The sequence below is a fragment of the Pseudoduganella namucuonensis genome, from assembly GCF_900116645.1.
In the GTDB taxonomy this organism is placed as follows: Bacteria; Pseudomonadota; Gammaproteobacteria; order Burkholderiales; family Burkholderiaceae_D; genus Rugamonas; species Rugamonas namucuonensis.
Map to the genome: position 1 here is coordinate 1 of NZ_FPBO01000037.1, position 96,714 is coordinate 96,714.

92 protein-coding genes and 1 tRNA gene are annotated in these 96,714 nt (G+C 64.3%); 25 read left to right on the forward strand and 68 right to left on the reverse strand.

The window, feature by feature from the left end; translation table 11 throughout:
- Window positions 1-146: 146 nt before the first annotated feature.
- The 14 genes from BM436_RS36495 to BM436_RS36505 form a co-directional block, all read right to left on the reverse strand.
- On the reverse strand, window positions 147-344 hold the full coding sequence (locus tag BM436_RS36495; RefSeq protein ID WP_143133344.1) for a hypothetical protein: 198 nt from the start codon (window positions 342-344) through the stop codon (window positions 147-149).
- Entirely contained in the window at window positions 341-688 is a 348-nt protein-coding gene (locus BM436_RS28790) for a hypothetical protein (RefSeq protein WP_093559274.1), read from the reverse strand. The genes BM436_RS36495 and BM436_RS28790 overlap by 4 nt, the downstream gene beginning before the upstream one ends.
- A 10-nt stretch (window positions 689-698) precedes the next feature.
- Window positions 699-1,496, reverse strand: coding sequence for a major capsid protein P2 (locus BM436_RS28795; protein WP_093559276.1), 798 nt, complete (start codon window positions 1,494-1,496; stop codon window positions 699-701).
- A gap of 277 nt (window positions 1,497-1,773) precedes the next feature.
- Window positions 1,774-2,466 (reverse strand): hypothetical protein, encoded by a 693-nt coding sequence (locus BM436_RS28800; protein WP_093559278.1) that lies wholly within the window; start codon window positions 2,464-2,466, stop codon window positions 1,774-1,776.
- Complete coding sequence (locus BM436_RS28805; RefSeq protein WP_093559280.1) at window positions 2,453-2,947, reverse strand: hypothetical protein; 495 nt, start codon at window positions 2,945-2,947, stop codon at window positions 2,453-2,455. The genes BM436_RS28800 and BM436_RS28805 overlap by 14 nt, the downstream gene beginning before the upstream one ends.
- A 7-nt stretch (window positions 2,948-2,954) precedes the next feature.
- Window positions 2,955-3,302 carry a hypothetical protein gene (locus BM436_RS36500; RefSeq protein ID WP_143133345.1) on the reverse strand — a complete coding sequence of 116 codons (348 nt, stop codon included), beginning with the start codon at window positions 3,300-3,302 and terminating at the stop codon, window positions 2,955-2,957.
- 43 nt (window positions 3,303-3,345) lie between these two features.
- A complete protein-coding gene (locus BM436_RS28810; RefSeq protein ID WP_093559282.1) occupies window positions 3,346-3,576 on the reverse strand; it encodes a hypothetical protein in 231 nt (76 codons plus the stop codon).
- Window positions 3,573-3,713, reverse strand: a complete 141-nt coding sequence (locus BM436_RS37280) for a hypothetical protein (RefSeq protein WP_177307584.1) — start codon at window positions 3,711-3,713, stop codon at window positions 3,573-3,575. The genes BM436_RS28810 and BM436_RS37280 overlap by 4 nt, the downstream gene beginning before the upstream one ends.
- A complete protein-coding gene (locus tag BM436_RS28815; RefSeq protein WP_229490824.1) occupies window positions 3,694-5,418 on the reverse strand; it encodes a replication endonuclease in 1,725 nt (574 codons plus the stop codon). The genes BM436_RS37280 and BM436_RS28815 overlap by 20 nt, the downstream gene beginning before the upstream one ends.
- A gap of 107 nt (window positions 5,419-5,525) precedes the next feature.
- Window positions 5,526-5,723 (reverse strand): hypothetical protein, encoded by a 198-nt coding sequence (locus BM436_RS28820; RefSeq protein ID WP_093559286.1) that lies wholly within the window; start codon window positions 5,721-5,723, stop codon window positions 5,526-5,528.
- Window positions 5,724-5,809: 86 nt separating this feature from the next.
- Entirely contained in the window at window positions 5,810-6,580 is a 771-nt protein-coding gene (locus BM436_RS28825; RefSeq protein WP_093559288.1) for a DNA adenine methylase, read from the reverse strand.
- Window positions 6,577-6,756, reverse strand: a complete 180-nt coding sequence (locus tag BM436_RS28830; RefSeq protein ID WP_093559290.1) for a hypothetical protein — start codon at window positions 6,754-6,756, stop codon at window positions 6,577-6,579. Before BM436_RS28830 ends, BM436_RS28825 begins: the two co-directional genes overlap by 4 nt.
- The gene (locus BM436_RS28835; RefSeq protein WP_093559292.1) at window positions 6,753-6,950 is read right to left on the reverse strand and encodes a hypothetical protein; all 198 of its coding nucleotides are present in this window, start codon (window positions 6,948-6,950) and stop codon (window positions 6,753-6,755) included. The genes BM436_RS28830 and BM436_RS28835 overlap by 4 nt, the downstream gene beginning before the upstream one ends.
- Entirely contained in the window at window positions 6,947-7,138 is a 192-nt protein-coding gene (locus BM436_RS36505) for a hypothetical protein (protein ID WP_143133346.1), read from the reverse strand. Before BM436_RS36505 ends, BM436_RS28835 begins: the two co-directional genes overlap by 4 nt.
- A 212-nt stretch (window positions 7,139-7,350) precedes the next feature.
- On the opposite strand from BM436_RS36505, the gene BM436_RS28840 reads away from it, so the two are divergent.
- The 5 genes from BM436_RS28840 to BM436_RS28860 all read left to right on the forward strand — a co-directional run bounded on the left by BM436_RS28840 (window position 7,351) and on the right by BM436_RS28860 (window position 10,682).
- Window positions 7,351-7,776: a hypothetical protein gene (locus BM436_RS28840; RefSeq protein ID WP_143133347.1), complete on the forward strand. Its 426-nt coding sequence runs from the start codon at window positions 7,351-7,353 to the stop codon at window positions 7,774-7,776.
- On the forward strand, window positions 7,773-8,102 hold the full coding sequence (locus BM436_RS28845; RefSeq protein ID WP_093559296.1) for a helix-turn-helix domain-containing protein: 330 nt from the start codon (window positions 7,773-7,775) through the stop codon (window positions 8,100-8,102). Before BM436_RS28840 ends, BM436_RS28845 begins: the two co-directional genes overlap by 4 nt.
- Before the next feature lie 196 nt (window positions 8,103-8,298).
- Complete coding sequence (locus tag BM436_RS28850; RefSeq protein ID WP_229490827.1) at window positions 8,299-9,465, forward strand: tyrosine-type recombinase/integrase; 1,167 nt, start codon at window positions 8,299-8,301, stop codon at window positions 9,463-9,465.
- Window positions 9,466-9,467: 2 nt separating this feature from the next.
- Window positions 9,468-10,046: a hypothetical protein gene (locus tag BM436_RS38090; protein ID WP_229490829.1), complete on the forward strand. Its 579-nt coding sequence runs from the start codon at window positions 9,468-9,470 to the stop codon at window positions 10,044-10,046.
- A 198-nt stretch (window positions 10,047-10,244) separates the two neighbouring features.
- Window positions 10,245-10,682, forward strand: a complete 438-nt coding sequence (locus BM436_RS28860) for a hypothetical protein (RefSeq protein ID WP_093559300.1) — start codon at window positions 10,245-10,247, stop codon at window positions 10,680-10,682.
- A 29-nt stretch (window positions 10,683-10,711) separates the two neighbouring features.
- Here BM436_RS28860 and BM436_RS28865 read toward each other — a convergent pair whose 3' ends face one another.
- From BM436_RS28865 to BM436_RS28880, 5 genes are all read right to left on the reverse strand, one after another.
- Window positions 10,712-11,203, reverse strand: coding sequence for a nucleoside 2-deoxyribosyltransferase (locus BM436_RS28865; protein WP_093559302.1), 492 nt, complete (start codon window positions 11,201-11,203; stop codon window positions 10,712-10,714).
- Window positions 11,193-12,773, reverse strand: a complete 1,581-nt coding sequence (locus BM436_RS28870; protein WP_177307586.1) for an SIR2 family protein — start codon at window positions 12,771-12,773, stop codon at window positions 11,193-11,195. Before BM436_RS28870 ends, BM436_RS28865 begins: the two co-directional genes overlap by 11 nt.
- An 83-nt stretch (window positions 12,774-12,856) precedes the next feature.
- Complete coding sequence (locus tag BM436_RS36510) at window positions 12,857-14,116, reverse strand: GIY-YIG domain-containing protein (protein WP_143133348.1); 1,260 nt, start codon at window positions 14,114-14,116, stop codon at window positions 12,857-12,859.
- A gap of 323 nt (window positions 14,117-14,439) precedes the next feature.
- Window positions 14,440-15,621: a helix-turn-helix domain-containing protein gene (locus BM436_RS28875; RefSeq protein ID WP_307666396.1), complete on the reverse strand. Its 1,182-nt coding sequence runs from the start codon at window positions 15,619-15,621 to the stop codon at window positions 14,440-14,442.
- Window positions 15,509-16,111 (reverse strand): hypothetical protein, encoded by a 603-nt coding sequence (locus tag BM436_RS28880; protein WP_093559306.1) that lies wholly within the window; start codon window positions 16,109-16,111, stop codon window positions 15,509-15,511. Before BM436_RS28880 ends, BM436_RS28875 begins: the two co-directional genes overlap by 113 nt.
- 580 nt (window positions 16,112-16,691) lie before the next feature.
- Here BM436_RS28880 and BM436_RS28885 point away from each other — a divergent pair.
- Window positions 16,692-19,721 carry a ligand-binding sensor domain-containing diguanylate cyclase gene (locus BM436_RS28885; protein ID WP_093559308.1) on the forward strand — a complete coding sequence of 1,010 codons (3,030 nt, stop codon included), beginning with the start codon at window positions 16,692-16,694 and terminating at the stop codon, window positions 19,719-19,721.
- A 48-nt stretch (window positions 19,722-19,769) separates the two neighbouring features.
- Here the strand turns inward: BM436_RS28885 and BM436_RS28890 are convergent, their stop codons facing one another.
- Complete coding sequence (locus BM436_RS28890; protein WP_093559310.1) at window positions 19,770-21,971, reverse strand: OsmC domain/YcaO domain-containing protein; 2,202 nt, start codon at window positions 21,969-21,971, stop codon at window positions 19,770-19,772.
- Window positions 21,972-22,306: 335 nt separating this feature from the next.
- Here BM436_RS28890 and galA point away from each other — a divergent pair, with 335 nt between their 5' ends.
- The 3 genes from galA (at window position 22,307) to BM436_RS28905 (ending at window position 27,250) form a co-directional block, all read left to right on the forward strand.
- Window positions 22,307-24,844, forward strand: coding sequence for a beta-galactosidase GalA (gene galA, locus BM436_RS28895; protein ID WP_093559312.1), 2,538 nt, complete (start codon window positions 22,307-22,309; stop codon window positions 24,842-24,844).
- 67 nt (window positions 24,845-24,911) lie between these two features.
- Window positions 24,912-26,471, forward strand: coding sequence for an alpha-L-fucosidase (locus BM436_RS28900; protein WP_093559314.1), 1,560 nt, complete (start codon window positions 24,912-24,914; stop codon window positions 26,469-26,471).
- A 227-nt stretch (window positions 26,472-26,698) separates the two neighbouring features.
- Window positions 26,699-27,250, forward strand: a complete 552-nt coding sequence (locus BM436_RS28905) for an outer membrane beta-barrel protein (protein ID WP_177307587.1) — start codon at window positions 26,699-26,701, stop codon at window positions 27,248-27,250.
- On the opposite strand, the gene BM436_RS28910 is transcribed toward BM436_RS28905, so the two are convergent.
- The 19 genes from BM436_RS28910 to BM436_RS29000 form a co-directional block, all read right to left on the reverse strand.
- Complete coding sequence (locus tag BM436_RS28910; RefSeq protein WP_093559431.1) at window positions 27,247-28,611, reverse strand: glycoside hydrolase family 27 protein; 1,365 nt, start codon at window positions 28,609-28,611, stop codon at window positions 27,247-27,249. The two genes, BM436_RS28905 and BM436_RS28910, sit on opposite strands and share 4 nt — an antisense overlap.
- Window positions 28,612-28,777: 166 nt before the next feature.
- Entirely contained in the window at window positions 28,778-29,257 is a 480-nt protein-coding gene (locus BM436_RS28915; RefSeq protein WP_093559318.1) for an Hsp20/alpha crystallin family protein, read from the reverse strand.
- Window positions 29,258-29,456: 199 nt separating this feature from the next.
- Entirely contained in the window at window positions 29,457-29,981 is a 525-nt protein-coding gene (locus BM436_RS28920) for a GNAT family N-acetyltransferase (protein ID WP_093559320.1), read from the reverse strand.
- Window positions 29,978-30,568, reverse strand: coding sequence for a GNAT family N-acetyltransferase (locus BM436_RS28925; protein ID WP_177307589.1), 591 nt, complete (start codon window positions 30,566-30,568; stop codon window positions 29,978-29,980). The genes BM436_RS28920 and BM436_RS28925 overlap by 4 nt, the downstream gene beginning before the upstream one ends.
- A 126-nt stretch (window positions 30,569-30,694) precedes the next feature.
- A complete protein-coding gene (locus tag BM436_RS28930) occupies window positions 30,695-32,422 on the reverse strand; it encodes a TRAP transporter large permease (RefSeq protein ID WP_093559324.1) in 1,728 nt (575 codons plus the stop codon).
- A complete protein-coding gene (locus BM436_RS28935; RefSeq protein WP_093559326.1) occupies window positions 32,419-32,961 on the reverse strand; it encodes a TRAP transporter small permease subunit in 543 nt (180 codons plus the stop codon). The genes BM436_RS28930 and BM436_RS28935 overlap by 4 nt, the downstream gene beginning before the upstream one ends.
- 90 nt (window positions 32,962-33,051) lie before the next feature.
- Complete coding sequence (locus BM436_RS28940; RefSeq protein ID WP_093559328.1) at window positions 33,052-33,882, reverse strand: CPBP family intramembrane glutamic endopeptidase; 831 nt, start codon at window positions 33,880-33,882, stop codon at window positions 33,052-33,054.
- Window positions 33,883-33,892: 10 nt separating this feature from the next.
- Window positions 33,893-34,297, reverse strand: a complete 405-nt coding sequence (locus BM436_RS28945) for an ester cyclase (RefSeq protein ID WP_229490831.1) — start codon at window positions 34,295-34,297, stop codon at window positions 33,893-33,895.
- 54 nt (window positions 34,298-34,351) lie between these two features.
- Window positions 34,352-35,926: a methyl-accepting chemotaxis protein gene (locus tag BM436_RS28950; RefSeq protein WP_093559330.1), complete on the reverse strand. Its 1,575-nt coding sequence runs from the start codon at window positions 35,924-35,926 to the stop codon at window positions 34,352-34,354.
- Window positions 35,923-37,353 carry an aldehyde dehydrogenase family protein gene (locus BM436_RS28955; RefSeq protein WP_093559332.1) on the reverse strand — a complete coding sequence of 477 codons (1,431 nt, stop codon included), beginning with the start codon at window positions 37,351-37,353 and terminating at the stop codon, window positions 35,923-35,925. The genes BM436_RS28950 and BM436_RS28955 overlap by 4 nt, the downstream gene beginning before the upstream one ends.
- A gap of 313 nt (window positions 37,354-37,666) precedes the next feature.
- Window positions 37,667-38,665, reverse strand: a complete 999-nt coding sequence (gene araD1 / locus BM436_RS28960) for an AraD1 family protein (protein WP_093559334.1) — start codon at window positions 38,663-38,665, stop codon at window positions 37,667-37,669.
- Between the two features lie 9 nt (window positions 38,666-38,674).
- Complete coding sequence (locus BM436_RS28965) at window positions 38,675-39,850, reverse strand: L-rhamnonate dehydratase (protein ID WP_093559336.1); 1,176 nt, start codon at window positions 39,848-39,850, stop codon at window positions 38,675-38,677.
- A 33-nt stretch (window positions 39,851-39,883) separates the two neighbouring features.
- Window positions 39,884-40,954, reverse strand: a complete 1,071-nt coding sequence (locus tag BM436_RS28970) for a 4-hydroxythreonine-4-phosphate dehydrogenase PdxA (protein ID WP_093559338.1) — start codon at window positions 40,952-40,954, stop codon at window positions 39,884-39,886.
- Window positions 40,951-41,868: an amidohydrolase family protein gene (locus tag BM436_RS28975; protein ID WP_307666411.1), complete on the reverse strand. Its 918-nt coding sequence runs from the start codon at window positions 41,866-41,868 to the stop codon at window positions 40,951-40,953. Before BM436_RS28975 ends, BM436_RS28970 begins: the two co-directional genes overlap by 4 nt.
- 55 nt (window positions 41,869-41,923) lie before the next feature.
- A complete protein-coding gene (locus BM436_RS28980; RefSeq protein ID WP_093559342.1) occupies window positions 41,924-42,853 on the reverse strand; it encodes a YncE family protein in 930 nt (309 codons plus the stop codon).
- A gap of 19 nt (window positions 42,854-42,872) precedes the next feature.
- Window positions 42,873-43,604: an amino acid ABC transporter ATP-binding protein gene (locus BM436_RS28985; protein ID WP_093559344.1), complete on the reverse strand. Its 732-nt coding sequence runs from the start codon at window positions 43,602-43,604 to the stop codon at window positions 42,873-42,875.
- The gene (locus tag BM436_RS28990) at window positions 43,597-44,229 is read right to left on the reverse strand and encodes an amino acid ABC transporter permease (RefSeq protein WP_093559346.1); all 633 of its coding nucleotides are present in this window, start codon (window positions 44,227-44,229) and stop codon (window positions 43,597-43,599) included. Before BM436_RS28990 ends, BM436_RS28985 begins: the two co-directional genes overlap by 8 nt.
- Entirely contained in the window at window positions 44,226-44,960 is a 735-nt protein-coding gene (locus BM436_RS28995) for an amino acid ABC transporter permease (RefSeq protein WP_093559348.1), read from the reverse strand. The genes BM436_RS28990 and BM436_RS28995 overlap by 4 nt, the downstream gene beginning before the upstream one ends.
- Window positions 44,961-44,982: 22 nt before the next feature.
- The gene (locus tag BM436_RS29000; protein WP_093559350.1) at window positions 44,983-45,801 is read right to left on the reverse strand and encodes a transporter substrate-binding domain-containing protein; all 819 of its coding nucleotides are present in this window, start codon (window positions 45,799-45,801) and stop codon (window positions 44,983-44,985) included.
- A gap of 144 nt (window positions 45,802-45,945) precedes the next feature.
- Here BM436_RS29000 and BM436_RS29005 point away from each other — a divergent pair, with 144 nt between their 5' ends.
- The 3 genes from BM436_RS29005 (at window position 45,946) to chrA (ending at window position 49,498) form a co-directional block, all read left to right on the forward strand.
- Window positions 45,946-46,905, forward strand: coding sequence for a LysR family transcriptional regulator (locus tag BM436_RS29005; protein ID WP_093559352.1), 960 nt, complete (start codon window positions 45,946-45,948; stop codon window positions 46,903-46,905).
- 133 nt (window positions 46,906-47,038) lie between these two features.
- Window positions 47,039-48,046, forward strand: a complete 1,008-nt coding sequence (locus tag BM436_RS29010; RefSeq protein ID WP_093559353.1) for a porin — start codon at window positions 47,039-47,041, stop codon at window positions 48,044-48,046.
- A gap of 87 nt (window positions 48,047-48,133) precedes the next feature.
- On the forward strand, window positions 48,134-49,498 hold the full coding sequence (chrA, locus tag BM436_RS29015) for a chromate efflux transporter (RefSeq protein ID WP_093559355.1): 1,365 nt from the start codon (window positions 48,134-48,136) through the stop codon (window positions 49,496-49,498).
- Window positions 49,499-49,599: 101 nt separating this feature from the next.
- Here the strand turns inward: chrA and BM436_RS29020 are convergent, their stop codons facing one another.
- Window positions 49,600-51,756: a methyl-accepting chemotaxis protein gene (locus tag BM436_RS29020; RefSeq protein WP_229490833.1), complete on the reverse strand. Its 2,157-nt coding sequence runs from the start codon at window positions 51,754-51,756 to the stop codon at window positions 49,600-49,602.
- Window positions 51,757-52,518: 762 nt separating this feature from the next.
- On the opposite strand from BM436_RS29020, the gene BM436_RS29025 reads away from it, so the two are divergent.
- Entirely contained in the window at window positions 52,519-53,031 is a 513-nt protein-coding gene (locus tag BM436_RS29025; protein WP_093559357.1) for a hypothetical protein, read from the forward strand.
- A 76-nt stretch (window positions 53,032-53,107) separates the two neighbouring features.
- On the forward strand, window positions 53,108-55,420 hold the full coding sequence (locus tag BM436_RS29030; RefSeq protein WP_143133349.1) for a bifunctional diguanylate cyclase/phosphodiesterase: 2,313 nt from the start codon (window positions 53,108-53,110) through the stop codon (window positions 55,418-55,420).
- Window positions 55,421-55,635: 215 nt separating this feature from the next.
- On the opposite strand, the gene fusA is transcribed toward BM436_RS29030, so the two are convergent.
- Entirely contained in the window at window positions 55,636-57,750 is a 2,115-nt protein-coding gene (fusA, locus tag BM436_RS29035) for an elongation factor G (protein ID WP_093559361.1), read from the reverse strand.
- A 165-nt stretch (window positions 57,751-57,915) separates the two neighbouring features.
- On the opposite strand from fusA, the gene BM436_RS29040 reads away from it, so the two are divergent.
- Window positions 57,916-59,007 (forward strand): phospholipase A, encoded by a 1,092-nt coding sequence (locus BM436_RS29040; RefSeq protein WP_093559363.1) that lies wholly within the window; start codon window positions 57,916-57,918, stop codon window positions 59,005-59,007.
- Between the two features lie 10 nt (window positions 59,008-59,017).
- Here the strand turns inward: BM436_RS29040 and BM436_RS29045 are convergent, their stop codons facing one another.
- Complete coding sequence (locus BM436_RS29045; RefSeq protein WP_093559365.1) at window positions 59,018-59,218, reverse strand: hypothetical protein; 201 nt, start codon at window positions 59,216-59,218, stop codon at window positions 59,018-59,020.
- Between the two features lie 232 nt (window positions 59,219-59,450).
- Window positions 59,451-60,092, reverse strand: a complete 642-nt coding sequence (locus BM436_RS29050) for a TetR/AcrR family transcriptional regulator (RefSeq protein WP_093559367.1) — start codon at window positions 60,090-60,092, stop codon at window positions 59,451-59,453.
- A 94-nt stretch (window positions 60,093-60,186) separates the two neighbouring features.
- Between BM436_RS29050 and BM436_RS29055 the strand changes: the two genes are divergently transcribed.
- Entirely contained in the window at window positions 60,187-61,170 is a 984-nt protein-coding gene (locus BM436_RS29055) for an NAD(P)H-dependent flavin oxidoreductase (protein ID WP_093559369.1), read from the forward strand.
- A gap of 8 nt (window positions 61,171-61,178) precedes the next feature.
- Here BM436_RS29055 and BM436_RS29060 read toward each other — a convergent pair whose 3' ends face one another.
- The 9 genes from BM436_RS29060 to mltG all read right to left on the reverse strand — a co-directional run bounded on the left by BM436_RS29060 (window position 61,179) and on the right by mltG (window position 67,697).
- The gene (locus tag BM436_RS29060; protein WP_093559437.1) at window positions 61,179-61,427 is read right to left on the reverse strand and encodes a hypothetical protein; all 249 of its coding nucleotides are present in this window, start codon (window positions 61,425-61,427) and stop codon (window positions 61,179-61,181) included.
- Between the two features lie 170 nt (window positions 61,428-61,597).
- Entirely contained in the window at window positions 61,598-62,521 is a 924-nt protein-coding gene (locus BM436_RS29065) for a class I SAM-dependent methyltransferase (protein ID WP_093559370.1), read from the reverse strand.
- Window positions 62,522-62,616: 95 nt separating this feature from the next.
- Entirely contained in the window at window positions 62,617-63,285 is a 669-nt protein-coding gene (locus tag BM436_RS29070) for an ankyrin repeat domain-containing protein (RefSeq protein ID WP_093559372.1), read from the reverse strand.
- 16 nt (window positions 63,286-63,301) lie between these two features.
- Entirely contained in the window at window positions 63,302-64,081 is a 780-nt protein-coding gene (locus BM436_RS29075; protein WP_093559374.1) for a TatD family hydrolase, read from the reverse strand.
- Window positions 64,081-64,596, reverse strand: coding sequence for a GNAT family N-acetyltransferase (locus BM436_RS29080; protein ID WP_093559376.1), 516 nt, complete (start codon window positions 64,594-64,596; stop codon window positions 64,081-64,083). Before BM436_RS29080 ends, BM436_RS29075 begins: the two co-directional genes overlap by 1 nt.
- A 36-nt stretch (window positions 64,597-64,632) precedes the next feature.
- Window positions 64,633-65,013 (reverse strand): PilZ domain-containing protein, encoded by a 381-nt coding sequence (locus BM436_RS29085; RefSeq protein WP_093559378.1) that lies wholly within the window; start codon window positions 65,011-65,013, stop codon window positions 64,633-64,635.
- 10 nt (window positions 65,014-65,023) lie between these two features.
- Window positions 65,024-66,079, reverse strand: a complete 1,056-nt coding sequence (locus BM436_RS29090; protein ID WP_093559379.1) for a DNA polymerase III subunit delta' — start codon at window positions 66,077-66,079, stop codon at window positions 65,024-65,026.
- The gene (gene tmk / locus BM436_RS29095; RefSeq protein ID WP_093559381.1) at window positions 66,076-66,696 is read right to left on the reverse strand and encodes a dTMP kinase; all 621 of its coding nucleotides are present in this window, start codon (window positions 66,694-66,696) and stop codon (window positions 66,076-66,078) included. The genes BM436_RS29090 and tmk overlap by 4 nt, the downstream gene beginning before the upstream one ends.
- A gap of 14 nt (window positions 66,697-66,710) precedes the next feature.
- Window positions 66,711-67,697, reverse strand: coding sequence for an endolytic transglycosylase MltG (mltG, locus tag BM436_RS29100; protein WP_093559383.1), 987 nt, complete (start codon window positions 67,695-67,697; stop codon window positions 66,711-66,713).
- A gap of 133 nt (window positions 67,698-67,830) precedes the next feature.
- Between mltG and ygfZ the strand changes: the two genes are divergently transcribed.
- Genes ygfZ through BM436_RS29115 form a run of 3 tightly spaced genes read left to right on the forward strand, consistent with a single transcriptional unit; the run spans window position 67,831 to window position 69,870 of the window.
- Entirely contained in the window at window positions 67,831-68,847 is a 1,017-nt protein-coding gene (ygfZ, locus tag BM436_RS29105) for a CAF17-like 4Fe-4S cluster assembly/insertion protein YgfZ (protein WP_093559385.1), read from the forward strand.
- 1 nt (window position 68,848) lies between these two features.
- Window positions 68,849-69,136, forward strand: a complete 288-nt coding sequence (locus tag BM436_RS29110; RefSeq protein WP_093559387.1) for a DUF4936 family protein — start codon at window positions 68,849-68,851, stop codon at window positions 69,134-69,136.
- Complete coding sequence (locus BM436_RS29115; protein WP_093559389.1) at window positions 69,127-69,870, forward strand: NRDE family protein; 744 nt, start codon at window positions 69,127-69,129, stop codon at window positions 69,868-69,870. The genes BM436_RS29110 and BM436_RS29115 overlap by 10 nt, the downstream gene beginning before the upstream one ends.
- 75 nt (window positions 69,871-69,945) lie before the next feature.
- On the opposite strand, the gene BM436_RS29120 is transcribed toward BM436_RS29115, so the two are convergent.
- Window positions 69,946-70,380, reverse strand: coding sequence for a GNAT family N-acetyltransferase (locus tag BM436_RS29120; protein ID WP_093559391.1), 435 nt, complete (start codon window positions 70,378-70,380; stop codon window positions 69,946-69,948).
- Window positions 70,381-70,564: 184 nt separating this feature from the next.
- On the opposite strand from BM436_RS29120, the gene BM436_RS29125 reads away from it, so the two are divergent.
- Genes BM436_RS29125 through BM436_RS29135 form a run of 3 tightly spaced genes read left to right on the forward strand, consistent with a single transcriptional unit; the run spans window position 70,565 to window position 74,510 of the window.
- On the forward strand, window positions 70,565-70,903 hold the full coding sequence (locus BM436_RS29125) for a circadian clock KaiB family protein (RefSeq protein WP_093559393.1): 339 nt from the start codon (window positions 70,565-70,567) through the stop codon (window positions 70,901-70,903).
- Window positions 70,900-72,426 carry a circadian clock protein KaiC gene (gene kaiC / locus BM436_RS29130; protein ID WP_093559395.1) on the forward strand — a complete coding sequence of 509 codons (1,527 nt, stop codon included), beginning with the start codon at window positions 70,900-70,902 and terminating at the stop codon, window positions 72,424-72,426. Before BM436_RS29125 ends, kaiC begins: the two co-directional genes overlap by 4 nt.
- A 14-nt stretch (window positions 72,427-72,440) precedes the next feature.
- Window positions 72,441-74,510: a putative bifunctional diguanylate cyclase/phosphodiesterase gene (locus BM436_RS29135; protein WP_177307592.1), complete on the forward strand. Its 2,070-nt coding sequence runs from the start codon at window positions 72,441-72,443 to the stop codon at window positions 74,508-74,510.
- Between the two features lie 27 nt (window positions 74,511-74,537).
- On the opposite strand, the gene BM436_RS29140 is transcribed toward BM436_RS29135, so the two are convergent.
- The 5 genes from BM436_RS29140 to BM436_RS29160 form a co-directional block, all read right to left on the reverse strand.
- Window positions 74,538-75,452 carry an SDR family oxidoreductase gene (locus BM436_RS29140; protein WP_093559398.1) on the reverse strand — a complete coding sequence of 305 codons (915 nt, stop codon included), beginning with the start codon at window positions 75,450-75,452 and terminating at the stop codon, window positions 74,538-74,540.
- Window positions 75,449-76,444 (reverse strand): NADP-dependent oxidoreductase, encoded by a 996-nt coding sequence (locus BM436_RS29145; RefSeq protein ID WP_093559399.1) that lies wholly within the window; start codon window positions 76,442-76,444, stop codon window positions 75,449-75,451. Before BM436_RS29145 ends, BM436_RS29140 begins: the two co-directional genes overlap by 4 nt.
- 12 nt (window positions 76,445-76,456) lie before the next feature.
- Complete coding sequence (locus tag BM436_RS29150; RefSeq protein ID WP_093559401.1) at window positions 76,457-77,239, reverse strand: SDR family oxidoreductase; 783 nt, start codon at window positions 77,237-77,239, stop codon at window positions 76,457-76,459.
- Window positions 77,240-77,312: 73 nt separating this feature from the next.
- The gene (locus tag BM436_RS29155; RefSeq protein WP_093559403.1) at window positions 77,313-79,205 is read right to left on the reverse strand and encodes an acyl-CoA dehydrogenase; all 1,893 of its coding nucleotides are present in this window, start codon (window positions 79,203-79,205) and stop codon (window positions 77,313-77,315) included.
- Between the two features lie 14 nt (window positions 79,206-79,219).
- A complete protein-coding gene (locus BM436_RS29160) occupies window positions 79,220-80,398 on the reverse strand; it encodes an acetyl-CoA C-acyltransferase (RefSeq protein ID WP_093559405.1) in 1,179 nt (392 codons plus the stop codon).
- Between the two features lie 258 nt (window positions 80,399-80,656).
- On the opposite strand from BM436_RS29160, the gene BM436_RS29165 reads away from it, so the two are divergent.
- Window positions 80,657-82,360 carry an MFS transporter gene (locus BM436_RS29165; RefSeq protein ID WP_093559407.1) on the forward strand — a complete coding sequence of 568 codons (1,704 nt, stop codon included), beginning with the start codon at window positions 80,657-80,659 and terminating at the stop codon, window positions 82,358-82,360.
- Between the two features lie 92 nt (window positions 82,361-82,452).
- Here the strand turns inward: BM436_RS29165 and eutC are convergent, their stop codons facing one another.
- Genes eutC through eat form a run of 4 tightly spaced genes read right to left on the reverse strand, consistent with a single transcriptional unit; the run spans window position 82,453 to window position 86,910 of the window.
- Window positions 82,453-83,277: an ethanolamine ammonia-lyase subunit EutC gene (eutC, locus tag BM436_RS29170; protein ID WP_093559409.1), complete on the reverse strand. Its 825-nt coding sequence runs from the start codon at window positions 83,275-83,277 to the stop codon at window positions 82,453-82,455.
- 13 nt (window positions 83,278-83,290) lie between these two features.
- Window positions 83,291-84,682: an ethanolamine ammonia-lyase subunit EutB gene (locus tag BM436_RS29175; RefSeq protein WP_093559411.1), complete on the reverse strand. Its 1,392-nt coding sequence runs from the start codon at window positions 84,680-84,682 to the stop codon at window positions 83,291-83,293.
- Between the two features lie 26 nt (window positions 84,683-84,708).
- Window positions 84,709-85,512 carry a TorF family putative porin gene (locus BM436_RS29180; protein ID WP_093559413.1) on the reverse strand — a complete coding sequence of 268 codons (804 nt, stop codon included), beginning with the start codon at window positions 85,510-85,512 and terminating at the stop codon, window positions 84,709-84,711.
- A 15-nt stretch (window positions 85,513-85,527) separates the two neighbouring features.
- Window positions 85,528-86,910 carry an ethanolamine permease gene (eat, locus tag BM436_RS29185; RefSeq protein WP_093559415.1) on the reverse strand — a complete coding sequence of 461 codons (1,383 nt, stop codon included), beginning with the start codon at window positions 86,908-86,910 and terminating at the stop codon, window positions 85,528-85,530.
- Between the two features lie 154 nt (window positions 86,911-87,064).
- On the opposite strand from eat, the gene BM436_RS29190 reads away from it, so the two are divergent.
- Complete coding sequence (locus BM436_RS29190) at window positions 87,065-88,015, forward strand: helix-turn-helix domain-containing protein (RefSeq protein ID WP_093559417.1); 951 nt, start codon at window positions 87,065-87,067, stop codon at window positions 88,013-88,015.
- 7 nt (window positions 88,016-88,022) lie between these two features.
- On the opposite strand, the gene BM436_RS29195 is transcribed toward BM436_RS29190, so the two are convergent.
- From BM436_RS29195 to BM436_RS29215, 5 genes are all read right to left on the reverse strand, one after another.
- A complete protein-coding gene (locus BM436_RS29195) occupies window positions 88,023-90,947 on the reverse strand; it encodes an EAL domain-containing protein (protein ID WP_143133350.1) in 2,925 nt (974 codons plus the stop codon).
- 275 nt (window positions 90,948-91,222) lie between these two features.
- Window positions 91,223-92,089: a carboxylating nicotinate-nucleotide diphosphorylase gene (gene nadC, locus BM436_RS29200; RefSeq protein WP_093559421.1), complete on the reverse strand. Its 867-nt coding sequence runs from the start codon at window positions 92,087-92,089 to the stop codon at window positions 91,223-91,225.
- Entirely contained in the window at window positions 92,086-93,222 is a 1,137-nt protein-coding gene (gene nadA / locus BM436_RS29205) for a quinolinate synthase NadA (RefSeq protein WP_093559423.1), read from the reverse strand. The genes nadC and nadA overlap by 4 nt, the downstream gene beginning before the upstream one ends.
- A gap of 8 nt (window positions 93,223-93,230) precedes the next feature.
- Window positions 93,231-94,832, reverse strand: a complete 1,602-nt coding sequence (locus tag BM436_RS29210) for an ABC-F family ATPase (RefSeq protein ID WP_093559425.1) — start codon at window positions 94,830-94,832, stop codon at window positions 93,231-93,233.
- 191 nt (window positions 94,833-95,023) lie between these two features.
- A tRNA-Cys gene (locus tag BM436_RS29215) sits at window positions 95,024-95,104 on the reverse strand.
- 692 nt (window positions 95,105-95,796) lie between these two features.
- Here BM436_RS29215 and BM436_RS36515 point away from each other — a divergent pair.
- Window positions 95,797-96,156, forward strand: coding sequence for a hypothetical protein (locus BM436_RS36515; RefSeq protein WP_143133351.1), 360 nt, complete (start codon window positions 95,797-95,799; stop codon window positions 96,154-96,156).
- Window positions 96,157-96,159: 3 nt separating this feature from the next.
- Here the strand turns inward: BM436_RS36515 and BM436_RS29220 are convergent.
- Window positions 96,160-96,714, reverse strand: a 555-nt coding sequence (locus tag BM436_RS29220; RefSeq protein WP_143133352.1) for a transposase, incomplete at its 5' end; no start/stop codon positions are given.

Genomic DNA, 96,714 nt, shown 5'->3' on the forward strand with positions numbered 1-96,714 from the left:
CAGCACCACCTCGAACAGCTTGGCGCCGCGCATGCCCGCCTCCATGGAGCCCAGGCCGGCGCTGGTGTCGCGATCCGGCGTGTACGCGGCGGCGTAGGCCGCGCGCGCCTCCTCGTCCAGCACGCCCGGGCGCACTTGGGCCAGCATCAGCCGCGCTTCTTCAGCAGCACCACCGCCGCCAAGGCGGCCAGGGCGATCATCACCCAGGTGGTGCCCGTCATCTGGTTGCCGGCGAAGTTGACGGACCAGTCGCCGCTGTTGATGCCCGCGCTGCCGCCGCCGGCACTGCCGCCGGTCGCCGTGGCGCTGGACGACATTTGCATGGGTGGGAGGGACGGCATCATTTGGATTTCACCACGTAGAAGACGCCCGCGCCGATCAGCAGCCAGAACAGCAGGCGACTATCTGTCGCGCGCGCCTGGGCCGCCTGGGTCTGCACCGCGCGGATCGGCGCGGTGGCGACACCGGACATTTTTTGCTGGTCGCGGACCATGGCGTAATTCATGGCCTTGTCGATGGTGCCGGCGAACCAGTTCGACAGCGCGGGGCTCACATACTCGCCACTGCCACCGCCGGTCGGCGTGTACGTCGTCATCGGCGCCGCGCCCTGGCTGTTGTCGGCGTAGATGCCGCCATGGGTGTCCGGCTCCCAGCCGGCCGCCGAAAAGAGGTCGCCCCATTCGTCCATGTCGATCCCCTTACGCCAGGCGCTTCATGTCGTCCACGTAGTCGATATAGCACTTGAGCGTGTCGGCGGCGCTGGTGGTCAGGCGCAGCAGGCATTCGTTGACGCCGGCCGTGTTGAGCATGTTCATCATGTTGCCGTCGGCCACGAAGTCCAGCACGATAATCCCGGCCTGCGGCACAAGGCGGTTGCGCTTCTGCGCGAATTCGATCGATGCCTTTTTGGCGCGGATGCGCGGCGTGGCGTTGGTGCGCAACTCCACGGCGGTCACGTTGGGGGCGTGCAGCCAGATCCGCTTGATCAGGCCGCCATTGATCGCCACCGGCAGCATGATGTCGTTCTCGCCCACGTTGGGCAGCGGGACGTTGAAGTCCTTGCGGCGCAGGATGAACGGGTTTGGGGTCGGTTCGCGGTATTCCGCCTCCGCCTTCATGACGATGCCGCCAGGCGCCGCCGCCTTGATCTCGATCTCGAAGACCAGGGACGCCAGCAGGTTGCGCGGCACGGCCGACAGGTACTGTGCGGCGGCGCCGCCGCGCGTGTTCGGCTCGGTGAAGTCGATGGTCAGCACGGAGGCGTCAACGAACAGGCCCTGGTAGGCATCGCGGATGCCGATCAGCGAGCCGTCGTCCACGAAGAAGGTCACGCCATTGGCCTTGCCTTCGATGCGGCCGATGTGGGCCTTGGTCAGGCCGCCCGACAGATTCAGGTGGATTTTGTCGAAGGTGGCGAAGTAGGACAGCTTCAGCACCGCCGTGGCGCCTGGCACGACGTTTTGCAGGTCGATCTGCTGATCGTAATTTGAACTCATGTTCTCTTCCTTGGGATGGGGTTGCGGGGCGGCGCGCCGGGCGGGCCGACGGTCAGACGCTTACGCGCCTGGCAGGTAGGCGCCGACGACGGGAATCTTGTATTTCGACTGCACGAAGCCCACGACGGCGTAGGCGGCCAGCGCGATCAGTGCGGTGTGGATCATGGCTTTGTTCATGATGGGGTCCTGTAATTGGGAGGGGTCTGTTTGTTCAACAGCCCCGATCCTGCCCGCGTGGCGGCGGCGAGGAAAGGGGCGGTAACCGTACCCGTTACCGTTACAGGGATTTGTTGATGCCGCGACGGACGGAAAGGTCGGGATTTTTGTGGAAAAAGTGGAAGTTGGGCAGTTCGCGCAACTGGTCCATGCCCTTTTTCGCCACAGTCTTGCCGGTGGCGCCAGGCGCATACGCCGTTTGCAGCCGCAGCACGTCGGCCATCACCTTGGCGTCGTTGTCGTAGTTGACGCGGTAACAGCGCACCTCGGTGCAGTTGCCCATGAAGTCCTTGTCGATGTTCGCCGGCCGCTGGGCCACGCCGATGATGGTCAGCCCCCGGTGCCGGCCCGCCGTGGACAGCTTGCGCCAGGCCGGCGGGGACCACGACGGCATGGTGACGCCCGACAGTTCCTCCACCAGCAGCTTGGTCGCGGGCTCCATTTCCCAGGCGATGCGGCAGAAGCGGTCGAACTGCAGCTTTACCGCCGCCGCGTCTCCGGTCGGCACGTACACGATGGCCTTGGTCCCGGTCTGGACCTGGGCCACCAGTTCGGAGATTTTGCCGCGCACCACCACGCCGCTGGAGAAGCCGGCGTAGTCGTCCGTCTCCTCCAGCGGGGACCAGACCAGCAGGCGCGGGAACTTCTTCAGCAATTCCCCCTTGATGTAGCTGCTCTTGCCGGTGCCGCTGGCGCCGATCACCGCCACGATGTCGGCCTTGTTGCGGGTGCCGGCCGTCTTAGGCGGGGACACTGAAGCCCCCGGGCGCCTGGTCCATCGGGCCGCGCGGCTGGTTCAGGTCCGTCACGTCGCGCTCTGGCTCGGGTTGCACTGGCTTTTCGCGCCTGGCCCGGTCGAGGTGATGCTTGACGACGAAGTAGGTCGGCACGGCCAGCGGGATCGTAGCGGCCAGCAGCGCCATTTCCGGGCCAATGACCTTGGCCGCGTCCCAGCCGCGCTTCTCAGCTACCATCGCCATTCCCGCGCCCCAGGCATAGCACGCTTTGTGAGTGTAGACCTCAGCCAGTTCCGGCATTGCCATCGACAGGACGCCGCCCACCAGAATCGGGATCTGCGCCCAGGATTCGGCGGGGTCGATGCGCTCCAACTCCGGGTGGAGCTTGGCGTGGTCGGCATCGGCCTGGGCCTGCTCCTCAAACGCGGATTCCAGCGCGATGCGATCCAGCGCGCTCATTTCGGGCTGGCCGCCCTGGTTGTCGTTCTCGTTTTCCATGGTGGTCCTATTTCGCTAAAAGTGGTTGGAACCAGCCCGGTTTCGGGGCTGGCTTCGGTGGGGGCGTGGGCGCGGCGGTCGGTGCCGGGGGCGCTGGCCGCGCGGCCGGGGCCGCCGGCGGGGCTTCTGTCGGTAAGGGAACCGGCGGCGCCGTCGCTGCCGGTTCCCTTACCGTTACCGTTACAGGCCGCATCCGGGCGCGCAGCTTCTTGTCGCGGAACGGGTTGCGGGTGAAGACCTGGGCATTGCAGTCCACGCAATGGATGTAGGCGTGGTCATTCTTGTCCTCCTTCACCTCGGCATCGCCGAAGCCGCAGACAGGACATTCCACATGGCCGATTGCTGTTTTTTTCATGGTGTCGTCGTCCCGGGCGGCCGGCGCGGCGCCGCCCTGCTGGTTACTTTTTGCCGGCGGCGGCCTTGCGGCGGCCCGCTGGGGCCTTTTTCTTGGCCGGGATGGTCGGAGGCTTAGGCGCGGCCTCGTTCGCGGCGTGGTGGCCCGCGTCGTCGGCCGGCGAGGCCTTCTCGCGGTCGTGGACATGGCAGGTTTGCGCCGTGCACCGGCCGCCGTCAGCGCCTTTCAGGTATTCCGCCATCATTTCCGGCGGCACGTAGGGGTTGCGGTTCATTTCAGGACTCCTTTCAGGGTTTCCCAGTTCAGATTCGCCGCCAGCTTCCGAAGGAAATCCTTCGCAGGCCCTGGCAGATAAAGCCCGTACTGCCGTACCAGCGCGATGGCTTCGCGCTCAAGTTCCGTTGTTTCCATGGTTCTCCATGTGGGTTTTGTACTCGTCGGTGTCGAAATAGGCGAAATCGAAGGCCGCGAAGTACTCCGAATCGTCGTGAGGCGGGATTTCGACAGGCCATGGCGTGTCCACCTCCCAAAACGGCGCCGTCTCGACCGGCGGGACCGTACAGTTATTTACAGAGCTCCAAGTGCGGCCGATGGCCGCCGCGCCGCCGCTCCGCTGCCACTGGTGGCGAGTGCTGGCGTATACGGCGTCAGGCATGGCCTTGCAGTAGATGCCCACTGGCGCCGGCCGCTCCGCGAGCCCATAGCGGCCCTCGCGCAGTTCCGTGCGCACCGCGAGCCCCACGCGGTACGCGCGGCCTTGGTTGACGCCGCCCTGGGCGCGGATGTAGTCGGCGAAGTCGGCGGCGTGCTGCACGATCACCTCGCCCGTCTCCGCGTCCGTGGTGGTGACGCGCTGGCACGCCGCCCAGGCCGCGCGGACGTGTTCCGGCGCCGCAGCAACCTGTTCCTCGGCCACGCGGCGCAGTTCACGCCACACCGTGACCGGCGGCTGGCCCACGGCCTGGAACTGGCGAATGCCCCAGCAACTGGCCCAGGCCTCCACGCGCTGGCTCGGCTTGATGATCTGGTCGCCCACGAGGTCGCGCTCGATCACGTTGCCGTCCACGTCCACGTGCTCGCCTACGTGCTCGTCGTCTATGTTCTTCGCCACGTACTTGGCGATGTAGCCGGCGGCGGTCCCCTTGTCGGCCTCGATCCGGACAATCTTGATGCGGTTCTTGGCGGCGCCGGCCTCCTCGCGGTCTTCCGCCAGCGCGTACACGCGCAGGTTGCGCTGCAAGCGCGTCACCTGGGCGGCCGGCACGAACAGCAGCAAGTGCCAGTGCGGACAGCCATCGTGGTGCGGCTCGGCGATGCGGAAGCCGCAGGGGCTGATGCCGTCGCGGTGGTTCTTGGCGCGCACGCAGGCCCACACGTCCATGAGCGCGGCCTGGGCCTCGCGCGGCGTGGCGCCGTTGTAGTTGGGGTTCGCCGTGCCGCTCTTCGCCAGCACCGCGTGGTATTTGCTCGGTGCCGTTAGGGTAACGAACACGCCGACGTGGCCTAGCTGGTTGGCGATGGCTTCGCAGCCGGCCATGCGGAGCATGAGCTCGCCGCGCCGGATGGCCTTGTTGCCGACACCTCGCGCGGCCAGTTCGGCCAGGGTGAATTCGTGGCCGTCCTCGTTGACCATGTTGATGGCGTTGAGCGCACGCGCATTGCGGGTGTTCTGCGCCTGGCGGCGCTGCACCGTCTCGTTGCTGGCGTAGGCGCCGGCCCGAACGTGCACGAATCCCAGGCGGATGGCGGCGTGTTCGAAGGTGCGCCCGTGGACGCGGCGCAGATTGACACGCCACCACCCCGGGTCCACGCATCGCCGGATGAACTGGACGTCGTCGGCAATCTTCGGCGCCTCCAGGCCCCGATTCGCCACCATCCAAGCCATCCGCGCGCGCAGGGCCTTGGGGTCTGTTATCTCCGGCGTTTCGACCCGCAACACGCGGTCGCCCACCAGCGTATCGGCTTCCTTCCGCGTCCCCGCGCTGGCGCATTCAGCGGCGTACCGCTCGGCCGCAATGCAAAGCTGTGCGTCCGTGCAGTCCAAGGGTATCGGGGCATTCGTCACAGCATCCAGCAGCACGGCCAGCCTCTTGTAGCGTTCCGTCATCTCGCCCATGATCCCGCGTGCGCGCTCGGTGCTGAGCTCCTCATATGCGCGCTTGCCCCATCGTGGGGGCAGGCCCTTGACGGACTTGCGGCCATTCTCTTGCTGGATGATCGGCATCAGTGCAACAGGACGTGTGTGACGGGCGTGGTGTCGCGCATGCACTGCGCGGCCACGTGGAGGTGGGCCGTGACCATTTCCAGCGCCATGGCGATATGGTGCCGCTCAGCGCGGGTGAAGGCGGCCAGCGGGTCGGTGGCGCGCTCGCGCGGCAGGCGGGCCACCATCATGACGACGATGCGGGCCGGCGCCGGCACGAGCGCCCAAAATGCGGCCCGCTCATTCTCCCGGTCTTCGGCAGCGGCCAGGGCGGACACAGCGGCCGGCTTCGTGACGGGCGTCCTCACCTGGTGGCCTCGCACATTTCAGCGATGATCGAGCGCGACCGCCCATCGCCATTTTTGCCGGCGCCGGCCGCTTCGAGATCCTGCATCGCCGAAAGCAGCGCGGCGCGTTCGAGCGCGGGAAGCTGCTGCAATCGCTGGACCCAGCGATGCACCTTGCGCTTGATGCGCTCCCGCTCGCGAAATCCCCGGCCGACATAGCCATAATCGGCGAGGACTGCCGGCGCCTCGTAGTTCATCCACACGGATTCCGTTCGCACGCCGCCGCGCGTCATGGCCTGGAAGTCGACGCGGTGCCAGCCTTCGGCCCGGGCCGCATCATCGTAGATGGCGTTGCGGTACCCGGACAGCATGAAGCGCACGCCCCCAGCTGACATCGCCACAAGCGCCGATATCAGATGGTGGTGGTCCTCGTCGGACATTTCGTGTGCATAGATGGCCTTCTTTGTGCGCGTGCTGAGCACATACGGCGGGTCCAGATAGACAAACTCATCACCCACCCACCGATTTGACGAGAGCCAGCATATCGCATCGGCATTGATGACGGTGACGCCGGCAAGGCCTGCATCGCCGCGCGCGTCGATGGTCGACCGCAGCACGTCGGCCTGGCGCGGATCGCGCTCGATCAGAATTGACGATGCTGCAGGAGCCTTGCGCTCGTAGACGTTGGCGCCGCCCGCGAACGCCTCAATGTAGACGCGGTGCGGCGGAATCAGGTTGATGATGGTCTGGTAGACGCCCGCGCCACCTTTGCCGCCGGGGTACTTCATGGCCGGCCCCCGAACTCCTCCAGCGCCGCCGCGACGCGGCTGCACTCATGGTTCCAGAAAACGACGTTGGCCGAGTCGGCCGGGAAGATCTGCCGGGCCAGGGACAGCGATTCCTTGGCCTTGATCAGCTTTTCGAACAACGCGTAGCGCGCCTGGGCGATGGCGGCGGGGCTCATACCGGCGCCGTCCCAATGGTGGGAACGCGCGGCATCCGCGCCAACTTGTCCGCCGCCACGTAGGCAACCAAGCCCACGAAGCAGATGGCCGCAAGCTGAGGGTGGGACAGCATGGCGGCCAGCGCCTCAACGGCCTCACGCTCCTCCTTGGTCATTTTCGCCGGTTGCGGCGCACTTTTGGCGAGGTCGATCATGCGGCCTCCAGCTTCTTGATGGCCGCTTCCATTTCCGCCACGACTTCGTACCAGCTATCGCTGGCCGCGCCCCTGGAAATCTCCGCGTAGTCCTTGAAGTCGCGCAGGCGGTATTTCATCGCGGCCAGCACATGGGCGCGCTCGACCGGCGACAGCGTAACTGTTTTGTAATCTTGTGTAACAGACATATGGCCCCCTAAGGCTGTCCACCCCCATCAAGAATGTCGGACGGCCCCGGCAGGGCCGGATTTGCTTAGGGGGCGTAGAGATTGCCGTCCGACAAGCCGGATTATATGTAGTTGGCGATTACTGCGCAACCAGTAACTACATATTGCGCATTAGCCATCGATTGCATATGCTTCGCGTAACTGCCCATTCGGGCGCACCTTAGGGGGTGAAATTGAAAAAAATCTGCATGGCCGGGCTGCTGCTTGGCCTTTCGTCCGTCGCTCATAGCGCTGTGCCTATCAACATGAACTGCGGCATGTCGGTCAAGGCATTCTTCACGCCGCTCATCCAGGGACGGCTCATCAACCCGAAGCCCTTTCACGTCACGCCGGGGTCCTCCCTGAACCAATTCCGGCCTAAGGCATTTGTTGGACTGACCGCGTTCGATCTGCCGGTTACGACGGTGGTCGGGTTCACGGATGAGCCGCTGCTGTTTACCAAGGTGGCGGAGGTTACGCAGGATGTTTATGGGGTGGTCGTTCGTGAAGGCATTGGGAACGTGCAAGCTCACCTGTCCTCTCTTGGGGTGCCGAACGCGCGGATTTTCCGCGTTGACGCGAAAGCAACACTGATCCTTTGCAAAGGAGAAATGCAATGAGAACCACTGGTGAATATCTGGACTTGATCAAGGTCAAACTGAGACTGCCCAGCGATTACGCTGTAGCCAAAGTGCTGGGCATCACGCACGTTTCGGTCAGCAACCTGCGCAACGGCAAGTCCAGCATGGGGATTGAGACGGCTATGAAGGTAGCCGAAATCCTTGGGGTGGATGAGCACCAAATCTATTCAGACGGCCAATTTGAACGCGCTAAAACGCCCGAGTTGCTCAACTTCTGGAAGGCAATTTCGGACAAATTCTCCGCGTCTTTCACTGACCTCCTATCGGGCTGCAGCCCGCGCCGTTACAGGGTTTCGGCGCGCTGATAGGCAGCAAAGGTTGCACTAAGCATTCTATAAATTATGCGAAAGCCTGGTAGTTAACAGGGTGTTGCATAGTTTGAGAATTTACCGCAACAACTCTACGGTAAATGGTATGTTTAGGCGTTGCGTTTCACGAAAGACGCCGATGATTCTTCAGCTGAACAACTCGCAAGTTCCGCCCAATCTGCGAGGCCCGGTCATGATTGATTCCAAGGGACTTCCGCGCTACTGGGCTACAGTTTGGTCTGCCACAACTGCTGGTGCGTTAGCAGATTCAACGCATCTGAAAAAACTGCGGTATGTCGACAACCTCTATCAGCATGCCGACGACCTGCGGGGCTACGGCGCCTTAGACGATGCGCTGGCGTCGTTGGATGACGCGGCGCTTGGGCAAATCCTCGAGTCGTGGTTCATTTCGATTCGGAATAAGCCTCGCACAACGCCGGCCGACGAAACGCGCTGGCAAGTCGGATTCCATTTCGTCAGTTCAGTCGTGTCCTGGATAGCTAAAAGCGGTTCCGATCAGCTCTTAGGGCAGATCGAAACTCGTCTTCACCAGCTATCAGTCCTGTACAGCCAGTTTCGCGCCAGGAAACGCAATGCACCGGAGTCAATTCGATCTCTACCGGCATCGACGGTCGAAGCGCTCTATCAGCTCCTCGATCCAGAATCCCATAATAATCCGTTTCCTCGGCTTCAAACCCGTTGGCGGATATACGTCGCGTTCATATTGATGTTGCATCAAGGTTTGCGCCGTGGCGAGGTATTGCTTCTGCCAGCAGATGCTATAAAGAGCGGCCATGACGCAAGACTCGGGCGCGTCAGGAGTTGGATCAACATTAGGGAAAACGGATATGAGGACTCGGAACAGGATCCTCGCCATTCCAAACCAGGCATTAAGACTCAAGCCTCAATACGGCAAATTCCCGTCAGCGAAGCAACTGCACGGATCGTGCAAATGTACGCCGAAAACTATCGGGGGCGTGCTGGGCATTCTTTTTTGCTCAGTTCAAAGTCACGAGCACCACTATCCACAGAAGCCCTCACCAAGGCATTTTTGGTGGTCTCGTCCCGCCTTCCATCCGCCGTAGTCGCGGAACTAAAAGCCAGAACAGGAAAAACAACAATCACGCCACACGATCTGCGGCATACATGCTCGGTCGTTCGTCTTCATCAGTTGCTTTTGCAAGGAAACCCCATGGATGAGGCATTGCAGAAAATGAGAACATTCTTCGGATGGTCGCGACAGTCTACGATGCCGGCAAGGTACGCACGCGCAGTATTCGAAGACTGCCTTGCGGGTGTTTGGAATGATGCATTCGACGATCGCGTTGAGCTGTTAAGAGGTCTTCCGGGAGGACATTGAAAATGCAGCCAGAAGAAATGAGCCCCGATGCGTTATATGAGAGCGATCTCACAGCGCAATTCTGTGCCCGATTGCAGCCATTGCCTTCTCCACTTCGTTATTACGACGAGTTTGAAGACTCCACGCGTTCAATCCGCGAGCCGCATCAAGCACGATTATTCGAAATTCATGTCTACGGCAGTATTCGCAAGATCGATTTCAATAAGCGCAATCAGTACAGTGCGCTAATACTGAAGCATGTGTTCGCAATGATGCTGGAGCAAGACCTATCTCCGGCAAGTATCGCAATTAATTTCGCTATGATGCACGATTTCACAGACGACGACCTAGATTCATTGCTACGGACTGGGCCGCTGGAGATCGGGTTACTGTGGTCTTCGTGGCGTTCTCGCGAATGGCAAAAAAGCACATACGTATTGGTCAAACAGGTTCTTCATTTCGAAGCCGATGGCTTCCATGCATCTCCATATGGGCACTGCCTCAATTCATTCACGGTAGATCCCTGTCCGAAGCATCTGGAGTGCTTTGCAAATTGTAGGCATCTTTCAGCTACGACCTGCCGGAAAACCGTCAAAATTTGATCAGCCTTGAAGTGAAGTTCAAGTCCGCCATCGAAGTGATCCGATCACGCTCATCATCCAGCTTGGGCTGGAAGAATCAGCTAGATCATGCGGAAACGCGCCTTGCAGGCGTACAGAAGCTTCTGACCACGCCGGCAGGCCAGGCCCCCTTCCCTCACGGCAGTGATCTTTCGCTTCCCGACACACGAGGTGTTCTAGATGAATAATGAAACTGAATTTCAGGGAGACGCGGAGCAGGAATTGATACGTGTTCTCGAATATTTATTAGCCGAAGATGTGCCGATTACAGCCAGGGCGGTTGCCCGCTTGCATCCGACATTAAAAGCGGCTTCCTCCATTACTCGGAACACTGCGCGAAGCGCCCTTCTCGCGAAGTTTCAGGCGCGACAAGCAGAGTTTCGCCGTTGGCGAAGCCGTAGTACCAAGCTGTCTTCATCCGACTCAGCGGCAACGCTGGCAGCAAAAGACTCCCAAATTTCAGACCTTGAAGCGAACGTGCAATTGCTAACAGCGTCACATGTCGCTATGTTGCGTGCAGTGGGGGAGTTAGGGGGATTTGCCAAGTGGGCTCAATTCTACGAATCCTATGCCATGATTCGCAATAAGTTGTCCACACTAGGTGAATCGCGATTTTAATGATTCTAGCCGACCCAAGATTAGTTGATTCATTGTTGGATTTTCTGACGTGAATATGAAGCGAAATTATTTCGCGCCTCATTCTTTATCCACGCCATCAAATCGTCCACTTTCGTAAAAGCTTTGCCGATTGCCCCAGTAATCATAGGATTATTCCCAAACGGGGCCAGCCTTCGAAAGTCGGTTTGCAGCGATACGCATGCTTTTCCCAAAGCAAAAGCATACCCTAGTTCAACAGCAGCTCCCTCATCTATGGATCGTCCATCTAATAATATAAGCAATAGATCACACCTGTTCACCGCATTAATATCATTCTTAAAAACTGTCGAACACGCTTGATTGTGACTCATTCCTGACGACACAAGATCAGCCATCAAAAATCCATCCTGCTGAGGTAAATAAACATCACAAAACTCTTCAAGCAAATGCTTTAAATATATGTTATAGGAGCGCTCGCCCTCACTAAAAAGCGGACCCGCCATATAAACAACGGGACGATATTTATTTGCTTTATGCATCATAACCTTTTTCCTCAATATCCAAAAGTAATTTATGCATATCTGCCTCTACATAACCTTCTCTAAAAATAATATTTGCCACTTCCTTGGCCACTTCACCTGGGCTCTTTTGAAACGCGTTGATAACTGTAACGCCATTTCCTGGTTTCAATTTTTTATAGACATGGAGTAACGCTTCCTGCTGGTCATTAAGTTTGGTAGCAGTGGTATTTTTGTGCAGCGATATTGCTCGCTCCGCCATAACCTCTGGATCGTTTTTCAAAAAAATAACGTGGCCTGGCATCAAACTTCGTTTAGTTGCTAGTCCGGGTGCTATCGCACTACGAAGAAGCATTGCTTTGGATGACCATTCATCTTTGTCCAAAGTAAATGCAAATGCATCTAGCGGCGCACGATCAATAACATGTATCCCAGCGCTTGCTGTTTTTATGAGATTCAAATTCTTTTGGTTAACTTGTTCGGCCACCCAATTGTCAATCTCTATTTTTTCGGCGTCGGTCAGTAAGTCCGGTGCTTTCTCCATGTTCGGAGCTCGTTGTTCGGTCCATTCATCCTGAGTCAACAAGCTTCTAAAATAATTGACCGTAGTACTTTTTCCTGCTGCAACCGAACCAACGACGAAATAGCGGAATGAAAAATGCGGGACAACCTCCTGAGCAAGCGAGGTAAATTCATGATCTTGAGCCGAAATTAATTGCGCTAAAGAATTAATCTCTTCACCAGTCAGAAAGAGAGTTTGTAAATTGTAGACATTGAAATTCGCAGCAGCCTCAGCGTTATCAGAAATTTCATTTCGCTTGCTTGCATCACGGACATATTTAACAAAATAATGGAAATGCCCGGGGAAATTAACTGCTGATTGCCGCAACAAATGTTTCAGAGTCGGATCCTGCAGTGACAGTCCAACAAGCAAACATGTGGTTTGCGAGAAGTGCGTCGCCAATGATGCGTAGCGCCCTGCCATGCTATCAATTAATTGATCAGCAAAAGAATCTTCCGAAAATACTAAATGATCACTTGGCCGCTCTCCACGAGTAAAAGGAAGAAATCCATTAGGGTGATAAATTACACCACCTGAACGAGAATGGAGTTGAGCGTTACCACTCCACAATGTCCGATATCCTCGGGTTTGCTCACCTTTAGCTTTACTATCCCGAAGAAGCAAACGTTGCAAAGTGTCATCAAAATTATACGTAACTGTTAATGGAGATTTTTTTATTAAGGGAATTAGTGATACTAAATATTTGTCTTCAGCGATTAATTTATCAACATCCTCAGGCAATCCTTTATACAAACTATCGTGTACTATCTTCCTCCATCCAGCTCGCAATTCCATTTCATGCATTCTTGGAGTTTTATCAATTGCTGGATTTTTGGCAGCGTAATGCTGAAACAATTGTTGCGCAAAAGTTGTGCTATTTCTTCCCGATGTACTAATTAATTGTTCAGCTTGTACGCTAGAGTGCTTGGCAATTTCTTCAAGAAGCGTATCCCAGCTCGGAAACTTTAAATCAACTCCAATTCCTGCGCCGAAAACCAAACCAAATTTTTCACGCGCAAACTGTTGTCGCATGTGAACAATTGCTTTTATGTAACGTTGAAGAACGCTTTTAGATACTACCGATCTTATAGATGAATTATTTGGAGTCATATACTTTAAAATAGTTCGTTTTGACCGATAGAGCCGCGAAGCATATTCAAGCGCCAGTTCACCGGCGCTAGAGATTTTGTTGAAATTTTACCTTTTTCATATTTGGCAATAAGCTTCTCAAAGACATTTAAGAACTCAGGATCGTAATTATCACCAACGTAGTTAACATTCCAAAGGCCACTGTTTCTTACATTTTTACTATTACTAAAATTTCCAAGCCAATTCGCACTTGGCAAATCAATTGCACCTCCCTGGGTAAGGAGAGATATCGAATTTTTTTCAATGTATGACCGATCACTGTCGACACTAGCTTCATCGAACACCGGTAAATAAGCGACTCGTAAATCCCTAAGGTATTGTGACACTTCTGATTCCAACTGTACTTCACCATCTCGAATTTCTTTGCTCGCGTTATCTCCAACACCCCAGCTAGTAAGCTCTTTTTTTTGGCTAGCTAGAATAGCATTCCCGACATGAAGTCTAAAAATAGACGATCGGTGGCTTCCTGAACCGTCATCGTTACCGCGATGTGTTCGAAGTCGCTGCCACAACAAAGACTTCGAGCCTTTACTTACACCGTGAGTGCCTATTCGAATTACCCGAAATGTTTCGTGGTGGAAAAATCGAGTTGATTCTCGTCCATCAAAGAAAAAATATACTCCTGCCTTAGGCAGATTTTTACCTTCAAAATCATTGAAAGGAATCATCTGCCCTGGAATTTGCTGTAACCGCCACAGTAAATTATAAAATCTATTGTAGTGACTCAACCGATCCGGATTCGCATTAACGCGCTCTAAGATATCTGCGTGAATGTCTTCAGATATATCACTAAGAGGGTATATAACCAAAAATTCCTCCTGCCTGAGGCGTTCGCGGAGCAATTCTCCATACGCCCCCGTCGCTAAAACAACAAGATATCTTGAAACCAAATTGCACTTCAACAGGCCAGTGACTATTGTCTCAACCCACAAATTCTTGGCGCGAGCAGTTAAAAGATTTAAGTCTTGATCGTAGGGGTCTAGAACTTGGTCGGGAGCCACGAGGCCATGTTTGGCCGAAAGAATGAACCAATTTGATCCAAAATTCTCCGCAAATTTCCGCGCTGCCCTGAAACGCCTAGAAATATATAAATCTTTTGCTGGCGCAGAGTAATCAAGCTTTTGCTTTCCACAAGAAACCAAGATTACAGGTCTCGCCGGGTCAGATGTATTATTTTTCCTACCGCGCACATATTTCATAGTCCAAAGGAAGCCCGATAAATTCATAAATCATAAAGTCATAAATATTTTTGATGCAGAGGCTCCGACTAAGATCCCAAATGTATCTTAAAGCCATTCTAGTGACAGATGCAAATTTTCAGCTTGGAGCAGAAATTGGAAAAATTGAAGAAGCCCCTGAGAAATAAGGTCCGCCTATCCTAAAATCGACGTCGAAAATGGTACGCTACACTGGCATCGTAACACGTCCATACTTTTGAGTAATCTTCGATTCCACTGCCATATCAAAATTACATATTGGCAATATTTGCGTAGGCAACCCGACGGCTGGGGTAGCACTCAAAAAGCGGTCTGTCTCTTCCTATGAGTTCTTATTTAATGATGCGTAGCCCCGTTTGCCTCTCAAGCCGATACAACCTACTCAGCTCAGAGTAGTTCAAGTTCAGCATCAGTGGTAGCTCATCTGGTGAATATCCCATCTCCTGAACTGTATGCGATATTAGTGCATCCATTACAGAAGTTTCTTCGCGACTAAAATCTAAAGATTGTGGTTCGCGTATTCGGAATCCACGACTAGACATCTGGCGCCAAAGGTACTCAGCTTTATATCTATCAATGCGGCCCAAATAGCCCGCACGAAAAATTAGTGACGCCATCGATACACGCCACACAGGCTTCATGTAAGCAGCCTTGTCAATGGTTAAGTCCCGCAATTCAGGCCCGATATCGAACGCCGGCATCAGTAATGCTGAAGCAAACTGGTCGGCCTCCTCCTCCATGGTTGCAGTAGGGTAAGGATGCATGATCAGGTGACCAAGTTCGTGAGCCAGGCTGAAGCGCATGCGATCCGCAGGCTGACTGCGATTAAGAAAAATAATCGGCGGTAGTCCTGGAATCCTATAGCTCACGCCGTCAATCTTGGCTTCCTCCAGATCACACTGAATCACCAGGCATCCTGCGCGTTCCGCACACTCCGTAAGTGAGCGAATGGGACCGCGTGGCAAAAGCCAAGCACGACGAACGTTATCCGCCACAACGTCTGCTTGCCCATCAAAATCATCAATGTCGTAACGAGGGAATGGCAATTCCGGCTCAAGATCAACCGAGCTCAAAAACTTCCGCACATGCGCGATACGAACGTTCAGTTCTGCAATTACGCGATCAATGACTTTCTGGCCGACTGAAGACTTCTTTCGGAACATTGCATGTGCACTCATTGGTGCACCATACTCGCGCTCTACTTGACGAAAAAAGGAACTAGGACAATCCAATGCGATTGCAAGCCTTTCGGTCTGCTCCATGCTGACTTCTTTTAACCCTTGCTCGATTTTTGAAAGCGTACCCTGCGCCATTCCTATTTCTTTGGCAAGCTCCGCTTGGCTCATGGACAACATCCTACGCCGTAGCGCGACTAACTCTCCTCTAACGGACCGGAAGTCGTCAGCCGGTTGAAACATCTTGCTTTTCACGATTTGTCTTGCGTTTTGGTTTAATGATACGGTTGGCCACTGAAGAGGAACCATCGTCTGTATGGGGCGCGAATGGGAGCACATTTTGCGCCATTGGCGCAGAACCAAACAAATCGATCATCCACACCACTGAGCTTTTATGGCGCTGCATTAGGACGATGCGCTCGACTGCAGCGCCTACATCGTCCAACTGGTAAACCAGCTCCAAACGAGTAAGGCCACCGAAGAGTTCGCGGTCTTGATCAACAAAAGCCAAGGCATTCTTAGTCGGATAATTCCTTGACAACATTCGCTCATCGGCCTTTTTCATGCGGATGAAAATGTCCCTGCCTACCAAAATACCTGTGTAATTAGGGACCGAATCAACCTTGATGCCATCGACCTTGTCAAAGATACGCTTGGCATTGGCAAGCATCTGGTTCGAAACCGCTTGTGCGCGGAACGATTTCGTCTGCATCTGCGAAGCGTAGGGATTTTTTAGCCAATCTGAGAAGGCCGTTTGGACAATTTCAACGAACTGATTGCTGAATGGACGGATAGCCTGCTCGGCTGCATCTTGAGTGATGATCGGCATTGCTGACACCTAGCAAAGATTGCGATGTACAAATGATACTCTATAACACCAATTTTTACCACAAAATATTCCAAAAAATATTCCGTGACCTGCGTGGCCAAGGGAACTGTGTTGCAAGTCTCGCTGGCATGCAACGCCAAGTCTTACTTATCCCATTTTGCAGCTCGCTGGCGTTGCGTGCTTTAGCGCAAACACCGCAACATTGACCCTGCTTGATGCACCGCAACGCATAAGTACTAGAAAGCAAAATAATCAGCTTTAAAATCAGGCACTAAGCAGCGCAACACTTTCCCTATCTACCAAGACTGCGAAGTTGTGGAGGCATCGTAATCGCCTGATGGGCGCAATATGGACATGGATGAAACCTGCCAACAACAGGCCAACGGACTCCCCGCCAAAACGCCTTTGCCAGTTGAGCGCGTCACGAAAAACAACACAGTGCTACCCTGAGCGTTCCCACTCCGGGCCGCACTGGCAAACCGCTGAATTCGCACGACGATTCGAGGTATAGTGGGACCGTGCTCTCAAGCAATTGTCATCGCAATATGCAGAAAATCACCCGCGACAATTTCAGACTCTGATGCTGTGTTTGACCACGCTCGGCACGCTCCCGTCCGCGCTGGCCGATCCGGCGACGCCCCGTTGGACCCAGATGGGCGCGACGGTGTTCAAGCACATGCCCGCTCCGCTGACCAATTCGATGGCCCAGGACCGCCGTGGCTTCATGTGGTTGGGCACGCAGTCAGGCCTGATCCGCTGGGATGGCTACACGTCGCGCCTTTACACTGCCGACAGCAAGCGTCCGCGCGCCCTTCCAGACAGTTTCGTGCCCGCCGTGCACGTCGACAGCCGCGGCAACTTGTGGATCGGCACGAGCTCGGGGGGCATGGCCCGCTATGACCCGGCCAGCGACGGTTTTACCGTCATCAGCGCCGGCCCCGGCGGCGTCAGCGACGCGCACGTGGCCGCCTTCGCCGACGACGGCGTCGGCGGCTTGTGGATTGGCACCGCCAGCGGCCTCGATCACATGGATACATCCGGCAAGGTGACCGCCTTGTCCGACACCGCGCTCCCGCCCTCCGGGCGCGGATCGGCCATCCGCACCATTGAGGCGCTGCTGCGCGACCAGGCGGGCGGCTTGTGGATCGGCACGCGGAAAGGTTTGCTCTACCGTGCACCGAACGCCGCGGCCGCCACGGCTTACGGGCTGGACGCCCCCATCAGCGTCCTGCTTCAGGACACGAGCGGCCGTATCTGGATCGGCACGCGCGACCGGGGCGCCTTCGTGATCCGAGCGGGAGAACATGGCGCCGTTTCCGTCGGGGAAAGTGGCCCCAATGCCGCCCTGCACAAGCAGCGCGTGTGTGCCATCGTGGAAGTGGCGCCCCGGGAAATCTGGTTCGGCACCGAAGGAGGCGGTATCGTCGCGCTCGACCCCGACGGCGGCGTCACGCGCCGCATCCGACACACGCCCGACGCGCCGGACAGTCTGAGTGACAACGATACCTATGCGCTGTTTCGCGAACGCAGCGGGCTGATCATGGTCGGCTCCACCGACGCGAGCAGCGTGCACGACCCGCGGCCGCGGGCCGTGGTCACCATACGCGACACGGGCTTGCCCATGGACGGTAAATTCACGGCGCCCAGCATCCTGGTGCGCCCGGACGGGAAAGTATGGGTGGGGGTGGGCGGCGGCGGCATCGACATCATCGATCCCGCCGCCGGCGACGTTGGGCAGATCGCGGCCGGCGAGCCCGGCGGCCTGCCCACCGGGCGGGTCCTGACCATGGCCAACGGCCCTGACGGCAACGTGTACGCCGGCACCCAGCAGGGCCTGTACCGGATCGACGCCCAAGGCGAGCGTGTCGAGCAAATGCGCATACCGGGCCGCAGCGCTACCGCGGCGTCGTGGGCCGTGGCGTTTCAGGACGGCGTCACGTGGTTGGGCGGACTCGACGGCCTGTGGGCGCTCAAGCTGGACGCCACGGGCGCGTCAGCGACGGTGCTGCGGCACGAGGACGGCAAGCTGGGTGACAGCCGTGTCACGTCGCTGCTTGCGCTGGCGAACGGCGGCTTGTGGATCGGCACGCGCGCCGGCCTCGTCTTTTTGCCGTCCGCCGAGGGCAGCCTGGAAGTCATCCCCACCGACGCGGCCACCGGCGACCGGCTGCCGCGCGGTTTCACGTCCTCGCTCGCGCTGGACCAGCAGGGCCGCCTGTGGAGCTCGACCTTCGGACGGGGCGTGCAGGTGCTCGAACGCACCGACGCCGATGGACGGCGGCGCTTCCGCCGTATCGAAAGGACGCATGGTTTGCCGGACAACAGCGTCAACGTCGTGTTGGCGGACCGCCAGGGCGCGATGTGGGCGAGCACCGACAAGGGCCTGGCGCGCATCGATACCGCCACGCTCGCCGTCAAGGCGCTCAGCGTGGCCGACGGCGTGCACATCACCCAGTACTGGAGCAATTCGGCCGCGCTCACCGATCAAGGCGAATTGCTCTTTGGCGGCATTACCGGGCTCACCGTGTTGCGCCCCGATAAGCTGGCCGACATCGACTACCGCGCCCCCGTCGTGGTCACCGATCTGGCCGTGGCCGACCAGCCGGTGGCGCCGGGCCGCTACATCCGGGAACCCGACGTTCCCGCAGCCGCCGCGCTGGAAATCACGCCCGCGGGGAAAGAGCGCGGTTTCTCGCTGGAGTTCGCCGCGCTCGACTACTCGGCCTCCGAACGCGCGCAGTACGCTTACCGGCTGGTCGGCTTTGACAGCGGCTGGATCCCGACCGCGCCCGGTTCGCGCCGCCTTGGCTACACCAACCTGCCCCCCGGCCACTACACGCTGCAACTGCGCGCCGCCACGCGCGCGGGCGCGTGGACGGAGCCCCTCAGCCTGCCCGTGCACGCTTTGCGGTCGTGGCACCAGATGGCATGGGTGCGCGCCCTGGCCGTGCTGCTCGCCCTGGGCGCGGTCGCCTGGCTGGTGCGCTTGCGCATCGCCTGGTACCGGAGCCGCCAGGCGGAGTTGGAATCGATGGTCGAGCAGCGCACGTCCGAGCTGCGCGCCAGCCAGGTGATGCTGGAACAGCTCGCCTACGCCGATGTGCTGACCGGCCTTCCCAACCGCCGTCTTTTCAACGACGAACTGCGCCACATGCGCGCGCAAGCCGCGCGCGACAGGAGTCAGTTCACGCTGCTGCTGATCGACCTCGATCATTTCAAGCAGGTCAACGACACGCTCGGTCACGACGCCGGCGATGCGTTGCTGATCGAAGTGGCGCGCCGCTTGCGCCTGTGCGTACGGGAGACGGATCGCCTGGCGCGGCTGGGCGGCGACGAATTCGCGGTCTTACTAGGCAACACGGGCGACGAACACGACGTCGATCACGTGGCGCGCCGCATCGTCGACAGCGTCGGCCAACCGATTGCTTTCGGCGAGCATCAGATGCGGGTCGGAGCCAGTATCGGCGTCGCCACCTTCCAGGGCACCCAGGCCAGCGACGAAGCGCTGTACAAGCAGGCCGACCTGGCGCTCTATCAAGCCAAGAGCGCGGGCCGCAACACCTGGGTGTGGTACCGGGCCGAGAAACACGAGGAGTTTGTGAGCACTTGAGTCCCGCGCGCGCGTCGGACCGCTTTCAATTAGGCGCCGCATCCTTCGTCACGCCCTGGCCACCCCGTTGGCCCGTGCCGTGTGCAGTTTGTGGTAGCTGTCGATCAGCCGCTGGTGCCGGTCGAGTCCCTCCAGTTTCATGCTCGTCGGCGTCAAGCCGTGGAAGCGCACGCTGCCGTCCACCGAACCCAGCACCGCGTCCATCCGTGGATTGCCAAACATCCGGCGGAAATTGGCCACGTAATCGTCGAGTTCCAGGTCCTCGTCCAGCAGCACCTCGAGAACAACGTTCAAGGCTTGATAGAACAAACCGCGCTCGACCGTGTTGTCGTTGTACTGCAAGAACGCTTCCACCAGCTCTTGCGCCTCCTCGAACTGTCGCAATGCGAGCTGGATCAGCAGCTTCAACTCCAAGACCGTCAACTGTCCCCACTCCGTGTTCTCGTCGAATTCGACGCCGATCAAGGTGGCAATGTCGCCGTAATCATCCAGCTCGTTGTTTTCCAAACGCTCGAGCAGCGCTTCCAGGCTCGCGTCGTCCAGGCGATGCAAGTTCAAAATATCCGACCGGAACAACAGCGACTTGTTGGTGTTGTCCCAGATCAGATCCTCCACCGGATACACTTCCGAATAACCCGGCACCAGAATCCGGCATGCGACGGCGCCCAATTGGTCATACACCGCCGTGTAGACCTCTTTGCCCATGTCTTCTAGAATGCCAAGCAAGGTCGCCGCCTCGTCGGCATTCGAGTTTTCCCCTCGGCCGGAGAAATCCCACTCGACAAATTCGTAATCGGCTTTGGCGCTGAAAAAGCGCCACGACACGATGCCGCTGGAATCAATGAAGTGTTCCACGAAGTTATTCGGCTCGGTGACGGCGTTACTGGCGAAGGTGGGCCTAGGCAAATCGTTCAGGCCTTCGAAACTACGCCCCTGCAGCAACTCCGTCAGACTACGCTCCAACGCGACCTCGAAGCTCGGGTGCGCGCCGAACGAGGCGAACACGCCGCCCGTCCGAGGGTTCATCAGGGTCACGCACATCACCGGGAATTCGCCGCCCAGCGACGCGTCCTTCACCAGCACCGGGAAGCCCTGCTCTTCCAAGCCGTTAATGCCGGCCAGAATGCCGGGGTATTTCGCCAGCACCTCCTGCGGCACGTCCGGCAACGCGATTTCCCCTTCCAGGATTTCGCGTTTGACCGCCCTTTCGAAGATCTCCGACAGACATTGCACCTGCGCCTCGGCCAGGGTGTTACCGGCGCTCATGCCATTGCTGACGTACAGGTTTTCGACCAGATTGGAGGGGAAATACACCACCTCGCCGTCCGATTTCCGCACATAAGGGAGCGAGCAGATACCGCGCTGCACATTGCCGGAGTTGGTGTCGTACAGATGCGAGCCACGCAACTCGCCGTCCGGATCGTAAATTTTCAGGCAGTACTCGTCCAGAATCTCGGCCGGCAGCGCGTCTTTGCGGCCGGGCTTGAACCAACGCTCGTTCGGGTAATGTACAAACGGCGCGTTGGCGATGTCCTCGCCCCAATACGTGCCACCGTAAAAGTGGTTACAGTTCAGTCGCTCGATAAACTCGCCCAGCGCCGACGCCAGCGCGCTTTCCTTGGTCGATCCCTTGCCATTGGTAAAACACATCGGCGAATGCGCGTCGCGGATATGCAGCGACCACACATTGGGAACGATATTTCGCCACGAGGCGATTTCAATCTTCATGCCCAAGCCCGCCAAAACCGCAGACATGTTGGCGATGGTTTGCTCCAGCGGCAGATCCTTGCCGGCGATATACGTGCTCGCATCGGAATCCGGATTCAAGGTCAGCAAAGCCTGGGCATCGGCGTCCAGATTCTCCACCTCTTCAATCACGAACTCCGGTCCGGCTTGCACCACCTTTTTCACCGTACAACGGTCGATGGAACGCAAAATACCTTGGCGATCCTTGGCGGAGATATCCTCCGGCAATTCAACTTGAATCTTGAAAATTTGCTGATATCGGTTTTCCGGATCGACGATATTATTCTGCGACAGGCGGATATTTTCGGTCGGAATATTGCGAGTCACGCAATACAATTTCACAAAGTAGGCCGCGCACAAGGCCGACGAGGCCAGAAAATAATCGAACGGACCAGGCGCCGAGCCGTCGCCCTTATAACGGATGGGCTGGTCGGCCACCACCGTGAAATCGTCGAATTTGGCCTCAAGACGAAGCTTATCGAGAAAGTTGACCTTAATTTCCATGGGGGAATTCCAAAATAGTGCTCAAAATGAGATGGGCACCATTATCCGTTGTTTTGGCCATACCGCATAGGCTGCTGGCGGTGCCCTCCTCTCCCATGGCCTTCTGGCGCCCGCCACGAACGCCGGTATCAGCGCGCCGCGCCCGACTTCACGGTGCTGCCTCCCCATGCATTCATGTCCGATTTGCAGGCCCCCGCGCGCTACTGAATTATGTTCATCGGGTTGATGATTTTAGCAATTGCGACATCAAGGCGTAGCTCACAAAATCCACATTTTGGTCAAGTTTTTCAAGACCAAGCGACAAAGCCAACAAAACATCGTGAGGAAACGTGAACATGCACCGCACCACCACCATCGCGCTGGCATCCAGCCTGCTTACACTGGCAGCATTGAGCGCGCCTGCGACCCTTTGCCTGGCCGCGATGAACCCCGCGGTTCGCGCTCAATCCGCCGACACAGCGTCTCCCACGTCTTTGCGGCACACCCTCTCGCTGGACGAGGGATGGCGGTTCCACCTCGGCGACATTGCGCGCGATTCGTTTGCCGGCGGCCAGGGCGTCAATCTTTACGCGCCGGACATCACCTACCAAGGCGCGAAGGCCGGGAGCGTCTGGGGCGCGGCGGCGCGCGGATATGACGACAAGCGTTGGAAGCTGGTGGACCTGCCACACGACTGGGTCGTCGAACAGCCCTTCGACGAGAAGGCGCTCAAGCAGCAAGGCTATCGCCCCCGCGGCATCGCGTGGTACCGGCGCACGTTCAAACTGCCCGCCTCTGATCGCGGCAAGAACATCGAGCTGCAATTCGACGGCGTGGCGACACACAGCACGGTGTATTTCAATGGCAACGAGGTTCATCACAACTGGAGCGGCTACTCCTCGTTCCAGATCAATCTCACGCCGATGGCGCGCTACGGCGACGACGGCATCAACACCATCGCGGTGCGGGTGGACGCCGAGGACACCGAGGGCTGGTGGTATGAAGGCGGCGGCATCTATCGCCACACCTGGCTCGTCAAACGCAGCCCGGTCCACGTCGCCACCGACGGCGTCTACGCCAACCCCGTCAAGACCGCCAATGGAGGGTGGGTGATCCCCGCCGAGGTCACGCTGGCCAATACCGGCCCCGGCGCGGCCTCGGCCTCGGTGGACGTCGGGGTTTTTGATGCCGCGGGCCGTCGGGTCGCGGGCGCCCGCTCCGCGCCGGTGAACATCGTTGCCCAGGGCGACGCCGTGGCGAAAGTCGCCGTCCCGGTGGCGAAGCCGAAGCTCTGGTCTGTGGATGAACCGAATCTCTACACGGTGCGCACGACCGTGCTGCGCGACGGCAAGCCGGTGGACTCCGTGGACACCACCAGCGGGTTCCGCACGATCCGCTTCGACGCGCGGAAGGGATTTTTCCTCAACGACCAGCCGCTCAAGCTCAAGGGCACCAGCAATCACCAGGATCACGCGGGCGTCGGCGTTGCTGTGCCGGATTCGATCTGGGACTTCCGCGTGCGCAAATTGAAGGAGATGGGCTCGAACGCCTACCGCACCGCGCACAACCCACCGGCCAAGGAGTTGCTCGACGCCGCGGACCGCCACGGCATGCTCGTGATGGACGAGACCAGGCACTTCAACGCCTCTCCGGAATATCTGAAGCAACTCCAGTGGCTGGTGCGCCGCGACCGCAACCACCCCAGCGTGATCATGTGGAGCCTGTTCAACGAGGAAGGGCTCCAGGTCAACGAAGAGGGCATGGAGATCACGCGTGTGATGAACGCGGTGGTCAAGCAACTCGACACCACCCGGCCCACCACTGGCGCGCAGAACAAGGGACAACTGGGCCCGGACGGCAAGGTGAACCCAAAGAACGCCGCGCATAGCGTGGACGTGGTCGGAATCAACTACCAGAGCGACGAATACGACAAGATTCGCGCGGCCTATCCCGACAAGCCCATCGTCAGCACGGAGGACACCTCCCAGGTCATGACGCGAGGGGAATACACCACCGATTGGGCGAAGGTCGTGGCCTCCTACGATGATGTCTATCCGGGTTGGGCGGCGACCAGCAACGCCCGCAACTCTTGGGAGGCGATCTCCAAGCAGACGTCCTTTGCCGGTGGCTTCTCCTGGACGGGCTTTGCCTACCGCGGCGAACCCACGCCCTACGGATGGCCGTCCGCAAGCTCCCACTTTGGCGCTCTCGATCTCTGCGGCTTCCCCAAGACCGAGTTCCACGTCCGGCAGGCGCTCTGGGTGAAGGACAAGCCGGTGCTGACCTTGGTGCCGCATTGGAACTGGCCGGGCAAGAATGGCCAGAATATCAAGGTGTTGGCGCCGACGAACGGCGACACGGTGGCGCTTTTCCTCAACGGCAAACTCATCGAGGAAAAGAAGGCAGATCCCTTCCAGATGGTGGAGTGGCAGGTGCCCTACGCGCCGGGCCGGCTCGAAGCCGTCGCGAAGAAGAATGGACGCGAAGTGGCGCGTTTCGCCGTGGAAACCACCGGCGAGCCCGTGGCGCTGCGCCTCACGCCGGACCGCAAGGCGCTGGCCGGTGATGGCCGCGACGCGGTCCCGGTGACTGTCGAGGCCATCGACGCGCAAGGCCGATCCGTGCCGACCGCGAACCTCCCCGTTTCGCTCGAACTCAGCGGCCCGGGCGCGAACATCGGCGTCGGCAATGGCGACCCGAACAGCCACGCGCCGGAGAAAGGCGACAAGGTCACGATCTACAACGGCCTGGCCCAAGTCATCCTCCAAAGCCAGCGCGCCGGTTCGGGCAACCTTGTCCTGCGCGCCACGTCGGCCGGCCTGCAGCCCGCCGAAACCACGATCAACGTCCGGGCCGTGCCCGCGCTCCCGTCCGTTCCGGTCGTGGCGCAATAGCCACCGGCCCTTTTCTAATATTGCCTTACCAACTTACCACCTTGATAAAGAAATCGGAGACAACTCGATGACCATCAGCATCCTTCAACGCGGAATGTTATTTGGCCTGCTGGCTTGCTGCCTGGCGCCATCGCGCGCGGCTGAATATGTACCGCCGCAACAGCCAGGCAAGTTTAACGCCACACCCGCATCCCTGAAGCAATACCGCGCCCCGGACTGGTTCCGCGACGCGAAATTCGGCATCTGGTCGCATTGGGGGCCGCAAGCCGTGCCGCGCGCCGGCGACTGGTATGCTCGCAATATGTATATCGAAGGCACGCATCAGTATCAGCACCACCTGCGGCAGTACGGTCATCCGTCCCAGTTTGGCTACAAGGACATCATTCCTTTGTGGAAGGCCGAACGCTTCGATCCTGATGCGCTGATGGCTCTGTACGTGAAGGCGGGCGCGAGGTATTTCGTCAGCATGGGTGTCCACCACGACAATTTCGATTTGTGGAATTCGCGCCATCACAGCTGGAACGCCGTCAACATGGGGCCGCGTCGCGACATCGTCGGCGCCTGGCAGCGGGCCGCGCAAAAAGCTGGCTTGCCATTCGGCGTGTCCGAGCATCTGGGCGCCAGCTTTGGCTGGTTCGCCTCCAGCCACGGCCATGACAAGAGCGGGCCCATGGTCGGCGTGCCGTATGACGGCGCAAATCCCTCGTTCCAGGAACTCTATCATTCCGACAACGAAGCCTACCTGTCGATGTCGATTTATGGGAACAATTGGTACACGACCCATCCGGCCTGGCATCAAGAATGGTTCAGGCGCGTGAGCGATCTGCTCGACACCTATCATCCCGACTTGCTGTATTCCGATGGCGGCATCCCCTTTGGTGTGGTCGGCCGCACCCTGCTGGCGAACTATTACAATGCCAACATGGCGGCGAACGGCGGCCGGCTGACCGCAGTGTACAACCACAAGGACGGCGGCGAATTCATTGCCGAGGCGGGCGTGCAGGATGTGGAGCGCGGCGTGTTAAAAGGCATCAATCCCTTGCCGTGGCAAACCGACACCTCCATCGGCGACTGGTTTTATAGCGAAGGCTACCAGTACAAGCCGACCAGCGAGATCATTCATATGCTGGCCGACATCGTCAGCAAAAACGGTAACCTGCTGCTCAATGTGGTGCAGTATCCGGATGGCAGCCTGCCGCCGGAACCACGCAAGTTCCTGGAGGAGATGGCGGTCTGGATCGGCATCAACGGCGAGGCGATCTATGGGACCCGCCCATGGAAAGTGTTCGGCGAAGGACCGACCGAGGCGGCCGTCGGCGCAATGAAGGAAGGCACGAAATACACGCCGCAGGATATCCGCTTCACCGCCAAGGGCGACGCGGTGTATGCCATCACGCTCGGTGTACCGGACGAGCAGGTGGTGATCCAGTCGCTGGGCAAGCGCGCCGGCCATGTCAGCGGACCGATAAGCGCCGTGTATCTGCTGGGCAGCAAGGCACCGTTGAAGTGGACCCAGCGCGACGATGCGCTGGTGGTTTCGCTGCCGCCGCGGATCCCCACGGCGCATGCGTCGGCCTTGAAGATCGTAATGAAAGACGCCCAAATAGCAAGTGCAACACCACGGTGATTTGCGTCGATGGGGACGCGTGTGCGCAGCAGACTCCCGGCCGCGTTTTCCTCAAACCGGCTCGCCTCCTCGATGCGCGCTCCCCCGGCCCAGCTCCCGAAGCGTTGCGGTGACAGCCTTGGCAACCAGCAACATTTTCAGTGTTTCGAATGCAATGTTATTTAAAAAATATCCACGTATAATCCAGGGGCTGCAAATCAACCCACCTACTACATTTCGGAGAAATCGTGAAAAGAAAACTGATCGTTGCCCTGTGCACGGCCCTCGGCCTTGCGCCCGTCGCCGCCTACGCCGAGGATACCTATGCTGGCATCAATCTCGGCCGCGCGAAGCAGAAGGTGGACGCCAGCATCCTGAGCTCATCCGACGACACCACCGCCGTCAAGGTGTACACCGGCTACCGTTACGACGGTGTCTTCGGCGTGGAAGCGGGCTACGTGCAACATGGCCGGGCCAGTCTGCCTCTGTCGGGCACCATTCTGACCGCCAAGCCCCGCTCCCTCTACGTCGCGGGAACGGCCACCGCGCCCTTGACTCAACAGCTGGCGGCGTTCGGCAAACTGGGCGCGAGCTTCAACCGCGCCAAATTCACCAACTTCGGCGCCAACGGGCGTTCGGAAAGCAAGACCACCGCGCTGATAGGCGCAGGCCTGACCTACGCGGTGACTCCGGTGGTTTCAGGCGTGCTTGAGTACGAGCATTTCGGCAAAGTGGTTGATGAGGGGGCCTTGAACCTCAAGTCCCGCATCATCTCGGCCGGGGTACGCGTGACTTTCTAAGCCGCGAGGCGCAGCATCGCCGAACCATGCGGCGCGAGCGTCTGGCGGATGGCGCCGCGTGCCGGCGCCAGATCCTTGCGCATCCACAGATCGCGCAGCGCGACGGTCTTGTCGCCCAGGTTCAGGCGCGACAGGTCGAACACGATTTCCACCGGCGTGTCCTGCGTGTTGAACAGCGCGAGGTACTGGCCCCCGTTGGCGCCGTTGGGACGCGCGCTCCAGATGCGCGTGCCCGCATCGGCCCGGTGCGGCTGGTTTCCATGGCTCTTCTGGTTCACCGCCAGCACTTCCGGATTGGTCAGCAAGGCCAGCGTCTTCGCGTCCAGGTGCCTCAAGTCGCCACCCATGATGAGCGGCGAGCGCGCGATGGACCATAGCGTCATCAGCGTCTGCTGCTCGTCCGGCGTCAGGTTGGTGTCGCGATTGCCCAGCGCGAGACGGCCCAGGGGCAGCATGTCGGCGTCGGGCCAGGCGTTTTCGCCCATGTGGGGATTCCAGTCCTCCAGGCGCTGGAACTGCTCCTTCAGCATCTTCCATTCGTCCCAGAAGTCGTCGGAGATGCGCCACATCTGCGCGTAGTGCGGCACATGGCTGGCCCATTTGAGGTCGGTTTCGCCGGGCGACAGGCTCAGCGTGATGGCGCGCCCGGACGCCTGGATGGCCTTGTGCGCGGCCTCGATCTCGCGCCAGTTCTTGTCATACGGGCGCGACAGGTCGTCCATCTTGATGAAGTCGACGCCCCACGACGCGTACATCTTGAAGATGGAGTTGTAGTATTCCTGCGCGCCCGGCTTGGTCATGTCGACGCCATACATGTCGCCGTTCCAGGTGCAGATGGAACCGGTGTCGGCGATATCCTGCGCGCGGAAACGCGAGCCCAGGATCGGCGTGTTCATCCGCACCGCCTGGCGCGGAATGCCGCGCATGATGTGGATGCCGAACTTCATGCCCATGCGATGGATCTGCTCGGCCAGGGCCTTGAAACCGGCGCCGTTTTTCGCCGATGGAAACCGGTTCGGCGCGGGCAACAGGCGGCCGTATTCGTCCATCGTCAACTCGGCGTCCTTGCGGTATTCGTAGCCGTTGGCGTTCGGCTCGTACCACTGGATGTCCACCGTGAAGACGTTGTAGCCGGACGGCAGCAACTGCCGCGCCATGATGCGCGCGTTCTCCAGCGACTGCGCCTCGGTGATGGTGGTGGCGAAGGAGTTCCAGCTGTTCCATCCCATCGGCGGGGTGGGAGCCAGCGGCGCCCTGCCTCCGCTCACGGTTTGCGGCGTCGCCGCCGACGCCACCCTGGGCAATAATGCGGCGGCGGCTATGGAGGCGGCGAGAAGATGGCGGCGGTGTGAATTGATCATGATATCCAGTGGCGGGAAAGGGAAAAAATCGCGTTTCTGCGCGGGCATCATAGCGCAGCTTTTTCCACTGTTATCGATGATTTATTCGTCCCCTCCAATGTCAAAATAGATATCGGGTAGGATCAATCGCCTCCGCCGCCTCCCCGGTAACGCGACCCCGGCCAGCCTATTGAATCGTCAATTGCTTGGCGCGGGCCGACTCGGCCTTCGGCAAGGTCAGTTTCAACACGCCGTCCTCGAACCTGGCCTGCGCGGCGTTGTCATCGACGTCGGACGGCAGGACGAAGCTGCGCGCGTATTTCCTGTAGGACCTCTCCGAATACACGACGTTGCCGCCCTCGCCCTGGGTCGCCTCCTGCTTCGATTCGCCCTCGATGGTCACGCGCCGCTGGTCGATGGCGACCTTGACGTCCTCCTTTTTCAAGCCGGGCAATTCCGCCTCGACCTCAAACCCCTGGTCGGTCTCCGACACGTTGAGGCGAGGACTGGTCGCGATGCCGCCCTCCTGGTCCGGCGGCATGGAATACCGGGCCAAGGGAGCGAAGAAGTTTTCCAGCATGGTTTCCACCATTCGACCGAACTGGTCTTCGATCGGGTTTGGACGGTACACCGACAGCGGTGCCTCGTTGCGTCTTACGATATTCATCACTTCCTCCTATGGTTTCCATGAATGGCGGACTCGCCAACAAGACATTGGGATGCGGAGCGTCACAGCGGTGACGGGCCCCGACCGTGTTATGACACGCGAAACGACGCAATGTTGTCGGCCTCATCAGAAATTAAGGTATCCATGCCGGGGCGGGCTTGGGGGGACGCGGTTCGGCCCCGTTCCCGGCCCAGAAGGGCTAGCGGCCCGTAGCCAATCGCATGGTTTGTTCGAACAGCGCCGTGCCCGGGCGGGGTTGCGGCGCGCCGTGGGGCTGGAAGCCCTCGCGGACATAGAGGCGCGCGGCGGACGTGTCGCCGCAGGTGACGTCCAGCTGCACCACCAGCGCCCTCCTCGACCGCGCCCAGGCGACGCTTTCCCGCAGCAGCGCGGCGGCCACCCCGTGGCCCCGGCATTCGGGCGCCACCCACATCTGGAACAGGTTGACGATGGCCGGATCGCCGGCGTCGACCTTGGCCCACAGCAGGCCCACCGGCGCGCCGCCGGATTCCGCGATCAGCGGACAGTCCTGGCCCGAGACCACGGCCGCGGCCAGCCGCGCCGCCCACGCCTCCGGCGCGCGCACCTCTTCCGCGGCCAGCGTGCTGCCGAACGCCTCGGGCGACTCGGCGAGCGAGCGCAGCCGGATGTCGCGGTATGCCGGCCATTCGTGCGCCGCCAATTGCCGGATGGCGTAGCCGCCGTTTGCTTCTTTCTCCGTCATCGAAGTGCCCTTGTTTTTTCACAATCGTCGAGCGCCATCGCGTCCCGGCGGTAATGCAATGTCGCGATATGTCCATGGCCGCCCATCCTGCGATGGGACCCGAGGCCGGCGAACACGAATCCGCACTTTTCCAGGATACGGCGCGAGGCCACGTTGTCGCGCACCACGTGGGTTTCGATTCGCTTCATGCCGAGCAGTGCCGGGAGCCGCGGCACGCATGCGGCCACCATTTCATAGCCCAGCCCCTGGACCCAGAACCGCGGCGCGACAAAATAGGCCAGGTGGCATGCCAAATGGTCCCGTGTAACGACCACACATCCCGTCAATTCGCCATCCACGCGCCGGTGCGCCGCGACGCCGAAGCGTCCCTCGTGGCGCCAGCTGTCCGCCGAGGTCTTCCAGGACGCGCTGTCCAAGGCGAGCATACGCGCATCGGGCCGTCCGATATAGAACGGCTGGTGGACGCGCTCGTCCGAGAGGATTTCCGCCAGTTTCGGCGCCGTCGCCGCGCCGCATGGAGTCAATACGAGTTGCGGCGTTTGAATGGGAAACATGATTGGAACGGATTCATTGGTCTCCGTGGCCACGCGCAGCTCGCCATCCGCCGCCACCGCCGCTCCGTGCCGTGCTTTTCGCCGCCATCCTGCCTCCATTTCAATCGTTGGGAGGGTGGCCGCCGGACAGTGCCTTGCCGGGCGGCCGCCGCGATACACTTATTTCTTTTCCGGCGCCGGTTCGGCCGGCGGGGTTTCCTCGAACTGCGGCAACTGGAACTCCGGCTCCGCCGCCGGCTGGCTTTCGTTGCCGGCCGGCTGCTCGATCATCAGCCCGGCGGGAGGGCCGTCGGACGCGGTGCCCTTGTCGAGGAACATGGTCACCGTTTGCGGGAAGGCCGCCACCAGCAGCACCATCACCATCTGCAGGCCCACCCATGGCAAGGCGCCCCAGTAGATGTCCGAGCTCTTCACTTCCTTGGGCGCCACGCCGCGCAGGTAGAACAGCGCGAAGCCGAACGGCGGGTGCATGAAGGAGGTCTGCATGTTCACGCACAGCATCACGCCGAACCAGACCAGCGCCGCCGAAGCGGCCGCCTCCGGGCTGCCCATCATCGGCTCCAGCTCAGGCGCCAGGATCTTCTGCGCCACCGGCGCCAGCATCGGCACCACGATGAAGGCGATCTCGAAGAAGTCCAGGAAGAAGGCCAGGAAGAACACGAACAGGTTGACGACCAGCAGGAAGCCGATCCAGCCGCCGGGGATGCCGGTGAACAGGTGCTCGACCCAGCGGCCGCCGTCCACGCCCTGGAACACCACCGAGAAGCAGGTCGAGCCGATCAGGATGAACACCACCATCGCCGTCAGGCGCATGGTGGACTGGTAGCTCAGCACGATCAGCTCGCGCAGCGGCTTGATGCGGCTGGCCCGCACCAGCAGCCAGGTGACGGCCACGTACAGCAACGCCAGCGCGGCCTGCACGAAGGGCTTGGCGACCGGCGCCAGGCCGGTGGTCTTTTCGTAGTAGAAGGCGCCGATCAGCGCGGCCACGGCCATGGCCGCCATGCCGACGCGGAACACGATGCGGTCGCGCGCGCTGAATTCCTCATGGCGTATCACCGCCAGCACCACCGCGCCCAGCGCGCCCATGGCGCCGGACTCGGTCGGCGTGGCGATGCCCAGCATCATCGTTCCCAGCACCATGAAGATCAAGACCGCCGCCGGCACGATGCCGCGCAGGCACTGGCGCCACAAGGCCCAGCCCACCTTGGCCTGGTCGGTTTGCGGCGCGGCCGGCAGCCAGTCCGGACGGATGCGCGACAGGATGAAGGTGTACAGCGCGAACAGGCCGATCTGCACGATCGACGGGCCCCAAGCGCCCAGGTACATGCTGCCCACGTCCGCGCTGGCGGTCTGGGTTTTCAGCTGGTCGGCCAGCACCACCAGGACCAGCGACGGCGGCACCAGTTGCGTGATCGTGCCGGACGCGGCCAGCACGCCGGTGGCGTAGCGCATGTGGTAGCCGTAACGCATCATCACCGGCAGCGAAATCATGGCCATGGCGATCACCTGCGCCGCCACCGTGCCGGTGATGGCGCCCAGGATGAAGCCGACGATGATCACCGAATAGCCCAGGCCGCCGCGGATGCGGCCGAACAGCTGGCCCATGGAGTCCAGCATGTCCTCGGCCAGCCGGCATTTCTCCAGCACCGCGCCCATGAAGGTGAAGAAGGGAATGGCCAGCAGCAGGTCGTTGGCCAGCACGCTGCCGAAGATGCGCTGCGGCACCGCCTGCATGAAGGGGATCGTGAAATAACCGTGGTGGATCGAGATCAAGCCGAAGAACAGCCCCACCGCCAGCAGTGAAAAGGCGACCGGGAAACCGACCAGCATGAAGACAACCAAACCGCCGAACATCACCGGCGGCATCAACTCGAGTGGAATCATTGCACTGGCCTTTCGTACTTGCTATCGAGGTGCACCTTGCCGGCCAGCGCGGCGATGCGTTTGATCAGTTCGGCGATGCCTTGCAAGGTCAGCAGCGCGAAGCCAATGGGAACGATGATCTTGATGGGGTAGCGCGGCAGGCCGCCCGAGTTGCTGGACTGCTCGAGCACCTCCCACGACGGCATGAACAGCGAGTACCAGGCCAGCCAGGCGAACAGCGCGCAGGCCGGCAGCAGGAAGAAGATGATGCCGAACACGTCGATCCACAATTGCTTGCGTTCGGAGACGTGGCCGTAGATCAGGTCGACGCGCACGTGTTCATTGCGCTGGAAGGTGTAGCTGGCGCCCAGCATGACGGCGGCGCCGAACAGATACCACTGGAGCTCCAGCAGCCAGTTGTTGCTCCAGTCGAAGCCGTAGCGGATCATGGCGTTGCTGGCGCTGATGATGCAGGAGGCCAGTATCATCAGGTTGGCCAGCTGTCCGCAGCGATAGCCTAGCCGGTCCAATAGTTTGGATATGCGGAGTAATCCTTGCATGTAAGTCCCCTTGCCAGACGCGGATAGCGGCTGGCCGTTGTGTTATTAAAGGATTGTCGCAAGGATATTATCCGATTATTGTTACATTTGCTAACTATGTTGGGCGGCTCCACTCATACTCAGCCGGATGGCGGCGCAAGCAGCCAAGGTCACCCCGACCAGGAGCAACTGCGCCATGCTCCATTGGGCCGGCGTCCAGCGTTCCGCGCCGGCCGGGGTCCAGAGCGCCGCCCCACCCGGGGGCACGCCCAGGATCAGGTCCCGGGACCAGTTCCAGGCCGCGTGCACGCCGATCGCCGCCGGCACGCTGCGCCAGCGCACGAAGACCAGGCCGAACAGCAGCGAGCCGGCCGTGGTGCTGATGAACGCGACCTCCCAGGGCCAGCCGCTGACTATATGAAACATGGCGAAGAGCATTGCGATCAGGAGCTGCGCCGGCCAGAGCCCGAACCGCAGGATGAGATTGTCGAAGGCGTAGCCCCGGAACGCCAGTTCTTCGCACGCGTTGGTCGCCAGGTGGTACAGCAGGGCCGCCAGGACGGCCAAGGGCAGGATATCCGGGCTCCGCTCCCAGTGGAACGGCAAAACCGCGCGGAGCAGTAGCGCGGCGAACGCAAATAGCAGGACGCCGCCAGCGAAGCCGCAAGCAAGCTTCCCGGCCGTTCCAAGCGACCATGACAGTCCCAACTCGGCGAGCGAGCGCCCTTCGTGCTTGAGTAGCACGCTGCTGAAAATCAGAAGCATGACGGCCACCACGCCGGGTAAGCCTGGCACGGCGACCGGAATAGGCAGGCCCTGGTACGCCACGACCACCAGCGGGATCGAAATCAGCAGGAAGACGAGGCCACGCCAGGGGCTGGAGCCTGGCGTGGTCGTGGCAGTCGCTGGCGCGGCCGCATCGGGCTGATCATTGATAAACATAGGCCTGGAACTACGTGGGCAGCGCGCCGATCTGCTGCAACAGTCCCAACCGGTCCACCTGCACCCAGGCCCGCGCGATGCGGCCGCCTCGGAAGTGGTACAGCACGTTGCCCGTCTGCGTCACCCTCCTGCCGGTGGCGGGCGTGCCGTTGAACGCGCCGGCGTGCGTGGCCTGGAAGGTCCAGCGCACGGCCAGCCGCTCGTCCTCGCCGAACACCTCCTCCAGTTCGAAACGCACGTCCGGGAAACCGGCGCGTATGGCGGCCACCCCGGCGGCGAACTCCGCCCGCCCCCGGTTGCCCGGACTGGCGACGAAATCCTCCGTCAGCAATTCATTCAGCAGTTCCAGGCTGCCGTGGTTGAAGCACTGTTCATACAAGGTGCGGACCAGCTGTTTGTTGGCGTCGATCGACATGGATGGCCTCCCGATTGCTTGTCAAGAATGCCAGTGTCGCCCGAAACGCGGCGCTTATGCCAGTGTTTTCTGTTCCGGACCGTGGGCCGGCTGCGCGAACACGGCCAGCGCGCGTTCCAGCCGGGCGGTCTGGCGTTCCAGCGCGTCGCTGGCCGCCGCCGCGCCGGCCAGCGCGGCGTTCTGCCGCGTGATAGCCGCGATCTCGACCATGGACCGGTTGAGCGCTTCGATCCCCGCGCCCTGCTCCCGGCTGGCCGCCGAGATCTCGCCGACAATGCCGCTCACACTGGTCGCGCTGCGCACCACCTCCGCCATCGTGTCGCGGGCCTCGTCGGCCAGCCGGGCGCCGGCCGCGATTTGCGCCGCCGAGTCGCCGATCAGCGTGCCGATTTCCCTGGCCGCGCCGGCGCTGCGCTGGGCCAGGTTGCGCACCTCGCCGGCCACCACGGCGAAGCCGCGGCCCTGCTCGCCGGCGCGGGCCGCCTCGACGGCCGCGTTCAGCGCCAGCAAATTGGTCTGGAAGGCGATGCCGTCGATGATGGACGTGATGTGCGCGATGCGCTGCGACGTGCCCTGTATCTCCGCCATGGTGCGCGTCACCGCGCCGACCACGGCGCCGCCGCGCTGGGCCACATCGGCGGCGTGGGCAGCCAGGCCGATGGCCTGGGCCGCGTTCCCCGCGTTCTGGCGCACGGCGGCGGTCAGCTGGCCCATCGACACGGCGGTGCCGGCCAGCGCGTCCGCCTGCTGCGCGGTGCGCCGTGCCAGGGCCTGGTTGCCGGCCGCGATGTCCGCGGACACCGCGCGGATCTCCCGCGCGCTCTGCCGCACGGCGCCAACGATATGGCGCAGGCTGCCATTCATGTCGTGCAGCGCGCGCACCAGCTGGCCGGTCTCGTCGCGGGAGACGGCGGCGATGGACGCCGTCAGGTCGCCGCTCGCCACCCGCCTGGCCAACCGCACCGCCTCCCGCAGCGGACGGCTGACCGTGCGCGCCACGCCCAGCGCCAACAGCACGCCCAGCGCCACGCCGGCCAGCAGCAGCCCGACGATCCAGGCGCGGGCCTCCGCGTACAACTCGTTGCCGGCGCGCCGGGTCGCCGCCGCGCTGCGGTTGTGGATGTCCGCCAGCCGCGCCAGCCGGCCCAGCGCCTCCTGGTACAGCCGTTGCGATTCGCCGCGCATCAGGTCGCGCGCGTCGTCGTTGCGGTATTGCCGGGCCAGCTCGGCGATCCGCTCGTGCTGTGCCAGGTAGGCTTGCATGCCGGAGTCCAGCGCGGCGAGCAGCTTGGCTTCGCCCGGTTCGTGCGCCGCCAGCCGCAGCGCGGCCGCGTCGCGCCGGTAAGCGTCCAGCACGGTCGCCATCTCCGCCTCCAGCCGCGCCATCTCGCCGGTATCGACCGCCAGGATGTGCTGCAACTGCCTGGCGCGGAACTCCATCAGGCTCTCGCGCAACGCCGACACCAGCCGCACGCTGGGCATGCGCCGGGTTTCCAGCTCGTCGGTGTTGCCGTTGAGGCGCTCCAGCTGCGCGATCGAAAACACGCCGAGCAGCACCGCCAGCAACAGCACCGCCGCGTACGACAGCAGCAGCTTGCCAGCGATCCTCAGGTCGAGAAAGGCGGTCATGCCGCGCAGTAGGCGGTTTTCACGGTGGTGAAGAACTCCGCCGCGTAGGCGCCCTGCTCCCGCGCCCCGTAGCTGGACGCCTTGCGCCCGCCGAACGGCACGTGGTAGTCGACGCCGGCGGTGGGCGCGTTGACCATCACCATGCCGGCCTGCGCGTGCCGCTTGAAATGGGTGGCGTGCTTGAGCGAGCTGGTGCAGATACCGCTGGACAAGCCGAACTCCGTGTCGTTGGCCAGAGCCAGCGCGTGCTCGTAGCCGTCCGCCGGGATCAAGCTGGCAACCGGGCCGAAGATCTCCTCGCGGCTGATGCGCATGTCGTTGTGGCAGTCGGTGAACAGCGCCGGTTCCAGGTAGTAGCCCTCCTTCTCTCGCTGCAAACGCCGCCCGCCCCAGGCCAGCGTGGCGCCCTCGTCGCGTCCAATGGCGATATAGCGCAGGTCCTGCTCCAACTGCGCCGCGTCCACCACCGGGCCGATGTCGGTGCCGGCCCGCAGCGCGTCGTCCACGGTCAGGGCCGCCAGGGCGTCCTTCAGCGCGGCGGCGAAGGCGGGATAGATGCCCTTCTCGACGATGACGCGGCTGGACGCCGTGCAGCGCTGGCCGGTGGAGAAGAAGGCACCCTGCAGCGCGCATTGCACCGCCTGCGCCAGGTCGGCGTCGTTCAGCACGACCAGCGGATTCTTGCCGCCCATCTCGATCTGCACCTTGGCGTGGCGGCCGATGGCGGCCTGCGCGACCCGGGCGCCGGTGGCGGCCGAACCCGTGAAGCTGATGGCGTTGACGCGGCGGTCGTCCAGCATGGCCTGGCCAACCACGGCGCCGCGCCCCATGGCCAGGTTGAACACGCCGCCCGGCAGGCCGGCGCGGCTGACGATCTCGGCCAGCGCCCAGGCGCTGCCCGGCACCAGCTCGGCCGGTTTGAACACCACCGTGTTGCCGTAGGCAAGCGCCGGGGCGATCTTCCAGGCGGGAATCGCCAGCGGGAAGTTCCAGGGCGCGATGACGCCGACCACGCCGACCGGCTCGCGCGTCACCTCCACCTCGATGCCGGGACGCACCGAGGGCAGCTTGTCGCCGCGCAGGCGCAGGCATTCCTGGGCGAAGTACTTGAAGATGGCGCCGGCCCTGCCGGCCTCGCCTATGCCCTCGGGGCGGGTCTTGCCCTCCTCGCGGGCCAGCAAGGTGCCGAGCTCCTCCTTCCGCGCCAGGATCTCGCTGCCGATGCGGTCCAGCGCGTCGGCGCGCGTTTGCGGATTGGATAGCCCCCAGGCGGGTGCGGCCGCGGCGGCGGCCTCGATGGCCAGCGCCGCCTGCGCGGCGTCGGCCTGGGCGTAATGGCCGATCACGTCGGCCGTGTCGGAGGGGTTGATGTTGGCGCTGGCGGCGGCGCCGTCAAGCCAGGCGCCGTTGATATAGTTCTGGTTCATGATCTCATGTCTCCGGAAAGCGGTTTTTTGTGGGGACGAGCCGTAGGGCGGAGTAGCGCCATGGCGCTATTCCGCCGGATGTGAGCAGGCCCGCGCGCATCCGGCGGAATACCCGCTTCGCGCGTACTCCGCCCTACGCCAGGGTGTCAGGTCGGCTTGGTCCCAGGCATTTGCCGGGCTTGCTGCGCTGGAGCCCGCTCCCAGCCGAGTTCGCGCCGGATCTGGGCGGCGTCGGGCAGACGCGCGGCGCCCACCTGGCGCCGCAGCCAGGCCCGGACCGCCTCCTTGCCGGGCGGCTGGAAGCGGGCGTCCATCACAGCGGGCGCACGGCGGCCGGCGCGGCGCCGGCCGGGCCGCGGGCGATGCCGTTGATCAGCGGCGCGCCGAAATCGGCCGCCTCGATCTCGAACTCGTCGCCCTGCTGGGTTTGCACGCCGTCGGCGAAGGACAGCGTGGCCGTGCCGAAGAAGTGCACGTGCACGTCGCCCGGGCGCAGGAATTGCGCATACTTGAAGTGGTGGTACTCCAGGTTTTCCAGCGTGTGGCACATATTGTTCTCGCCCGACACGAACTCCTTCTGCCAGATCACGCGGCCCTCGCGGCGCAGTCGGCTGGTGCCGGCCACGTGCCGCGGCAGCTCGCCGGTGCGCAGTTCCGGGCCGTAGCTGCAGAAGCGCAGCTTGGAATGGGCCAGGTACAGATAGTTCTTGCGCTCGGTCACATGGTCGGAGAACTCGTTGCCGATCGCATAGCCCAGGCGGTAGGGCTGGCCGTCCTGGCCGATCAGGTACAGGCCGGCGATCTCCGGCTCCTCCCCGGCGTCCTCGGCGAAGGCCGGCACGGGGAAAGGCTGGCCGGGACGCACCACGGTGCCGCCGTCGCCCTTGTAGAACCACTCAGGCTGCACGCCGGCCTTGCCCGGCGCCGGCTTGCCGCCGTCCACGCCCCATTTGAAGATGCGCATGGAATCGGTCATCTCCGTCTCGTCCTGCTGCGCCTTCTGGTGCATCTTGTCGCGCGTGGCGGCGCTGCCCAGGTGGGTCAGGCCGGTTCCCGTCACCAAGAGGTGGGCCGGGTCCGGATGGTCCAGCGGCGCCAGCACGCGCAGCTCGTCCAGCATGGCCGCGTAGCCGTGCAGCGCGCCGTGGCCCTGGAACTCGGCCTGGGCCGCCAGCCCGCGGCCGGCGGCGATGGCCCGCGTGGCCAGTTCGTGCATGCTGGCCACGCCGCCCACCTCGGCCACCAGGCCGTTGTCGCGCACCACGCCGACCCTGCGCTCGCCCGCCGTCGTTTCGAATTGAATCAGTCGCATGGCGTCCCCCTATTCAATGATGTTGAAGTCGTGCAGGTGCTTGTCCGACACCGTCAGGCCCAGGCCCGGCAGCGTGTCGTCCAGCTGCAGGAAGCCGCGCTCGGGCAGCGGCTCGCCCTGGAACACGTAATAGAACAGCTCGTTACCAACCTCCACGTCGTGCACCGGGAAGTACTCGGCCATCGGGCTGGCGGTGGAGGCCATGGTCAGGTGGTAGTTGTGCATCTGGCCGGCGTGCGGGATCACCGGCACGCTCCAGGCCTCGGCCAGCGCGTTGATCTTCTGCGCGGCGGTGATGCCGCCCACGCGGTTGGTGTCGTACTGGATCACGTCCACGGCGCGCCGCTCCAGCAAGTCCTTGAAACCGTAGCTGGTGAACTCGTGCTCGCCGCCGGAGATGGGGAAGGGGCTCATTTTCTTGAGCTCGGCGTAGCCCTCGATGTCGTCGGCGATCACCGGTTCCTCCAGCCAGCGCGGATTGAACTCGGCCAGGCGCGGGATCATGCGGCGCGCGTATTCCAAGGTCCAGCCCATGTAGCACTCGAGCATGATGTCGACGCCGTCGCCCACCAGCTCGCGCAGCGCGCGCACCTGGGCGATGTTCTTCTGCATGCCCGCCGGGCCGTCCTTGGGACCGTAGCCGAAGCGCATCTTCATGCTGGTGAAGCCCTGTTCCAGGTAGCCGCGCGCCTCGCCGAGGAAGGCGTCCATGTCGTCGGTGGCGTACAGCTTGGAGGCGTAGCACGGGATCTTCTCCTTGGTGCGGCCGCCCAGCAGCTTGAACACGGGGCGGTTGACGGCCTTGCCCATCAGGTCCCACAGCGCGATGTCCACCGCCGAGATGGCGGCCATGCCGACGCCCTTGCGGCCCCAGGCCATGGTGCGGCGGTACATCTTCTGCCACAGGTACTCGTTGTCGAACGGGTCCTCGCCCATGACGATGGGGGCCAGGTGCTGGTCGATGATCTTCTTCGCCACGTGCGGCGCCAGCGCGCAGTTGCCGATGCCGACCAGGCCGGTGTCGGTCTCGATCTCGACCACCAGCCAGCCGTGGAAGCGGAACGAGGCCATGGCGTCGCCGCGCTCGAACAGGATGTCGCTGGCGTTGGTGCAGAAGTGCGGCGCGGGCGGCACGACCTTGCCCTTCCATTCAAAAACGCGGGTGCGTACTCGGGTGATTTTCATGTTGGTCTCCTTGGTCAATGTTGTCGGGTTTTGTTACCGGGCCGTGCGGCGCGTCGCGCCCATGCGGCAGGCCAGCTGGAAGGCCTGGATGGTGGCGCCGGGATTGGCGATACCCTGGCCGGCGATGTCGAACGCGGTGCCGTGGGCCGGCGTGGTGATCGGGATCGGCAAGCCGCCCTGCACCGTCACGCCGCGCGAGAAGCCCATCAGCTTGATGGCGATCTGGCCCTGGTCGTGGTACATGGTGACCACCGCGTCGTACTCGGGACACTCGCCCTGCACCTTGAGAAAGATGGTGTCGGCCGGGAACGGGCCTTGCACCAGCATGCCGGCGGCGCGGGCGCGCTCCACCGCCGGGGCGATGATGTCGATCTCCTCGCGGCCGAAGCTGCCGTTGTCGCCGTTGTGCGGGTTCAGGCCGCACACGGCGATGCGGGGTTCGGCCACGCCGCTCAGGCGCAGCTGGGCGTCGATCAGGCCGATCGCCTCCAGCACGCCCTCCTGGCTCAGCATCGACGGCACGCGGCTCAGGGCCACGTGCGAGGTCACGCGCGAGGTCCACAGGCGGTCCAGCACGTTGAACTCGCAGAACGGGCCGTGGTAGTCCAGCTTTTCGGCGAACCAGTGCAGCTCGTCGCTGTGGGCCATGCCGGCCAGGTGCAGCGAGCTCTTGTTCAGCGGACCGAACAGGATGGCGTCGGTGACGCCGCGGCGGGTCAGGTCCAGCGCCACGTCCAGCGTGTCCAGGCTGTAGCGGCCGCCCTTTTCGGTCGCCACGCGGCGCTCGAATCCGCCCGCCGTGGCGCCGCGGAAGTCGTGCAGCAGCGGCAGCCCCTCGGAGAAGTCCAATGTGTCCAGGTACGGCGCCAGCTTGAAGCCGACCTTGCGGCCGGCCAGCGCCATGCCGTGTTCGAGCTCGGCGCGGTCGGCGATCAGCAGGATGCGTGCCGCCGCCAGCGTGCCGGGCTCGGCCAGCAGGCGGGCGATCAGTTCCGGGCCGATGCCGGCCGGGTCGCCCAGCGTCACGGCCAGCAAGGGCAGATGTTCCGCCGCCGTGGCGCCCGAATCGGGCGCCGGCACGGGTTGAAAGTTGGAGATGGTCATAATGCGCTTTCAGTAAGTGCGATACGGTAAAAATCGAGGGCGTTGCGGTGGAACACGGCGTCGCGCTGCCCCTCGTCCAGCCCGTCCAGCATGCGGCGCAGGTTGCCCACCAGGGGCGCGTAGCCGATGCGCAGGCTGGCCACCGGGAAGTTGCTGCCGAACATGCAGCGGCCCGGCCCGAACATGGCCAGCACATCGGCCACCACGCGGGCGTTGCTGGCGTAGTCCCAGGGCCGTCCGCGTACCCCGAACTCGGACAGCTTGACCGTCACGTTGGGCAGCGCCGCCAGCCCCGCCATGCCGCGCCGCCAATGCGCCAGGCCGTCCTCGCTGCGGTCCCACGGCAGGCCGGCGTGGTTGAGCGCGACCCGCAGCCCGGGAAACCCGGCCAGCACATCGGCCGCCTCGGCCAGGTGCCAGTACGGCACCCGCAGGTCCAGCGACAGGCCGTGCTTGTCCAGCAGCGCCAGCCCGTCCTGCCAGCGCGGATCGCGCATGCTGCCGGGGCCGCCCGGCGGGGCCAGGTCCGGCCGGCCGGTGGTGGCCGGCTTGCAGCGGATGCCGCGCACCAGCGGGAATTCCAGCTGGGCCAGCAGCATGTCCTCGCTGTCCGGCCGGTCCAGCCAGGCGTGCGCCACCACCGCGTTGGGAAAGCCCCACAGGCCGGCCGTCTGGTGCAGCCAGCGGGTTTCCGCCAGTTGCTCGTCGCGCGCCCGCTCGGCCTCGATGTGCACTGTGGCCTTCACCCGCACGCCGCGCCGCGCCTCGGCGTAGTGGGCGTGCTGGAAGTCCCGCGCCAGCGCGGTGTAGTCGCCCATGAAGGTGTCGGCGTTGTAGCCGTCCTGCAGCCAGGGGTAGCGGCCGGCGCTCAAATCCCACAGGTGGTGGTGGGCGTCCACGACGACAGGCAACACCTCCCCCCGCGGCGATGCTCCGCATACTGTCAAGCTGTTCATTGTTAGTCCCGGGTCAGGCGATCAGCACATGCGAGACGTCCGGTTCGCGCAGCGTGTTGAAGTAACGCGTGAAGCCCAGCGTTTCCAGGTCCAGCACGCCGATGCGGTCGTCCTTGAGCGAGATGTAGGCCTCGTCGCGTTGCGGGTGGAAGCTCAGGCCGATGGGCAGGCTGGGCAGCTGTATCTTGCCCAGCGGCTCCAGGTCCGCGCTGTAGACCGACATGTAGTCGTCGCCGTAGTTGGTGACCAGCAGGCGGTTGCGGCGGTCGCGGTAGATGCGGGTGGGGTCGGTGCCGGTCTTGGCGCTGGCCACCACTTTCAGGCTCTCGACGTCGATGGCGACGATGGTCTCGCTCTCGCGGTTGGCCACGTACAGCAGGCGCTCGTCCGCGCTGAAGCAGTTGCCCTCCGGCCGCGCGCCCGGCACGATGGCCACCGGCGTGTGGGTCGGGTCCTGCGGCTTGAGCATGGTCACCGTGTTGCTCAGCAGGTTGAGCGAGAACGCCAGCTCGCCGTCGCTGCGCAGCGCCACCAGGTGGCTCTTGTAGCCGCCGGACGGCATGGCGCGGGTGGGCGTGTCGTCGCGCTCGGGGTGGTCGAACACCAGCAGCGCCGAATTGCCCTCGCTCAGCACGTACAGCCGGTCCTGCGCGTCGATGGCCAGGCCGTGCGGGCGGCGGAACGGCCACAGGTCCAGCGTGCGCACGTGCTCCCGCAGCTTGAGGTCGATGACGAACACCGAGCAGCCGCCCTCGCCGCGGTGGGCCTGGGTTTCGATGCCGTAGTGGCCGACGTAGGCGTAGCGCCCGGCCGAGTCCACCACGAACTCATGCGGAAAATCCGGCAGGCGTATGCTTTTCAGCTGTTCGCCCGTGGGCAGGTCGTAAAAACTGAAGGCGTGGGCGCATTTTTCCACCAGCAGCAGGATTTCTTGTTGTTTCATGTTTACTCCGTTGAAAGTCTTAATGTACGTCCGCGCTGAGGAACTGGCGCATTTCCGCCGTCTTCGGATCGGCGAACAATTCCTGCGATGGACCCATTTCCCAAATCTTGCCCTGGTGCATGAACACCGTGATGTCGGCCACGCGGCGGGCGAAGCCCATCTCGTGCGTCACCAGCACCATGGTCATGCCCTTGCGCGCCAGCGTCTCCATCACGCTCAGCACCTCCTGCGTCAGTTCCGGGTCCAGCGCCGAGGTCACCTCGTCGAACAGCATGACCTTGGGCTGCATGGCCAGCGAACGGGCGATGGCCACCCGCTGCTGCTGGCCGCCGGACAGCATGTCCGGGTAGGCGTCGAACTTCTCGCCCAGGCCGACCAGCTGCAGCGCCTCGACGGCGGCCTTGCGGGCCTCGTCCGCGCCGCGTTTGCGGACGATGGTCGGCGCCAGCATGATGTTCTGGCCCACCGTCAGGTGCGGGAACAGGTTGTAGCTCTGGAACACGATGCCCACGTCGGTGCGCAAGGCCCGCAGCTTCTTCGGATTGCCGTCCAGTTCGTGGCCGGCGACGCGGATGCTGCCGCTGTCGATGGTTTCCAAGCCGTTGATGCAACGCAGCATGGTGCTCTTGCCGGAGCCGCTGCGGCCGATCAGCGCCACCACCTGGCCGCGCTCCACCGTCAGCGAGGTGCCCTTCAGCACCGGCATGGCGCCGAAGCTCTTGAATATCTCTTTCACCATGATTTCAGACATGGGATTTCCTTTCCAGCCGGCGGCTGCAATATGAAAGCGGGTAGCAGATGCAGAAGTACAGGGTGGCCACCAGGAAAAACACCTGGAAGGGCTGGAACGTCAGGTTGTTGATCAACTGTCCCGCCTTGGCCAGCTCGACCACGCCGATCAGCGAGGCGATCGAGGAGTTCTTCACCACCTGCACCATGAAGCCCACGGTCGGCGGCAGCGAGATGCGCACCGCCTGCGGCAGGATCACGTACTGGTACTGCTGGCGGCGGGTCATGGCCAGGCTTTCGGCCGCCTCCCACTGCTGCCTGGGCACCGCCTGGATGGCGCCGCGCCAGATGTCGCCCAGGTAGCCGCTGGCGTACACCGTCATCGACACGCAGGCCGCGACCAGGGGCGGCATGTCGTAGCCGAACAGGCTCAGGCCGTAATACGACAGGAACAGCAGCATCAGCACCGGCGTGCCCTGCACCAGCTGGATGTAGGCGGAGGCCGCGGCGCGCAGCCAGCCGGCGCGCGCCACCCGAGCCAGCGCCACGCCCAAGCCGAGGACGCCGCCGAAGACACAGGCGATCGTGGCCAGCAGGACGGTCCAGCACAGCGCCTGCATGAAGAAGGGAGCGGTGGTCCAGCTCATGGCGCCACCTCGCTGGCCTGGGCAGCCATCGGGGCCGGGGCCGCCGGGGCCGCTGGACGGAGCGCGGCGCCGCGGCGGGCGAACAGGGCCTGTCCGATCAGCGCCAGGGCCGCCTTGAACAGCAGCGCCAGCGCCAGGTAGCACAGCGTCACCACGCTATACACCTCGATGCTGCGGAAGGTCAGCGTGTCGATCTGGGCCGCCAGCGACGACAGCTCCTGCGTCGAGATGGCCGAGGTCACGCTGGAGGCCAGCATCATCAGCACGAACTGGCTGCACAACGCCGGATACACCTTGGCCGCCGCCGGCTTGAGCACCACGTGGCGGAAGATCTGCAGCCGCGTCATGCCCAGCGACAGGCCCGCCTCGATCTGCGAGCGGTGGATGGACTCGATGCCGGCGCGCAGGATCTCGGCGGCGTAGGCGCCCAGGTTGATCACCATGCCGATCAGCGCGGCCTGGGTGGCCGAGACCTGCACGCCGATGGCCGGCAGGCCGAAGTAGAAGATGAAGATCTGCACCAGGAACGGCGTGTTGCGGACCACCTCGACGTAGGCGTCCAGCGCCTTGCCCGGCCAGCCCTTGTACAGCGAGCGCACGGCGGCGGTGGCGATGCCGATGGCGGTGCCGAACACGATGGACGCAGCCGACAGCGCCACCGTCATCTGCGCCCCCTCGAGCAGCAGGCCGGCGTGCTCCCACACCGGCGCGAACTGAAATTGATAAGCCATGGTTGTTCTCTGAAGGCGGGACTCAGGGCTTGGCGAGGTCGGGCAAGGGGTTGCCGGTCCATTTCAGCGAGATCTTGTTCAACTCGCCGCTGCCGGTCATCTTGACGATGGACTTGTTGAGCCAGTCGCGCATCTCGGTCTCCTCCAGCCGCACCGCCATGGCGTTGGGCTGGTTGAAGAAGCCGAACTTGATCGCCAGGTTCGCGTTGGCCTGCTGCTTCATCACGTCCTTGGCGACGCCGTCGGGCAGCGCGGCGGCGTCCACCTGGTGCGCGATCAGCGCCTGCACCACGGTGGAATCGTCCTGGTAGCGCACGATCTGCAGGCCGGGCACGTTGGCGCGGGCCAGCGCGGTCTCCTGGCTGGAGCCGCGGTTGACGCCGATGCGCTTGCCGTTCAGGTCGGCCAGCGTGGCCAGCGGCGCGCTCTTGTTCGCGAAGATCACCATCTGGAAGGCGCTGTAGGGCGCGGTAAACATGACGGCCTTGGCGCGCTCCGGCGTGGCGGCCAGCGTGGCCACCAGGAAGTCGACCTTGCCCGCCTGCAGGGCCGGGATGCGGGCCGGCGGCGTCAGCGGCACCAGTTCCACCTTCACGCCCATGTAGCCGGCCAGGGTGCGGGCGACGTCGATGTCGTAGCCGGCCGGATTGCCGGCCTCGTCCACCGTGCCGTAGATGGGCACGCCGGACAGCACGCCGATCCGGACCGAACCGCGTTTGACGATCTCGTCCACCGAGGCGGCGGACGCGGCGGGGATGGTCGCGGCCAGCGCCACGGCCAGGGTGGCGACGCCCAGCGCGGCGCGGCGGCCCGCCGCACGCATGGTTGCGGAAATGTTCATTGCTTGTCTCCTGTAGGAATATTGAGTGCTTATTTTCAAGGGCCGCGTTGTCCGCCCTCTGAGACAAACTTTACTTCGCGGCAAATTAACTGTCTAATCAGGGTTTCTGAATTCTTGATAACCTTTGGTTAATCGCATCCCGATATGAGCTCCGACCGGCCCGTCATCCCCTCCCTCCAGCAAATGCAAAACCGGCTCAGGCTGAAGCAATTGCTGCTGCTCAGCGCCATCGACGAGCTGCGCTCGCTGCGCAAGGTGGCCGAATTCATGCACCTTTCCCAGCCCGCGGCCACCAAGATGCTGCACGAGATCGAGGAAACGCTGGGCGTGCGCCTGTTCGACCGCCTGCCCAAGGGCATGCAGCCGACCGTGTTCGGCGAATCGGCGGTGCTGTACGCCAACCGCATGATCGCGGACCTGAGCAAGTTCCGGGAAAACCTGGCGGCGCAGGCCGAGGGCAGCATCGGCACCATTTCGCTGGGCTCGATACCGACGCCGGTGCCCGGCTTGCTGGCCGACACCATTGTTGCCACAAAGAGACAATATCCCGGTCTGAAGATCAATGTGCAGGTCGACACCAGCGACGCGCTGATCCAATTGCTGGAACAGGGCAAGCTGGACCTGGTGATCGGCCGCATGACCGACCACGCCAAACTGGAGCAATTGCACTTCGAGGTGCTGGACAACGAGAACCTGTCCGTGGTGGCCGGCCGCGACCATCCGCTGGCGACCGAGCGCCGCGTCGGCCTGGCCGAGCTGAGCGAGCAGCCCTGGGTGCTGCAGCCGCTGAGCACGCCGATGCGCCAGTTGCTCGAGCGCGCCTTCTTCGACGCGGGGGCCAGCAGCCCCAGGGACGTGGTCGAAACCAACTCCACGCTGCTGATCGCCGCCCTGCTGCAATCGTCGTCGCGGGTGGCGATCCTGCCGTCGGCCATCGCCACCGACTACACCACGGCCGGTACGCTGTGCATTCTGCCGGCGCGCATCAAGTTCCAGCTCGAACCCTTCGGCATCATCACGCGGCGCGAATACCTGCCCGACCCCAAACTGCAGCACTTCCTGGCCACGCTTCGCTCGCTGGCCCTGCCCGACCCCTTGCGATGAGATAACCAGTGGTTATTGCAAATTGCGAAACTGCAAATTGCCGGTTATATGATTTTGCACGAAACTGCAAACGCCTGAACGCCGAAAGCGGCGCCAAGGCGAATTCATAAAAACCATCTGGGGACACAAAAAAATGAAAACGACACTAGGGATGCTCGCCATGTTTGGCGGGCTGAGCGGCACCGCCATGGCCCAAAGCAACGTCACCATGTACGGCGTGGCCGACGTGGGCCTGACCGCCGAGCGCGGCGGCGCCGCCGGTTCGGTCACGAAGATCACCAGCGGCATCGCCAACGGCTCGCGGATCGGCTTCAAGGGCACGGAGGACCTGGGCGACGGTCTGTCGGCGCAGTTCGTGCTGGAAAACGGCATGGACATGAGCACCGGCGCGGCGGCCCAGGGCGGCCTGCTGTTCGGGCGCCAGGCCTACGTGGGCCTGAGCTCGAAGTACGGCGGCATCCGCCTCGGCCGCCAGTACACGCCCGTCGACGACGTGGTCGCGACCACCGATCCCTTCTACAACGGCTTCGCCGGCAGGATGCAAAACGTGCTGGCGGCCGGCTACGTGGCGCGGGTCAACAACGACATCATGTTCAGCACGCCCGTCATCGGCGGCGTGTCCGCCAACCTGGCCTATGGCTTCGGCGAGGTGGCCGGCGACACCGGCGCCGGGCGCTACCTGGGCGCCTCGATCGGCTACGCGGGCGGACCGCTGTGGACGCGGCTGGCCTGGCAGAGCACGAACAACCCGGCCCACACCGGCGCCGCCCGCAACGCGCTGCTGGGCGTGATCTACGACTTCGGCGGTTTCAGGCTGCATGGCGTGCTGTCGGCCAGCAGGACGCGCACCCTCGGCGTGACCACGCTGGACGCCCGCGACGGCATGCTGGGCGTGTCGGTGCGCATGGGCTCCGGCACCATCCTGGCCTCCTACGTCCGCCGCGACGACCGCCTGCCGGCCGGCAAGAACGCGAGCCAGCTCGGCGTCGGCTACACCTACGACCTCTCCAAGCGCACCAGCGTCTACACGGCTTACGGCCGCATCGACAACGACAACGGCGCGGCCTACACCTCCGGCAACGCCACCGAGGCCGGCAGCGGCAACAGCGCCTTCAACCTGGGCCTGCGCCACCGCTTCTAAGGGCCAGTCTGCGCGCCGGGCCTGTGCCTGGGGCGCCAATGCCGCTACACTATGCGCGGCATTAGCGCCCCAACGCAAAGGAAGGATATGACCTCGCCCCTGCCGCGCCAAGCGGACCATACCGAAACACCCGCCGCCGTCGGCTTCTGGCAAGCCTTCGCCTTCTGGCTCAAGCTCGGTTTCATCAGCTTCGGCGGCCCCGCCGGGCAGATCGCCATCATGCACCAGGAGCTGGTGGAGAACCGCCGCTGGATCTCCGAGCGCCGCTTCCTGCACGCGCTGAACTATTGCATGGTGCTGCCGGGGCCGGAGGCGCAGCAGCTGGCCACCTACATCGGCTGGCTGATGCACCGCACGGCTGGCGGCGTCGCGGCCGGCGCGCTGTTCGTGCTGCCGTCGCTGCTGATACTGATCCTGCTGTCCTGGCTGTACATCGCGTTTGGCGACGTGCCGCTGATCGCCGGCCTGTTTTACGGCATCAAACCCGCCGTGACGGCCATCGTGCTGCAGGCCAGCCACCGCATCGGCTCGCGCGCCTTGAAAAACGGCTGGCTGTGGGCCATCGCCGGCGCTTCCTTCACGGCCATCTTCGCGCTGAACCTGCCGTTCCCTCTGATCGTGCTGGGCGCCGCCGCCATCGGCTACATCGGCGGCCGCGTGGCCCCGGACCGGTTCGCCGTCGGTGGCGGGCACGGCAAGGCGGCCAAGGGTTACGGCCCGGCCTTGATCGACGACCACACGCCGACGCCCGAGCACGCCAGGTTCCGCTGGAGCCGGCTGGCCCGCGTGGCGGCCGCCGGCGCCCTGCTGTGGCTGATTCCCATGGGCGCGCTGGCGCTGCTCTACGGCTGGGACCATACCTTTGCGCAGATGAGCTGGTTCTTCACCAAGGCCGCCATGCTGACCTTCGGCGGCGCCTACGCGGTGCTGCCCTACGTCTACCAGGGCGCGGTCTCGCATTTCGCGTGGCTGACACCGACGCAGATGATAGACGGGCTGGCGCTGGGCGAAACCACGCCCGGTCCGCTGATCATGGTGGTGGCCTTCGTGGCCTTCGTCGGCGCCTACGCCAAGGCGGTGCTGGGGCCGGATGCGCTCTTCCTGGCCGGCGCCATGGCGGCCTGCCTGGTCACCTGGTTCACCTTCCTGCCCTCGTTCCTGTTCATCCTGGCCGGCGGACCGCTGGTCGAGTCCACCCATGGCGACATCAAGTTCACCGCGCCGCTGACCGCGATCACCGCGGCCGTGGTGGGCGTGATATTGAACCTGGCGCTGTTCTTGGGATACCACGTGCTGTGGCCGAAGGGCTTCGGCGGGACCTTCGAATGGATGTCGGCGCTGATCGCGCTGGCTGCGGCGGTCGCGCTGCTGCGCTACCAGGTGAACGTGATGAAGGTGATCGCCGCCAGCGCCGTGCTCGGGCTGGCGGTCAAGACGCTGGGCTGGGCGTAAGACCCGAGCCGCCACACTGGGGACAGACCCGCGACCACAGTCCCGTGCATTTGCGAAGGCGTATGGCGCTAGGGTCTGTCCCCGGTTTTACGCCGCCGCGATCAATAGGCCACGAAACTCGCCTCCTCCAATTCGCTCATCTCGTCGGCGTGCTGGTTCAGCCGCACCAGCTTGATCGGCGTGAACTCGGCCGCTTTGGCGGGCGCCGGTTCGGCCCGCGGCGCCATCACCTTGGCGCGGACGCCGTTGAAGAAGGCCATGGCCTTGCGCAACTGCTCGGCCTGGGTATTCATCTCCTGCGCGGTCGCGGCCAGTTCCTCCGAGCTGGCGGCGTTCTGCTGGGTGGTGATGTTCAGCTGGCTGACCGCGCTGTTGATCTGCCCCACGCCCAGCGATTGCTCCTCCGACGCGGCGGCGATTTCCTGCACCAGGTCCGAGGTCCGCTTGCTCTTGGGAACCATCTGGTCCAGCAGCTTGCCCGCCTTCTCCGCCAGCACCACGCTGCCGCGCGCGACCACGCCGATCTCCTGCGCGGCAAGCTGGCTGCGCTCGGCCAGCTTGCGCACCTGCGTCGCCACCACGGCGAAACCCTTGCCCTGGTCGCCGGCCCGCGCCGCCTCGATGGCGGCGTTCAGCGCCAGCAGGTTGGTCTGGTAGGCGATGTCGTCGATGATGCCGACCTGGCTGGCGATCTGGTTCATGGCCGTCACCGTCACCTGCACCGCCTCGCCGCCCTCGCTGGCCTCGTGCGAGGCGCTGCTGGCCATGCCGTCCGTCACCCTGGCGTTCTCCGTGTTCTGCACGATGGACGCGGTCATCTGCTCCAGCGAGGCGCTGGTCTGCTCCACGCTGGCCGCCTGCTCGGTGGCCGCCTGCGACAGCGACATGGCCGTCTGGCTGACCTGGCCGGACGCCGCCGCGATCGCCTGGGCGGCGACGTTCACGTCGGCCACCACCTGGCTCAGCTTGCCCACCGTGTTGTTGGTGTGGTCCTTCAGCTCCGCGAAGGCGCCCTCGTACTCGCGCTCGATCTTCTGGCTCAAGTCGCCGGACGCCATCGCGCCCATCACCCGTCCCACGTCGGACAGGCTGTCGCGCAGCTTGTCGGTCATGTGGGCGATGGCCTGCTGCACCTGGCCGATCTCGTCGCCGCGGTCGCAGGCGATGTGCACGCCCAGGTCGCCGCGCGCGATGGCGTGCGAGGCGTCCACCGTTTCCCGCAGCGGCCTGGTGATCGAGACGGTGATCAGCACGCCTATCCATCCGGCCAGCAGCGAAATCGCCGCCACCGATCCCAGCAGCGTGTAGACGGCGCGGGTCAGCCGATCGGCGCGGGCCAGCAGCAGGCCGTCCAGTTCGGTCATGGCCAGGTCCAGCAGCTTGAACTGGTTGTCGATGGCCCGGGTGAACTGGCTGACGTATTCGGTGGCCGGGAAATCGACGCGGTCGGCATGGATCAAGTGGGTGTCCGCCAGGTTCATCGCCTGTTGCGCCTCGCCCAGGCTCTCCTCCACGATGCGGCTGAGCTTGTCGCGCAGTTCCGGATTGGACGCGCCCGCCTTGGTGAAGGCCGTGTTCATCGCGGCGTGGTGCTCGTTGGCCTTTTCCAGCAGCGCGGACAGGGCGCCGCGCTCCTCCATGGTGACCTTCGACTGCGTCAGCATATTGGTGCCGCGCGCGCGCAAGCGGCCCAGGTCCTCCGTCAGCGCCGGCAGGTGGTATAGCGCGCCGAAGATCAGGTAATAGCTGTCGACGTCCGGGTCCAGGGTCAGCAGGAAGTGATCCGCCACCAGGTCCAGCACCGTCAGCAGCTTGGCGATCAGCGCGGTGTGCTGTTCGGTGCTGGCCTTGCCGGCGACGCGCGCGCCGGCCACGTCCGCCGCCAGGGATTTCCATTGCGCCTGCGCCTCGCTCCACGCCGCCAGCACGGCGGGATCGTTGACACGTTCCGTCAGCAGCCGGCCGACGTTGCGGTAGCCGCGCTCGACCTCCTGCTGCTTCATGCGCAGCTCGTTGGCCTTCTCCTTGCGTCCGCCGAGCACCAGCGCGGACAAGCCGCGGCTTTGCTGGGTCAATTGCAGCGCCCGGAGCAGCGCCTTGGCCGGCACCGTGCCGCGCGTTTCGGTTCGCGCCGCGTCCAGTGTCTTGTAAGAGTCGCGCACGTACAGATAGGACGGCACACTGACCAGGACAAAGCCCATCACGGCGAGAATGGCGAACTTGCGCCACAGGAGCAAGCGGTTCAGGAAACGCATCATGAAAAACCTCCGTATGAGTCAGGACTGCGACAAGCGAACGCGGGCCAACAGCGGCTGCGCGCGGCGGCGCAGGCCGGACAAAATCGGACTAATGCAGGAGCTGGGAGACGGGTGGCTTGCGCGGAACAGGCAGCCTTCGAGATGCAATATAGCATCGAAAAATGTGCCTAAAAGAATATTATTAAGGCAGCGCAATGTGTGCCTCCTGGTTACAACAATGTGACAGTTCGAGAGAATATCGGCCCGGGAATATGCTACCGGCGAAGCGAATTGTCCTGATCAAGTTGGCGTCCGTGGCGAACGTACCAGGCCCGCGAACACCCGCGGACCAGGCACTCGGCGACGCCCGCCGTACGCCGGCAAACCACCGCCGCCACAAGTGCCTGGTTCGCGTCCTGTGCGAGCCAGGTACCGAATCCGCGCCCGTGGCGAACGTACCAGGCCCGCGAACACCCGCGGACCAGGCACTCGGCAACGCCCGCGGTACGCCGGCAGGCCACCGCCACCACAAGTGCCTGGTTCGCGTCTTGTGCGAGCCAGGTACCGAATCCGCGCCCGTGGCGAACGTACCAGGCCCGCGAACACCCGCGGACCAGGCACTCGGCGACGCCCGCGGTACGCCGGCAGACCACCGCCGCCACAAGTGCCTGGTTCGCGTTTTGTGCGAGCCAGGTACCAAATCCGCGCCCGAAGCGCCCCGCCTCCACTGCTCAGTTGGCTATAATGCCAACACTGCCAGCCCCGCAACCATGAAGGATCGTCATGACCCGCCACCTTACGCTGACAGCGGCCCGCCTCGCCGCCGCCGCGCTTGTCGCCCTGCCCGCATACGCCGCCGCCGACAGCGGCGACTGGTTCCAAACCCTGGACAACAAGCCCCTGGCCGAACTGTGGATCAATCCCGGCTTCTATTCCTACCACTTCAAGCGCGACCGCGACCTCAACGACAGCAACCCCGGCCTGGGCGGCGAGTACCGCTTTTCCACGGTGGCGTCGGTCACAGCCGGACGCTTCTATAATAGCGACCGCGAGTATTCGAACTACGCCGGCGTGTACTACCAGCCCTTCGCGGTCGGCCCAGTGCGTCTCGGCGCCGTGCTCGGCGCCTTCGACGGCTACCCCAGGGCGCGCAACGGCGGCTGGTTCCCCGCCGTGATCCCCACCATGAGCTTCGAATACAAGCGCGTGGGCGCCAACATCGCCATCATCCCCGGCTACAAGGACCGGCTGTATGGCGCCGTGTCGGTGCAGCTCAAACTGAAGGTTTTTGACTGAAATTTCCATCCATAAGTAGCATGGCCCCACTCCCCCCTTCATGCGATGATGTGGGGACTTAGTTGACAAGTTGATCATGAATTCCAGCGCCAAGCTTCCTCCCGAACTTTCCCCGCCCAGCGATCCCGCCAGCGACTTCGCGCGATTGGAGGCCTACATCGGCGAAGGAGCGCGCGACGGCGAGGAGCGGCAACAGGCCTTGGCCGCGCTGGCGCGGCTGCGGGCCGAACAGGACGAGCTGCGCCACAAGCTGGCGCGCGCCGAGGGCTTCTTCGCCGGCTTCGCCGAGCACTCGCCGTCGCCGCTGTGGGTCAAGGACGCGCAGGGCCGCTACGTGATGGGCAACCAGGCCCTGCTCAACTACTTCGGCGTCGAGCAACCCGGCATCGAGGGCAAGCACGACACGGACTTCTGGCCGCCGGACGTGCAGCACACGCTGGCCGGGCACGACCGACGCGTGCTGCGCGACAAGCAGGTGGTGAAGACGCTGGAGACGACCGACGACGGCCAGCGCCATTGGCTGGTGCACCGTTTCCCGCTGGACGTGGGCGGCGAGGTCTTCCTGGGCGGCTCCGCCATCGAGATGACCAACGAGGTGGAAAAGGAGCGCGCGCTGGTGCGGCACGACAGCTTCTATGTGCTGCTGTCGCGCCTGACGGCGGTGGTGTCGCGCGCCAGGACGCTGGAGGCCCTGTGCCTGGAAACCTGCCGCGTCACGGCCAGCCAGCCGGGCGTGCGGATCGCCGACATCTGCCGCTGCGAGGACGTGGGCAGCCGGCTGCGCATGTTCACGTCGGTGGAGCGCGACGGCGCGGAGCGCAACTGGGAGATCGGCGACGACGCGCAGGAGGCGGACTGGTTTTCGCCCGAGCTGGCGTCGATCGCGCTGCGCACCGGCAAAATGCAGTTCTCCAACACGCTGAACCAGGGCTGCCAGCGGCGCGGCATCGCGTCCTGCATGGCGATCCCGCTGTTCGCCAACAACAAGCCCTGGGGCGTGCTGTCGCTGTACACGCCGCAGGACGAGCTGTTCGACGCCTTCTACCAGGAACGCGCGGGCGAGATCGGCACCGAGCTCGGCTTCGGCATCGAGCGGCTGGTCAACACCGCCGAACTGTACCGGCTGGCCCGCACCAATCCGCTCACCGGGCTGCCCAGCCGCGTGCACTTCGAGGAACAGATCGCCGCGCTGGCGGCGGCCGAGGCGCGCGGCACGGTGCTGCTCATCAACATCAACCGCTTCGACGAAATCAGCTCCGCCTACGGCAACGGCGCCGCCATCGGCCTGATGCGCGCCATCGCGCAGCGGCTGAACATGGAAGTGGCGTCGCGCATGGTGCTGTCCCACATCGGCATCGGCCGCTTCGCGCTGTTCCTGGGCGCCGACGAGGGCGTCTCGCCGCTGGCCTACGTCCGCGACACCATCGTGCCGCTGCTGCAGGGCTCGTATCACGTGGACGACCACCGGATCTGGTGCACCATCAACGCGGGCGCGGCGGCGTTGCCGGAGGACGGCACCTCGGCCGACGCGCTGCTGGTGAAGGCCTGGGACGCGCTGGCGAGCGCGCGCGCCAAGGAAGAACGCTTCGGCTTCTACGACCGCCACGCCGACCAGGCCCTGGCGCGCGAACTGAGCCTGGAGTCCGAACTGCGCGACGCCATCGTGCGGCGCGAGTTCGTCAACTACTACCAGCCCAAGATCGACATGAAGACCGGAAAGCTTGCGGGCGCCGAGGCGCTGGTGCGGTGGAACCATCCGGTGCGCGGCATCGTGTCGCCGGCCGAGTTCGTGCCGGTGCTGGAGCGCAGCGGCTTGGTGATCGCGGCGGGCCGGCAGGTGATGGAGCAAGCCATGCGCGACTGGCGCGAGTGGCACGAGGCGGGGCTGAAACCGCCGCAGATCGCCGTCAACGTGGCGCCCGCGCAATTCCGCTGCGACAGCCTGATCGGCGACATCGAGCGGGTGCTGCGCATGGCCGACCCGGCCCTGCGGCCGCTGTCCATCGAGATCACGGAAAGCAGCCTGGTGGCGGACCACGCGCGGGTGGTGGAGATACTCACCCGTCTGCGCAGCCTGGGCGTGCCGATCGCGATAGACGATTTCGGCACCGGGTACTCGTCGCTGGCCTACCTGGTGACGCTGCCGGTGGACGTGCTGAAGATAGACCGCTCCTTCGTGATGAAGATGGCGCACGACGCCGGCTACATGGGGTTGATCAGCACCATCGTCTCGCTGGCGCACAACCTGGACTTGAAGGTGGTGGCCGAGGGCATAGAGACGGAAGAGGAAGCCAAGCTGCTGAAGCTGTTGCGCTGCGAGCAAGGGCAAGGCTACCTGTACAGCCGCCCCATCCCCGCCGCCGACTTCGCCGCCCTGCTAAGCCGCTGAAAGGCCACCGCCGCGTCAAGTGCCTGGTTCGCGTTTTGTGCGAGCCAGGTACCGAATCCGCGCCAGTGGCGAACGTACCAGGCCCGCTAAACCCCGCGGACCTGGCACTCGGCGGCGTCAGCATTCCAGCCAGAGCACCACCGGCGCGTCAAGTGCCTGGTTCGCGTTTTGCGCGAGCCAGGTACCGAATCCGCGGCAGTGGCGAAGGCCAACGCCTAATGCCCCCGCCCCTTCGACGACACCGCGATCTGCTCCAGGATATGCTTGGGCACCTCGGCGTAGTGCTTGAACTCCATCGTGTACGTCGCCCTGCCCTGCGTCAGCGAACGCAGGGTGGTCGAATACCCGAACATCTCCGCCAGCGGCACCAGCGCGCGGATGATCTTGCCGCCGCCGCCCGGAATCTCGTCCATGCCCTGCACCATGCCGCGCCGCGCCGTCAGGTCGCCCATGGCGTTGCCCATGAACTCCTCCGGCGTCTCCACCTCCACGAACATCATCGGTTCCAGCAGCACCGGGGACGCCTTGCGCATCGCGTCCTTGAACGCCATCGAACCGGCCATGCGGAACGCGTTCTCGTTCGAGTCCACGTCATGGTAGGAACCGAAGGTCAAAGTCACCTTCACGTCCACCACCGGATACCCCGCCAACACGCCCGACTGCAGCGTCTCCTGTATGCCCTTGTCCACCGCAGGGATGAACTCGCGCGGAATCACGCCGCCCTTGATGGCGTCCACGAACTCGTAGCCCTTGCCCGCCTCGGCCGGCTCCACCGTCAGCACCGCGTGGCCGTACTGGCCCCGTCCGCCCGACTGTTTGACGAACTTGCCTTCGACGTCCGTCGCCTTGCGCGTGATGGTCTCGCGGTAGGCCACCTGCGGCTTGCCCACCGTCGCCTCGACGCCGAACTCGCGCCGCATGCGGTCCACCAGGATCTCCAGGTGCAGCTCGCCCATGCCGGACATGATGGTCTGGCCCGATTCCTCGTCCGTGCGCACGCGGAAGGACGGGTCCTCCTGCGCCAGGCGGTTCAGGGCGATGCCCATCTTCTCCTGGTCCACCTTGGTCTTCGGCTCCACCGCCTGCGAAATCACCGGTTCCGGGAAGATCATCTTCTCCAGCACGATGATGTGGTCCGGCGAGCTCAGCGTGTCGCCGGTGGTGACGCCTTTCAGCCCCACGGCGGCGGCGATGTCGCCCGCGTACACCTCCTTGATCTCCTTGCGCTCGTTGGCGTGCATCTGCAGGATGCGGCCCAGGCGCTCCTTCTGGCTCTTGGTCGGGTTGTAGACCGTGTCGCCCGAATTGACCACACCGGAATAGACGCGGAAAAAGGTCAGCTGGCCCACGAAGGGGTCCGTCATGATCTTGAACGCCAGCGCGGCGAACGGGTCCGTGTCGTTCGGATGGCGCTCGATCGGATTGTCGTCCTCGTCATGGCCGGCGATGGCGGGCACGTCCAGCGGCGACGGCAGATACTCGATCACCGCGTCCAGCATGGCCTGCACGCCGCGGTTCTTGAAGGCGCTGCCGGCCAGCATCGGCACGATCTCGTTGCGGATGGTGCGCGCGCGCAGGCCCTGCTTGATCTCTTCCTCGCTCAGCGCCTCGCCGTTCAGGTACTTGTCCAGCAGCTCGGGCGAGCCCTCGGCGGCGGCCTCCACCATGTGGTCGCGCCACTTCTGCGCCAGGTCCCGCAGGTGCGCGGGGATGTCCTCGTAGCTGAACTTCACGCCCAGGCTGGCGTCGTCCCAGTTAATGGCGCGCATCTTCACCAGGTCCACCACGCCGTGGAAGTCGTCCTCGGCGCCCAGCGGAATCTGGATGGGCACGGCCGTGCCCTTCAAGCGGTCCTTGATCTGCTGCTGCACGCGGAAGAAGTCCGCGCCGACGCGATCCATCTTGTTGATGAACGCAATGCGCGGCACATGGTATTTATTGGCCTGGCGCCAGACGGTCTCGGACTGCGGCTGCACGCCGCCCACCGAGTCGTACACCATCACGGCGCCGTCCAGCACGCGCATGGAGCGCTCCACCTCGATGGTGAAGTCCACGTGGCCGGGCGTGTCGATGATGTTGATGCGGTGCTCGGGGAAATTGCCCGCCATGCCCTTCCAGAAGGCGGTGGTCGCGGCGGACGTGATCGTGATGCCGCGCTCCTGCTCCTGCTCCATCCAGTCCATGGTGGCCGCGCCGTTGTGCACCTCGCCGATCTTGTGATTGACACCCGTGTAGAACAGGATGCGCTCGGTCGTGGTGGTTTTGCCGGCATCGATGTGGGCGCTGATGCCGATGTTTCGGTAACGCTCGATAGGTGTCTTGCGGGTCATCACAATCTCCTTTGAACGAGAACCCGGCGGCGGGGTCGTCGTTGATTCTAACAGCAACGGAGTACACACGTATGGCGGACCGCCGGGTATTTCACGCCCAGCCGTGCGCCCTATTTTCCTCGAAACAATATACTGCGAACCAACCAACACTATCAATCAGCCATTATGAGACCACGCGCATCGACGTTCCTCCTCGCCGCCCTGCTGCCCTACGCGGCGCAGGCGCAGACGCCGTCCGAAATCGAGACGCTGCTGGAGCGTTGTGCCGCCCTGGGCGACGCCAGCGCGCGCCTGGCCTGCTACGACGCGCTGGCGAAAAAGGCCCCGCTGGCCTCCACCCCGCCGCCGGCGCACGCCGCGCCCGGCAGCCAGCCGGCGGCCGCCGTGATCGGTTCGGCGGTCGCCGCCGCCAGGGCGGAGGCGGCGCCCACCGCGATGGAGGCCGTGAAGGAGGCCGAGCCCGAGAAGGAACTGTCGCGCATGGTGCAGCGCTGGGAACTGGACCAGCCGTCCAAGCGCGGCGTGTTCTCCTTCCGTCCGCACCACGACACCTACCTGCTGCTGGCCAACTACAGCAACAGCACCAACGACAGCCCTTTCCGCGACACCACGCCGGCCGGGCTGAAGTCGCAGCGCGTGGAGCTGAGCTACCAGCTCAGTTTCAAGATGAAGATGATGGAGGAGATCGCCAACACACCGTTCGACTTGTGGTTCGCCTACACACAGCGCAGCTTCTGGCAGGCCTACAACCGGTCCGCCTCCAGCCCCTTCCGCGAAACCAATTACCAGCCCGAGCTGATCTTCTCGTCGCCGCTGCTGGTGGGCGTGGGCGAGGCGCGGCTACGGTACGTGAACTTCGGGCTGGTGCACCAGTCGAACGGGCAGACCTCGACCTTGTCGCGCAGCTGGAACCGGGTGTATGGCGAGATCGGCGGCGAGTTCGGGCATTTCAACGCCACGCTGCGGATGTGGAAGCGGCTGGACAACGCCAAGTCGGACAACGACAACATCGACATCAACCAGTTCATGGGCCACAGCGAGCTGCGCGTGGCCTACCGCAACGCCGGGCACGAGTATTCCTTGATGGCGCGCCGCAACCTGAACACCGACCACGGTGCGTTGCAGCTGGGCTGGTCGTTCCCCTTGCGGGACAACCTGAAGGGCTATGTCCAGGGATTTTCCGGCTACGGCCAGAGCCTGATCGACTACAACTACGCGCAGATGTCGATAGGCGCCGGCGTGCTGGTGGATTTCTGAGGCTGGTTGCCTAGCGGCCCGGCGAACCGCGCAGCACGCGGGCCGGCAGCATGACGATGGCGCGCAGCAGCTCGAACACGGCCTCCACGCCGACGCCGATCAGCCGGAACGGCAGCAAGATCAGCCAGACCAGCGGATACAGCACGAGCGCCAGCAAGGCCAGCGGCCAACACAGGAACAGCAGGACCAGCCAAAACAGGAAACTCAGCATAATACGCTCCAGGCAAAAGTGCTACATCGATAAGCGTACTGTAGTTCGCCGCGCCCGGCCAGGCAATTCCCGTGCGATCAATTGCGGCTGGGCGCGACCAGCTGCGCGAATACGGGGGCGAACGGCGCAACCCTGACGCAAAATCAGGGGACAGACCCGCGGTCGGCGCCCCATCACTTCGCGAAGACGCGTGGCGCGGGGGTCTGTCCCCGGTGCAGGCCGACGGCCGCTTTCAGGCGACCGGATTCTTCAGCGACAACAGGATCGCCGTCACCGCCGCCTTGAACAGCTCGTCCGGATGCTCCTCCTTCAGGTAATACCCCTTCAGCTCCAGACTGGCGATGCCGTGCAGAGACGCCCACAGCAGCCGCGCCGCGGCGGACGCGCTCGACCGCGGCAGCAGTCCCGCCTCCATGCAGCGCTCGAACTGCCGCTTCAGCGGCTTGAAGGTCTCCCACGCCGCCACGCGCGACTCCAGCGGCGGAATGAAGCCGGCGATGGCGTCGCCAAACATCACCAGGTAATAGCTGGGATTACGGCGTGCGTAATCCAGGTAGGCGCGCGCGCAGATCCACACGCCCTGCAACGCGTCCACCTTGGCCAGCTCCGGCTCGGTGCGATCGAAATCCTGCTTCAGGCGGGCGCATCCCTCCAGGTACAGCGCGTTCGACAAGCCGTCCTTGCCCCCGAAAATCGAATACAGCAGCGTGGTCGAGCAATTGACCGCCTCGGCCACCCTGCGCACGGTCAGCGCCGCCGGCCCCTCCTCCACCAATAGGCGGCTGGCGGCCTCGAGCATGCCCTGGCGCAGCGCGCCGCGCAAATCCTCCTGCTCCTGTTTGAAATCGACGGTCTTTGCTTTTGTTGCGTTCATGGGATTCCATTAAAAATCACTGGAAAAAACAACGTTTTTTCTGATAACATCGTATCAGACTTCAGACAACCCAGGCTTAAATCAAGGAGCTCACATGACATCGAACCACATCCCCGAGGTATTGCGCAATCTGGCCCTGCCCGTCATCGGCTCGCCGCTGTTCATCGCCAGCGGCCCGAAACTGGTCGCCGCGCAGTGCAAGGCCGGCATCGTCGGCTCCTTCCCGGCGCTGAACGCCCGTCCGGCCGAACTGCTGGACACCTGGCTGACCGAGCTGAAAGCCGAACTGGCCGCGTACAAGGAAGCCAATCCGGACGCCATCGTCGGCCCCATCGCCGTCAACCAGATCGTGCACCAATCCAACACCCGGCTGGCGCACGATGTGGAAGTATGCGTCAAGCACCAGATCCCCATCATCATTTCCTCGCTGCGCGCGCCGCCGAAGGAAATGCTGGACGCCATCCACAGCTACGGCGGCATCGTGCTGCACGACGTGGTCTCGATCCGGCACGCGCAAAAGGCGCTGGAAGCGGGCGTGGACGGGCTGATCCTGGTTGCCAGCGGCGCCGGCGGCCACGCGGGCACCCTGTCCCCGTTCGCGCTGGTGGGCGAAGTGCGCAAATTCTTCAAGGGCCCGATCGCCCTGTCCGGCTCCATCGCCACCGGCGACGCCATCCTGGCCGCGCAAGCCATGGGCGCCGACTTCGCCTACATCGGCTCGCGCTGGCTGGCCACGCAGGAATCGAACGTGGACGACGACTACCGCCAAGCCATCATCGAATCGACGGCGGCGGACATCGTCTACACCAATCTGTTCACCGGCGTGCACGGCAACTACCTGAAGAAATCGATCGTGGCGGCCGGGCTGGACCCGGACGCGCTGCCGCAGGCCGACAAGACGGCGATGGACTTCGGTTCCGGCAGCTCCAGCAAGGCCAAGGCCTGGCGCGACATCTGGGGCGCGGGCCAGGGCGTGGGCTTGATGGAGGACGCGCCGACCGTGGCCGAGCTGGTCGGCCGCCTAACGGCGGAATACAACGGCGCGCGCGCCCGCCTGCTGGACAAGCGCGCGGCATAAGGCGGGTCTTACTGGCCGACGCAAATGATCTTGGTCTCGTACTCTTTTGCGTTCGGCTTCTTCTTCAGCGCCCAGGCGATGGCCTGATCCGCCTCGGCGACCGTCATGATGGTCGCCTTCTCCTTCGACTTAATGAAGGACACGCCCTCGAACGCCCCCTCCTTGCTGCGCATCACCTTCGCGAACACGGGCGGCTTCTCATCCCCCGCGGCGATCTTCTTCTGTTGCACGATATAGCGGCGGTCTTCCTGTTCCATGGCGATACTCATCAGTTCAAAACCCCAAGTATACGCCCTCCCCAACAGTTTCCGCCAACACATCGGTGTCAGGCGCGACATTCGGACACGAACTCGGCCGTAGGCCGCCGCCAACGCGGAGACGGATGGGGCCGTGTCCGAATGTCGCGCCTGACACCGATGTTGTTTTGTCAAGCGTAGGCGGGGAGGCGGTGGGTGGGGTGGAGGGCGGCTTCGTAGACGACGTCGGCGCGCAGCGAGGCTTGCAGCGAGGGGATGCTGCCGCCCGCTCGGTACTGGAAGCTGACTTCGAGGATGTCGCCGGCCTTGACTTGAACGGGGGTGCCCAGCGGTAGCGTCATGTAGTGGTTGAGCCAGTCGATGGTGCTGTTGCGCTCGGCCACGACGGCGAGGATGTTTTTCGTCACGAAGCGCATCGCGTTCACGCAGCCGGACCGCTCGGCCACGAACTTGCCTTCCCATTTGTATTGCAGCTCGTTGGGCTGGGTGAAGTCGATCACGCTGTACACCGCCGGCTGCGCCATCTCGACCGTGCCGGAGTGGATGACCTGGGTTTCCTGGAATTGGACGATGGGCGCGTGGAAGCCTTCGAAGTCGTATTCCTGCTGCAGCGGCTGCGCGGCCATGATGACCGCTTCCGGCAGGAACACGGGCAGCGGGCCGCCGAAACGTTCCAGGTAGCGGCGCTTGAACGATTCGATCACTTCGACCTGCTTTTCCCGCAGCATGGCGACGTGGATCATTTCGCAGATCACGACATCCACCGGCTCCGGCGGCATGTATTCGAAGGCGTCGGCGTGGATCACTTCGACCTTTTCCCCGTTCTGGTTGATGGCCAGGAACTTGCGCGCTTCCTTGACCATGTCCGGATTGAATTCAACGCAGTAGACCTTGCTGGCCTTGGCCGCGGCGAAATAGCTCAGCACGCCCGTGCCGCCGCCCAGTTCCAGCACTTTCATGCCGGGCTTGACCGCATAGTGGATGGCCGCCTTGAAACTGTGCATACGGTTCTGGTCCATCAGCATGTTGTGATGGTAGTGCACCGGGATGAACTGTCCCAGGTAGCAGCTTTCGATTTCGCGTTCGTTCAGCATGGTTTTCCCTTGTTAGCGCAACGTTGCCATTGTGCGGGCGCCCCGGGCCCGCGCAAACGGCAAGCTCAGAGGGGAAAACGGCTCAATTCGGGGATTTAACGGGGTTTCTTGGAAGCGAGGTGGGTCTGGATGATCTTGACGATCCACGGCTTGTCGGCGCGCCGCGCGAATTCGGCCGCGTCGACCTTGTATGCGCCGTCCTTCAGCGTGGCGTCCGCGCCCTGTTCCAGCAGCAGCTTGACGGCGTCCTCCAGGCCTTCGCGAGCGGCCAGCATCAGCGGCGTGAGCCCGCTGGGCGAGCCGGCGTCGATGTAGGCGTGGCGCTCGAGCAGGATGTTCATGATCTCCAGGTCGTTCGCGGCGGCGGCGAAATGCAGCGGCGTCCAGCCTTTGCGGTTGACCTGGGCCCCCTTGGCGATCAGTTCCTGCACCGCCGGCTTGTTGCGCTTGAAGGCGGCCATCATCAGCGCGGTGCTGCCGTTCGCCGATTGCTCTTCGAGCTTTACTTTAGGATGGGCCAGCAAGAGCTTGAAAACACGGGGGGATTCGTGCCGCATGGCGACGATCAGCCCGGTTTCGCCGCGCTCCGGCTCGTGGACATTCGGGTCCAGGCCGCGCGCCAGCACGGCGCGCACGGTGCGGTCGTCGTCGATCTGGGCGGCGCGGAAGAAGTCGACCTGGTCGGCGGTTTCCTCCGCCAGGGCCGGCCCCGCCACCATCGTCAGTGCGAGCGCGGACAGCAGCAGGCGGCGTTTTTGCGTCATGTTTTACTTTATAAGATCAACGTACGACGTTGAATAGATTGAAGAAATTATCGGAGGTCCGCTGCGCGACCTGTTCCACCGGCACGCCCTTGAGCTTGGCGATGTACTCGCCCACGTGGCACACGAAGCCGGGCTCGTTCATCTTGCCGCGATGCGGCATCGGCGCCAGGTAGGGCGAGTCGGTCTCGATCAGCATGCGCTCCAGCGGCACCTCCAGCGCCACGGCTTGCAGCTCCTTGGCGCTCTTGAAGGTGACGATGCCGGAGAAGGAAATGTAAAAGCCCATCTCCATCGCCGCGCGCGCCACTTCCAGCGATTCGGTGAAGCAGTGCATCACGCCGGCGACGCCGCCCGCCTCGGTCCCCGCGCCCTCTTCGCGCATGATGCGGATGGTGTCCTCGCTGGCCGAACGTGTGTGGATAATCAAGGGCTTGCGCGTGATTCTTGAAGCTTTGATGTGGGTGCGGAAGCGTTCGCGCTGCCACCCCAGGTCGCCTTCCAGGCGGTAGTAGTCGAGCCCCGTCTCGCCGATGGCCACGATGCGCGGGTTGTCCGCCAGCTCGACCAGCTGCTCGACGGATGGTTCCGGCGTGTCCTCGTAATCGGGGTGCACGCCGACCGAGGCGTAGATGTGCGGGTATTGCTCGGCCAGCGCCAGCACGCGCGGAAAGTCCGGCAAGTCCACCGACACGCACAGCGCGTGGCTGACCTTGTTCTGTTCCATCTTGGCGAGCAGCTCGGGCATGCGCGCGGCCAGCTCGGGGAAGTCTATATGGCAATGGGAATCGATGAACATCAGGCGACACGCTTCCCGAGAATGATGAGGTCGCGCTCGATACCGTCCAGGTTGGCGACGCGCGGCAGCTTGGCCCAGGTTTCGAAGCCGAACTTGGCGAACAGCCCCAGGCTGGGCTCGTTGTGGCCGAAGATGAAGCCCAGCAGCGTATGCACCTTGATGCTGGGCGCGAACGCGATCGCCTCCTCCAGCGCGTAGCGGCCTATGCCCTTGCCGCGGCTGGCCTCGGCGATGTAGATCGACACCTCGGCCGTGCCCGAGTACGCGGGGCGGCCGTAGAAGTTGGAATAGGAGATCCAGCCCAGGACGGCGGGCTCGGCCGAATTGTCGCCGGCGGCCTCGATCACCCACAGCGGGCGGCGCTCCGGCGTGTGCTCGTGGAACCAGGCCAGGCGCGAGGCGACCGTGACCGGTTCGGTGTCGGCCGTGACCTCGCGCGAGGCGACGGTGCTGTTGTAGATGGCCACGATTGTTGGTAAATCGTTAAGCGTGGCTGGGCGATGGCGGAATGACATGATGTTCAGAATAGCAAAGTTAGGAGGTGTGTGTGCTTAAAGCGTGTGCGTGGCGCGCGAGGAGCGCAGCGCGGCCCCCAGGATTTCCTCGATGCGCAGCCGGGTGCGCTGGCCGGTCTCGTCGTCCGGGAAGTGCACGCCTATGCCCTGCGCCTTGTTGTTGTTGGCGCCCGGCGGCGTGATCCAGGCGACCTTGCCGGCGATCGGGTATTTGTTGGGGTCGTCCATCAGCGCCAGGATCAAATAGATCTCGTCGCCGATCTTGTAGGGTTTTTGCGTGGGGACGAACATGCCGCCGTTTTTCAGGAAGGGCATGTAGGCCGCGTACAGGGCCGCTTTTTCCTTGATCGCCAAGGACAGCACGGTCGGCCGTGCGATCGCGGGGGCGGTGTTGGGATCGGGTGGGCTGCCGGTCATGCATATCCTTTCAGGTACAGCATGCCGTGTAGTCCAGCAGCATGTCCTCGATGAACAGTTTGGGCGACAGCGGATGGTCGGCGATCGCGCGGCGTTCGTTGGCCGCCTTGATGGCGGCCATCAGCTTGCTCACATGCACCTTGCCCGCCAGGCTGGCCAGCTCCTTGCGGTAGCGTGGATAGTAGCGGATGTTTCCCGATAGTTTGTAGGAAAACAAGTCATAAAGCCAGCGCTGCAACCAGGAAACCAACGCCGCCAGCGGCACTTTCTGCATTTTGTCGGCCGCGCGCAGCGCCGCCTCCACGCCGGGATTGGCCAGCATTTGCAGCAGCGTGTCCATGTCCTCGCGGCTGCCCGCCTCGGACTGGGCCAGCGCGGCCAGCGGCGCGCCGCCCTGCTCGCGCAGCCAGCTGTCGGCGTCGGACACGCCCTGGGCCTTGAGCCAGGCCAGCGCCTCGTCGTGCCCCGGCATGGGCAGCGAGAACTTGCGGCAGCGCGACAGGATGGTGGGCAGCAGCCGGTCCAGGCTGTTGGACGACAGCAGGAACACGGTGCCCGGCGGCGGCTCCTCCAGCGTCTTCAGCAGCGCGTTGGAGGCCGGCATGTTGAGCGCCTCGGCCGGATACAAGACCACCACGCGCAGGCCCTGGCGGTGGGTGGAGATGTTCATGAAGTCGGCCAGCGAACGGATCTGCTCGATCTTGATCTCTTTCGACGGCGCCTTGGTCTTGGCGGCCTTCTTGCCTTCGCCCTCGCCGTCGCCCTCCTCGCCGGCCGGCTCGTCCTCCAGCGCCTCGGGACGGACGCGGCGGTAATCCGGGTGGTTCTGCTGGTCGAACCAGTTGCAGGAGACGCAGGCGCCGCAGGCGTGGCCGCCCGCGCCGGCGTTCTCGCACAGCAGCGACTTGGCGAAATGCTCGATGAAATCGGCCTTGCCCGTGCCCGCCGCGCCGTGGAACAGGATGGCGTGCGGCATGCGGGCGCGCAGCTGCTGGAGCTGGTCCCAGGCGGAGGCCTGCCATGGATAGATGGCCTGGTTGACAGGCGCGCTCGCGGGCGCGCTCACGGCACGAAGCCTTCCAGGATGGCGGCCAGCCGCGCCTGGATCGCGGGGATGGTCTGGCTGGAGTCGATCACGCGGAAGCGGCCCGGGAACTCGGCGGCGCGGCGCAGGTATTCGTTGCGGGTGGCGTTGAAGAAGTCGGCCTGCTCGCGCTCGAACTTGTCGAGGTCGCGGGTGGCGTCCAGGCGGGCGCGCGCCACGTCCAGCGGCACGTCGAACAGGAAGGTCAGGTCCGGCGACAGGCCGCCGTGCACCCAGTCGGCCAGCGTCTGCAGCTTGGCGCGGTCCAGGCCGCGTCCGCCGGACTGGTAGGCGAAGCTGGCGTCGGTGAAGCGGTCGCTCAGCACCCAGTCGCCGCGCGCCAGCGCGGGGGCGATCACCTGCGCCACGTGTTCGCGGCGGCTGGCGAACACCAGCAGCGTTTCCGTCTCCAGGTGCATCTTTTCATGCAGGAACAGCTCGCGGATGCGCTCGCCCAGCGGCGTGCCGCCGGGCTCGCGCGTGCTCACCAGGTTGATGCCGCGCGACCGGATGTACTCGGTCACGAAGGCGATGTGGGTGGATTTGCCGGCGCCGTCTATGCCTTCAAATGTGATGAACTTGCCGCTGTGTGACGTCATGAAACTGTGATTGCCTATCTCTGGTATTGATTCACCGCCCGGTTGTGGTCGGTCAGGTTGTCGGAAAACTGGCTGGTGCCGTTGCCGCGCGACACGAAGTATAGCGCCCCCGTCTTGGCCGGCGCCAAGGCCGCCGCCAGCGACTGCACGCCCGGCAGCGCGATCGGCGTGGGCGGCAGGCCGGCGCGGGTGTAGGTATTGTACGGGGTGTCCGTTTCCAGGTCCTTCTTGCGGATCTTGCCGTCGTAGCCGTTGCCCATGCCGTAGATCACGGTGGGGTCGGTCTGCAGCAGCATGCCCAGCCGCAGGCGGTTGACGAACACGCCGGCGATCATGTTGCGCTCGGACTTCTGGCCGGTTTCCTTTTCCACGATGGAGGCCATGGTCAGCGCCTCGTACGGGTTCTTGTACGGCAGGTTGGACTCGCGCTTTTCCCACGCGTCGCGCAGCTTGGAGACCAGCAGCGTGTGCGCCTGGCGGTAGATCTGCAGCTCGCTCGATCCCTTGGCGAACAGATAGGTGTCGGGGAAGAACATGCCCTCGGGCAGCGTGTAGTCCTGGCTGATCTGGGCCATCAGCTCCTTGTCGCTCAGGTGGGCGGTGTCGTGCTTCAAGCCCTTGTGGGCGGCGATGGCCTGGCGCATCTGCTTGAAGGTCCAGCCTTCGATGATGGTCAGCTGCTCCTGCGCGAACTCGCCGCGCACCAGTTGGTCGATCAGCCGCCTCGGCGTGGTGTTGGGCTTGAGCTCGTAGGCGCCGGCCTTCAGCCTGCCGGACTTCTCGGTCACCCGCGCCAGCAGGTTGAACAGCAGCGGCTGGATCGGCACGCCGGCCTCGGCCATCTGCTGTCCCGCCGCGTGCGCCCCGCTGCCGGCGGCGATGGTGAATTCGATGGGCGGCTCCTCGGTGGTGATGGGCTGGTTGGCCCACCACGCGAACCCGGCACCCGCCGCCGTCGCCGCCAAGATCCCCAGGACTATCGTTTTTTTTATGAATGCCATCTTTAAAACTGTCGATTGTTAAACGCAGTCCGGGCCCGGGCACGGCTTTTTGAGCTCGTCCGGCGCGAATTCCGCGACATCACTATAATGAGCCCGTAATGATAATGCTTTCATCGTCAAATTATTGGAATTTATGAGTATCTCGAATCAACTTTCAGCACCGCAGGGCAAGGCACTGACTCCGACCGAACTGGCCGTGGGTTTCGTGGCGCGTGTCACCGACCAGGGCTTGATCGCGCTGACCGGCGAAGAGGCCGCCGGCTTCCTGCACAATCAGTTGACCAATGACGTCGAGCATCTGGGCCAGGACGAGGTCCGCCTGGCCGGCTATTGCACGCCGAAAGGCCGCCTGCAAGCCACCTTCCTGATGTGGCGCGACGAGCAAACCATCTTCCTGCAGTTGCCGCGCGAGATCCAGGCGCCGCTGCAAAAACGCCTGACCATGTTCGTGCTGCGCGCCAAGGCCAAGCTGGCCGACGCCACGGACGCGCCCGCCACACAGGTGGTGCTGGGCCTGGGCGGCGGCATGGCCGAGGCCGTGCTGCAAACCTGGTTCGACGCGCTGCCCGCGCGTCCCTACACCAAGGTCGATCATCCGCTGGGCACGCTGCTGCGCGTGGGCGACGCCTTCGGCGCGCCGCGCTACCTGTGGCTGACCACCGAAACCACGGCGAACATCGCCGCGCCGGTGCTGGCCGACAAGCTGACCGTGGGCGGCGACCAAGCCTGGCGCTTGAGCGAAATCCACGCGGCCGTGCCGCAGGTGACGGCCGCCACCCAGGAGCAGTTCGTGCCGCAAATGATCAACCTGGAGCTGCTGGGCGGCGTGAACTTCAAGAAAGGCTGCTACCCCGGCCAGGAAATCGTGGCCCGCAGCCAGTACCTGGGCAAGCTGAAGCGCCGTACCGCGCTGGTGCGCGTCGCCGACGCGCAAGCCGCGGCCGGCGCCGAGGTGTTCGCCGAGTCCGATCCCTCGCAGCCTTGCGGCATGGTGGTCAACACCGCCGCCAACGGCCTGGGCGGCGTGGACGCGCTGGTCGAAATGAAGCTCGACGCGCTGGAGCGGGCGGCGGTCCGCCTGGGTTCGGCCGAAGGCCCGGCCCTGGAATTCCTGCCCATGCCCTACGTGCTGGACAAGCTCGACGTCTAGCATGGACCTGTATATCTACTACCAGGTGCGGGAGGCCGACACGGCCGCCCTGCACGGAGCGGTCACGGCCATGCAGGCCGGACTGGCCGCCAACCACAGTGTGGCGCCGCAGTTGAAGCGCCGTCCGCAAGCGCAAGACGGCTTGCAGACCTGGATGGAAGTGTATCCGGCGGTGCCGGACGGATTCGACGCCGCGCTCGCGGCCGCCGTCCTGCGATCCGGGCTGTCGCCGCTCACGGCCGGCCCGCGCCACACCGAAGCTTTTACGGATTTGATCTCATGTGCCTGATCGTTTTCGCGTGGCGGGTGGTCCCGGCCGTGCCGCTGATCGCCGCCGCCAACCGCGATGAATTCTACGCGCGGGAAGCCGCGCCCGCCGCGCCGTGGGCCGAGCATCCCCACGTCTACGCCGGCCGCGACCTCAAGGCCGGCGGCAGCTGGATGGGCATCGCCCAGGGCGACGGGGAGCACGCGTCGCCCCGCTTCGCCGCCATCACCAATATCCGCGCGCCCCAGGACCACAAGGACGACGCGCCCTCGCGCGGCCACCTGGTGGCGGACTTCCTGGCCGGCGCCATGTCGCCGCGGGAGTACGTGGAGCAAATTCGGGAAGGCGCCGGCGCCTACAACGGTTTCAACCTGGTGGTGGGCGACCGCGACCAGCTGGTGTGGTTCTCCAACAAGGGGCAGGACGAGCCGCGCAACGGCCAGCCCCTGGCGCCGGGGATTTACGGACTGTCCAACGCGCTGCTGGATTCGCCGTGGCCCAAGGTGCTGAAGACGAAGGCCCAGTTCGCCAGCCTGCTGTGCCTGGGCGCGCCGGACGACGCCTATTTCGAGATGCTGGCCGACACCACCCGCGCGCCGGACATGCGGCTGCCGGAGACGGGCGTGCCGCTGGAGGTGGAACGGATGCTGTCGGCGGTGCGGATCGAGTCGCCGGCCTACGGCACGCGCTCGTCGACGGTGGTGAAGCTGTACGCCGACGCGCCCGCCGTGCTGCACGAGATCCAGGTCGCCTAAAACCGGGGACAGACCGACCGCGCCACGCACCTGCACAAATGGCATGCGGCGCTGAACGCGGGTCTGTCCCCAGTGTCATGGCACCGGAGTGAAGGAATAACTCATCTCGATGTGCGGGATGCCGGCCTCGAAGAACTCCGCGCCCTTCTGGGCGAAGCCGTGGCGCCGGTAGAACGGCGCCGCGTGCGTTTGGGCGCTGAGCACGACCGCCTGGTCGCCCCGCGCCCGGGCCTGCGCCATCAGCCCCCGCAACAAATCACTGCCGACGCCGGTCCCGCGCGCCGCCTTGCGCACCGCCATGCGGCCGATATGGCCATCCGGCAGCAGGCGTCCGGTGCCGACCGCCTCGCCGGCCGCGTCGTAGGCGACCGCGTGCAGGCAGACCGCGTCCTTGTCATCCATCTCGAGCTCGGCGGGCACGCTCTGCTCCCGCACGAACACCTCCAGCCGGATGGCTTGGGCGTCGGCCCGCATCGCGGTCCAGTCTCCGTAGCGTATCGTCGTGCCCATAGGTATCCGTCCCCCAAAAGCACGATTGTCGCATAGGCAACCTCTGGCGCGCCACTTCCGGGAGCGCTACATGGCAGTGTATCGGCTCCCACGATTTAAACTCGGAACTACATGTCATGGTGGCTGGTCTCAACATGTGGGCAGGCAAGATTGTCGTTGGCAGGTCGGCGCAGGGGGAAACCGCATGGGCGAACATGGCAAATTCAAGTACCGCTTTCTCCTGTATGTCACGGGCCGGACGCCGCGTTCGTTGCGCGCCTGTGCCAATCTGCGGCACATATGTGAACAATACCTCGGGGGCGAGGGAATTGCGTATGAACTCAGCCTGATCGATATTCTGGAACATCCCGAGCTGGCTGAAACGGCGCACATCCTGGCGACGCCCGCTATGATCCGCACCGCCCCGCCACCCGTGTGCCGGATCATCGGCGACTTGTCCGACGCCGCAAAAGTACTGGCCGCGCTGGGGATCCTCGATTCCGACCTGCCTTCCGGTCCTTCGCACAAGGAGAACATGCCATGAAAGCAATAGGATCCACAGCGCGTGTCGAGCAGATCCCCACCCATATCGCCGGCTTCGACGCACTCGCCGTCGGCGGGCTCCCCTTGCACCGTACGGCGCTGGTCATGGGAACGGCCGGTAGCGGCAAGACCGTGTTCGCGGCGCAGTTCCTGGTGGAGGGCGTGCGGCAATCGAATGAGCCCGGCGTCTTCGTCACGCTGGAGGAGTCGCCGCAAGACATACGCCACAATATGCTTTCCCTCGGTTGGGATATCGTCGCAATGGAAGCGGACGCGCAATGGGCGTTTGTGGATGGGTCGGCATCGTTGGGGGATGAAGACGTACTGATCGGGGAATATGATTTGGGGGGCTTGCTGTCGCGGATACAGGGGGCCGTCGCCAGGATCGGCGCCAAGCGCGTCGTGGTCGACGCGATTGGCGCCCTCGCGATCCGCATGGGCAACGTCGGCAGGATCCGAACGGAACTGTTCCGCATCAGCCGCGCCCTCAACAACATGCTGGTCACGTCCATCATGACGAGCGAACAATCGAGCGACTACGGCGAGGTTGGACGCTCTGAGGCCGAAGAGTTCGTGGTCGACAGCGTCATCGTGCTGCGCAATGCGCTCGAGGTCGAGTTGCGCAGGCGTACGCTTGAAATCCTCAAGATGCGCGGCGAGCCGCACCGGCGTGGCGAGTTTCCCTTTGTGATCACCAATGGCAAGGGCGTGGAAGTGGTGCCCTTGTCAGCCATCGCATTGGAACACAAGTCATCCCTCGTCCGCGTCACGTTTGGCAACGCGGGTTTGGACAGTATGTGCGGTGGCGGCCCGTTTCGCGACTCCACCATCCTGGTATCGGGACCGACCGGTGCCGGGAAGACCTTGATGGCAACCGAGTTTACCGTCGGCGGCACCAGTATGGGCGAGCACAGCCTGTTCCTCGGCTTCGAGGAAAGCCGCGACCAGATACTGAGGAATGCCGCCGGCTGGGGACACGACTTCGCCCGCATGGAAGACGATGGCTTGTTGCGCGTGATCTGCGAATATCCGGAATCGATGAACCTTGAGGAGCGGCTGGTGTATATCAAGTCGGTGATCGAGGAATTTCGTCCGCGCCGCGTCGCCCTCGACAGTCTCGGCGCGCTGGGCCGGCTCGCATCCAACAAGAGCTTGCGCGACTTCGTGCTCGGGCTCACGGCGTTCGTCAAACAACATCAGATAACGACCCTGTTTACAACAACCGTGTCGCAGGTGATGGGTGCGGAAACGGTGACCGAACGGCAGTTCACGGAATTCACGGACTCCATTCTCCTGCTGCGGTACGTGGAAGTGGGGGCCGTGATGCTCCATGGACTGATGGTGTTGAAGATGCGCGGCTCCCGCCATGATACGTCGATACGCAATTTCACCATCGACGACCAAGGCATGCATATCGGGGCGCCGTTCCGGCAACCAGGCGACTTGCTGGCAGGCGGCGGCAAGCCCCATGGGTCCGCCAAGCGCACCGGTGGGCGGCACACCAGGAACAAGGTCGGAAGATGAGCGGGGTGAGCGGGGTGAGCGACGAGGCGGCTGAACAGCGTGACTTGGGCGCGCAACTGATGGCGAGCGAGGCGCGCTTGCGCAACATCGTCGAGCGCAGTCCGGACGCGTTCGTCATAGTCGATGGCCAAGGCACGGTTCAGTTTGTCAACGCCGCGGCCGTCCGGATGTTCGGCGTATCCGAGTCGGACCTGATTGGGCAGCCCTTCGGATTTCCTGTCATCGGTGGCGAGATCACGGAGATCGATATCGTCCATGCGCACGGCGAAGCGCTGATCGCTGAAATGCGGGTGCTGGACACGGAATGGGACGGCAAGACGGCGCATGTCGCGGTGCTACGCGATATCACAGAGCGCAACCGCGCCGAACTGGCGCTCAGGGCGAGCGAGCTGCGGCTGAATTTCGCCATGGCCGTGGCCGGGCTGGGCTACTGGGACGTCGATCTGCACACGGGCGGCGTCGTGCACAACGACATGCTGTTTTCCATCCTCGGCTATTTGCCGGGAGAAATCGCCCCGTGTAGCTGCCTGGAATTGATCCACCCCGACGACGTGCGGCGCGTCGAACTGGCGCAAAAAGCCCATTGGAGCGGCCAAACGTCCGCGTTCAGCATTGAAATGCGCATGCGCACGAAGACCGGGACATGGCGCTGGGTGCACGCCCGGGGCGAGGTGCTGGAACGGGACCGGCATGGCAAGCCCCTGCGCTTCGTGGGCATCGCCGAGGACATCAGCGCGCGCAAGGAGACCGAGGAGCGGATTCGCCATGCCTCGCAGCACGACCCGCTAACCCGGCTGCCCAACCGGGAATTGCTGTACGATTTTTCCGGGCGCGTGCTGGCCAGCGCAATGCGTGGAAGCAGGCAATGCGCCTTCCTGTTTGTCGACCTGGACCGCTTCAAGCCCATCAATGACACCTACGGACATGATGTCGGCGATGCCGTCCTCAAGGAGGTGGCCACGCGCCTTCGGGGGTGCGTGCGCTCGGAAGACATTGTTGGCCGCCTGGGCGGCGATGAGTTTCTGGTGGTACTGGCGCACGTCGGCAGCGAGGCCGACGCCGCCGGGGTTGCGCGCCATATCTTGCGCAGCCTGACCCTGCCCTATCCGCTCGATGGCCTGGTGCTGGCCCTGTCGCCCAGCATCGGCATCAGCATGTTTCCGCTCGACGGCAACACTGTCGAGGACTTGATCAGGAATGCCGATACGGCGATGTATCACGCGAAGGACGGCGGGCGTAGCAGATTCCAGTTTTTCAAGGCGGCGTTCAATGAACGGATGGCGCAGTCGCTGACGATAGAGAGCCGCTTGCGTAGTGGCCTCGAGCATCGTGATTTTGCCCTCTTCTACCAACCCATACTCGATACCGCGACGATGGCCGTGGTCGGCGCCGAGGCGCTGCTGCGCTGGCCGGACACCCCCTGGGGACCCGATTTATTCATTCCAGTGGCCGAAGCCGCCGGCTTCATGTCGTCGCTGGGCGAGTGGGTGGTGCAGGAAGCCTGTCGCCAGCAGCGCGACTGGCGCGGCAAAGGTGTGACCGAGTTCCCCCTGTCCGTCAACGTTTCGCCGTCCCAGTTCAGGAATCCCGGCTTTGTCCGGCATGTCGCCAATGCGATCCGGCAGGCCGGCATCCACCCCGGAAACCTCTGCATAGAGTTGACTGAAAGTACGCTGATACGCGACGTCGACGAAGCCGTCGCCATCATTCGCGCGCTCAAGGACATGGGCATCAAAATCGCGCTCGACGACTTTGGGACCGGTTACTCCAGTCTCAGCTATTTGAGCAGGCTGCCGATCGACGTCCTTAAACTGGACCAGTCTTTTGTCAGGAGCATCACACACAACCAGTCCAGCATGGTGATCGCGGAGAGCGTCATCGTGCTAGGCAATTCGCTCGCCCTGGAAGTGATCGCCGAAGGGATAGAGTCGCGGGAGGACCTGGATTTCTTACGCTCCCATCAATGCCGGCACGGGCAGGGATTTTATTTTTGCCGGCCCGTAACCGCCCCGGAGTTCGAAACCTGGTGCCAGACCAGGTCGCCGGATCCGGGCCCTACCCGATCCGGCCCGCGTGGCGCCTGACCGGGCTGGCGAAGCACCGCGCCCCGGTCAGGCCGCGCCACCGCCCAGCAGCTTGTCCTTCAGCGCCTTGCGGATGTGCGGCGCGCCCGCGTGCGGGTCGGTCGGGTTGCGCGGCGTGGTCATGTCCTCCATGCGCACTTTCAAGGTCGCCAGCGCCTCGGGATGCGAATAGATGTAGAACTGGCCGTCGGCGATGGCCTGGAACGTCATGTCCGCAACCTGCGAGGCGGTGACCTTGCCGGAGGTGACGGCCTTGTCCGTCATGGCCTGCGAGGCCAGCTGGCTGGCGGTCGGCCTGGCGTCCATCTTGACGTCGGACGGACGGTTGCGGTGCGACTGGTTGATGCCGGTCGGCACGAAGTACGGGCACAGCACGGAGGCGCCGATCGGCGCGTCCACCAGTTGCAGGTCGTGGTACAGCGATTCCGACAGCGACACCACGGCGTGCTTGGAGACGTTGTAGACGCCCATCGTGGGCGGGTTCAGCACGCCGGCCATCGAAGCCGTGTTGACGATGTGGCCCTCGAAGTCCGGGTCGGTCTTGGCGCATTCCAGCATCAGCTGGGTGAAGATGCGCACGCCGTGGATCACGCCCCAGACGTTCACGCCCAGCACCCACTCCCAGTCGGCCTCGGTGTTTTCCCACACCAGGCCGCCCGAACCGACGCCGGCGTTGTTGAACACCAGGTGCACCGCGCCGAACTTGCTCATGGTGGCGTCCGCCAGCGCCTGCACCTGCTCGGACTTGCGCACGTCGCACAAGTGGCCGATGACGCTGGCGCCCATGGCGGTCAACTCGTCCAGCGTGGTTTCCAGGGTGTCGCGCTGCACGTCGGCGATCACCAGTTTCATGCCCAGGCCGGCCGCTTTCAGCGCGAATTCACGGCCCAGACCGCTTGCGCCGCCCGTGATGACGGCGACTTTGTCCTTGAAGTTTTTCATATCAGTCTCACCAGTTGTTTGCCGAAGTTTTTGCCCTTGAGCAGGCCCATGAACGCTTCCGGTGCCGCCGCCAAGCCGTCGGCGATGGTTTCCCGGTATTTGATCTTGCCGCCGGCCACCAGCCCGGCCAGTTCCCCCAGGCCCTGCGGCCACAGCTCCGGGTGCTCGGTGACGATGAAGCCGCGCAGCGTGATGCGGTTCAGCAGCAGCAGGCGCGCGTTCTTGATCGGCAACTCCTCGCCGCCGTAGCCGGCTATCAAGCCGCACAGCGCCACGCGGGCGAAGGCGTTGGTACGGGCCAGCGCCGCGTCGAACACGGCGCCGCCCACGTTCTCGAAGATGGCGTCGACGCCGACCGGCGTGGCCGCCGCCAGGTCCTCGTCCAGCTTGCCGGCCTTGTAGTCGACACAGGCGTCGAAGCCGAGCTCGTCGACCACGTAGTCGCACTTCTCCCTGCCGCCGGCGATGCCGACGGCGCGGCAGCCGCGCAGCTTGGCCAGTTGTCCCAGCACGCCGCCGACCGCGCCGCTGGCGGCCGACACCACCACCGTCTCACCGGCCTTGGCCTGCAGGATCTGGTTCAGGCCGTACCAGGCAGTCATGCCCGGCATGCCCACCGGACCCAGGTAGGCCGACGGCGGGATGCGGGTGGTGTCCAGCTTGCGCAGCAGGGCGCCGTCGGACACGCCCATTTCGGACCAGCCGAACATGCCGGCCACGAAGTCGCCCACCGCGTATTTCGGGTTCCGCGAGGCGACCACCTCGCCCACCGTGCCGCCTATCATGGTCTCGTCCAGCGCCTGCGGCGCGGCGTAGCTCTTGGCCGCGCTCATGCGGCCGCGCATATAGGGGTCCAGCGACAGGTAGTGGTTGCGCACCAGCAGCTGGCCGTCCGCCAGTTCCGGCACTTCCACCGTTTCCAGGCGGAAGTTCTCCGGGGTGACGGGACCGCGCGGCCGGTTGGCCAGCACGATGCGTTGGTATGTTGCCATGCCCCCTCCTTCTCAGATGGCGGACACGCCGCCATCCACCGCCAGCGTCTGGCCTGTGATGTGCTTGCCCGCGTCGGACGCCAGCAGCACGATCGGGCCCTTCAGGTCCTCGTCGTCGCCCAGGCGGCGCAGCGGCGCCTCGGACGCCATCTTGTCCTCGCCCAGCGCGGCGATCAGGCCGGCGCTCATCTTGGACGGGAAGAAGCCCGGCGCCAGCGCGTTCACGTTGATGCCGTACACGCCCCACTCGGCCGCCAGCGTGCGGGTGAAGTTGATCACGGCCGCCTTGGAGGTATTGTAGGCAATCGTCTGCATTCCGGGCGGATTGCCCGCCAGGCCGGCGATGGACGCGATGTTGATGATGCGGCCGCTCTTGCGCGGTATCATCGAGCGCTTGCCCACGGCCTGCGACACCAGGAAGATGCTGCGGATGTTCAGGTTCATCACCTTGTCCCACGCCTCGACCGGATAGTCCTCGGCCGGCGCGCCCCAGGTGGCGCCGGCGTTGTTGATCAGGATGTCGATCTGGCCGCCCAGTTTTTCCAGCGCCGCGTCGACCAGCGGGGCGACCGCCGCCTCCTTCGACAGGTCCGCCGCGATGGCGTAGGCCGTCACGCCGCGTTCGGCCAGGTGGGCGACCGCCTCGTCCAGGTCGCTCTGCTTGCGCGAGGTCAGCACCACCTTGGCGCCCTGCTCGCCCAGCGCCAGCGCCATTTGCAGGCCCAGGCCGCGCGAGCCGCCGGTGATCAGTGCGGTCTTGCCGGTCAGGTTGAACAATTCTTGGGTCGTGCGCATGCGTATCTCCTTGATTGGGTTTTTATGCTTGGATTTCGATGTGCTTGATCATGGCGCTTCCTTGCCCTATGCGTTAAAACCACGCATCTTGCATGTCCAGCGTCGTCGTGTCTATGCTTTCCAGCAGCGCGAGCTGCTGCTCCACCTTGGGCAATTCCCAGCGGAAGAAGTAGCGGCAGGCTTGCAGCTTGCCATGGTAGAAGTCGGCTTGTTCGCCGGCCGCGCCGGTTTCCCCGCACGCCCGCAGGGCGCGCGCGGCGACGATGGCCTGCTCCAGCCAGATCCAGGCCACCACCACGTGGCCCACAGCCTCTAGGTAGGCGCTGGCGTTGGCCAGCGTCTTGTTCATGTCGCCCGCGCCGTACAGCGCCTGCGTCACGTGCTGCACCCGGCGCAGCGCGGCGGCCAGCGCGTCGCCGTACTCGCGCAGTTGCGGGGAGACGGCCGCGCCGGCGTCGGCCAGGCTGGCCGCCTCCACCGTCTCGCGCACCTCCGCCGCGAAGGCCTTGAACAGCGCGCCCTCCTGCATGGACACCTTGCGGCCCAGCAGGTCCAGCCCGTGGATGCCGTGCGTGCCCTCGTGGATGGCGTTCAGGCGGTTGTCGCGGTAGAACTGTTCGACGTTGTATTCGCGGGTGTAGCCGTAGCCGCCGTGCACCTGGATCGCCAGGCTGTTCGCCTCCAGGCACCATTGCGAAGGCCAGGACTTGGTGATGGGCGTGAGGAACTCCAGCAGCCGGGTGGCGCGCTCGCGCGCTTCCGGGGTTTCGGCGGTGCGCTGCTCGTCCACCAGGCTGGCGCTGTACAGCACCAGCCCGAGACCGCCCTCCACGTACGCCTTCTGCGCCAGCAGCATGCGCCGCACATCGGTGTGCTCGATGATGGACAGCTGCGGCCGCGCGGGATCCTTGTTGGCCGGGTGGCGGCCCTGCGGACGGTTGCGGGCGTAGTCCAGCGCGTGCAGGTAGCCGGTGTAGCCCAGCACCACCGCGCCCAGGCCGACGCCGATGCGCGCCTCGTTCATCATGTGGAACATATTGGACAAGCCCTGGTGCGGCTGGCCCACCAGGTAGCCCACCGCCCCCGCCTTGCCCTGCGGCTTGAACTTGCCCTCGCCGAAGTTCAGCAGGCAGTTGGTGGTGCCGCGGTTGCCCATCTTGTGGTTCAGGCCGGCCAGCACCACGTCGTTGCGCTCGCCCAGCGTGCCGTCCTCGTTGACCAGGAACTTGGGCACGATGAACAGGGAAATGCCCTTGACGCCGGGGATGGTCTTGCCGTCCGGGCCCGGGATCTTGGCCAGCACCAGGTGCACGATGTTGCCGGCCAGGTCGTGTTCGCCGGCCGAGATCCACATCTTGTTGCCGCTCAGGCGGTATTGGCGCTCGCCTTCCAGGCCCGCGACCGGGTCCGGCTCGGCGCGGGTGCTGATGTCGGACAGGCTTGAGCCGGCCTGCGGCTCGGACAGGCACATGGTGCCGAAGTAGCGGCCCTCGAACATTGGCGCCACGTAGCGGCGCACCTGTTCCGGCGTGCCGGTCTTGAGCAGCGTGTTGGCGTTGCCGATGGTGAGGAACAGGTAGGAGGTGGTGCCCACGTTGGCCGCCGTGAAATAGCACGACAGGGCTTTCTCCACGGTGCACGGCAGCTGCATGCCGCCCAGTTCGAAGTCCTGGCCGGCGGCCATCAGGCCGGCCGCGCAGAACGCGTCCAGCGCGACCTTCACCTCGGGGATGACCTTCACCTCCAGGCAGCGCTCGCCCGGCACGGCGTGCGGCTCTTCCTGGTCGCTCTTCTTGTTGTGGGGGGCGAACAGGTCGGTGGCGATCTGCTCGGCGGTGTCGATGGCCGCGTTGAATGTCTCGCGGCTGTGGTCCTGGAAGCGCGGGCGCCGGTTCAGCGCCTCCACGTCCAGCCACTCATACAACAGGAAGTCGATGTCGCGGCGCGACATAATCTTGGACTGCATGCGCGTCTCCCGCCTTACACCACTTCAAACAGGCCGGCCGCTCCCTGGCCGCCGCCGATGCACATGGTCACCACCACGTATTTCACGCCGCGGCGCTTGCCCTCGATCAGCGCGTGGCCGGTCAGGCGGGCGCCCGACACGCCGTAGGGATGGCCGACGGCGATCGCGCCGCCGTTCACGTTCAGGCGGTCCATCGGGATGCCGAGCTTGTCCGCGCAGTACAGCACCTGCACGGCGAAGGCCTCGTTCAGCTCCCACAGGCCGATGTCCTCCACTTTCAGGCCGGCCTGCTTGAGCAGCTTGGGAATGGCGAACACCGGGCCGATGCCCATCTCGTCCGGCTCGCAGCCGGCGATGGCGAAACCGCGGAAGATGCCCAGCGGCTGCAGGCCCTTGGCCTCGGCCACCTTGGCGTTCATCACGATGGCGACCGAGGCGCCGTCCGAGAACTGGCTGGCGTTGCCGGCGCTGATCACGCCGCCGGGCACGGCGGTGCGGATCTTGGAGACGGCTTCCAGCGTGGTGTCGGCGCGGATGCCCTCGTCGGCGGAAATCGTCACTTCGCGGCTGACCAGCATGCCGGAGGCCTTGTCGGCCACGCCCATGGTGGTGGTCATCGGCACGATCTCGGCGTTGAACAGGCCGGCGGCCTGGGCCGCGGCGGCGCGCTGCTGGCTCTGCACGCCGTATTCGTCCTGGCGCTCCTTGCCGATGGCGTAGCGCTTGGCCACGGTCTCGGCCGTTTGCAGCATCGGCCAGTAGACCTCAGGCTTGTTCTTGGCCAGCCACACTTCCATCATCATGTGCATATTCATTTCCTGCTGCACGCAGGAGATCGATTCCACGCCGCCGGCGGCGAAGATGTCGCCCTGGCCGGCGATGACGCTCTGCGCGGCGGTGGCGATGGCCTGCAGGCCGGAGGAGCAGAAACGGTTGATCGTCATGCCGCCCACGCTGACCGGGCAGCCGGCGCGCAGCGCGATCTGGCGCGCGATGTTGCCGCCGGTGGCGCCCTCGGGGGTGGCGCAGCCGATCAGCACGTCCTCCACCTCGCCGGCCTCGATATTGGCCCGGGCGATGGCCGCCTGCAGGGCGTGGCCGCCCAGCGTGGCGCCGTGCGTCATGTTGAAGGCGCCTTTCCACGATTTGGCCAAAGCGGTGCGGGCGGTCGATACGATCACGGCATCAGTCATTGCAGTCTCCTGTAGCAGTTGTTGTGTGAGTTTGTCATCCAATCCGGCCAGAATAACATATTTCCGCACGGTCGTTCGTAAATTTTTCCAAGCACTTTTTTGAGCGTTTGCGTTTGCGAATTGATAAGTATGCCTTGTAAGCGTTACGTAAGTTTGGAGCAAGCATGACGTAAGGTTGGGGGCACACACTCCGATCCAAGCTGATGAAACAAAGTTAGCCAAATGGTCCGCAATTGAACAACTACATGGAGACAGATCATGACAACAGCATCCGGCACCACCGCTGACCTGCGCCGACAGAGCGCGAAAGGCGAGCCCATGACCTCCGAGGAAAGAAAGGTCATCTTCGCCTCCTCGCTGGGCACGGTTTTCGAGTGGTACGATTTTTACCTGTACGGCTCGCTCGCATCCATCATCGCCAAGCAATTCTTTATCGGCGACCCCACCACCACCTTCATTTTCGCGCTGCTGGCCTTCGCCGCCGGCTTCATTGTGCGCCCGTTCGGCGCGCTGGTGTTCGGCCGCCTGGGCGACATGATCGGCCGTAAATACACCTTCCTGGTCACCATCCTGATCATGGGCCTGTCCACCTTCATCGTCGGCCTGCTGCCGGGCTACGCGGCGATCGGCATCGCGGCCCCCATCATCCTCGTCACGCTGCGCATCCTGCAAGGCCTGGCGCTGGGCGGCGAGTACGGCGGCGCGGCCACCTACGTCGCGGAACACGCGCCGAACGGCAAGCGCGGCCTGTTCACGGCCTACATCCAGACCACCGCGACGCTGGGCTTCTTCCTGTCGCTGATGGTGATCCTGGGCACCCGCCTGGCGGTCGAGGAAGAGGCGTTCAACGCCTGGGGCTGGCGCATTCCCTTCCTGATCTCGGTGGTGTTGCTGGGCATCTCGGTCTGGATCCGTCTGGCCATGAACGAATCCCCGGCGTTCGCCAAGATGAAGGCGGAAGGCAAAACCTCGAAAGCGCCGCTGAGCGAAGCCTTCGGCCAATGGAAAAACCTGAAGATCGTGCTGCTGGCGCTGATCGGCCTGACCATGGGCCAGGCCGTGGTGTGGTACACCGGCCAATTCTACGCGCTGTTCTTCATGCTGCAGACGCTGAAGATCGAACTGGCGACCGCCAACATCCTGATCGCCGTCGCGCTGCTGCTGGCCACGCCGTTCTTCATCTTCTTCGGCAGCCTGTCGGACCGCATCGGCCGTAAATGGATCATCCTGGGCGGCTGCGTGATCGCCGCGGCGACCTACTTCCCGCTGTTCGGCGCGCTGACCCACTTCGGCAACCCGGCGCTGGAAACCGCCCTGAAGAACTCGCCCGTCGTGGTGGTCGCCGATCCGGCCTCCTGCCACTTCCAGTTCAACATGACCGGCACCAAGAAGTTCCCGTCGTCGTGCGACATCGCCACCGCCACCCTGTCGGCCGCCTCGGTCGCCTACACCCGCCAGGACGCGCCGGCCGGCGCCGTCGCCAAGATCATGGTCGGCGACAAGGAAGTCAGCGCCTTCAACGCGTCGATGACCGCCGACGGCCTGAACTTCGACGGCGCCAGCAAGGAGAAGGAAGCCGCGTTCAAGAAGGAAGCCGGCGCCGCCATCAAGGCAGCGGGCTATCCAGCCAAGGCCGATCCCGCCCAGATCAACAAGCCAATGATGGTGCTGGTGCTGTTCATCCTGGCGCTGTACGTGACCATGGTGTACGGTCCGATCGCCGCCATGCTGGTCGAGATGTTCCCGACCCGCATCCGCTACACCTCCATGTCGCTGCCATACCACATCGGCAACGGCTGGTTCGGCGGCCTGCTGCCAACCACCGCCTTCGCGCTGGTCGCCTTCAAGGGCGACATCTACTACGGCCTGTGGTATCCGATCGTGATCGCCCTGATCACGGCCGTGATCGGCGCGCTGTTCGTGAAAGAAACCGTCCACAACGACATCTACGCCGCGGACTAAGTCGTTCCCTGTAGGCGGCGCGCCGCTCCCTTGCGTGCGCCGCCACTTTCCAAGCCGCCGGTTTCGACCGGCGGCTTTTTTGTCTTCAGGGCCTACAGCAGGAAGCGCGGCCCGTCCCGCCGCGCGATGCCTTCCGGCGCGCCCGTCTCGTCCTTCAACTCGACGCCGGACAGCCCGCGCCTGCGCGCCTCGGACAGCAGGTAGTGCAGCTTGTACGCAGCCTCCCCGTAAGGCAGCCCCGCCGGCCGCACGTTGGAGATGCAATTGCGGCTGGCGTCGGTCAGCCCGGCGCGCGGCTGCCACGTCAGGTAAAGTCCCATGCTGTCGGGCGAACTGAGGCCGGGGCGTTCGCCGATCAGCACCACCACCGCCTGCGCGCCCAGCAGTTCGCCCACCTCGTCCCCGACCGCCACCCGCCCCTGCCTGACGATGGCGATGGGGGCGATACGCCAGTCCTCCTCCGCCAGGCGCCGCGTCAGCTCCCGCATGAAGGGCGGCGCGTTCCGCTCGATGGCCAGCGCGGACAGGCCGTCGGCGATGACGAAGGCCAGATCCCACTGCCGCGGCGCGGGCCGCCGGGCCAGCAGCGCCGCGCGCGACGCCGGGTCCAGCTTGCGGCCCAGGTCCGGCCGCTGCAAGTAGACGGCGCGGCTTTCGGCGGCGCTGTGCAACAGCAAGGGCGCGGCGTCCGAAACGTCTTCCGGCCAGGCCATGCCCTCGGCCAGCGCCCGGGCCAGGGCCTCGGCGTCCAGCGCCAAATGCACGGCGTCCCGCGCCTGCGCGTGGGCCAGCTGGAATTCAAGCTGCGGCGCGGTCGGCTGGCTGACGCCGGCGCGTCCCAGCCCGATGCGGGCCGCCGTGAACTGGCGCAGCGTGTGCCAGGGATTGCCGGTCACGGGATTCTTGGGTGCGCTCATGTTCCCCGCTCCCTCATGCCAGCCGCGGCAGCGCCGCCTGGAACGGCGCCGGCACCGCCTGGCCCAGGGTGATGTAGTCGTCCGCCGTGAATATCCGCATGTCCTTCAGCCACGCCTCGAATTCGGGCGCGGGCTTCAGTCCCAGCACGCGGCGCGCGTACAGCGCGTCGTGGAAGGACGTGGTCTGGTAATTGAGCATGATGTCGTCCGATCCCGGTATGCCCATCACGAAGGTGCAGCCGGCGGCGCCCAGCAACGTGAGCAGCACGTCCATGTCGTTCTGGTCCGCCTCCGCGTGGTTGGTGTAGCACACGTCGCAGCCCATGGGCAGGCCCAGCAGCTTGGCGCAGAAATGGTCCTCCAGTCCGGCGCGGATGATCTGCTTGCCGTCGTACAGGTATTCGGGGCCGATGAAGCCCACCACCGTGTTCACCAGCAGCGGCTGGAAGCGCCGCGCCACCGCGTAGGCGCGCGCCTCGCAGGTTTGCTGGTCCAGGCCGTGGTGGCCGTTGGCCGACAGCGCGCTGCCCTGCCCCGTCTCGAAATACATCACGTTGTTGCCCACCGTGCCGCGGCCCAGCGACAGCGCGGCCTGTTGCGCCTCCGCCAGCAGCGCCAGGTTGACGCCGAAGCTGGCGTTGGCCGCCTCCGTTCCGGCGATGGACTGGAACACCAGGTCCACCGGCGCGCCGCGCTCGATGGCCGCGATGGTGTTGGTCACGTGCGTGAGCACGCAGGACTGGGTCGGTATGCCGTAGCGCGCGATGATCTCGTCCAGCATGCCGACGATGCGTATCACCTGCGGCACGTTGTCCGTGGCCGGGTTGATGCCGATGACGGCGTCGCCGCTGCCGTACAGCAGGCCATCGAGCACGCTGGCGGCGATGCCGGAGGCGTCGTCGGTCGGGTGGTTGGGCTGCAGGCGCGTGGACAGCCGGTCCTTCAGGCCGATGGTGTTGCGGAAGGCCGTCACCACGCGGCATTTCTTCGCCACCAGGATCAAGTCCTGGATGCGCATGATCTTGGACACGGCGGCGGCCATTTCCGGCGTGATGCCGGGCGAGGCCGCCGCCAGCGCGGCCTCGTCGGCGTCGTCGCTGAGCAGCCAGTTGCGGAAATCGCCCACCGTCAGATGGCGCAAGACGGCGAAGGCCGGCGCGTCGTGGCTGTCGATGATGAGCCGCGTGACCTCGTCGCTTTCGTAGGGGATCAGCGCCTCGTTGAGGAAGGTGGACAGCGGCAGCGCGGCCAGGGTCATCTGGGCGGCCACCCTTTCCTCGGCGCTGGCGGCCGCCACCCCCGCCAGGTTGTCGCCCGAGCGCGCCGGCGTGGCCTTGGCCATCAGGTCCTTCAGGTCGCGGAAGCCGTAGGTCCGGCTGCCGACCATGTGGGTGAACTGCTGCATAGTCTGTCTCCGTGTTGGAACCTGGTTCAGAAGCTGCGCGTCAGGCTCGCCTGCAAACGCTTGCCAACCACTTTCTTGCCCGTGCCGTCGGCGTCGAAGAAGATCCACAGCGGCACCGCGCCATCCCTCACCTTGCCGTCGTTGTAGATGGCGGCGGCCGACAAGGCCCAGTTGTCCCAGGTCTTGGTGACCCCGGCTTTGACGTCGACGAAGTTGTAGACGCCGAGTTTGCGCACGCGCTGCGTTCCCGCGTGCAGGTTCAACACCAGCCCCGGCGCCAGCTCCGGATTCCAATTGGCCTCGAAATACGTCGAGCCGCGCGTGCTGGACACGCCGCCGCTGTAGGGATCGACGGCGTAGCCGAACCAGCGCCTGCTCACCGTAAGCCAGCCGTAGACATTGAAGGCGCCATGGTTCCAGCCCAATTTTACATCCTGGGTGTGGTATTTGATCGTTTGTCCGCCCGCCCGGTATTCGGCGCCCGGATACCAGTACGTGACCACGCCGGCGTCGATATTGCTTTGCTGGTCCAGCGCATGGCGGTAGCCGCCGTACAGGTCGATCTCGGAGCCGTTGCCGTTGTTGTAGGCCGCGTGCGACACGCCCGAGCCGAACACGCCGAGATAGGCGCCGCTGGCGTGGCCGAAGTCCAGCGTGGCCTGCACGGTGGGCTTGCCCTGGGTTTGGGTCACGCCCCGGAACACGTAGTCGGACAGCAGCGCGACGTTGCCGGTCTGCGTCCAGGCCGGGGCGGCGGCCTCCTGGGCGTGCGCCAGGGCTGGCAGCGCGCAGGCCAGCAGCGCGCAGGTGGTGGTTTTGGAGATGTTCATGCGGTTCCTTGTTATTTAAACGGCGTCGTAGGCGGCCAGCTTGGCGCGGCTGCCGCGGGTCAGGTGGAAGATGCCGTAGCCGGCCAGCAACAGGCCCGCGAAGATCAGCGCCACCAGGAAGTTGTAGTACACCATCGTCACCAGGCAAACCACGGCGCCGGCCAGCGCGAACAGCGGGAACCATGGATACATCGGCGCCATGAAGGGACGCGCCATGCGCGGCTCGCCGCGGCGCAGCTTGAACAGGGCCAGCATGCTGATGATGTACATGGTGATGGCGCCGAACACCGACATGGTGACGATGTTGGCCGTCAGCGTCTGGCCGCCGATCTTGATCAGCTCATCGCTGTAGATGGCGGCGATGCCGACCGCGCCGCCGGCCAGCACGGCGCGGTGCGGCGTGTTGAAGCGCGGGTGGATCTTGGCGAAGTAATGCGGCAGATAGCCTTCGCGGGCCAGCGCGAAGATCTGGCGGGAGTAGCCGAGGATGATGCCGTGGAAGGACGCCACCAGGCCGAACAATCCCAGCCACACCAGCATGTGCAACCAGCCGCTGTTATCGCCGACGATCATCTTCATGGCCTGCGGCAGCGGGTCGTTGATATTGGCCAGCCGCGTCCAGTCGCCCGCGCCGCCGGCGAACAGCATCACGCCGATGGCCAGCGCCACCAGCGTCAGGATGCCGGTCACGTAGGCGATGGGGATGGAGCGGCGCGGGTCCTTGGCCTCCTCGGCCGCCATGGCCACGCCCTCGATGGCGAGGAAGAACCAGATCGCGAACGGGATCGCCGCGAACATGCCGGGGATGGCCGCCAGGCTGAAGCCGTCCTGGCCGGACCATCCGCCCTTGGTGAAATTGGCGATCTCGAAGCCCGGCGCGACCACGCCCATGAACACCAGCAGTTCGAAGATCGCCAGCAGCGCCAGCATCAGCTCGAGCGTGGCGGCGACCTGCACGCCGACGATGTTCAGACTCATGAAGATGAGATAGGCGCCCAGCGCCGCCAGCTTGGGGTCGAGCGAGGGGTACTGCACATTCAGGTAGGCGCCGATGGCGAGCGCGATGGCGGGCGGCGCGAACACGAACTCGATCAGCGTGGCCGCGCCGGCGATGTAGCCGCCCACCGGGCCGAAGGCGCGCTTGCTGTAGGCGAACGGGCCGCCGGCGTGCGGGATGGAGGTGGTCAGCTCGGTGAAGCTGAAGATGAAGGTGGTGTACATCGCCGCGACGAAGATGGCGGTGACGGTGAAGCCCAGCGTGCCGGCCGAGGCCCAGCCATAGCTCCAGCCGAAGTACTCGCCGGAGATCACCAGGCCGACGGCGATGCCCCATAGCTGGAAGGTGCCGAGGGTTTGCTTGAGCGCCGGCGCTGCGCCGGCGGCTTTGTTCGCGTTCATGATGGTCCGATCCTTTTTGTTGGGATGAATCTGGTATGAATGTTGCTGGACTTGAGTATAGGAGCCGCGTTTGGGCCAGCGTTATCGAAAATCGGCAATGTTGAAAGCTTGGTTTCAAGGGGGATGCGGCATGCACCAGAATGTGACAACGACGATGGACACTGGTCCAGTTTCGCGCACCGGCGCGGCCTTTCGCACCGTGTTGACACGCGACGCGGACGAGCTGGCGCGCAACCTGACGGACTGGGAGCAGTGCTACGACCAGATGACGGCGGGCAGTTTCCGCGGCGCGCTGACGGAGCTGCGCATGCCGCGCACCCAGGTGTTCAGGGAAGAGATCAGCCAGTCGGTGCGCCAGTCCTGCACGGTGCGGCCGGGCGCCCTGTGGTTCGGCTTTCCGGACCATGGCGACGGCACCCGCATCAATGGGCGGCCGATGGAGGATGGCTGCGTCATGGTCCGCCCGGGCGGCGGCGAATTCGAGCTGCTGACCCCCAGCCGCCACGCCATCCACGGCATCGTGGTCTGCCGGGAGACGCTGGCGCGGGCGGCGCTGCGCAGCGGTTGCGGCGTGGACTGGGACGGTTTGCGGTCGGCCGAGGTGCTGCGTGTGGATCCGGACGAGCGCCTGGCGTGCGTGCGGGCGATCGCCTCGGCGCTGGCCCTTTGCCAGGGCCCCGAACGCGCGCTTCCGGCGGGCGGCGAGGACGGCCTGCTGGCCGCCCTGCTCGGCGTGCTGGACCGCAGCGGCGTGGAGCCGGCGGCGGCGCTGAGTTTTCAACGCCGCCGGCGGGTGGTGGCCAGGGTGCGCGACTACATCCTGGCGCACCGCGACCGGCCGCTGACGGTGCCGGAACTGTGCGCGCAGGCGCACGTGAGCCGCCGCACCTTGCAGTACTGTTTCGAGGACGTGCTGGGCATGAGCCCGACGCTGTACCTGCGGCGGCTGCGGCTGAACGGCGTGCGGCGCCAGTTGCTGGACCCGGGCGCGCGCCCGCGGCCGATAGGCGCGGTGGCGGCGGACTGGGGCTTCGGCAGCTTCAGCCAGTTCTCCAGCGACTACCGCAAGCTGTTCGGCGAGTCCCCATCGGCGAGCCGCGCGTGATTTCCGCTCATTCGGGGCGGGTGGTGGCGTTGCGGACCGCGTCCGCCACGCAGGCCCGCAGCTGCTCGTCGTCCCACGGCTTGGTGAAGAAGCGGTAGACCGCGCCGTGGTTGATCGCCTCGATCACCGACTCCAGGTCCGCGTAGCCGGACAGGATGATGCGCGTGGTGTCCGGGTACATCAGCTTGACCCGCGACAGGAACTCCGTCCCCGTCATTTCCGGCATGCGCTGGTCGGACACCACCACGTGGACCGTATTCAGCGCCAGCAGCTTGAACGCGTCCGCCGCGCTGGTGGCGGCCAGGATCTTGTAGCCGTCCGGCCGCAGCGCGCGGTTCAGCGCGCGCACGATGTTCGGCTCGTCGTCCAGCAGCAGCACCGTGTGCTGCGTCTTGCCCTCGTCCGGCAGCGGCAGCGTCTTCTGCGACGACAGCAACTGCGCGAAGGCCTCCGCCGACACCGCGCGGCTGAACAGGAAGCCCTGCATGGCGTCGCACTGGCGCCGCCGCAGGAACGTCATCTGCTCCGCCGTCTCCACCCCTTCGGCGATCACCGCCACGTGCAGGTTGTGCGCCAGGCCGATGATGGCGTTGCAGATCACCGCGTCGTCCGGCGACGTGGCCACGTCGCGCACGAAGGACTGGTCGATCTTGAGGTGGTCGATGGGGAAGCGCTTCAGGTAGTTCAGCGACGAATAACCGGTGCCGAAATCGTCCAGCGCGATGCGCACGCCCAGCTCCTTGAGCTTGGCCAGGGTGGCGATGGCCTCGTCCACATTGCGCATCACCGCGCTCTCGGTGATCTCCAGCTCCAGCGCCTTGCCGGGGATGCCGTTGTCGTCCAGCGCCCGGCGCACCGTCTCCACCAGGCCCTCCTGCTGGAACTGGCGCGCGGACAGGTTGACCGACACCGTCGGCACGGTCAGCCCGGCGTCGCGCCAGGCGCGCAGCTGGGCGCACACGTTGTCGATGGCCCAGGCGCCCAGCGGCAGCACCAGCCCGGTCTCCTCGGCCACGCGGATGAACTCCATCGGCGCCACGGTGCCGCGCTTGGGGTGGTTCCAGCGCATCAGCGCCTCGGCGCCCGTGATGACGCCGTTGAGCAGGCTGCACTGGGGTTGGTAGTGCATGACCATCTCGCCCCGCTCCAGCGCGCCGCCCAGTTCGGACTCCATCACGAAGCGCGCCGCCAGGCGGGCGTTCTGGTCCGCCGCGTAGAAGCGGTAGGCGTTGCCGCCCTGCCGCTTCGCGTCCTGCATCGCGAAATCCGCGTTGCGCAGCAGCGCCGCCGCGTCCGGGCTGTCGTCCGGATACAGGCTGATGCCGATGGAGGCCAGCGGCTTCAATGTCGGCGTCGCGTCGGACAGCGGCTCGGACAGCGCGGCCGCGACGCGCGTGGCCGCCTCCGCCGCCTGCCCGGTGCCGCTCACGCTGCCCAGCACCACCATGAACTCGTCGCCGCCTATGCGCGCCACGTGGGCGTCGGGTCCCGCCGCCTGCACCAGGCGCTGCGCCACCTGCACCAGCATGCCGTCGCCGGCTGCGCGGCCCAGCGTGTCGTTGACGTCGCGGAAGCGGTCCAGGTCCACGTGCAGCGCCGCCACCTTCTTGCGCGCGCGGGTGGCCTGGTCCAGCTGCTGCGCCAGATGCCCTTGCAGCGTGTGCAGGTTGGCCAGGCCGGTCAGGCTGTCGTAGTTGACGTGGTGCGCCAGTTGCTCCTCGGCGTGCTGGCGCTGCGCGACCTGGCGCCGGCTGACGATGCCGAAGGCCAGGTCCTCGCTCAGGTTCTGCAGCAGCTTGAGCTCCTCCTCGGTGAACACGCGCGGGTCGGCGGTGTAGATGCCCAGCACCCCGAAGGCGCGGCCGTCCTCGAGCAGCGGCAGGGCGATGCAGCCCTGCACCCCGTGCGGGAAGGCGATGCTGCGCCACGCGGAGAAGACCAGGTCGTCCGCCAGCTGCTTGCACACCAGCGTGCGGCGCTGATGGATGGCGGTGCCGAAACCGCCCTGCGTCTTCACGTCCGCGCCCCAGCTCAAACGCAGCCCGGACAGGTAGTCGCGGTCGGTGCCGGCGTGCGCCACCGCTTCCACGGTCTGCTCCTCGTCGTCGCGCGCATAGCCGACCCAGGCCATGCGGTAGCCGCCGAGATCGGCCAGGTGGCCGCAGATCGCCTCCAGCAGCGCCGTCTCGTCGCCGGCCTTGACCAGCGACTGGCTGCACGCCGACAGCAGGTTCCACGAGCGGTCCACCCTTTCCAGCCTGGCGATCTGCTCGATCTCGCGCTCGGCGGCGGTGCGGGTCTCCTCGGCGATCCGGTTCATATTGCGCACCAGGCTGTCGAATTCGCTGGGCGCGTCGGCCGGCGCCTCCATCTGCCTGGCCCACGCGCCGGGCCGGGCGTGGGCGCCGCCATGGCGGAAATTGCCGGCGGCGATGTCCCCGGCGAAGGCGATGCAGTCGCGCAGCGTGCCGTCCACGCTGCGGCTGATGCGGCGCGCCAGCGCCACGCCGGCCGCCGCCGCCAGCAGGGGCGCCAGCGACAGCACGGCCAGCGCGATCTTCTCCAGCGTGGCGATGCGCGCGTACTGGCGGCTGGCCGCGTCCTCGGCGGCGGCGCTCAAGGTGCCCAGCAAGGGCGCCAGCGGCGGCGCGGCCGCGCCGGTCTGGCCGTTTTCGCGCGCGAGTATTTGCAGGCTCGCGTCCTGCGCCGCGCGGCGCACGCTGGCGTCGCCGCTGATGACGGCGATGTCGCGCATATTGCGCCGGATCTCCGTCAGCAGCGCCGGAGGCGCTGCCGCCTCGTTGACCGCGCCCAGCGCGGCGCGGCTGCGCAGCGCCAGTTCGACGGTGTGCTGGTCCTGCGCCAGCAGCTTGTTCCACGCGGCGGTGACATACCAGTGCAGGCCCACGCACAGCAAGGCGACAACTAGCATGGGGATAGCCACGACGGCGATGGCGGCGTTCAGCCGGCCGCGCAGGCTGAGGCGCGCGAGGCGAGGCTTGGGATCAGCGGCGGCCAATTGCGGCGCTCGCACTGTGGACTTGCGGTTGCGGGGTGGTCCGGTAACGCATGCGGTTCTCCTGCGGTTCAGGCGAATTCGGGCACGGGGACGCGACCGTCACATCATAGCGCGTTTGTGTAGGGACGAGAAGACGGGATGCGTGCCCGTCCATGGGGACGGGCACGAGGCTGGTTTGACCGGGGGGATTAGCCGACGATGCGCAGCGAGTAATCGACCGCGCGGATGTCTTTGGTGAGGCTGCCGATGGAGATGCGGTCCACGCCCGTCTCGGCGATGCCGCGCACGGTGTCGAGGTTGACGCCGCCCGAGCCTTCGAGCAGGGCCCGCCCCGCGTTCAGCTGGACCGCCGCGCGCATGGCGTCGAGGTCGAAGTTGTCGAGCAGGATGGAGGTGGCGCCCGCCGCCAGCGCCTCCTCCAGCTCCACCAGGTTCTCCACTTCCACCTGGATCGTGACGTCGGCGCTCACGCGCTTGGCCGCCACCATCGCCGCGGTGATGCCGCCCGCCGCCGCGATGTGGTTTTCCTTGATCAGGATGCCGTCGTACAGAGCCAGGCGCTGGTTGACGCCGCCGCCCACGCGCACCGCGTATTTCTGCGCCAGGCGCATGCCCGGCAGCGTCTTGCGGGTGTCCAGGATCTTGGCCTTGGTGCCCTCCACCACCCGCACGTAGCGGCGCGTGGCGGTGGCGACGCCGGACAGCAGCTGCAGGAAGTTCAGCGCCGAGCGCTCGCCGGTGAGCAGTGCGCGCGACGGGCCTTCCAGGGTGCAGACCACCGTGTCGGCCTTCATCATGTCGCCCTCGGCGTAATGCCAGTCGATGTCGATGGCGCTGGAGACGCCCATCATCGCGCCCTCGAACCAGGGCGCGCCGCACAGCACCGCGTCCTCGCGCACGATCACGCGGGCCACGGAATGGCCGTCGGCCGGCACCAGCTGGCCGGTGAGGTCGCCGGTGCCGATGTCCTCGTGCAGCGCGGCCAGCAGATTGCGTTCGAAAGCGCCCTTCAGCTCATCGTCGAAAGGGGCGTAACGGTTGACCAGTGTACTCATGCCGGACCGATCCCCTTGAACAGTTTCGCTTCCCGGGCCAGGTCCGCGCCGGGCGCGACCTTGGCCTTCTTCGCGGCGGCGAAGTCCAGCATTCGGTTGATGGACTTCACGGCCAGCTTGCCGATCTCCGGATCGACGTGGATCTCGTTGCCCATGTTCTCGAGCACCTCGGCCAGGTTTTGCAGGCCGTTCATGGCCATCCACGGGCAGTGCGCGCAGCTCTTGCAGGTGGCGCTGTTGCCGGCGGTGGGCGCCTCGATGAAGGTCTTGCCCGGCGCCGCGGTGCGCATCTTGTGCAGGATGCCGTTGTCGGTGGCGACGATGAAGGTGTCCGCGTCCATGTTGACGGCTGCGGCGATCATCTGCGAGGTGGAGCCGACCACGTCGGCCTGCGCCACCACGTTGGCGGGCGACTCGGGGTGCACCAGCACCTTGGCGTTCGGGTACTCGGCCTTCAGCAGGTCCAGTTCCACGCCTTTGAATTCGTCGTGCACCAGGCAGGAACCCTGCCACAGCAGCATGTCCGCGCCGGTCTCCTTCTGGATGTAGCCGCCCAGGTGCTTGTCCGGCGCCCACAGGATCTTCTTGCCCTGCTCGTGCAGGTGCTTGACGATGTCCAGGCCGATCGACGAGGTCACCATCCAGTCGGCGCGCGCCTTCACGGCGGCGCTGGTGTTGGCGTAGACCACGACGGTGCGGTCCGGATGGGCGTCGCAGAAGGCGGTGAACTCGTCGGCAGGGCAGCCCAGGTCCAGCGAGCAGGTCGCGTCCAGGTCCGGCATCAGGATGGTCTTGTCCGGGCTGAGGATCTTGGCGGTTTCGCCCATGAAGCGCACGCCGGCCACCACCAGGGTCTTGGCGGGATGGTCGCGGCCGAAACGGGCCATTTCCAGCGAGTCCGACACGCAGCCGCCGGTCTCCTCGGCCAGGTCCTGCAGGTCGGCGTCGACGTAATAGTGGGCCACGAGCACGGCTTCGCGCTCTTTCAGCAGCCGCTTGATGCGCGCGATCAGTTCCGCGCGCTGCTCGGGGCTGGGAGTGGCCGGGGTACGGGCCCAGGCGTGGGCCACGCAGCTGCCGCCCTCGCTGGGGTGTTCGTACTCGATTGGCTTGATCGCTATGGTCTGTTCCATGGTGGGCTCTAGTTGATGCCCTGGCTGGCCAGGTATTCTTCGTAGTTGCCGCTGTAGTCGACGATCTCGTTTTCCTTGATCTCGATGATGCGGTTCGCCAGCGAGGACACGAATTCACGGTCGTGCGACACGAAGATCAGCGTGCCGGCGTATTTGTCCAGCGCGATGTTCAGGGACTCGATCGATTCCATGTCCATGTGGTTGGTCGGCTCGTCCAGCAGCAGCACGTTGTGGCGGCCCAGCATCAGCTTGCCGTACATCATGCGGCCCTTCTCGCCGCCCGACAGCACGCGCACGGACTTCTTCACCTCGTCGCCGCCGAACAGCAGGCGGCCCAGGATGGAGCGCACGGCCTGGTCGTCGTCGCCTTCCTTGGTCCACTTGCCCATCCAGTCGGTCAGCGTGGTGTCGGAGGCGAATTCCTCGGTCGGATCCTGCGGCATGTAGCCGACGTTGGCGTTCTCGGCCCACTTCACGGTGCCGAAGTCCGCGTTCAGGCCGGTGATGTCCTCGCCGCCGATGCAGCGCAGCAGCGTGGTCTTGCCGGCGCCGTTGGCGCCGATGATGGCGATGCGCTCGCCCGCCTCGACCATGATGCTGAAGTTCTTGAACAGCTGGCGGTCGTATTTCTTCGACAGGTTCTCGGTTTCCACGGCCAGGCGGTGCAGCTTCTTCTCGCCCTCGAAACGCACGAAGGGATAGGCGCGCGAGGACGGCTTCATGTCCTCGATCTTGATCTTGTCGATCATCTTGGCGCGGGACGTGGCCTGGCGGGCCTTGGACTTGTTGGCCGAGAAGCGGCGCACGAACTCCTGCAGCTCGGCGACCTTCTCTTTCGCCTTGGCGTTGTTGGCCAGCTGCTGGTTGCGGGCCTGGGTGGAGGCCAGCATGTACTCGTCGTAGTTGCCCGGATAGATCTTCAGCGTGCCGTAGTCCATGTCCGCCACGTGGGTGCACACCTGGTTCAGGAAGTGGCGATCGTGGGAAATGATGATCATGGTGGAGTTGCGCTCGTTCAGCACGTCCTCCAGCCAGCGGATGGTGTTGATGTCCAGATTGTTGGTCGGCTCGTCGAGCAGCAGGATGTCCGGATTCGAGAACAGCGCCTGCGCCAGCAGCACGCGCAGCTTCCAGCCCGGCGCCACGGCGCTCATCGGGCCCTGGTGCAGTTCGATCTCGACACCGGCGCCCAGCAGCAGTTCGCCGGCGCGCGATTCGGCCGTGTAGCCGTCGTATTCGGAGACCTTGCCTTCCAGTTCGGCGGCATGCATGTAGTCGTCGTCGGTGGCGTCGGGGTTGGCGTAGATCGCGTCGCGCTTCTGCATCGCGTCCCACATCTCGGTGTGGCCCATCATGACCACGTCCAGCACGCGCATCTCCTCATAGGCGAACTGGTCCTGGCGCAGCTTGCCCAGGCGCTCGTTCAAGTCCAGCGACACGTTGCCGGCCGACGGTTCCAGGTCGCCGCCCAGGATCTTCATGAAGGTCGACTTGCCGCAGCCGTTGGCGCCGATCAGGCCGTAGCGGTTGCCGTCGCCGAACTTGACGGAAATGTTTTCGAACAGCGGCTTGGCGCCGAATTGCATCGTGATGTTTGCGGTTGATAACACTCTGGTGGCCCTTAAAGCGGTGAATTCAGTAACCGGACATTTTACCACTCTGCGGGCGGGGCGTCAGCTTGGGCGGACGAAGCCGGAGGCCGGGCCAGGCGGCGAGGCGGATCGCGAAGGCGACGGCGGAGCGCCGCCGGCCCGCGGGGCCCGCGGCCGGCGGCCGGCGGCCGGGGCCCGGGGCGGTGTGATGGAGCACGCTGCTGGATTCGAACCAGCGTATACCGCCCGGGGATGCAGCCCGGTGCTTTTGACCACTCAGCCAAGCGTGCCAACCTGAAGCGGGCAGCGGGTATTGCGCCCACGCGCGCCTGGTGAAGGGAGATGCCCCTGCCGGCGACGCCCGCGATGTTTGATGCACGGTTACAGCGTCCCCGTGCGGTCGGTTTGGCTTTCGCGCAGCACACCGCTTACACGCGGCGCCCGACTGGTTTGCGGCCAAGTCCTGGCCAGTGGCAGTGGTAAACCGTGACCGGCCGGATTCTCCCGCGCGCGTCTCCTCGCATTCGCCCCGTTCCATGCGCCGGCTGCTTATCCGCCGCGATCACATGTTCAGCTTATAGCGTGCTCTACCGTAAGGTTTGACAAATCTCAAACAATGCCCAAAAACAACAGAGCGGCGTGCATTCCGCTTGGCCAGACGGCTTGCCATCCGGCATCAGACCGGCCGAATCCCCGCCACAACTTCCATCCCCGAACTACTGCCGCATCCAGTCGCGCAACTCGTAATACCAGTAGGTGAGCTGCGCAGCGATCAAGCCCGCCGGGCCGCCGGCGGTCGGCAAGCCCCAGCGCTGGGAGCGGCTAGGCATCGTGTGCAGCGTCTCGACTTCCGCCCCGCCCTGCGCGCTGGCGGTTGCCGCTGGTGTGCCTGCAGGGAAGGGATGCCGGTGCCAAGCATTGGCGCCTTCTGGAGAAACCGCGAGTTAGTCGCTTGATGCTGGGCTTTATAGGCGCGCGCTTCATGGTCAAATTTCCATTTGACAATCCAACACAAATGACTTGGTTCGAAAAATGGGTAGCGATGACCTGCGCGGCAGCCGTAGCTTTGGGCGGCTATCACGCTGTGTCTTGGTCGGCAATGGGAAGGCAAGACTGGGCCGCTTGGGTGCAGGCGATCGGCTCCATACTTGCGATCATCGCCGCGTTTCTGGTTTCCGAACGCCAGTTCAAAATGAGTCGGCGCGCAGATCAGGCGAGATTGAATGATGAAACCCTCAGGCAACTTGGCATCGCCTGTATTCAGCGATTGCAGGCGGCACGCAGCTGGCGGCGGCGCGGTGTTCGATATAGCGATGATGCAGCCGAGATGCCTCGGCTTTGAGGCTCAAAACGGCGCCAATCCCCGCTCTTTCAGGAATACCAGGCGCTTCAGGTTATAGCTGGCCGCTTTCAGATGTAACGCAAAACTGGCACGCACAATGCCCGTACAGCGCACCAGCTTGCCGCCCATTTGCACCAAGGCGCCGAACACATGCTCGACGCGAGCGCGCGGTGTGGCAATGCGGCGGTTGCGCCGCTTCTGCGCTTCGGAGATGCCTTTGGTGGCATGGCCCCGGCGCTGGATATGAACACGCCATCCGGCTTGCTTCAGCTTGGCTTCTCTCTCGATGCTGGGATAACCCCGGTCGGCGTACACGTCGCGGCTGGTGTTGCCGGGATCGAGCAATTGCTCGAAGATCGTGGTGTCGGCCACGGCGGCGTGCGTGACAGCGAGCTTGCGTATGAGCTTGTAGCGCTTGTCCACGCTGGCGTGCAGTTTGTAGCCGAAGTGGCTTTTGCCGTGCTTCTTTATATGGACGCCTCCCGTTTGCCAAGCAATTTCGTGAGTTGGTAGACAGATAGGCTGCAGTTTTATATCCGGCCCTTGAGCAGGACATTT

Excerpts from the sequence above, each read along its gene's own strand:
- BM436_RS36495 (WP_143133344.1), bottom strand. The coding sequence starts at position 344 with ATGATGCCGTCCCTCCCACCCATGCAAATGTCGTCCAGCGCCACGGCG.
- BM436_RS28790 (WP_093559274.1), bottom strand. The coding sequence starts at position 688 with ATGGACGAATGGGGCGACCTCTTTTCGGCGGCCGGCTGGGAGCCGGAC.
- BM436_RS28795 (WP_093559276.1), bottom strand. The coding sequence starts at position 1,496 with ATGAGTTCAAATTACGATCAGCAGATCGACCTGCAAAACGTCGTGCCA.
- BM436_RS28805 (WP_093559280.1), bottom strand. The coding sequence starts at position 2,947 with ATGGAAAACGAGAACGACAACCAGGGCGGCCAGCCCGAAATGAGCGCG.
- BM436_RS36500 (WP_143133345.1), bottom strand. The coding sequence starts at position 3,302 with ATGAAAAAAACAGCAATCGGCCATGTGGAATGTCCTGTCTGCGGCTTC.
- BM436_RS28810 (WP_093559282.1), bottom strand. The coding sequence starts at position 3,576 with ATGAACCGCAACCCCTACGTGCCGCCGGAAATGATGGCGGAATACCTG.
- BM436_RS37280 (WP_177307584.1), bottom strand. The coding sequence starts at position 3,713 with ATGGAAACAACGGAACTTGAGCGCGAAGCCATCGCGCTGGTACGGCAG.
- BM436_RS28815 (WP_229490824.1), bottom strand. The coding sequence starts at position 5,418 with ATGGGCGAGATGACGGAACGCTACAAGAGGCTGGCCGTGCTGCTGGAT.
- BM436_RS28825 (WP_093559288.1), bottom strand. The coding sequence starts at position 6,580 with ATGAAGTACCCCGGCGGCAAAGGTGGCGCGGGCGTCTACCAGACCATC.
- BM436_RS28830 (WP_093559290.1), bottom strand. The coding sequence starts at position 6,756 with ATGAGCCCCGCCGCCATCGCCCAGGCGCGCTACGCGTTGTTCGAAAAG.
- BM436_RS28835 (WP_093559292.1), bottom strand. The coding sequence starts at position 6,950 with ATGATCGACCTCGCCAAAAGTGCGCCGCAACCGGCGAAAATGACCAAG.
- BM436_RS36505 (WP_143133346.1), bottom strand. The coding sequence starts at position 7,138 with ATGTCTGTTACACAAGATTACAAAACAGTTACGCTGTCGCCGGTCGAG.
- BM436_RS28845 (WP_093559296.1), top strand. The coding sequence starts at position 7,773 with ATGAGAACCACTGGTGAATATCTGGACTTGATCAAGGTCAAACTGAGA.
- BM436_RS28850 (WP_229490827.1), top strand. The coding sequence starts at position 8,299 with ATGATTGATTCCAAGGGACTTCCGCGCTACTGGGCTACAGTTTGGTCT.
- BM436_RS38090 (WP_229490829.1), top strand. The coding sequence starts at position 9,468 with ATGCAGCCAGAAGAAATGAGCCCCGATGCGTTATATGAGAGCGATCTC.
- BM436_RS28860 (WP_093559300.1), top strand. The coding sequence starts at position 10,245 with ATGAATAATGAAACTGAATTTCAGGGAGACGCGGAGCAGGAATTGATA.
- BM436_RS28865 (WP_093559302.1), bottom strand. The coding sequence starts at position 11,203 with ATGATGCATAAAGCAAATAAATATCGTCCCGTTGTTTATATGGCGGGT.
- BM436_RS28870 (WP_177307586.1), bottom strand. The coding sequence starts at position 12,773 with ATGCGACAACAGTTTGCGCGTGAAAAATTTGGTTTGGTTTTCGGCGCA.
- BM436_RS36510 (WP_143133348.1), bottom strand. The coding sequence starts at position 14,116 with ATGAATTTATCGGGCTTCCTTTGGACTATGAAATATGTGCGCGGTAGG.
- BM436_RS28875 (WP_307666396.1), bottom strand. The coding sequence starts at position 15,621 with ATGTGCTCCCATTCGCGCCCCATACAGACGATGGTTCCTCTTCAGTGG.
- BM436_RS28880 (WP_093559306.1), bottom strand. The coding sequence starts at position 16,111 with ATGCCGATCATCACTCAAGATGCAGCCGAGCAGGCTATCCGTCCATTC.
- BM436_RS28885 (WP_093559308.1), top strand. The coding sequence starts at position 16,692 with ATGCTGTGTTTGACCACGCTCGGCACGCTCCCGTCCGCGCTGGCCGAT.
- BM436_RS28890 (WP_093559310.1), bottom strand. The coding sequence starts at position 21,971 with ATGGAAATTAAGGTCAACTTTCTCGATAAGCTTCGTCTTGAGGCCAAA.
- galA (WP_093559312.1), top strand. The coding sequence starts at position 22,307 with ATGCACCGCACCACCACCATCGCGCTGGCATCCAGCCTGCTTACACTG.
- BM436_RS28900 (WP_093559314.1), top strand. The coding sequence starts at position 24,912 with ATGACCATCAGCATCCTTCAACGCGGAATGTTATTTGGCCTGCTGGCT.
- BM436_RS28910 (WP_093559431.1), bottom strand. The coding sequence starts at position 28,611 with ATGATCAATTCACACCGCCGCCATCTTCTCGCCGCCTCCATAGCCGCC.
- BM436_RS28915 (WP_093559318.1), bottom strand. The coding sequence starts at position 29,257 with ATGAATATCGTAAGACGCAACGAGGCACCGCTGTCGGTGTACCGTCCA.
- BM436_RS28920 (WP_093559320.1), bottom strand. The coding sequence starts at position 29,981 with ATGACGGAGAAAGAAGCAAACGGCGGCTACGCCATCCGGCAATTGGCG.
- BM436_RS28930 (WP_093559324.1), bottom strand. The coding sequence starts at position 32,422 with ATGATTCCACTCGAGTTGATGCCGCCGGTGATGTTCGGCGGTTTGGTT.
- BM436_RS28935 (WP_093559326.1), bottom strand. The coding sequence starts at position 32,961 with ATGCAAGGATTACTCCGCATATCCAAACTATTGGACCGGCTAGGCTAT.
- BM436_RS28940 (WP_093559328.1), bottom strand. The coding sequence starts at position 33,882 with ATGTTTATCAATGATCAGCCCGATGCGGCCGCGCCAGCGACTGCCACG.
- BM436_RS28945 (WP_229490831.1), bottom strand. The coding sequence starts at position 34,297 with ATGTCGATCGACGCCAACAAACAGCTGGTCCGCACCTTGTATGAACAG.
- BM436_RS28950 (WP_093559330.1), bottom strand. The coding sequence starts at position 35,926 with ATGACCGCCTTTCTCGACCTGAGGATCGCTGGCAAGCTGCTGCTGTCG.
- BM436_RS28955 (WP_093559332.1), bottom strand. The coding sequence starts at position 37,353 with ATGAACCAGAACTATATCAACGGCGCCTGGCTTGACGGCGCCGCCGCC.
- araD1 (WP_093559334.1), bottom strand. The coding sequence starts at position 38,665 with ATGCGACTGATTCAATTCGAAACGACGGCGGGCGAGCGCAGGGTCGGC.
- BM436_RS28965 (WP_093559336.1), bottom strand. The coding sequence starts at position 39,850 with ATGAAAATCACCCGAGTACGCACCCGCGTTTTTGAATGGAAGGGCAAG.
- BM436_RS28970 (WP_093559338.1), bottom strand. The coding sequence starts at position 40,954 with ATGACCATCTCCAACTTTCAACCCGTGCCGGCGCCCGATTCGGGCGCC.
- BM436_RS28980 (WP_093559342.1), bottom strand. The coding sequence starts at position 42,853 with ATGAAACAACAAGAAATCCTGCTGCTGGTGGAAAAATGCGCCCACGCC.
- BM436_RS28985 (WP_093559344.1), bottom strand. The coding sequence starts at position 43,604 with ATGTCTGAAATCATGGTGAAAGAGATATTCAAGAGCTTCGGCGCCATG.
- BM436_RS28990 (WP_093559346.1), bottom strand. The coding sequence starts at position 44,229 with ATGAGCTGGACCACCGCTCCCTTCTTCATGCAGGCGCTGTGCTGGACC.
- BM436_RS28995 (WP_093559348.1), bottom strand. The coding sequence starts at position 44,960 with ATGGCTTATCAATTTCAGTTCGCGCCGGTGTGGGAGCACGCCGGCCTG.
- BM436_RS29000 (WP_093559350.1), bottom strand. The coding sequence starts at position 45,801 with ATGAACATTTCCGCAACCATGCGTGCGGCGGGCCGCCGCGCCGCGCTG.
- BM436_RS29005 (WP_093559352.1), top strand. The coding sequence starts at position 45,946 with ATGAGCTCCGACCGGCCCGTCATCCCCTCCCTCCAGCAAATGCAAAAC.
- BM436_RS29010 (WP_093559353.1), top strand. The coding sequence starts at position 47,039 with ATGAAAACGACACTAGGGATGCTCGCCATGTTTGGCGGGCTGAGCGGC.
- chrA (WP_093559355.1), top strand. The coding sequence starts at position 48,134 with ATGACCTCGCCCCTGCCGCGCCAAGCGGACCATACCGAAACACCCGCC.
- BM436_RS29020 (WP_229490833.1), bottom strand. The coding sequence starts at position 51,756 with ATGATGCGTTTCCTGAACCGCTTGCTCCTGTGGCGCAAGTTCGCCATT.
- BM436_RS29025 (WP_093559357.1), top strand. The coding sequence starts at position 52,519 with ATGACCCGCCACCTTACGCTGACAGCGGCCCGCCTCGCCGCCGCCGCG.
- BM436_RS29030 (WP_143133349.1), top strand. The coding sequence starts at position 53,108 with ATGAATTCCAGCGCCAAGCTTCCTCCCGAACTTTCCCCGCCCAGCGAT.
- fusA (WP_093559361.1), bottom strand. The coding sequence starts at position 57,750 with ATGACCCGCAAGACACCTATCGAGCGTTACCGAAACATCGGCATCAGC.
- BM436_RS29040 (WP_093559363.1), top strand. The coding sequence starts at position 57,916 with ATGAGACCACGCGCATCGACGTTCCTCCTCGCCGCCCTGCTGCCCTAC.
- BM436_RS29045 (WP_093559365.1), bottom strand. The coding sequence starts at position 59,218 with ATGCTGAGTTTCCTGTTTTGGCTGGTCCTGCTGTTCCTGTGTTGGCCG.
- BM436_RS29050 (WP_093559367.1), bottom strand. The coding sequence starts at position 60,092 with ATGAACGCAACAAAAGCAAAGACCGTCGATTTCAAACAGGAGCAGGAG.
- BM436_RS29055 (WP_093559369.1), top strand. The coding sequence starts at position 60,187 with ATGACATCGAACCACATCCCCGAGGTATTGCGCAATCTGGCCCTGCCC.
- BM436_RS29060 (WP_093559437.1), bottom strand. The coding sequence starts at position 61,427 with ATGGAACAGGAAGACCGCCGCTATATCGTGCAACAGAAGAAGATCGCC.
- BM436_RS29065 (WP_093559370.1), bottom strand. The coding sequence starts at position 62,521 with ATGCTGAACGAACGCGAAATCGAAAGCTGCTACCTGGGACAGTTCATC.
- BM436_RS29070 (WP_093559372.1), bottom strand. The coding sequence starts at position 63,285 with ATGACGCAAAAACGCCGCCTGCTGCTGTCCGCGCTCGCACTGACGATG.
- BM436_RS29075 (WP_093559374.1), bottom strand. The coding sequence starts at position 64,081 with ATGTTCATCGATTCCCATTGCCATATAGACTTCCCCGAGCTGGCCGCG.
- BM436_RS29080 (WP_093559376.1), bottom strand. The coding sequence starts at position 64,596 with ATGTCATTCCGCCATCGCCCAGCCACGCTTAACGATTTACCAACAATC.
- BM436_RS29085 (WP_093559378.1), bottom strand. The coding sequence starts at position 65,013 with ATGACCGGCAGCCCACCCGATCCCAACACCGCCCCCGCGATCGCACGG.
- tmk (WP_093559381.1), bottom strand. The coding sequence starts at position 66,696 with ATGACGTCACACAGCGGCAAGTTCATCACATTTGAAGGCATAGACGGC.
- mltG (WP_093559383.1), bottom strand. The coding sequence starts at position 67,697 with ATGGCATTCATAAAAAAAACGATAGTCCTGGGGATCTTGGCGGCGACG.
- ygfZ (WP_093559385.1), top strand. The coding sequence starts at position 67,831 with ATGAGTATCTCGAATCAACTTTCAGCACCGCAGGGCAAGGCACTGACT.
- BM436_RS29110 (WP_093559387.1), top strand. The coding sequence starts at position 68,849 with ATGGACCTGTATATCTACTACCAGGTGCGGGAGGCCGACACGGCCGCC.
- BM436_RS29115 (WP_093559389.1), top strand. The coding sequence starts at position 69,127 with ATGTGCCTGATCGTTTTCGCGTGGCGGGTGGTCCCGGCCGTGCCGCTG.
- BM436_RS29120 (WP_093559391.1), bottom strand. The coding sequence starts at position 70,380 with ATGGGCACGACGATACGCTACGGAGACTGGACCGCGATGCGGGCCGAC.
- BM436_RS29125 (WP_093559393.1), top strand. The coding sequence starts at position 70,565 with ATGGGCGAACATGGCAAATTCAAGTACCGCTTTCTCCTGTATGTCACG.
- kaiC (WP_093559395.1), top strand. The coding sequence starts at position 70,900 with ATGAAAGCAATAGGATCCACAGCGCGTGTCGAGCAGATCCCCACCCAT.
- BM436_RS29140 (WP_093559398.1), bottom strand. The coding sequence starts at position 75,452 with ATGAAAAACTTCAAGGACAAAGTCGCCGTCATCACGGGCGGCGCAAGC.
- BM436_RS29145 (WP_093559399.1), bottom strand. The coding sequence starts at position 76,444 with ATGGCAACATACCAACGCATCGTGCTGGCCAACCGGCCGCGCGGTCCC.
- BM436_RS29150 (WP_093559401.1), bottom strand. The coding sequence starts at position 77,239 with ATGCGCACGACCCAAGAATTGTTCAACCTGACCGGCAAGACCGCACTG.
- BM436_RS29155 (WP_093559403.1), bottom strand. The coding sequence starts at position 79,205 with ATGCAGTCCAAGATTATGTCGCGCCGCGACATCGACTTCCTGTTGTAT.
- BM436_RS29160 (WP_093559405.1), bottom strand. The coding sequence starts at position 80,398 with ATGACTGATGCCGTGATCGTATCGACCGCCCGCACCGCTTTGGCCAAA.
- BM436_RS29165 (WP_093559407.1), top strand. The coding sequence starts at position 80,657 with ATGACAACAGCATCCGGCACCACCGCTGACCTGCGCCGACAGAGCGCG.
- eutC (WP_093559409.1), bottom strand. The coding sequence starts at position 83,277 with ATGAGCGCACCCAAGAATCCCGTGACCGGCAATCCCTGGCACACGCTG.
- BM436_RS29175 (WP_093559411.1), bottom strand. The coding sequence starts at position 84,682 with ATGCAGCAGTTCACCCACATGGTCGGCAGCCGGACCTACGGCTTCCGC.
- BM436_RS29180 (WP_093559413.1), bottom strand. The coding sequence starts at position 85,512 with ATGAACATCTCCAAAACCACCACCTGCGCGCTGCTGGCCTGCGCGCTG.
- eat (WP_093559415.1), bottom strand. The coding sequence starts at position 86,910 with ATGAACGCGAACAAAGCCGCCGGCGCAGCGCCGGCGCTCAAGCAAACC.
- BM436_RS29190 (WP_093559417.1), top strand. The coding sequence starts at position 87,065 with ATGGACACTGGTCCAGTTTCGCGCACCGGCGCGGCCTTTCGCACCGTG.
- BM436_RS29195 (WP_143133350.1), bottom strand. The coding sequence starts at position 90,947 with ATGCTAGTTGTCGCCTTGCTGTGCGTGGGCCTGCACTGGTATGTCACC.
- nadC (WP_093559421.1), bottom strand. The coding sequence starts at position 92,089 with ATGAGTACACTGGTCAACCGTTACGCCCCTTTCGACGATGAGCTGAAG.
- nadA (WP_093559423.1), bottom strand. The coding sequence starts at position 93,222 with ATGGAACAGACCATAGCGATCAAGCCAATCGAGTACGAACACCCCAGC.
- BM436_RS36515 (WP_143133351.1), top strand. The coding sequence starts at position 95,797 with ATGGTCAAATTTCCATTTGACAATCCAACACAAATGACTTGGTTCGAA.